110 protein-coding genes and 1 tRNA gene (1 of these 111 running past the window's edge) are annotated in these 114323 nt (G+C 70.1%); 64 read left to right on the top strand and 47 right to left on the bottom strand.

Annotation, left to right across the window (positions count from 1 at the left end; translation table 11 throughout):
• Positions 1-119: 119 nt before the first annotated feature.
• Positions 120-1472: an FAD/NAD(P)-binding protein gene (locus tag ABTX24_RS08695; RefSeq protein WP_350838884.1), complete on the bottom strand. Its 1353-nt coding sequence runs from the start codon at positions 1470-1472 to the stop codon at positions 120-122.
• A 109-nt stretch (positions 1473-1581) separates the two neighbouring features.
• Between ABTX24_RS08695 and ABTX24_RS08700 the strand changes: the two genes are divergently transcribed.
• Positions 1582-2166, top strand: a complete 585-nt coding sequence (locus ABTX24_RS08700) for an ArsR/SmtB family transcription factor (protein WP_350838886.1) — start codon at positions 1582-1584, stop codon at positions 2164-2166.
• Positions 2167-2169: 3 nt separating this feature from the next.
• Entirely contained in the window at positions 2170-3414 is a 1245-nt protein-coding gene (locus ABTX24_RS08705) for an MFS transporter (RefSeq protein WP_350838888.1), read from the top strand.
• Here the strand turns inward: ABTX24_RS08705 and ABTX24_RS08710 are convergent.
• Positions 3383-3760 (bottom strand): hypothetical protein, encoded by a 378-nt coding sequence (locus ABTX24_RS08710; RefSeq protein WP_350713688.1) that lies wholly within the window; start codon positions 3758-3760, stop codon positions 3383-3385. The two genes, ABTX24_RS08705 and ABTX24_RS08710, sit on opposite strands and share 32 nt — an antisense overlap.
• Positions 3761-3931: 171 nt before the next feature.
• On the opposite strand from ABTX24_RS08710, the gene ABTX24_RS08715 reads away from it, so the two are divergent.
• The gene (locus ABTX24_RS08715) at positions 3932-4930 is read left to right on the top strand and encodes a hypothetical protein (RefSeq protein ID WP_350713689.1); all 999 of its coding nucleotides are present in this window, start codon (positions 3932-3934) and stop codon (positions 4928-4930) included.
• A 12-nt stretch (positions 4931-4942) separates the two neighbouring features.
• Here ABTX24_RS08715 and ABTX24_RS08720 read toward each other — a convergent pair whose 3' ends face one another.
• Positions 4943-5656, bottom strand: a complete 714-nt coding sequence (locus ABTX24_RS08720; protein ID WP_350838890.1) for an HNH endonuclease family protein — start codon at positions 5654-5656, stop codon at positions 4943-4945.
• Positions 5657-5773: 117 nt separating this feature from the next.
• On the opposite strand from ABTX24_RS08720, the gene ABTX24_RS08725 reads away from it, so the two are divergent.
• Together ABTX24_RS08725 and ABTX24_RS08730 are read left to right on the top strand one after the other, a co-directional pair.
• Positions 5774-6589: an S-methyl-5'-thioadenosine phosphorylase gene (locus ABTX24_RS08725; protein ID WP_350838892.1), complete on the top strand. Its 816-nt coding sequence runs from the start codon at positions 5774-5776 to the stop codon at positions 6587-6589.
• Positions 6586-7632 carry an NAD-dependent epimerase/dehydratase family protein gene (locus ABTX24_RS08730; RefSeq protein WP_350838894.1) on the top strand — a complete coding sequence of 349 codons (1047 nt, stop codon included), beginning with the start codon at positions 6586-6588 and terminating at the stop codon, positions 7630-7632. The genes ABTX24_RS08725 and ABTX24_RS08730 overlap by 4 nt, the downstream gene beginning before the upstream one ends.
• A 2-nt stretch (positions 7633-7634) precedes the next feature.
• Here the strand turns inward: ABTX24_RS08730 and ABTX24_RS08735 are convergent, their stop codons facing one another.
• Positions 7635-8966, bottom strand: coding sequence for a hypothetical protein (locus ABTX24_RS08735; protein ID WP_350838896.1), 1332 nt, complete (start codon positions 8964-8966; stop codon positions 7635-7637).
• Between the two features lie 113 nt (positions 8967-9079).
• Here ABTX24_RS08735 and ABTX24_RS08740 point away from each other — a divergent pair, with 113 nt between their 5' ends.
• The 7 genes from ABTX24_RS08740 to ABTX24_RS08770 are packed head-to-tail and all read left to right on the top strand — an operon-like array spanning position 9080 to position 14505.
• On the top strand, positions 9080-9748 hold the full coding sequence (locus tag ABTX24_RS08740) for a glycosyltransferase family 2 protein (RefSeq protein WP_160026348.1): 669 nt from the start codon (positions 9080-9082) through the stop codon (positions 9746-9748).
• Positions 9745-10404, top strand: coding sequence for a TIGR04282 family arsenosugar biosynthesis glycosyltransferase (locus ABTX24_RS08745; RefSeq protein ID WP_350838898.1), 660 nt, complete (start codon positions 9745-9747; stop codon positions 10402-10404). Before ABTX24_RS08740 ends, ABTX24_RS08745 begins: the two co-directional genes overlap by 4 nt.
• The gene (locus tag ABTX24_RS08750; RefSeq protein ID WP_350838900.1) at positions 10401-11093 is read left to right on the top strand and encodes a methyltransferase domain-containing protein; all 693 of its coding nucleotides are present in this window, start codon (positions 10401-10403) and stop codon (positions 11091-11093) included. The genes ABTX24_RS08745 and ABTX24_RS08750 overlap by 4 nt, the downstream gene beginning before the upstream one ends.
• Positions 11090-12232 carry a molybdopterin-dependent oxidoreductase gene (locus ABTX24_RS08755; RefSeq protein WP_350838902.1) on the top strand — a complete coding sequence of 381 codons (1143 nt, stop codon included), beginning with the start codon at positions 11090-11092 and terminating at the stop codon, positions 12230-12232. The genes ABTX24_RS08750 and ABTX24_RS08755 overlap by 4 nt, the downstream gene beginning before the upstream one ends.
• A complete protein-coding gene (locus ABTX24_RS08760; protein WP_350838904.1) occupies positions 12232-12666 on the top strand; it encodes a hypothetical protein in 435 nt (144 codons plus the stop codon). Before ABTX24_RS08755 ends, ABTX24_RS08760 begins: the two co-directional genes overlap by 1 nt.
• Before the next feature lie 4 nt (positions 12667-12670).
• Entirely contained in the window at positions 12671-13357 is a 687-nt protein-coding gene (locus ABTX24_RS08765; RefSeq protein WP_350838906.1) for a response regulator transcription factor, read from the top strand.
• Entirely contained in the window at positions 13354-14505 is a 1152-nt protein-coding gene (locus tag ABTX24_RS08770) for a sensor histidine kinase (protein ID WP_350838908.1), read from the top strand. The genes ABTX24_RS08765 and ABTX24_RS08770 overlap by 4 nt, the downstream gene beginning before the upstream one ends.
• Positions 14506-14515: 10 nt before the next feature.
• Here the strand turns inward: ABTX24_RS08770 and ABTX24_RS08775 are convergent, their stop codons facing one another.
• Positions 14516-15109: a PadR family transcriptional regulator gene (locus tag ABTX24_RS08775; RefSeq protein WP_350838910.1), complete on the bottom strand. Its 594-nt coding sequence runs from the start codon at positions 15107-15109 to the stop codon at positions 14516-14518.
• A gap of 116 nt (positions 15110-15225) precedes the next feature.
• Between ABTX24_RS08775 and ABTX24_RS08780 the strand changes: the two genes are divergently transcribed.
• From ABTX24_RS08780 to ABTX24_RS08810, 7 genes are all read left to right on the top strand, one after another.
• On the top strand, positions 15226-16329 hold the full coding sequence (locus ABTX24_RS08780) for an aromatic ring-hydroxylating dioxygenase subunit alpha (RefSeq protein WP_350838912.1): 1104 nt from the start codon (positions 15226-15228) through the stop codon (positions 16327-16329).
• Positions 16330-16339: 10 nt separating this feature from the next.
• Positions 16340-17353: a PDR/VanB family oxidoreductase gene (locus tag ABTX24_RS08785; RefSeq protein ID WP_350838914.1), complete on the top strand. Its 1014-nt coding sequence runs from the start codon at positions 16340-16342 to the stop codon at positions 17351-17353.
• 25 nt (positions 17354-17378) lie between these two features.
• On the top strand, positions 17379-18716 hold the full coding sequence (locus ABTX24_RS08790) for an MFS transporter (protein WP_350838916.1): 1338 nt from the start codon (positions 17379-17381) through the stop codon (positions 18714-18716).
• A 102-nt stretch (positions 18717-18818) separates the two neighbouring features.
• Complete coding sequence (locus ABTX24_RS08795) at positions 18819-19496, top strand: hypothetical protein (protein WP_350838918.1); 678 nt, start codon at positions 18819-18821, stop codon at positions 19494-19496.
• A gap of 72 nt (positions 19497-19568) precedes the next feature.
• Positions 19569-20150 carry a superoxide dismutase family protein gene (locus ABTX24_RS08800; protein WP_350838920.1) on the top strand — a complete coding sequence of 194 codons (582 nt, stop codon included), beginning with the start codon at positions 19569-19571 and terminating at the stop codon, positions 20148-20150.
• Between the two features lie 51 nt (positions 20151-20201).
• Positions 20202-20690 carry a nucleoside deaminase gene (locus tag ABTX24_RS08805; RefSeq protein ID WP_350838922.1) on the top strand — a complete coding sequence of 163 codons (489 nt, stop codon included), beginning with the start codon at positions 20202-20204 and terminating at the stop codon, positions 20688-20690.
• Between the two features lie 46 nt (positions 20691-20736).
• Positions 20737-22269, top strand: coding sequence for a PucR family transcriptional regulator (locus ABTX24_RS08810; protein WP_350838924.1), 1533 nt, complete (start codon positions 20737-20739; stop codon positions 22267-22269).
• Positions 22270-22281: 12 nt separating this feature from the next.
• Here the strand turns inward: ABTX24_RS08810 and ABTX24_RS08815 are convergent, their stop codons facing one another.
• Positions 22282-23685 (bottom strand): NAD(P)/FAD-dependent oxidoreductase, encoded by a 1404-nt coding sequence (locus ABTX24_RS08815; protein WP_350838926.1) that lies wholly within the window; start codon positions 23683-23685, stop codon positions 22282-22284.
• Between the two features lie 19 nt (positions 23686-23704).
• Here ABTX24_RS08815 and ABTX24_RS08820 point away from each other — a divergent pair, with 19 nt between their 5' ends.
• The 4 genes from ABTX24_RS08820 to ABTX24_RS08835 all read left to right on the top strand — a co-directional run bounded on the left by ABTX24_RS08820 (position 23705) and on the right by ABTX24_RS08835 (position 29386).
• Positions 23705-24310 (top strand): TetR/AcrR family transcriptional regulator, encoded by a 606-nt coding sequence (locus ABTX24_RS08820; RefSeq protein WP_160026332.1) that lies wholly within the window; start codon positions 23705-23707, stop codon positions 24308-24310.
• A 98-nt stretch (positions 24311-24408) separates the two neighbouring features.
• A complete protein-coding gene (locus ABTX24_RS08825) occupies positions 24409-26001 on the top strand; it encodes an MDR family MFS transporter (protein ID WP_350838928.1) in 1593 nt (530 codons plus the stop codon).
• A gap of 92 nt (positions 26002-26093) precedes the next feature.
• Entirely contained in the window at positions 26094-28487 is a 2394-nt protein-coding gene (locus ABTX24_RS08830) for a DUF6351 family protein (RefSeq protein ID WP_350838930.1), read from the top strand.
• A 41-nt stretch (positions 28488-28528) separates the two neighbouring features.
• The gene (locus ABTX24_RS08835; protein ID WP_350838932.1) at positions 28529-29386 is read left to right on the top strand and encodes an alpha/beta hydrolase; all 858 of its coding nucleotides are present in this window, start codon (positions 28529-28531) and stop codon (positions 29384-29386) included.
• Positions 29387-29406: 20 nt separating this feature from the next.
• Here the strand turns inward: ABTX24_RS08835 and ABTX24_RS08840 are convergent, their stop codons facing one another.
• Entirely contained in the window at positions 29407-30141 is a 735-nt protein-coding gene (locus ABTX24_RS08840; protein WP_350838934.1) for an SDR family oxidoreductase, read from the bottom strand.
• A 175-nt stretch (positions 30142-30316) separates the two neighbouring features.
• Here ABTX24_RS08840 and ABTX24_RS08845 point away from each other — a divergent pair, with 175 nt between their 5' ends.
• Positions 30317-31618 (top strand): MFS transporter, encoded by a 1302-nt coding sequence (locus ABTX24_RS08845; protein ID WP_350838936.1) that lies wholly within the window; start codon positions 30317-30319, stop codon positions 31616-31618.
• 137 nt (positions 31619-31755) lie between these two features.
• On the opposite strand, the gene ABTX24_RS08850 is transcribed toward ABTX24_RS08845, so the two are convergent.
• The 7 genes from ABTX24_RS08850 to ABTX24_RS08880 form a co-directional block, all read right to left on the bottom strand.
• Positions 31756-32583, bottom strand: a complete 828-nt coding sequence (locus tag ABTX24_RS08850) for an alpha/beta fold hydrolase (protein ID WP_350838938.1) — start codon at positions 32581-32583, stop codon at positions 31756-31758.
• 67 nt (positions 32584-32650) lie between these two features.
• A complete protein-coding gene (locus ABTX24_RS08855; protein WP_350838940.1) occupies positions 32651-34141 on the bottom strand; it encodes a family 43 glycosylhydrolase in 1491 nt (496 codons plus the stop codon).
• 10 nt (positions 34142-34151) lie between these two features.
• Positions 34152-36707 (bottom strand): alpha-L-arabinofuranosidase family protein, encoded by a 2556-nt coding sequence (locus ABTX24_RS08860; protein WP_350838942.1) that lies wholly within the window; start codon positions 36705-36707, stop codon positions 34152-34154.
• A 10-nt stretch (positions 36708-36717) separates the two neighbouring features.
• Positions 36718-38994, bottom strand: coding sequence for an immunoglobulin-like domain-containing protein (locus ABTX24_RS08865; protein ID WP_350838944.1), 2277 nt, complete (start codon positions 38992-38994; stop codon positions 36718-36720).
• A gap of 486 nt (positions 38995-39480) precedes the next feature.
• Entirely contained in the window at positions 39481-40608 is a 1128-nt protein-coding gene (locus ABTX24_RS08870; protein WP_350838946.1) for an SMI1/KNR4 family protein, read from the bottom strand.
• A gap of 186 nt (positions 40609-40794) precedes the next feature.
• Positions 40795-40867, bottom strand: a tRNA-Thr gene (locus ABTX24_RS08875).
• 13 nt (positions 40868-40880) lie between these two features.
• Positions 40881-41156, bottom strand: coding sequence for a hypothetical protein (locus ABTX24_RS08880; protein WP_350838948.1), 276 nt, complete (start codon positions 41154-41156; stop codon positions 40881-40883).
• Between the two features lie 11 nt (positions 41157-41167).
• Here ABTX24_RS08880 and ABTX24_RS08885 point away from each other — a divergent pair, with 11 nt between their 5' ends.
• Positions 41168-42094, top strand: a complete 927-nt coding sequence (locus ABTX24_RS08885) for a LysR family transcriptional regulator (protein WP_350838950.1) — start codon at positions 41168-41170, stop codon at positions 42092-42094.
• Positions 42095-42106: 12 nt separating this feature from the next.
• On the opposite strand, the gene ABTX24_RS08890 is transcribed toward ABTX24_RS08885, so the two are convergent.
• From ABTX24_RS08890 to tmk, 4 genes are all read right to left on the bottom strand, one after another.
• On the bottom strand, positions 42107-42694 hold the full coding sequence (locus tag ABTX24_RS08890; protein WP_350838952.1) for a hypothetical protein: 588 nt from the start codon (positions 42692-42694) through the stop codon (positions 42107-42109).
• A gap of 111 nt (positions 42695-42805) precedes the next feature.
• Positions 42806-44326, bottom strand: a complete 1521-nt coding sequence (locus ABTX24_RS08895; RefSeq protein ID WP_350838954.1) for an alpha/beta hydrolase — start codon at positions 44324-44326, stop codon at positions 42806-42808.
• Complete coding sequence (locus ABTX24_RS08900) at positions 44323-45483, bottom strand: DNA polymerase III subunit delta' (RefSeq protein WP_160026318.1); 1161 nt, start codon at positions 45481-45483, stop codon at positions 44323-44325. Before ABTX24_RS08900 ends, ABTX24_RS08895 begins: the two co-directional genes overlap by 4 nt.
• The gene (gene tmk / locus ABTX24_RS08905) at positions 45480-46130 is read right to left on the bottom strand and encodes a dTMP kinase (protein ID WP_350838956.1); all 651 of its coding nucleotides are present in this window, start codon (positions 46128-46130) and stop codon (positions 45480-45482) included. Before tmk ends, ABTX24_RS08900 begins: the two co-directional genes overlap by 4 nt.
• A 132-nt stretch (positions 46131-46262) precedes the next feature.
• Between tmk and ABTX24_RS08910 the strand changes: the two genes are divergently transcribed.
• From ABTX24_RS08910 to ABTX24_RS08940, 7 genes are read left to right on the top strand one after another with little or no spacing between them, the layout of a single operon-like run.
• Positions 46263-46880, top strand: a complete 618-nt coding sequence (locus ABTX24_RS08910; RefSeq protein WP_160026316.1) for a DUF4178 domain-containing protein — start codon at positions 46263-46265, stop codon at positions 46878-46880.
• On the top strand, positions 46877-47389 hold the full coding sequence (locus ABTX24_RS08915) for a DUF2617 family protein (RefSeq protein WP_350838958.1): 513 nt from the start codon (positions 46877-46879) through the stop codon (positions 47387-47389). Before ABTX24_RS08910 ends, ABTX24_RS08915 begins: the two co-directional genes overlap by 4 nt.
• Positions 47382-47873 (top strand): DUF4247 domain-containing protein, encoded by a 492-nt coding sequence (locus ABTX24_RS08920; RefSeq protein ID WP_160026314.1) that lies wholly within the window; start codon positions 47382-47384, stop codon positions 47871-47873. The genes ABTX24_RS08915 and ABTX24_RS08920 overlap by 8 nt, the downstream gene beginning before the upstream one ends.
• Before the next feature lie 25 nt (positions 47874-47898).
• Complete coding sequence (locus ABTX24_RS08925; RefSeq protein ID WP_160026313.1) at positions 47899-48321, top strand: DUF350 domain-containing protein; 423 nt, start codon at positions 47899-47901, stop codon at positions 48319-48321.
• Complete coding sequence (locus tag ABTX24_RS08930) at positions 48318-49889, top strand: polyamine aminopropyltransferase (protein WP_160026312.1); 1572 nt, start codon at positions 48318-48320, stop codon at positions 49887-49889. Before ABTX24_RS08925 ends, ABTX24_RS08930 begins: the two co-directional genes overlap by 4 nt.
• Positions 49889-50914, top strand: coding sequence for an ion channel (locus tag ABTX24_RS08935; protein ID WP_350838960.1), 1026 nt, complete (start codon positions 49889-49891; stop codon positions 50912-50914). Before ABTX24_RS08930 ends, ABTX24_RS08935 begins: the two co-directional genes overlap by 1 nt.
• A gap of 12 nt (positions 50915-50926) precedes the next feature.
• Positions 50927-51364 carry an HIT family protein gene (locus tag ABTX24_RS08940; RefSeq protein WP_160026310.1) on the top strand — a complete coding sequence of 146 codons (438 nt, stop codon included), beginning with the start codon at positions 50927-50929 and terminating at the stop codon, positions 51362-51364.
• A gap of 162 nt (positions 51365-51526) precedes the next feature.
• Here the strand turns inward: ABTX24_RS08940 and topA are convergent, their stop codons facing one another.
• Positions 51527-54220: a type I DNA topoisomerase gene (topA, locus tag ABTX24_RS08945; RefSeq protein WP_350838962.1), complete on the bottom strand. Its 2694-nt coding sequence runs from the start codon at positions 54218-54220 to the stop codon at positions 51527-51529.
• Positions 54221-54513: 293 nt separating this feature from the next.
• On the opposite strand from topA, the gene ABTX24_RS08950 reads away from it, so the two are divergent.
• Positions 54514-55269, top strand: a complete 756-nt coding sequence (locus ABTX24_RS08950) for a hypothetical protein (protein WP_160026308.1) — start codon at positions 54514-54516, stop codon at positions 55267-55269.
• On the opposite strand, the gene ABTX24_RS08955 is transcribed toward ABTX24_RS08950, so the two are convergent.
• Together ABTX24_RS08955 and ABTX24_RS08960 are read right to left on the bottom strand one after the other, a co-directional pair.
• Positions 55217-56695 (bottom strand): DUF7059 domain-containing protein, encoded by a 1479-nt coding sequence (locus ABTX24_RS08955; protein ID WP_350838964.1) that lies wholly within the window; start codon positions 56693-56695, stop codon positions 55217-55219. The two genes, ABTX24_RS08950 and ABTX24_RS08955, sit on opposite strands and share 53 nt — an antisense overlap.
• A 25-nt stretch (positions 56696-56720) precedes the next feature.
• Positions 56721-57056 (bottom strand): anti-sigma factor antagonist, encoded by a 336-nt coding sequence (locus ABTX24_RS08960; protein ID WP_091044749.1) that lies wholly within the window; start codon positions 57054-57056, stop codon positions 56721-56723.
• Positions 57057-57236: 180 nt separating this feature from the next.
• Between ABTX24_RS08960 and ABTX24_RS08965 the strand changes: the two genes are divergently transcribed.
• Entirely contained in the window at positions 57237-59549 is a 2313-nt protein-coding gene (locus ABTX24_RS08965; RefSeq protein WP_350839147.1) for a DEAD/DEAH box helicase, read from the top strand.
• A 15-nt stretch (positions 59550-59564) separates the two neighbouring features.
• Positions 59565-59867 carry a hypothetical protein gene (locus ABTX24_RS08970; protein ID WP_350838966.1) on the top strand — a complete coding sequence of 101 codons (303 nt, stop codon included), beginning with the start codon at positions 59565-59567 and terminating at the stop codon, positions 59865-59867.
• Here the strand turns inward: ABTX24_RS08970 and ABTX24_RS08975 are convergent.
• From ABTX24_RS08975 to ABTX24_RS08985, 3 genes are read right to left on the bottom strand one after another with little or no spacing between them, the layout of a single operon-like run.
• Positions 59864-60235, bottom strand: coding sequence for an Rv3654c family TadE-like protein (locus ABTX24_RS08975; RefSeq protein ID WP_350838968.1), 372 nt, complete (start codon positions 60233-60235; stop codon positions 59864-59866). The genes ABTX24_RS08970 and ABTX24_RS08975 overlap by 4 nt on opposite strands.
• Positions 60232-60615 (bottom strand): TadE family type IV pilus minor pilin, encoded by a 384-nt coding sequence (locus ABTX24_RS08980; protein WP_350838970.1) that lies wholly within the window; start codon positions 60613-60615, stop codon positions 60232-60234. Before ABTX24_RS08980 ends, ABTX24_RS08975 begins: the two co-directional genes overlap by 4 nt.
• A gap of 3 nt (positions 60616-60618) precedes the next feature.
• The gene (locus ABTX24_RS08985; protein WP_350838972.1) at positions 60619-60795 is read right to left on the bottom strand and encodes a DUF4244 domain-containing protein; all 177 of its coding nucleotides are present in this window, start codon (positions 60793-60795) and stop codon (positions 60619-60621) included.
• 51 nt (positions 60796-60846) lie between these two features.
• Here ABTX24_RS08985 and ABTX24_RS08990 point away from each other — a divergent pair, with 51 nt between their 5' ends.
• Positions 60847-61020, top strand: a complete 174-nt coding sequence (locus tag ABTX24_RS08990) for a hypothetical protein (RefSeq protein ID WP_350838974.1) — start codon at positions 60847-60849, stop codon at positions 61018-61020.
• 34 nt (positions 61021-61054) lie between these two features.
• Here the strand turns inward: ABTX24_RS08990 and ABTX24_RS08995 are convergent, their stop codons facing one another.
• Genes ABTX24_RS08995 through ssd form a run of 4 tightly spaced genes read right to left on the bottom strand, consistent with a single transcriptional unit; the run spans position 61055 to position 64756 of the window.
• Positions 61055-61771, bottom strand: a complete 717-nt coding sequence (locus ABTX24_RS08995) for a type II secretion system F family protein (protein WP_350838976.1) — start codon at positions 61769-61771, stop codon at positions 61055-61057.
• Positions 61768-62541: a type II secretion system F family protein gene (locus tag ABTX24_RS09000; protein WP_350838978.1), complete on the bottom strand. Its 774-nt coding sequence runs from the start codon at positions 62539-62541 to the stop codon at positions 61768-61770. Before ABTX24_RS09000 ends, ABTX24_RS08995 begins: the two co-directional genes overlap by 4 nt.
• The gene (locus ABTX24_RS09005; RefSeq protein WP_350838980.1) at positions 62538-63704 is read right to left on the bottom strand and encodes a TadA family conjugal transfer-associated ATPase; all 1167 of its coding nucleotides are present in this window, start codon (positions 63702-63704) and stop codon (positions 62538-62540) included. Before ABTX24_RS09005 ends, ABTX24_RS09000 begins: the two co-directional genes overlap by 4 nt.
• Positions 63701-64756 carry a septum site-determining protein Ssd gene (gene ssd, locus ABTX24_RS09010; RefSeq protein ID WP_160026300.1) on the bottom strand — a complete coding sequence of 352 codons (1056 nt, stop codon included), beginning with the start codon at positions 64754-64756 and terminating at the stop codon, positions 63701-63703. The genes ABTX24_RS09005 and ssd overlap by 4 nt, the downstream gene beginning before the upstream one ends.
• A 124-nt stretch (positions 64757-64880) precedes the next feature.
• On the opposite strand from ssd, the gene ABTX24_RS09015 reads away from it, so the two are divergent.
• Entirely contained in the window at positions 64881-65675 is a 795-nt protein-coding gene (locus ABTX24_RS09015; RefSeq protein WP_350838983.1) for an HAD family hydrolase, read from the top strand.
• 272 nt (positions 65676-65947) lie between these two features.
• Here ABTX24_RS09015 and ABTX24_RS09020 read toward each other — a convergent pair whose 3' ends face one another.
• Complete coding sequence (locus tag ABTX24_RS09020; RefSeq protein WP_160026298.1) at positions 65948-66679, bottom strand: Fic family protein; 732 nt, start codon at positions 66677-66679, stop codon at positions 65948-65950.
• A 34-nt stretch (positions 66680-66713) separates the two neighbouring features.
• On the opposite strand from ABTX24_RS09020, the gene ABTX24_RS09025 reads away from it, so the two are divergent.
• Complete coding sequence (locus ABTX24_RS09025; RefSeq protein WP_350838985.1) at positions 66714-67625, top strand: class I SAM-dependent methyltransferase; 912 nt, start codon at positions 66714-66716, stop codon at positions 67623-67625.
• On the opposite strand, the gene ABTX24_RS09030 is transcribed toward ABTX24_RS09025, so the two are convergent.
• Positions 67609-68451: a hypothetical protein gene (locus ABTX24_RS09030; protein WP_350838987.1), complete on the bottom strand. Its 843-nt coding sequence runs from the start codon at positions 68449-68451 to the stop codon at positions 67609-67611. The two genes, ABTX24_RS09025 and ABTX24_RS09030, sit on opposite strands and share 17 nt — an antisense overlap.
• Positions 68452-68799: 348 nt before the next feature.
• Here ABTX24_RS09030 and ABTX24_RS09035 point away from each other — a divergent pair, with 348 nt between their 5' ends.
• A complete protein-coding gene (locus tag ABTX24_RS09035; protein ID WP_350838989.1) occupies positions 68800-69999 on the top strand; it encodes a glycosyltransferase in 1200 nt (399 codons plus the stop codon).
• A 47-nt stretch (positions 70000-70046) separates the two neighbouring features.
• Here ABTX24_RS09035 and ABTX24_RS09040 read toward each other — a convergent pair whose 3' ends face one another.
• From ABTX24_RS09040 to ABTX24_RS09050, 3 genes are all read right to left on the bottom strand, one after another.
• Positions 70047-70907 carry a S1 family peptidase gene (locus ABTX24_RS09040; RefSeq protein ID WP_350838991.1) on the bottom strand — a complete coding sequence of 287 codons (861 nt, stop codon included), beginning with the start codon at positions 70905-70907 and terminating at the stop codon, positions 70047-70049.
• A 210-nt stretch (positions 70908-71117) separates the two neighbouring features.
• Positions 71118-71990: a S1 family peptidase gene (locus tag ABTX24_RS09045; RefSeq protein ID WP_350838993.1), complete on the bottom strand. Its 873-nt coding sequence runs from the start codon at positions 71988-71990 to the stop codon at positions 71118-71120.
• 214 nt (positions 71991-72204) lie between these two features.
• On the bottom strand, positions 72205-73077 hold the full coding sequence (locus tag ABTX24_RS09050; protein ID WP_160026293.1) for a S1 family peptidase: 873 nt from the start codon (positions 73075-73077) through the stop codon (positions 72205-72207).
• Between the two features lie 384 nt (positions 73078-73461).
• On the opposite strand from ABTX24_RS09050, the gene ABTX24_RS09055 reads away from it, so the two are divergent.
• Positions 73462-74364 (top strand): hypothetical protein, encoded by a 903-nt coding sequence (locus ABTX24_RS09055; protein WP_350838995.1) that lies wholly within the window; start codon positions 73462-73464, stop codon positions 74362-74364.
• 7 nt (positions 74365-74371) lie between these two features.
• On the opposite strand, the gene ABTX24_RS09060 is transcribed toward ABTX24_RS09055, so the two are convergent.
• Together ABTX24_RS09060 and ABTX24_RS09065 are read right to left on the bottom strand one after the other, a co-directional pair.
• Positions 74372-75190, bottom strand: coding sequence for a hypothetical protein (locus ABTX24_RS09060; protein ID WP_350838997.1), 819 nt, complete (start codon positions 75188-75190; stop codon positions 74372-74374).
• Positions 75191-75242: 52 nt separating this feature from the next.
• A complete protein-coding gene (locus ABTX24_RS09065) occupies positions 75243-76016 on the bottom strand; it encodes an IclR family transcriptional regulator (RefSeq protein ID WP_160026290.1) in 774 nt (257 codons plus the stop codon).
• A gap of 148 nt (positions 76017-76164) precedes the next feature.
• Between ABTX24_RS09065 and ABTX24_RS09070 the strand changes: the two genes are divergently transcribed.
• A complete protein-coding gene (locus ABTX24_RS09070) occupies positions 76165-76824 on the top strand; it encodes a maleylpyruvate isomerase family mycothiol-dependent enzyme (RefSeq protein WP_350838999.1) in 660 nt (219 codons plus the stop codon).
• Positions 76825-76836: 12 nt separating this feature from the next.
• Here ABTX24_RS09070 and sigJ read toward each other — a convergent pair whose 3' ends face one another.
• Positions 76837-77718 (bottom strand): RNA polymerase sigma factor SigJ, encoded by an 882-nt coding sequence (gene sigJ, locus ABTX24_RS09075; RefSeq protein ID WP_160026288.1) that lies wholly within the window; start codon positions 77716-77718, stop codon positions 76837-76839.
• 138 nt (positions 77719-77856) lie between these two features.
• On the opposite strand from sigJ, the gene ABTX24_RS09080 reads away from it, so the two are divergent.
• Positions 77857-78309, top strand: coding sequence for a carboxymuconolactone decarboxylase family protein (locus ABTX24_RS09080; RefSeq protein WP_350713760.1), 453 nt, complete (start codon positions 77857-77859; stop codon positions 78307-78309).
• Positions 78310-78376: 67 nt separating this feature from the next.
• Here the strand turns inward: ABTX24_RS09080 and ABTX24_RS09085 are convergent, their stop codons facing one another.
• Positions 78377-78559 (bottom strand): hypothetical protein, encoded by a 183-nt coding sequence (locus tag ABTX24_RS09085; RefSeq protein ID WP_350839001.1) that lies wholly within the window; start codon positions 78557-78559, stop codon positions 78377-78379.
• A gap of 199 nt (positions 78560-78758) precedes the next feature.
• On the opposite strand from ABTX24_RS09085, the gene ABTX24_RS09090 reads away from it, so the two are divergent.
• From ABTX24_RS09090 to ABTX24_RS09100, 3 genes are all read left to right on the top strand, one after another.
• Positions 78759-79520, top strand: a complete 762-nt coding sequence (locus ABTX24_RS09090) for a hypothetical protein (protein WP_350839003.1) — start codon at positions 78759-78761, stop codon at positions 79518-79520.
• A gap of 15 nt (positions 79521-79535) precedes the next feature.
• Entirely contained in the window at positions 79536-80621 is a 1086-nt protein-coding gene (locus tag ABTX24_RS09095; protein WP_350839005.1) for a serine hydrolase domain-containing protein, read from the top strand.
• Positions 80622-80706: 85 nt separating this feature from the next.
• The gene (locus ABTX24_RS09100) at positions 80707-81597 is read left to right on the top strand and encodes an endonuclease/exonuclease/phosphatase family protein (RefSeq protein ID WP_350839007.1); all 891 of its coding nucleotides are present in this window, start codon (positions 80707-80709) and stop codon (positions 81595-81597) included.
• Between the two features lie 4 nt (positions 81598-81601).
• Here the strand turns inward: ABTX24_RS09100 and ABTX24_RS09105 are convergent, their stop codons facing one another.
• A complete protein-coding gene (locus tag ABTX24_RS09105) occupies positions 81602-82825 on the bottom strand; it encodes an alanine racemase (protein WP_350839009.1) in 1224 nt (407 codons plus the stop codon).
• A 96-nt stretch (positions 82826-82921) separates the two neighbouring features.
• On the opposite strand from ABTX24_RS09105, the gene ABTX24_RS09110 reads away from it, so the two are divergent.
• On the top strand, positions 82922-83527 hold the full coding sequence (locus tag ABTX24_RS09110; protein ID WP_350839011.1) for a TetR/AcrR family transcriptional regulator: 606 nt from the start codon (positions 82922-82924) through the stop codon (positions 83525-83527).
• Between the two features lie 9 nt (positions 83528-83536).
• Here the strand turns inward: ABTX24_RS09110 and ABTX24_RS09115 are convergent, their stop codons facing one another.
• On the bottom strand, positions 83537-84745 hold the full coding sequence (locus tag ABTX24_RS09115) for an amino acid deaminase/aldolase (protein ID WP_350839013.1): 1209 nt from the start codon (positions 84743-84745) through the stop codon (positions 83537-83539).
• Positions 84746-84872: 127 nt separating this feature from the next.
• Here ABTX24_RS09115 and ABTX24_RS09120 point away from each other — a divergent pair, with 127 nt between their 5' ends.
• Positions 84873-86180 (top strand): D-arabinono-1,4-lactone oxidase, encoded by a 1308-nt coding sequence (locus tag ABTX24_RS09120; protein ID WP_350839015.1) that lies wholly within the window; start codon positions 84873-84875, stop codon positions 86178-86180.
• Positions 86181-86225: 45 nt separating this feature from the next.
• A complete protein-coding gene (locus ABTX24_RS09125; protein ID WP_350839017.1) occupies positions 86226-88271 on the top strand; it encodes an acyltransferase family protein in 2046 nt (681 codons plus the stop codon).
• Between the two features lie 10 nt (positions 88272-88281).
• Here ABTX24_RS09125 and ABTX24_RS09130 read toward each other — a convergent pair whose 3' ends face one another.
• The 3 genes from ABTX24_RS09130 to ABTX24_RS09140 form a co-directional block, all read right to left on the bottom strand.
• Positions 88282-89580: an MFS transporter gene (locus tag ABTX24_RS09130; RefSeq protein ID WP_350839019.1), complete on the bottom strand. Its 1299-nt coding sequence runs from the start codon at positions 89578-89580 to the stop codon at positions 88282-88284.
• A gap of 181 nt (positions 89581-89761) precedes the next feature.
• Positions 89762-90685, bottom strand: coding sequence for a serine hydrolase (locus tag ABTX24_RS09135; RefSeq protein ID WP_350839021.1), 924 nt, complete (start codon positions 90683-90685; stop codon positions 89762-89764).
• The gene (locus tag ABTX24_RS09140; protein ID WP_350839023.1) at positions 90682-91551 is read right to left on the bottom strand and encodes a LysR family transcriptional regulator; all 870 of its coding nucleotides are present in this window, start codon (positions 91549-91551) and stop codon (positions 90682-90684) included. The genes ABTX24_RS09135 and ABTX24_RS09140 overlap by 4 nt, the downstream gene beginning before the upstream one ends.
• Before the next feature lie 108 nt (positions 91552-91659).
• On the opposite strand from ABTX24_RS09140, the gene bla reads away from it, so the two are divergent.
• On the top strand, positions 91660-92538 hold the full coding sequence (gene bla, locus ABTX24_RS09145) for a class A beta-lactamase (RefSeq protein WP_350839025.1): 879 nt from the start codon (positions 91660-91662) through the stop codon (positions 92536-92538).
• An 8-nt stretch (positions 92539-92546) separates the two neighbouring features.
• Here the strand turns inward: bla and ABTX24_RS09150 are convergent, their stop codons facing one another.
• The gene (locus tag ABTX24_RS09150; RefSeq protein ID WP_350839027.1) at positions 92547-93428 is read right to left on the bottom strand and encodes an SDR family oxidoreductase; all 882 of its coding nucleotides are present in this window, start codon (positions 93426-93428) and stop codon (positions 92547-92549) included.
• 97 nt (positions 93429-93525) lie between these two features.
• On the opposite strand from ABTX24_RS09150, the gene ABTX24_RS09155 reads away from it, so the two are divergent.
• The 5 genes from ABTX24_RS09155 to yidC all read left to right on the top strand — a co-directional run bounded on the left by ABTX24_RS09155 (position 93526) and on the right by yidC (position 97284).
• Positions 93526-94269, top strand: a complete 744-nt coding sequence (locus ABTX24_RS09155; protein ID WP_350839029.1) for an enoyl-CoA hydratase family protein — start codon at positions 93526-93528, stop codon at positions 94267-94269.
• A 144-nt stretch (positions 94270-94413) separates the two neighbouring features.
• Positions 94414-95484, top strand: a complete 1071-nt coding sequence (locus ABTX24_RS09160; RefSeq protein ID WP_350839031.1) for an NAD(P)H-dependent flavin oxidoreductase — start codon at positions 94414-94416, stop codon at positions 95482-95484.
• A gap of 16 nt (positions 95485-95500) precedes the next feature.
• Positions 95501-96070 carry a GNAT family N-acetyltransferase gene (locus tag ABTX24_RS09165; protein WP_350839033.1) on the top strand — a complete coding sequence of 190 codons (570 nt, stop codon included), beginning with the start codon at positions 95501-95503 and terminating at the stop codon, positions 96068-96070.
• A 35-nt stretch (positions 96071-96105) separates the two neighbouring features.
• Complete coding sequence (locus tag ABTX24_RS09170; RefSeq protein WP_160026267.1) at positions 96106-96393, top strand: hypothetical protein; 288 nt, start codon at positions 96106-96108, stop codon at positions 96391-96393.
• A 57-nt stretch (positions 96394-96450) separates the two neighbouring features.
• Positions 96451-97284: a membrane protein insertase YidC gene (yidC, locus tag ABTX24_RS09175; RefSeq protein WP_350839035.1), complete on the top strand. Its 834-nt coding sequence runs from the start codon at positions 96451-96453 to the stop codon at positions 97282-97284.
• On the opposite strand, the gene ABTX24_RS09180 is transcribed toward yidC, so the two are convergent.
• The 3 genes from ABTX24_RS09180 to ABTX24_RS09190 form a co-directional block, all read right to left on the bottom strand.
• Complete coding sequence (locus tag ABTX24_RS09180; protein ID WP_350839036.1) at positions 97268-98416, bottom strand: acetyl-CoA C-acetyltransferase; 1149 nt, start codon at positions 98414-98416, stop codon at positions 97268-97270. The genes yidC and ABTX24_RS09180 overlap by 17 nt on opposite strands.
• A gap of 116 nt (positions 98417-98532) precedes the next feature.
• Positions 98533-99327, bottom strand: a complete 795-nt coding sequence (locus tag ABTX24_RS09185) for an SDR family oxidoreductase (RefSeq protein ID WP_091044646.1) — start codon at positions 99325-99327, stop codon at positions 98533-98535.
• Positions 99324-100502 (bottom strand): acyl-CoA dehydrogenase family protein, encoded by a 1179-nt coding sequence (locus tag ABTX24_RS09190; RefSeq protein ID WP_350839038.1) that lies wholly within the window; start codon positions 100500-100502, stop codon positions 99324-99326. The genes ABTX24_RS09185 and ABTX24_RS09190 overlap by 4 nt, the downstream gene beginning before the upstream one ends.
• Positions 100503-100549: 47 nt before the next feature.
• Here ABTX24_RS09190 and ABTX24_RS09195 point away from each other — a divergent pair, with 47 nt between their 5' ends.
• The 8 genes from ABTX24_RS09195 to ABTX24_RS09230 all read left to right on the top strand — a co-directional run bounded on the left by ABTX24_RS09195 (position 100550) and on the right by ABTX24_RS09230 (position 111264).
• Positions 100550-101395: an enoyl-CoA hydratase gene (locus ABTX24_RS09195; RefSeq protein ID WP_160026262.1), complete on the top strand. Its 846-nt coding sequence runs from the start codon at positions 100550-100552 to the stop codon at positions 101393-101395.
• On the top strand, positions 101392-102513 hold the full coding sequence (locus tag ABTX24_RS09200) for an acyl-CoA dehydrogenase family protein (RefSeq protein ID WP_350839040.1): 1122 nt from the start codon (positions 101392-101394) through the stop codon (positions 102511-102513). Before ABTX24_RS09195 ends, ABTX24_RS09200 begins: the two co-directional genes overlap by 4 nt.
• Positions 102514-102964: 451 nt before the next feature.
• Positions 102965-104302, top strand: a complete 1338-nt coding sequence (locus ABTX24_RS09205) for an RCC1 domain-containing protein (protein ID WP_350839042.1) — start codon at positions 102965-102967, stop codon at positions 104300-104302.
• Entirely contained in the window at positions 104299-107622 is a 3324-nt protein-coding gene (locus ABTX24_RS09210; protein WP_350839044.1) for an Ig-like domain-containing protein, read from the top strand. Before ABTX24_RS09205 ends, ABTX24_RS09210 begins: the two co-directional genes overlap by 4 nt.
• Before the next feature lie 144 nt (positions 107623-107766).
• Positions 107767-108744 (top strand): acyl-CoA dehydrogenase family protein, encoded by a 978-nt coding sequence (locus tag ABTX24_RS09215; protein WP_350839046.1) that lies wholly within the window; start codon positions 107767-107769, stop codon positions 108742-108744.
• Positions 108741-109697, top strand: a complete 957-nt coding sequence (locus ABTX24_RS09220; protein WP_350839048.1) for an acyl-CoA dehydrogenase family protein — start codon at positions 108741-108743, stop codon at positions 109695-109697. The genes ABTX24_RS09215 and ABTX24_RS09220 overlap by 4 nt, the downstream gene beginning before the upstream one ends.
• Positions 109694-110518 (top strand): CoA transferase subunit A, encoded by an 825-nt coding sequence (locus ABTX24_RS09225; RefSeq protein ID WP_350839050.1) that lies wholly within the window; start codon positions 109694-109696, stop codon positions 110516-110518. Before ABTX24_RS09220 ends, ABTX24_RS09225 begins: the two co-directional genes overlap by 4 nt.
• The gene (locus ABTX24_RS09230) at positions 110515-111264 is read left to right on the top strand and encodes a CoA-transferase subunit beta (RefSeq protein ID WP_350839052.1); all 750 of its coding nucleotides are present in this window, start codon (positions 110515-110517) and stop codon (positions 111262-111264) included. Before ABTX24_RS09225 ends, ABTX24_RS09230 begins: the two co-directional genes overlap by 4 nt.
• A gap of 135 nt (positions 111265-111399) precedes the next feature.
• Here ABTX24_RS09230 and ABTX24_RS09235 read toward each other — a convergent pair whose 3' ends face one another.
• Positions 111400-112017 (bottom strand): TetR/AcrR family transcriptional regulator, encoded by a 618-nt coding sequence (locus tag ABTX24_RS09235; protein WP_160026256.1) that lies wholly within the window; start codon positions 112015-112017, stop codon positions 111400-111402.
• Between the two features lie 46 nt (positions 112018-112063).
• On the opposite strand from ABTX24_RS09235, the gene ABTX24_RS09240 reads away from it, so the two are divergent.
• Both ABTX24_RS09240 and ABTX24_RS09245 read left to right on the top strand, forming a co-directional pair.
• Entirely contained in the window at positions 112064-113599 is a 1536-nt protein-coding gene (locus ABTX24_RS09240) for a FadD3 family acyl-CoA ligase (protein WP_350839054.1), read from the top strand.
• A gap of 70 nt (positions 113600-113669) precedes the next feature.
• Positions 113670-114323, top strand: partial view of an FG-GAP-like repeat-containing protein gene (locus ABTX24_RS09245; RefSeq protein ID WP_350839056.1) — the start only. Its footprint extends 2169 nt past the window's final position; only the first 654 of its 2823 coding nucleotides appear in the window; it begins with the start codon at positions 113670-113672; its stop codon lies beyond the right edge, outside the window.

Below are 114323 nucleotides of genomic sequence, written 5' to 3' on the forward strand. Positions count from 1 at the left end.
GCCCAGGTCGGCCTCTCGGGCTACACCGCACTCGACCAGCTCGGCACCTCGGCGTTCTCCGGCTTCGTGTAAACGTCAGTTTCGTCGCCCACAACTGATTTCTCGACCGCCAGAACTGCCTATTCGGCGGTGAGGTGGGCGGCTACTGCCGCTGCTTGGCCCCGGATCTCGGGGATGGCGGTGGCCTCGTAGAGCGCGCCCTTGCAGGGCGGGCCGACGGTCAGAAGATTGGGTACGACGCTGCCGTCTGCTCCGATGACGTGGCCGTCCTCGGTGACGTCGATGCCGAGGCGCAGCGGGTCGGGGGCGATCAGGCCGCGCTTCTGGAGCGCGAGCAGGAGCGGGTTGTCGGTGCGGGTGATGTCGGGTGAGGGGCCGGTGCAGTTGATCACCGCGGTGACCTCGCGGTCGCCGTCGGCCAGGGAGACGACCGGCTGGTCGGCAGCGTCCACCCGGCAGCCGAGCACCCCGCCGCCGAAGATCTCCAGGCGCCCCTCGGCCTGGTAGGCGTCGAGGAGGGCGGCGATGCGCGGAGCCATGCGGTGGCGGCGTACCTCCCACTCGCGGGCGTAGACCTCGCGGAAGCGACGGCGCTCCGGCTCGGGCAGGCGGCGCCAGATCGACTGGGTCGGGCCACGGAGGCCGTCGATGACGGCACGCCAGTCGACACCGAGGCCGGCCGCGTGCTCGATCTGCTCGCGTACGAGCGAGGCGATGCCGTCGGCGGTCAGCGGGCCGTCGGGGATCGGGGTCACCCAGGAGGTGAACTGGTCGTCGACGTGGGGGTTGGGGACCAGGCCGTGGCGGCTCACCATGATCACCCGGCGCTCCGGAGCGTCGTCGAGGAGCGTGACGGTGGTGTCGACAGCGGTCAGGCCGGTGCCGACGACGAGTACGGTCGCGTCGACGGGCAGGGCGCTGATCCGGGCCACGTCCCAGGGGTCCGACAGGTTCCACGGCGCCTCGGGCAGTCCGGCCAGCGGCTGGGGCGGCGGGTTGCCGTAGGCGAGGACGACGGCGTCGGCGACATGGCCTTCGTCGTCGCCGGTCAAGACCCGGAAACCGGCACCGACCGGCTCGACGTCGATGACCGTCTCGCCGACCGTCTCCAGCCTCCCGGGACCGGCCTCGGCCGCGTGAGCGAGCCGGTCGCGCAGATAGCGCGCGTAGTCGCGCCTGGGCAGGAAGTCGATCGGGCCGAGCTCGATGCCGACCTCGGCCGCCCAGTCGAGCAGGTCGTCACGGTCGTCGGGGAAGCCCGACATGTTGTTGGCCCGGACGTTGAGGAGATGGCGGCCGTCGGTGGTCGAGTAGGCCACTCCGTAGCCGGGCTCTCCGCGCGACTCGAACAGCGTCACCGAAGCACCGCGGCGGAGCAGGTTGATCGCGGTCAGCGTGCCGCTGGCTCCTCCCCCGATGATCGCCACCGTCGGGCTGGAGGTCGGCGGGGGCGGCGCGGCGTCTGTCGTCACCCGGACAGGGTAACTGCGTTATCCAGGCTTTGTTCACCGGGTTACTCGATTTACAGACGAACCGCATAAATCTATTTGCAAAGATCTCTTTGCAGTCTACGGTGGACCCATGGCAGCACGCGAGATCGTCCCCGGAGTCGACCAGCTCAAGGCCCTCACCCACCCCCTGCGCGTACGCATGCTCGGGATCCTCCGCGTCGACGGACCGGCGACGGCGACCACGTTGGCCGCCCGGCTCGGCATCAACTCCGGCGCGACGTCCTACCACCTCCGGCAGCTCGCGCAGCACGGCTTCATCGAGGACGACGAGGGCCGCGGCAACGCCCGGGAGCGCTGGTGGAGGGCCGCTCACCAGGCGACCGTGACCGGTGACAGCGACGTACCGGACACCGCCGAGGGCCGCGAGACCCTCGACGCCTACCTGCAGACGGTCGTCACCATCTACGCCCAGCGCCTCCAGGAGGCGATCGAGGAGCGGGCACTCCTCCCCCAGGAGTGGCGCGAGGCCTTCGGTCTCAACGACCGCGTCGTCCGGCTGACACCCGCCCAGGCCTCACGCGTCGAGGAGCAGGTCAACAAGATCATCGACGACCTGGAGGAGGAGCCGGAGGGCGAGGCCGTGATGTTCCAGTTCCACGTCTTCCCGCTGCCGGGTCACGTCAGCACCGACACGAGAGATGACCAGGAGAGATAGGCCATGAAGCTCCCCCTCTACGGCTGGCTCGCCGCCGAGACCATCTCGCTGGTCGGCACCCGCATCTCGATGCTGGCGCTGCCCTGGTTCGTGCTCGAGACGACCGGCAGTCCCGCCAAGGCCGGTCTGATCGCGCTCTTCGAGATGACACCGCTCGTGCTCAGCAAGATCTTCGGCGGCCCGATCATCGACCGGATCGGCCCACGCCGGGTCGCGATCGCCTGCGACCTCGGCTCGGCCGTCGTGGTCGGCCTCATCCCCCTGCTGTACGTCGCAGACCTGCTGCACTTCCCGATCCTGCTCGCGCTCGTCGCCCTCGCCGGCGCGCTGCGCGGCCCCGGTGACTCCGCGAAGTCGTCGATGATCCCGCAGCTGGTCGAGGCGGCCGGGGTGCCGACGGAGCGGGCCACCGGGCTCCACTCGTTCGTCGAGCGCACCGCCTCGATGCTCGGCGCCGCCGCGGCGGGTCTGCTGATCGGCCTGGTCGGCGCGACCCACGCGATCATCATCGACGCCGCCTCGTTCGCCCTCGGCGCTCTGGTGCTCGCCGTGACGACCGCCGGGCTGGCGCGGGCCCGAGGCCCGGAGCCCGAGGAGCACCCCGCACGCCCCGCGCCCTACCGGGCGCAGCTCGCCGAGGGCTGGCACTTCCTCCGCCGCGACCGGGTGCTCCTCGGGATCGCGTTCATGGTCGCCCTGACCAACCTGATCGACCTGGCCTGGAGCAGCGTGCTGATGCCGGTATGGGGCCAGCAGCACGCCGGTCCCGAGACGATCGGCCTGCTGTTCACCACCTTCTCCGGCTTCTCCGCGGTGGGATCGGCCGTGGCCGCGGCGCTCGGCGACCGGATCCGCCGCTACCCGACGTACCTGGTCTGCTTCCTCATCACCGGGATCCCACGGTTCCTGGTGATCGCCTTCGGGGCACCGCTGTGGGTGGTGTTCGTGGTGTTCGCGATCGGCGGGACGAGCAGCGGGTTCATCAACCCGATCCTCGGAGCGATCCAGTTCGAGCGGATCCCTGCCCACGTGCTCGGTCGGGTGATGTCGCTGATCTCGGCCTTCGCGTGGGGGCTGATGCCGCTCGGCGGGCTGCTCGGGGGTGGCTTGGTCTCGGCGTTCGGCCTGACCACAGCCCTGGTGACCTGCGGGATCGCGTACTTCGTGGTCACGATGTTCCCCGCGATCGACCCGACCTGGAAGCAGATCGAGCGGCCTAACAGGCTTCCCGCAACCGTGGGATCCTAGGGATGCCGCCGAGCCGCTTGTTGTAGCGGACCTGGTCGGAGTAGCCCTCCAGGAGCGTCCACAGCGCCTTGTGGGCCGGCCACGGGATGGCCTCGCCGGGGAACGCCCAGCTCGAGCCGAAGCCGATCCAGACCGGGACCCAGTCCTTGGCGCAGTCCCACTCGCCCCGCTTGGACATCAGCAGCCGGTGACGGACCTGGAAGGCGAGCCGCTGCCCGTCCTTCACGATCGGCGCCGCGCACACCCGCCACAGCGGCATGTCGAGCGCCATCAGCTCGATCTCGATGTCCCCCAGAACGCGCGGGTCCACCAGGACCGTAGCGACGTTCTCATGCGGGCGCCTCATGAACATCACGCTAGCGGCGAGCACCGACAAACGTGGCTGGATCCGCCAGGAGCGAACAGCGCGACCCGATTCGCCACCCCGCCGGACAAGACGTACGCAGCGGGCCTATCATCCCTCCCAATCTCGATCGGGCAGGGAGGCCCGAGTGGAGGATCGAGGAAGGACCCTACGTTGGCACCGCCGAGGCAGCCCAGAACGGGCGAAGAAGCCGAGAAGTACGCCGCGGAGCATCTGCACACCCTCGGCTGGCCCGACGCCGCCCCATCAGGCAGCACCGCGGCCGCCGACGTCGACATCATCGGCGGCCGGCCGGACAACGTCGTGGTCGCACAGGTGGTGCTCACCCGCTCACCGACGGAGGCGCGCAGCGTCTGTGCCGTACGCGGCGCGGGCTACGCCTACGACGCCCGGACGGTCGCGCTGTTCAGCCGCGCGGGCTACACCGTGGACGCGGTCGAGTGGGCAGACCGGGTCCGGGTCGCGCTCTTCGAGTTCGCCGCGGACGGCTCGATCCGGACGCACGGGAAGCACGCGGCCGAGCTGGTCACCACCGCCACGGCCCCGGCGCCGACCTCGACCCTCGGCCGGGCGCCCGAGCCGGCCCCCGGGCGACACATCGACCCCACCCGCACCGGCAGCTTCACCTTCACCTCGAAGATCCCCGCGATCAGGCCCCGCCGGAGGGCCGGCGACAAGCCCGCTCCGGAGGTCGCTGCGGAGGTCGCTGCGGACGTCGCTCCCGACCCGGCACCGAAGGTCGTCGAGAAGATCGCCGGACCGCTGACCGGCCAGGTCCCCGCGTACACGACCATGAGCATTCCCAAAGCGCCGACCCCGCCGCCGGGCGAGCGCTGGGTCCCGGACGGCCTCGGGCCGATCCTGGACGCGATCGTCCGGGCGTCGCAGCTGCCCGTGGTGCTCGTCCTGGGCTCGGACCAGCGGGCCGAGTGGGTGCGGCAGACCTTCCAGGTCGGCACGATCACGGTCACCGACGAGAGCGTCCTGCCGATGCTGCTCTCGCTGGTGACGGGCAGGGAGTCGCAGTACGCGAGCGGTGAGTCCTATCACAAGGTCGACGGCCTCAAGCCCCAGGGCGAGCGGGCGCTGGAGTCCTGGCGGGCGTGGGAGGCGTACGACCGCGCGATGGCCATCTATCGCCGGGCGGTCTGAGTCCCAGGCCGCTCAGCAGTAGCCGAGCATCTCCTCGAGCGCCCGTCGCTCGCTGACGTCGGCGGCGAGCGACCAGCGCGCCTTGGTCTCGATCCAGCGGGCTGCGTACGCACACTGGAACCCCTTCCGCGGACGCCAGCCCGCCGGGTCGTCGTCGCTCTTGCTCATGTTGGTCGGGCCGTCGACGGCGAGCAGGTTGCCCAGGTCGTTGGCGAAGGCGCGGCGCCGGTCCGGGGACCAGCCGCTCGCGCCGGAGCGCCAGGCCTCCGAGAGCGGCACGACGTGGTCGATCTGGATCGCCTGAGCCTGCCGGGGCTCCTTCAGGTCGGTGAAGACCAGGCGTCGGCCGGTGTAGGGGTCGACCCAGGTCCCGGCGAGCACGTCGTGGTCGCAGCGCCCCTGCGGCCGGGTCCGCACCTCGACGGCGTCGCGCAGGAGCACGTCGTCGCGCTGGTTGCACCCGTTGCCGTCGCTGTCCGCCCAGCTCCCGCCGAACGACGTTCGCGCGTAGGCGACCAGCCCGTCGGGTCGCCTCGCGACCGTCGCCAGATCCGCGAGATCACCACGAGCCGCGGGCACGTCGACCGGCCCCGCCGAAGGCTCCGCGGTCGCCACCGGCGGCGTACGTCGTGTCGCCGGCGCGTCCTCGGGCAGCCACAACGAGACCGCCCAGCCAGCGATCGCCAGCAGGACGACCAGCACTCCCAGCGACGTACGTCTCCCCACGCCGTCGCATTGTGCCCGCGACCACCGACATCGATCCGCCGCACCGCAGGTATTACCGAACGATGACGGATGTGCCGAACCCTGTCGCCCGCGGATCAGCGCTGGCAGAGTGAAGGCATGACTGGGCTGGACATGGGACAGGCACCGCGCGCCGAGGTCGGGGTCATCGGCGGGACCGGGCTCTACGAGTTCCTGACCGATGCCGAGGAGGTGGCGGTCGAGACTCCCTACGGCGATCCGTCCGCGCCGGTCACGGTGGGGACGGTCGCCGGGCGGTCGGTGGCCTTCGTGCCCCGCCACGGCCGCTCGCACGAGTACCCGCCGCACGCGATCCCCTACCGCGCGAACCTCTGGGCGCTGAGGTCGCTGGGCGTGACCCAGGTGCTCTCCCCCAGCGCCGTCGGCGGTCTCCGGCCGGATGCCGTCGCCACCGGCGACCTGGTCACCCCCGACCAGCTCGTCGACCGCACCTGGCGCCGGATCCCGAGCTACGTGGAGAGCGGCGCCACCCACGTACCTCTGGCCGACCCCTACTGCGCGCGGATCGCCAAGGCGTACGTCGTCGCCGACCCCTCCGTGAAGGTCGGCGGCACGCTCATCGTGATCGAGGGTCCGCGGTTCTCGACCCGCGCGGAGTCGATCCACCATGCCGCCCAGGGCTGGACGCTGGTCGGGATGACAGGCGCTCCCGAGGCGGCGCTCGCCCGCGAGCTACGGATGTGTTACGCGCCGTTGTGCCTGGTCACCGACATGGACGCGGGCGCGGCCGAGGGCGAGGGCGTCGACGAGGACGACGTCTACGCGCTCTTCGCGGCCAACCTGGAGCGGATGCGCACCATCCTGGCCGACACGATCGAGGGCCTGCCCGACCCGGCCGGATGCTCGTGCTCGACCTGGGCCGAGGGCAAGACCCTCGCCTACGAGATCCCATGAGGGTCCTGCTCACCGGGTCCGCCGGCTTCATCGGCACCGCGATCGGCCGGGTGCTGGAGGATGCGGGCCACGAGGTCGAACGCGTCGACGTGCTGTTGCCGATGGCCCACGGCGAGGCGGCCGAGGTGCCGCCCGGGACGAACCTCCTCGACGTACGCGACGCCGTCGGCTGGGGCGATCTGCTGGACGGCATCGACGCGGTGTGCCACCAGGCCGCGGTCGTCGGTGCCGGGGTGACCGTGGCCGACCTCCCGCTGTACGCCGCGCACAACGACCTCGGCACCGCCGCGCTCCTGGCCGCGATGAGCGAGCACGGGGTCTCCCGGCTGGTGCTCGCCTCCTCGATGGTCGTCTACGGCGAGGGCCGCTACGTCTGCGCGACCCACGGCGACCGGGTCCCCCCGCCGCGCTCGCGGGCCGCGCTCGACTCCGGCGACTTCGAGAACCACTGCGACCTCTGCGGCGGCGCACTGACCTGGGCGGCGGTGGCCGAGTCCGCCCGGCTCGACCCGCGCAGCTCGTACGCCGCCAGCAAGGTCGCCCAGGAGCACTACGCCTCCGCGTGGGCTCGTCAGGCCGACGCGACCGCGATCGCGCTGCGCTACCACAACGTCTACGGGCCGCACATGCCCGCGGACACGCCCTACTCCGGGGTCGCCGCCATCTTCCGGTCCTCCCTCGAGCGGGGCGAGGCACCGCAGGTGTTCGAGGACGGCGGCCAGCAGCGCGACTTCGTCCACGTCGACGACGTGGCCCGCGCCAACCTGGCGGCACTGGAGGCGACCTCCGAGCGCCCACGCGGGGAGCTGGCGGCCTACAACGTCGCGTCCGGCCACCCGGTCACGATCAGCGAAGTGGCCTCGCTGGTCGCCCGCGGAACCCGGACGCAGGTGGAGCCGGTGGTCACCGGGCGCTACCGGATCGGCGACGTACGCCATGTCGTCGCGTCCCCGGAGCTCGCGGAGAAGGAGCTCGGCTTCCGCGCCGAGGTGCTGCCGGAGGTCGGTCTGCCGGCCTTCGCGACCGCGCCGCTGCGGTCCTAGGATCACCAGCTCGTGTAGAGCAGGTGCTGGACGAGCAGCGCGGTGAGGAGCTGCACGGCCAGGCCGGGCCGTCGCCAGCGCTCGGGCAGCAGGGCGCAGCCGAGGGTGAGCCAGGGCATGAACGGCAGCCAGATCCGCTCCACCTCCGCCCGGCTCATCTGGGAGGCGTCGGCGAGAGCGACCATGATCACCGCGGCCGCGACCAGCACGACGACCACCCGGTCGGCCTGTTCGCGGCGGGCCGCCCAGGTGGCGCCGAGCCCGGCGCCGACGAGCGGCCCGGCGCTGAGCGCGAGCGCGGCCAGGTTCCCCCAGGTCCAGTAGGCGCCCGGCCGCTCGTTCGCCAGTCCGTCCCAGTAGCGGTCGACCAGCACCGGATACGCCTCCCACCAGGCGAAACCGCCGGCGGCGAAGGTGAGGACCACCGCTAGCGCCGATGCCGCCGCGACCGGCAGCACCCACCAGCCCCGGCCGAGCCAGAGCACGGCGAGCGCGAGCACACCGGTGAGCGGGAGGCCGTACGACATCATCACGACGTAGCCGAGGAGCAGGCCGGCGAGGACCGCCCACGGCCAGCCGCGACCGGCCCCGGCCCGGCAGGCGAGGGCGAGACAGCACATCCCCCAGGCGACCGCGACCGCCATCACCGCATCGGCCGACACCGCCAGGAACACCGCGCTCGGAGACAGGACCAGGTACGGCGCCGCCGCCCGTGCCGTCTCCTCGGCGCCGAGGACACGGACCGTCGTCATGACCGCCAGCGGCAAGGTCGCGGCGAGGGCGACGACGACCAGGCCGGCGGCGAGGTCACCACCGAGGCCGACCTTCACCAGGAGCACGAAGAAGAGCACCATCCCGGGCGGGTGGCCGGCGATGTGCACCGGCCAGTTCCCCTCCGGGGCGTCGTAGGGGATCCGGGAGACGTACTCGCGCAGCAGACCCGGTACGTCGTCGACCGCCCTGGCCGTCTCGAGGTACTCCGTCGGGTTCCCCAGCACCCGCGAGATGCCCTCGGGGCCGTCCACCAGCGCCAGCGCCAGCAGCCACACCAGCCCCGCGGCGTACGCGACCAGGAGCAGGCGCCGCCACGGCAGCCGCCTCGCCATCGGATCGGCCCAGCGCAACGACGCGAGCGCGAGCAGGACCGCGGGGACCGTGCCGATACCCACCTTGACCTGCGGATATCCGTGGAGCGGAGGGAACGTGCCGTCGTCGAGGTGCACGCGCGGCCACACCTGCCAGTCGAGCAGGGGCGGCACGACGACCGCCGCCACGATGAGCACGAGCGTGACGACGAGCCCCACCAGGGCGGCGCGGTGAGCTGAGGAGTTCACGACTGCGAGCGTAGGTCCGCGGCGGCCCGATGGCCGCCGGCGCACGGGCCCCGTCACCGGACCGTAAGATCTGCGGGCCCCATCGGCGGCGGCTCGTTCCTAGAGTCGTTCGCATGGCCGAGACCAGCCCAGACATAGACCTTGTGCTGCCCTGCCGCGACGAGGCCGCAGCTCTGCGCGAGCTGCTGCCACGGGTGCCGGCGGGGCTCTCCGTGATCGTCGTCGACAACGGTTCGACCGACGGCACCGCCGACGTCGCCCGCGCGCAGGGGGCGCGGGTGGTGTCGGAGTCCCGGCCGGGATACGGGGCGGCGGTGCACGCCGGGCTGCTGGCCGCGACCGCTCCCTACGTCGTGGTGATGGACGGAGACGGCTCGTTCGATCCCGCGGCCGCGCTGCCTCTGGTCGAGACGATCAGGCGCGACGAGGCCGACCTCGCGCTGGGCTGCCGCAGGCCGGTGACCCCCGGCGCTCAGCCGTGGCACGCCAGGGTCGGCAACCGGCTGGTCCTGGCCGCGCTGCGGCGTCGCACCGGCCTGCGGGTACGTGACATCGCGCCGCTGCGCGCGGCTCGCCGGGAAGCGCTGCTCGGCCTCGGCGTGGAGGACCGGCGCTCGGGCTATCCCGTCGAACTCCTCGATCGTGCCGCCCGCGCCGGCTGGCGGGTCCACGAGATCGACGTCGACTACCACCCTCGGACCGCAGGGACCCGCTCGAAGGTCTCCGGCTCCGTGCGGGGCAGCCTGCGGGCGGCGTACGACTTCTGGCGGGTGCTCTCGTGATTGAGCCGACGCTCCTCCTCGTTGCCAAGGCACCGGTGCCCGGGCTGGTGAAGACCCGGCTCGCGGCCGACGTCGGGAAGACGGCCGCCACCGCCGTCGCGGCGGCCGCGCTGCTGGACACGATCGAGGCCTGCACACTGGCCGTGGGACCGGACCGATGCCGGCTGGCCCTCTCCGGCGATCTCGCCGAAGCGGTCCGGGCGGACGAGATCCGGGCCGCTCTCGCGGGGTGGACTCTCGCCCCGCAACACGGAGACGGACTCGGCGAGCGACTCGCGAACGCCCACGCCGAGGTCTCCGGACCGGTGGTGCAGATCGGCATGGACACCCCGCAGGTGAGCCCGGCCGGACTGATGGCCGTGGCCGACGGCCTGGAGGCGGCCGATGCCGTGCTCGCTCCGGCCGAGGACGGCGGCTGGTGGGCCCTGGCGCTCCGCGACCCGTCGGCGGCCACCGCGCTGCGCGACGTCCCCATGTCCACCCCCCAGACGTACGCAGCCACCCGCTCCGCCCTCGAAGGACTCGGCCTCCGGGTCACCGCCGGCGAGCAGCTGCGCGACGTCGACCATCTGGCCGACGTCGCTCCGGTCGCAGCAGCCGCCCCGCACACCCGCTTCGCGCGGGTCGCGGCCGAGATCGCCCGGGTCGCCCGATGACCGCGGCGACGGCCGAGTCGGCGTTCGCGCATGCCTTCGCCAGCGAGAAGTGCCGGGTGGTGAGCGTCGACGGCAGGTCCTCGCGACTTCCGGTCGAGGACTGGACCCGCACCGCCGACGCGGCGGACCTCGCCCTGATCTCCTACTGCGCCGGACCGACGGTCGATCTCGGCTGCGGCCCCGGCAGGATGACCGCCGCTCTGGCCGCCCGCGGGCTGCCGTCCCTCGGCGTCGACGTCGTCCCGGAAGCGGTCGCCCAGACCGAGGCCCGAGGTGGCCGCGCGGTCTGTCGCGACCTCTTCGAGCCGTTGCCCGGTGAGGGCTGGTGGACGACCGCTCTCCTCGCCGACGGCAACCTCGGCATCGGCGGCGACCCGCTCGCCCTCCTCGCCCGCGTACGCCGGCTGCTGGTGCCGGGCGGCCGCGTGGTCGCCGAGGTGCACCCGCCCGGGACACCGAGCGGCCCGCTGCTCGCGGAACTGGTCTGCCGGTGCGGTGGCTCCTCGACGTTCCCGTGGGCGGTCATCGGCGCCGATGCGATCGGATCGATCGCGGCCGAGGTCGGGCTCGCGGTGAAACGGCTCGAGCCGCTGCCACACCGCCGGACACAGCCCCGGCCAGTCCCCCCGGCCCCATTCACCCCAGCCGGCGGCCGCTGGGTCGCCGTACTCGTGGAGGAGGCAGCATGAGGATCCCCTCCGAGGACTCCTTCACCTCGCGCCTGCGCAGCGCGGCGGTCGCCGCGCGGGTCGGGCTCTGGCTCGGCGTCTGCTTCCTGGTCGCGCTCGTGACAGGCCTGATCAGCCACTACGCCCAGCTCGACCATCAGCCGGTGCCGCTCCCGGCCAGCCCGTCGCGGCTCTACCAGCTGACCCAGGGCCTGCACGTAGTCGCCGGCACCGCGGCGATCCCGCTGCTGCTGGTCAAGCTGTGGGTCGTCTTCCCCAAGCTCTTCCAGCCGGTGCCGCGGCAGGTCCGTGAGGCACTGCCGACGGCGCTGGAGCGTGGCTCCATCGCGGTTCTGGTCAGCACCTCGCTGGTCCAGCTCGCCACCGGCCTGCTCAACGTCGCGCAGTGGTATCCGTGGGGCTTCAGCTTCCGCAGCACCCATTACGCGCTCGCGTTCGTCGCCGTCGGAGCGCTGCTGGTCCACATCGCGGTGAAGCTGCCGGTCGTGCGCGACGCCTTGACGGGCGACGTCGACGACACCTCCCACGACCGGCCGAACGCGGTCGGGCCCGGACCGGTCAGCCGACGCGGCGTGCTCGCCCTGGCCGGCACGTCCGCGGTCGCCGCCGCCGTGCTCTATGCGGCGGGCACCGTCCCCGGCCTCAGCCGGATCGCCGCCCTGTCGCCACGTTCCCGTGAGCACGGCATCCCGATCAACCGCACCGCGCACTCGGCCGGGGTGGTGGCCGAGGCGAGCAGCTCCGCCTACCGGCTCGAGCTCGTCCACGGCACCACGACCCGGTCGCTGACCCGCGACGACCTGGTCGCCATGAAGCAGCGCACCCACACCCTCCCGATCGCCTGCGTCGAGGGCTGGAGCGCCTCGGGCGAGTGGGGCGGCGTACGTCTCCGCGACCTGCTCGACCTGGTCGGCGCCCCGCCGGCGCGCGAGGTGCGGGTCCGGTCCATCCAGACGTTCAGCGCCTCGGCCGACACGGTGCTTCCGCCGAACTTCGCCGATGACGACCGGACCCTGATGGCCCTCATGCTCGACGGAGAGACGCTCTCGATGGACCACGGCTACCCGGTCCGGCTGATCGCGCCCGACCGTCCCGGGGTCATGCAGACCAAATGGGTCTCCCGGATCGAGGTGCTCTGATGAGAGGCATGCGCGGAGCGCTGATCCTCCTCGGAGCGGTCGGGATGGCGTACGGCGCCTGGCTGCTGGTGAGCCGGCAGGACCTCGGCCAGATCGTCGAGGTCGTCCTCTGGCTCGCGGCGGCGGTCGTCATCCACGACGGGATCCTGGCTCCGGCCGTGCTCGGGCTCGGCTGGCTCGGTGGCCGGCTGCTGCCCAGGGCGGTCGCCCGGGGCGCTGTCACGGTTCTCGTGCTGCTCGGTCCCGCCACCCTGATCGCGATCCCGGTCCTCGGCCGGTTCGGCGCGAAGCCGGACAACCCGACGCTGCTGGACCGCGACTACACCCAGGGCCTGCTGGTCTTCGCGGCGCTGTGCGTGTGCGCCGGTGTCGCCGTCGCGCTCGGCGAACTACGCTCACGACAGCCCGTCCGAGCGAACACCGAGGAGGAGTAGGCCCATGGCACGTGTGCTCGTGGTCGACGACGACCTCACCGTTCGCGAGGTGCTGGCCTCCTACCTGCGCGCGGGCTCGCACGACGTCGTCGAGGCCGGGGACGGCGAGCAGGCGCTGCGCGCGATGAGCGAGCGGCCCGCGGACATCGTGATCCTCGACCTGATGCTGCCCGGTATCGACGGCCTGGAGGTGTGCCGGCGGCTGCGGCAGGCGGGCGAGGTGCCGATCATCATGCTCACCGCGCTCGGCAGCGAGGCCGACCGGATCATGGGGCTCGAGCTGGGCGCCGACGACTACGTCGGCAAGCCGTTCAGCCCGCGGGAGCTGGTGCTGCGCGTCGACTCGGTGCTCAAGCGCACCGGCCACTCCGGCGAGGGCGGCGTCGTCTCCGACGGCTCCCTGGTGGTCGACGCCGACCGGCGAGTGGCGACCAACGCCGGGACCGAGCTGTCCTTGACCACCCGGGAGTTCGACCTGCTCCGCTACCTGATCGCCCATCCGGGCAAGGCCTTCACCCGGGAGGACCTGCTCGAGCACGTCTGGGGATGGACGATCGGCGACCGCTCGACGGTGACGGTCCACGTACGCCGGCTGCGGGAGAAGATCGAGTCCGACCCGACCCGGCCGGAGCGGCTGGTGACGGTCTGGGGCGTCGGCTACCGCTGGGAGACCGCGGAGGTGACGGCGTGAAGACCGCCGACGCCGTCCAGATCGCCCTCGTCGCCGCGGGCGCCGGTCTCGCCGTCGGCCTGGTCGGGCTCTTGGTCGCCTGGCTGACGCGGCGCTGGTCGATCCGCTGGCAGCTCACCCTGGCCGCCGCCGTCGCGGTGCTGACGGTCTTCGGCGGCGTACTCGGCGTCGCCTGGCTCATGTTCCTCTCCGGCCACGACCTGCAGGTCATCACCGTGGTCACCTCGATCGCCGTGGTGGTGGCGATCCTGGTGGCGTTCGTCATCGGCTCCGCGATGGTGCGCTGGTCGGGCGCGGTCCAGCAGCAGGCCCGGGAGATGGCGCTCGGCGGTCATCAGCAGCCCGCGGAGAGCGGACCGCGCGAGCTCCGCTCGCTGTCGGCCGAGCTCGCCGAGACCCAGCGTCGGCTCGAGGAGGCGAGCGCACGGGAGGCCCGGCTCGAGGAGTCCCGGCGCGAGCTGGTCTCCTGGGTGGCCCACGACCTGCGTACGCCGCTCTCGGGTCTACGGGCGATGGCCGAGGCGCTCGAGGACGGGATCGCCGCCGACCCGCACCGCTACCACCAGCGCATCCGCGTCGAGGTCGAGCGTCTGGCCCGGCTCGTGGACGACCTCTTCGAGCTCTCCCGGATCCAGGCCGGCGCCCTCACCCTGACACCGGAGCCGGTCCTGCTCGGCGATCTGGTCAGCGAGGCGCTGGCCGGGGCCGATCCGGTCGCCCGAGAGCGGCGGGTCCGGCTCGGCGGCCAGGTCGAGGACGGCCTCGAGATCACCGCAGACCCGGCCAGCCTGTCCCGCGTCGTCTCCAACCTGCTGATGAACGCCATCCGCCACACCCCCGCCGACGGCACCGTGGAGGTGCGCTGCCAGATGGCCCCCGGAGACGTACGCAGCGTCGACCTCAGCGTCAGCGACGGCTGTGGCGGCCTGGATCCGGGCGACATGGAGCGGGTCTTCGATCTCGGCTGGCAGGGCAGCTCCGCCCGCACCCCGGCCGTGCCGGAGGGCGCCGACGGCACCAGCGCTCAGGGCGCAGGGTTCGGTCTCGCCATCGTCAAGGGCCTCGTCGACGCACACCGCGGCCGGGTCTGGGTGGAGAACCTTCCAGCCGCGACCGGCTGCCGGTTCCACGTACGCCTGCCGGCATGACCACGCCGGCTCATTCGACGGTCGAGCCCTCCAGCTCGTCGACGAGCACGAGGCCGCGCTCGGCCCAGGCGACCGCGGCACGCGCCTGGTCGATCAGGCCGTCGTAGGCGAAGATCTTGTAGCGCACGATCCGGTCCCATTGGCTCGCGTCGTAGTGCTCGAGCCGACTGGCGAGCGTGGGGTGGCTGCGGTCGACGAGCGTGGCCCGGGTGGCCTCGAGCATCGCCAGGTGCTCGGTCCAGTGATCGCGGAACTGCTCCAGCTCGGTGCGCGCGGCGCCGGGTTCTGCCCACTCCAGGTAGGCGGCCTTGAGGTAGGCGGGCTCCCGCTGCCGGCGGATCTCGATGGGCGAGTCCATCCACTCCCGGAAGGCCGCGATCCCGGCCTCGGTGACGGCGTACTCCTTCTTGGTGCCCTTCTTGCCCCACGGCACGACCGCCGACTCGAGCAGGCCGTCGCGCTCCATCCGGTTCAGCTCCGGGTAGATCTGCGAGTCGGGGGCGTGCCAGACGTGGGCCACCGACTGGCTGAACTGCTTGGAGACGTCGTAGCCGGTCATCGGGCGTGAGGTGAGCAGCGCGAGCAGCGCGAACCTCAGCGACATCGTGACCCCCTCTCGACGCAGTGATCGTGGCGCGAGCGTACCCGCCTCTTGCCACTAACTATAGAGATAGGTAGTTTGTGACGAGCACAACACCTATCTCCATAGGGAGTTTCCCCATGACCATCCTGGATTCACCTCCGGTCACCGCCGCCAGCAAGATCTTCAACTTCCCCCGCAACGCCTGGTACGTCGCGGCCTGGGACCACGAGGTGACCGCGAAGCAGCCGCTCGCCCGCACCATCGCCGACCGCCCGCTGGCGCTGTGGCGCAACAGCGACGGCCGCGCCGTCGCGCTCGCCGACGCCTGCTGGCACCGGCTCGCGCCGCTGTCGAAGGGCAAGGTGCTCGGCGACGAGATCCAGTGCCCCTACCACGGGCTGCGCTACAACTCGGCCGGCCGCTGCACGAGCATGCCCGCGCAGGAGACGATCAATCCGAGCGCGGTCGTCCCGTCCTACCCGGTCGTGGAGCGCCATCGCTACGTGTGGGTCTGGGTGGGCGACCCGGACCTCGCCGACCCCAGCACGGTTCCCGACATGGAGCAGATGGACTCCCCGGAGTGGGCCGGCGACGGCGAGACGATCTACGCGCCCTGCAACTACCAGTTGGTGCTCGACAACCTGATGGACCTCACCCACGAGGAGTTCGTGCACAGCTCGAGCATCGGGCAGGACGAGCTCTCCGAGGCCGAGTTCGAGGTGAGCCACACCGACCGCGGCGTGACCGTGACCCGCTGGATGCGCGACATCGACGCGCCACCGTTCTGGCTCAAGAACATGCGCGACCGGTTCCCCGGCTTCAGCGGGAAGGTCGACCGCTGGCAGATCATCCACTTCGAGGCCCCCTCGACGATCCGCATCGACGTCGGCGTCGCCAAGGCCGGCACCGGCGCCCCCGAGGGCGACCGCAGCCAGGGCGTCAACGGCTTCGTGATGAACACGATCACCCCCGAGACCGCGCGCACGTCGCACTACTTCTGGGCCTTCATGCGCAACTACCGCCTGGAGAGCCAGACGATCACGACCCAGCTGCGCCAAGGCGTCCACGGCGTCTTCGGCGAGGACGAGGAGATGCTCGCCGCGCAGCAGCGTGCGATCGACGCCAACCCGGAGCACGAGTTCTACAGCCTCAACATCGACGCCGGCGGGATGTGGGTACGCCGGATCCTGGACCGCATGCTGCAGGCGGAGGGTCTCCCCGCCGCCGCGGCCGCGAAGTGAGGCGGCCGCCATGGCAGTGAACACCCAGACCTGGTGGCAGCAGGGCCGTGTCGTCGAGACCGATGACCTCGCCGAAGGCGTACGCCGCATCGTGCTCTGCCCCGACCGCCCCGTCCACGCCGCGCCCGGCACCCACGTCGACCTCCGGCTCGACCTCGACGGGCACGTCCGCAAGCGGTCGTACTCGGTCGTCCGCTCCGAGGACGGTGGCCGCCGGCTCACCCTCGGAGTCCAGCTGGCGCCGGCGTCCCGCGGCGGATCGCGCCACATGCACGGCCTCTGCGTCGGGGACGTCGTCGAGATGACCGGTCCGGTCCAGAGCTTTCCGCTCGGGGTCGGCGCCGACCGCTACGTGCTGGTCGCCGGTGGCATCGGCATCACCGCGCTGGTGGCGATGGCCGACACCCTGCGCCGCCGCGGCGCCGACTACACGCTCGTTCTCGCCGGCCGGCGGCGTGCGGTCATGGCCCACCTCGACGAGCTCGTCGAGGTGCACGGCGATCGCGTGCGGGTGTTCGTCGACGACGAGGACGTACGCCTCGACGTGGAGGCGCTGGTCGGCGAGATCGCCGCCTCGGCCGCTCCGACGCGGACCGAGATGTACATGTGCGGGCCGATCCGGCTGATGGACGCGATCCGCCGCGCCTGGGTGGCCCATGAGCTGCCCGAGCCCAACCTGCGGTTCGAGACCTTCGGCAGCAGCGGCGCCTGGGCGGCGGAGGACTTCGTCGTGCACCTCCCCCAGCTCGACCGCTCGGTCCGCGTCGGCAAGGACAGCTCGATGCTCGACGCGCTCGAGGACGCCGGCGTCGACGTGATGTGGGACTGCCGCAAGGGCGAGTGCGGGATCTGCCAGGTCAAGGTCCTCGGCGTCAGCGGCCGGATCGACCACCGAGACGTCTTCCTGAGCCAGCAGCAGAAGGAGACGTACGCGTCCTTGTGCCTCTGCGTCGCTCGCGCCGCCCGCGGCGAGTCGGGGTCGGGCTCGGCCGACCCCGCTGCCGTGACCCTCCACCTTCCGTGAAACCCCACCCCGAAAGAGATCCGAGATGAACCTTCGTGCGCGCATCGACGCCGCCGCGATGACTCCCTACCAGTGGATGGTCGTCGCCCTCTGCGTCCTGCTGAACTGTCTGGACGGATTCGACGTGATGGCGATGGCCTTCACCGCCTCCTCGCTGACCGAGGAGTTCGCGCTGAGCGGCTCGGAGCTCGGCGTGCTGCTGAGTGCCGGGCTCGTCGGCATGGCGGTCGGCTCGCTGGCGCTGGCTCCGGTCGCCGACGTCATCGGCCGTCGTCCGCTGATCCTGATCAGCGTCGGTCTGGCGACCCTCGGCATGCTGCTCTCCGCGGCCGCCCCGTCCGCCGTCCTGCTCGGCCTCGCCCGCGTCGTCACCGGGCTCGGCGTCGGCGGCATCCTGGCGAGCACCAACGTGATCGCGAGCGAGTACGCCTCGGCCCGCTGGCGCGGTCTGGCGATCGGCCTCTACACGGCGGGATACGGCATCGGCGCCACCCTGGGCGGCGTCGCGGCGCGCGGCATGCTGGCCGACCTCGGCTGGCGCAGCGTCTTCGTCGCCGGCGGCGTCGCGACCGGGATCGCGCTGATTCTCCTCGTGGTGCTGCTGCCCGAGTCTGTCGACTTCCTGGTCCAGCGCCGGCCGCGCCAGGCCATCGAGCGGATCAACCGGATCCTCGGGCGGCTCGGTCAGCCCGCGATCACCTCGGACGCGCTCGAGGCCGCGCCGCGACCGACGACCCGGCACCGCAGCGGCAACCCCGGCGTCCTGCTGGGTACTGACCTGCGCCGTTCGACGCTGCTCATCTGGGTGGCGTTCCTGGCCACGATGTTCGGCTTCTACTTCGTCAACAGCTGGACCCCGCAGCTGCTGGTGACCTCCGGGATGTCCGAGGCGGACGCGGTCACCGCCGGCATGATGCTGGCGCTGGGCGGCACCGCCGGCTCGGTCCTCTACGGCCTCGTCGCCTCCCGGCTGGACAGCCGCCTGGTGCTGATCGGCTTCACGGTGCTCTCGGCGCTGACGATGGTCGTCTTCATCACCAGCACGGCCCTGCTCACCGTCGCGCTCGTCATCGGCGTGCTCGTCGGGGCGCTCATCAACGGCTGCATCGCCGGCCTCTACACGATCACCCCGGCCGTCTACGGCACCGAGATCCGCAGCACCGGCATGGGCTGGGCGATCGGCATCGGTCGCATCGGGGCGATCCTGTCGCCGATGCTCGCCGGGCGCCTGCTCGACGCCTCGTGGACCCCGGTCAACCTGTACGTCGGCGCTGCCGTCGTGGTCGCGATCTCCGCCGTCGCGCTGCTCTTCCTGCGGACCGGGCAGGCCGCTCGGACCGTACCCGACATGGCCTCGGCCTAGGCGCGGGGATTCGGCCCGTCCCGGCTGCAACCGGGACGGGCCGTGGACCGTCTAGATCGGCAGGACGCCCGCTCGGGGCGTACGACCGACGAGGAGTCCACCATGTCCACATCCCGCATCCAGCTCCGTGCCGCGCTCGCGGCGACCGCCGTGGTCGGTCTGCTCGGCCTCGCCGGGTGCGGGAGCGACCCCGCCCCCTCGGCCGGGTCACCCTCCGCCGCCCCGTCCTCCTCGGCCCCGTCCTCAGCGCCGTCCTCGGAACCGTCCACGACTCCGACACCGACGCCGGCCCCGTCCGAGGTCCCGATCACGGCCACTCCGACGCCGAACCTCGACTGGGGCGGCCCGCTGGCTCCTGGAGCCTTCGGGAGGATCAAGGCCGAGGGCAACGTACGTTCTCTCGTGCAGCAGGGCTGGATGACCCGCGACACCGCGCGCGAGGAGATCTGCGAGGGCAGGCACTGGAAGTGGGTCGACCAGGTCGGCGAAGGCGTCGACGTCATCTACGACCAGCAGGGCGAGATCGCCTCCTTCGGGATGAGCAAGCCCGTCCTGGAGACCGCTCGCGGCGTCACGATCGGCGACTCCCTGATGGTCCTCAAGGACATCTACGGGACCGGCTCCCAGGGGAACAACGACTACGGCCAGACGACCTGGCTCGTCCAGGAAGGCGACCGCTGGATCGGCTTCCTGCTCTCCGGCAACACCCGCGACGCGAAGATCGAGTTCATCGAGGTCTCCGTCGGCCGCCAGCCCGGACTGCTCCGCGACGGCTGCTGATCCCTCACGCCGGTCGCCTCCACCGCGGCGTACGGTGGAGAAGACCGGATCCCGTTCTCGTGGAGGTATCCCTTGTCCCGTCGTGCAACGGCTGCTGCCCTCGCCGCCTGCGCCCTGCTGACTCTCGCCGCCTGCGGAGAGGAGGCAGACCCCGACGACCGCAACGAGGTGAGCGCGAAGCTCGCCGACCCCGACGGGAAGAAGGTCGGGACCGTCGCGATCGAGGAGGACGACGGGGCCACCCAGATCAACGTCCGGGTGAGCGGCCTGCCGGCCGGCTACCACGGCTTCCACGTGCACACGACCGGCAAGTGCGAGGCCGACAGCACCGCCCCGGACGACCCGTCGAAGGCCGGCGACTTCCTCTCCGCGGGCGGTCACCTCAACCCCGACGACAGCGCCCATGGCGAGCACCTCGGCGACCTGCCGGCGCTCCTGGTGAACGAGGACGGCACCGCCAGCCTGGAGTTCACCGGCCCCTTCACCCTCGACGACCTCCGGGACGCGGACGGCAGCGCGGTCATGATCCACGCGGATCCGGACAACTACGCGAACGTCCCGGAGAGGTACGCCCCCGAGGGCCCTGACGAGGACACGACCAAGACCGGAGACGCCGGCGGCCGGATCGCCTGCGCGGTGATCGACGCCGGCTGACCGTCGCGAAATGAGGCGACGTACGCCGCCGGGTGGCCGCAGACTGGAACGGTGACCACCGATCTCACCCAGACTGACATGGCCCACCTGCGACGCTGCCTGGAACTGGCGGCGGAGGCGTTGGCGGACGGCGACGGACCGTTCGGGTCCGTCCTGGCGGACAGCACCGGCACGCCACTCCAAGAGGGTCGCAACCGCGAGCACTCGACCGGCGACCCGACCGCACACCCGGAGATCGAGCTCGCCCGCTGGGCGGCGCTCCACCTCGACCCGGTGGCCCGGGCCGGGGCGACGGTCTACACCTCGGGCGAGCACTGCCCGATGTGCTCGGCCGCGCACGGTTGGTCGGGGGTCGGACGGGTCGTCTACATCGCTTCTTCCGCGCAGCTGACGCAGTGGCGGGCCGGCTGGGGCGCAGCGGAGTCGCCGGTCCGGGCGCTGCCGATCCAGGAGGTCGCGCCGGCGGTCGATGTCGTCGGCCCCGTCCCCGAGCTGGTCGACGAGATCCGCAAGCTCCATGAGGCGGCAGCTCGGGCCTGACCACCGGTCGGGGCCGCACCTCGCGTCCTCGTGGGACAGTGATCGAGTGATCACCGCAGCAGACCTGGCGCAGGCGGTCGCTCCTGCGTTCGCGGAGCTGTCTCAGGCCGGAGAGACGACCCGGCCCGTGCTCGGCGTGGAGCTCGTCGAGGCCGACGGACCCATCCAGGTCGAGCGCGGCGACGTGGTCCTGGCTGTGGGCGTACGCTCGCTGGACGACGCTCTGGAGGTCATCGGCAAGGCACGCGACGCGGCGGCGCTCGTGCTCCGGCGTTCGTGGGCCGACCGCGACGAGGTGCGTCGCCGCTGCGCCGACCACGGGCTGCCGCTGCTGGCGATCCCGGACGAGGCGCCGTGGTCGCCGGTGATGGCGATGCTGAGGAAGACGCTCGAGGCCGCGCAGACCGGGCGGAGCCCGGAACCGGCCGACGACCTTTACTCCGACCTGTTCGACATGGCCGACAAGGTGGGCGCGTTGCTCGGGGCCCCGGTGACGGTCGAGGACGCCGCCTCCCGGGTACTGGCCTACTCCACCGGTCAGGAGGACGTCGACCAGGCGCGGATGTCGACCATCGTGGGCCGCCGGGTGCCGCGCGAGGTGCGCAACCATTTCCGCTCGGTCGGCGTCTTCCGACACCTCGCCCGCTCCGACGAGCCGCTCTTCGTGCCAGCGGCGAACCCGGGCACCCGGCCTCGATACGTCATCCCGGTGCGCGCGGGCGGCGAGTGGCTCGGATCGATCTGGGCCGTGGTGGACGAGCCACCCCGAACAACACGATCGGGCGAGCTGCGAGCCGCCGTCGACGTGATCGCCCTCTACCTGCTGCGCCTGCGTGCCCAGACCGAGCTGCACCGTCAGACACAGCTAGACCACGTCCGCACCGCGCTGCGCGGCGACACCACGGACCGACCCGACTGGCTCGGTCCGGAGCCGTGGCGGGTGGCTGCGCTCATCGGCCCGGAGGGCCTGGGCATCGAGGCGCGTGCCGAGCTGTGGGTGATCCTGGCGCGTCGGCACGGCTGGCGCCAGCCGGTCGTGGTCGACCTCGACGGGCTCCTGTACGCGGTGCTGTCCGACTCGTCCGGCCCCGGTTCGACCGCCTGGTTCACCGACCTGGTCCGCGCCGAGTCAGGACACAGCCCCACGGTCGGGCTGCGGCTCGGCTCCGCGGTGGAGACGCTCGCCGAGCTGATCCGGTCCCGGACCGAGGCGGCCGAGCTGTCCACCGTCGAGCTCACCGGCCGACGCCGGGCGGTGGCCGCGGTCGAGGACTGCTGGCCCGAGCTGGTGCTGGCTCGAGCCTTGGCGGGGTTGGCCGGGATGCCGCTGGTCTCTCCGGTCGCCAGGCTCACTGCTCCCGAGGCCGACCCCACGCTGCTCGCGACGCTCGAGGCCGTCGTCGACCACTGGGGCGAGGTCGGCCGGGCGGCGCGGGTGCTGGGGGTCCACCCCAACACCGTGCGCTACCGCCTGGCCCGACTCTCCGAGGCCTGTCCGCTCGACCTCGACGACCCCGCCCAGCGCCTGGCCGTACGCCTCGAGCTGGCGCGTGCCCGCGCCGACGCGGCCAACGGGTGAGGCTGTCGGCCGTTACCGCAGCGGGTCGACCGGGCGCAGCTCGTCGGGGCGTACGCCGGTGGCGATCTGCTCGGCGAGCAGCCGGCCGGTGACCGGGCCCAAGGTGATCCCCCACATGCCGTGGCCGCCGGCGACGAAGACCTTCGGGTCGCGCGTGGCCCCGACGAGCGGGAGCCCGTCGGACGTACACGGCCTGGCACCGACCCACTCGTCCTCGCGCTGGTCCAGGTGGACGCCCTTGAGGAGCGTCCTGGCCTCGGTCACCAGGGCCTGGATCCGCCGCGGGTCCATCGGCGCGTCGACGTCGCGGAACTCCATCATCCCCGCGATCCGCAGCCGGTCGCCGACCGGCGTGCAGGCCACCCGCTGGGTCGGGAAGTAGACCGGGCCTCGCGGCTGGTCGTCGACCTTGACCGTGAAGGAGTATCCCCGACCGGCCTGCACGATGCGCCGGACGCCGTAGTCGCGAGCGAGCCGGTTGAGGCGGGCGCCGGTGGACAGCACAGCGGCGTCGTACCGCTCCCCGGCGACCTCGACGCCCGAGCCCGAGCCCGAGCCCGAGCCCGAGCCCGAGGAGACCACTTCCTCCGCGTCGTGGTCCGCCAGGATCCGGCCTCCGCGAGCACGAACGGAGGCGGCGATGGACTCCACGTACGCCGCGGGGTCGATGAAGCGCTGGTCGCGGATCCGGATCGCGGTGGCGATGCCGCCGGCGAGCGCGGGCTCGTCGGCGCGAGCCGTCTCACCGTCGACGAGATCGAAGTTGATCTCCTGGCCGCTGGCCCGGATGTGCTCGAACTCCTCGAGCAGCGCCTTGCTGTCCTCCGCGGTCCGGAACGCGGCGGTGAACGGCTCGGCGAGCTTCGTCCTCGCCGTCACGCCGCCGCGCTCGAGGTCGTCGAAGGCCGCGAGCGCCCCGTTGTTGAGCGGGATCAGAGCCGCCATCGCGCGCTGCCACCGCGGGTGGGTGCAGTTGCGGCCGAACTGCGCCAGGAAGCGGAGCAGACGCGGGTTGGCGGTCGGCGGGATGTACACCGGGGAGGAGGGGCTGAGCACGGCCCGGAAGCCATAGGCCAGCACCGAGGGCTCCGGGAGGGGTACGGCCATGCTGGGCGTCAACCACCCTGCGTTGCCCCAGCTCGAGCCCGCGGCGACGTCGTCGCGGTCGACGACGGTCACCTCGACACCGGCCTCCTGGAGGAACCATGCGGTGGACAACCCGACCATGCCTGCGCCGACCACGACGACGCGCTCGGGACGTGAGTGCCTGCTGGAGTTCATGGCTCCATCGTCGGCCGCCACGCGCGGCTGCTCGTTGGCCGTCGCCCACAAGTTCAGGGGTTGCGGCTGTGCTCCCTCCACAACGGCACCCTGTTGTCCCCGCCACACCTTTCTTGCATTGACTGCAACTTGCACTCACTGCAAGAATAGCCCTGTGCCCACCTCTGCCCCTCCTTCGAACGCCCGCGAGCGCCAGAAGCGGGAGCGTCGGCTGGCGCTGATCGAGGCTGCTCAGCGACTGGTCGGCGAGCGTGGTCTCGATGACGTCACCGTGGAGGAGATCAGCGCCGCGGCGGGGTTGTCGACGCGTACGTTCTTCAACTACTTCGACTCCAAGGACGACGCGGTCCTCGGCATCCAGGAGATCGACCTGGACGCCGAGGTGCGCGCGCAGTTCGTCTCCGGCGGGCCGTCGGGGCGGCTGATGACCGACCTGGAGGCGCTGGTGGCGGGATTCCTCAGGAATGCCGCTCCCAACATCGAACAGGGCGAGCGGGCGATGCGACTGATGGTCTCCGAACCCCGCCTCGTCCAGCGACACATCGCCTGGCACCAGCGCGTCATCGGCGAGCTCGAGCAGCTGCTCGCCGAGCGACGTACGGCACGGCCCTCCCCTGTCGATGACGACACGATCGGGATGGTCGCCGGGCTGCTGATGCGATCGAGCGCGCTCGCCTGGGCGCGGTCGGGCTACGAGGGCGATGCGGTGGCGCATCTGCCCGAGGCCGTCGCCCAGCTCCGTCTGCTCCTCGACGACTAGCCACACCTCTCTCGGGACTTCTCACGTCACACGGGACCCGTGTGTCACCACCTCTTCAACTCCTGCCTGTTCAACTCCCGCCTGGAAGGTCCAACCCCATGAGTCATACGGTCGCGCCCGACGCGCCCGACAAGCCGTTGGTCGTGCTGACGCCGCGTACGATCTGGCTGATCTTCGGTGCTCTGATGGCCTCGATGTTCCTCTCCTCCCTCGACCAGACGATCGTGAGCACGGCGATGCCGACGATCGTCGGCGAGCTCGACGGGGTCGAGCACCAGGGGTGGGTGATCACCTCCTACATCATGGCGATCGCGATCGTGATGCCGCTGTACGGGAAGTTCGGTGACCTGTGGGGTCGCCGCTGGCCGTTCCTGGTCGCCGTCGCCCTGTTCACCCTCGGCTCGCTCTTCGGCGGGATGGCGCAGACCTTCCCCGAGCTGGTCGCCGCCCGCGGTCTCCAGGGGCTCGGCGGTGGCGGGCTGATGATCCTGTCCCAGGCGATCATCGCCGACATCGTGCCGGCCTCCGAGCGCGGCAAGTACATGGGCCCGATGGGCGCCCTTTTCGGTATCTCCGCCGTCATCGGACCGCTTCTCGGTGGCTGGCTCACCGACGGCCCGGGCTGGCGCTGGACCTTCTGGATCAACGTACCGGTCGGCATCATCGCGTTCGCGGTGGCCTGGTTCGCCCTGCGGCTGCCCTCGCACCGCTCCGGACGCCCGGTCGACTGGCTGGGGATCATGTTCATGGTGCTCTCCACCTGCGGCATCGTGCTGCTGACATCGTGGGAGTCGCTCGGCCACGACGGCTACGACTGGTCCTCGCCGCAGCTGCTCGCGCTGCTCGTCGGCACCCTGGCCTCGGTGGCCGCCTTCATCGTCACCGAGACCCTCGCGCCCGAGCCGCTGATCCCGCTGCGTCTCTTCAAGAACCCCACGTTCACGGTGACCACGCTGATCGGCCTGGTCCTCGGGATGGGCATGTTCTCGGCGATGGCGATGCTGCCGACGTTCCTGCAGATGTCGACCGGTGCCTCGATCACCAGCTCCGGGCTGCTGATGCTGCCGATGATGGCCGGCATGATGCTGACCGCGATCGGCTCGGGCATCGCGATCTCGAAGACGGGCCGCTACAAGATCTTCCCGATCGTCGGTCTGCTCATCACCGCGGCCGGGATCGCCTGGATGACCACGATCACCGGCGACATGTCGATGGTCGTCTTCGGGCTGATGATCTTCGTGCTCGGCGCCGGGATGGGCCTGGTCATGCAGACCATCGTGCTCGCCGTCCAGAACGCCGTCGACCCGCACGAGCTCGGCACCGCGACCTCGGCGAACAACTTCTTCCGGGAGATCGGTGCGACCGTCGGCACGGCGCTGTTCACGACCGTGTTCACCACGCGGCTGTCCGACAACTTCGGTGGCCTGGCCGAGAAGATGGCCTCCTCGGGGATGATGCCCGCCGACGGTGCCGGGTTCTCCGGCGGGAGCCTCACCCCGGCTGCTGTCGAGCAGCTGCCCGAGCCGCTCCACACCTGGGTCGTCGACGCCTTCACCGAGGCGCTCGCACCGGCGTTCTGGTACCTCGTGCCGCTGATCCTCCTCGGTCTCGCGCTCGCGCTGTTCCTCAAGGAGGTCAAGCTCTCCGACGAGGCCGGCATGGTCGCTCGCGGGGAGGCAGTCGCAGGCTGAGGCTTCCTTGACGGTCGCCGTGGCAGGGGGCATTCTCCTGTCACGGCGACCGTCCGCTCGAGGGACGTGCGCAGCTCTCGGAAAGGCATGCCATGCCCGCTCGCGCCCTGCCCCTCTCGATCGCGACGGTGTCCGCCCTCGTCGCGAGCATGCTGCTCGGTGTGGCACCGGCCTCGGCGGCTTCGGCCGGGGACGTCGTCCTGGAGACCCTCTCCAACCGGGCCGATCTGGTCTCCGACGGCAACGCGCTGGTGCGAGTCACCCTGCCGAAAGGCGCCGACCCGGACGACCTGAAGGTGTCGTTGAAGGACCGCGACGTCACCGGCGTCTTCGCGGAGCGGCCAAACGGCGAGATCGAGGGTGTCGTACGCGGCCTGCGGGTCGGGACCAACGAGCTGACCGCTCGCCTGCCTGACGGTCGTGGCGCCCGGCTCACGATCACCAACCACCCGCGCGGCGGGCCGATCTTCTCCGGACCTCAGCTGCAGCCGTGGCGCTGTCAGCCGACAGCGACGGATGCGCAGTGCAACCAGGAGCCGGCGATCAGCTGGCTCTACAAATCGACAAATCCACTGCTCGACGGGCTCCGGCCGTACGATCCCGCGAACCCTCCGCGTGACGTCGCCACCACGACCACCGACGAGGGCGTGACGGTGCCGTTCGTCGTACGTGTGGAGACCGGCTACCAGAACCGCGACCAGTACCGGATCGCCGTGCTCTGGCAGCCCGGCAAGCGGTGGCAGCGCTGGCGTCCGCAGCAGCAGTGGAACAACAAGCTGTTCATCCCGCACGGCGGCAGTTGCGGGGTCGACCACGAGGTCGGCACCGCGCCGACCAAGGACTACTCCGGCACTTTCGACCTGGGCGTCCCGCTCGTCGCCGACGCACTGGGCGACAGCCCGACCGTCGCCCTCGGGCGCGGCTTCGCGATGCTCTCGACCGCGCTGGCCAACACCGGCCACAACTGCACCGTCACCAGCGCGGCCGAGTCGCTGATGATGGCCAAGGAGCACCTGGTCGAGACGTACGGCGACCTGCGCTACACGATCGGCAGCGGCTGCTCCGGCGGCTCGATCGCGCAGCAGACGATCGCGAACGCCTACCCCGGGATCTACCAGGGCCTGGTCGTGACCTGCTCCTACCCCGACTCGCTCTCGCCTGGCCTGCAGTTCTCCGACTACCACCTGCTCCGCAAGTACTTCGAGAGCTCCCAGCGGCTCACCGATGGCAGGTTCTGGAACCCGCTGCAGTGGGCGGCGGTCGAGGGCCACCTGCTGCCGCTCAACGCGGTCACCGCCGACGAGGGCCTGTTCAAGCAGGCGGTCATGCCGACGCACCCGTGCGCCGGGGTCAGCGACCGGGAGCGCTACGACGCGGAGAGCAACCCCGGCGGCGTACGCTGCTCGATCATCGACGGCGCCATCAACATCTTCGGCCCGCGGCCGAAGAGCGTGTGGACGCCCCAGGAGAAGCAGATCGGGCGGGGCTTCGCGGGCTCGCCGCTGGACAACACCGGCGTGCAGTACGGCCTCGAGGCGCTCCGTGCCGGGGCGATCACCCCGGAGCAGTTCGTCGACGTCAACGAGAAGATCGGCGGGCTCGACATCGACGTCCAGCCGCGGGCACAGCGCTCGGTCGCGGACCCGACGGCGCTCACCAACGCCTACCGCAGCGGGATGGTCAACACCGCCAGCAACCTGTCCGACGTGGCGATCATCGACCACCGCGGGCCCGACCCGGGCATCGCGCACGACGCCCGCTGGTCGTGGGCGATGCGCGACCGGCTGACCCGGGAACAGGGGCACGCCGACAACCAGGTGATCTGGTACGGCGTGACACCCCTCATCGGCGACCCGAGCTACTCCAAGGAGGCACTGCTCGCGATGGACCGCTGGCTGGCCTCGGTGGAGGCGGACGAGCGTGACGTACCGCTGGCGGACAAGATCGTCCAGGACCGTCCCGGCGACCTGCACGACCGGTGCACCCAGACCCAGGGAGTCTCCAGCGAGGACGGCCTGTTCCTGCCGGTCGCCGACCCGCTCGTGGACGACCTGACCGGCGGCGCGCTCGACGGCCTGAACCCCGCCCTCAACCCGGTCCTGGACCCCGCACTCAACCTCGTCGTCGACCCGGTCTCGGACCTGGTGTGCGGGCTCGGACCGGTCAGCGACCTGGTCAAGACCGACTTCGCGACACCCCGGATCGTGGCCGGCGACAACAACCACTCCGACAACGCCAAGTGCCAGCTCAAGCCGCTGCGTCGCACCGACGACTACGGCGCCTTCGGCCTCACCGACGCCCAGTGGAAGCGGCTGGAGGCCGCCTTCCCCAGCGGGGTCTGCGACTACAGCAAGCCAGGTGTGGGCTTCACCAGGACCGTGCCGTGGCTGACCTACCAACGAGCCGACGGCTCGGTCGTCCACGGAGGTACGCCGATGGGCACGGCGCCGCAGTCGGCGCCGTTCGGTGGCGCGGCCGACGAATAAAGGCCAGCCGTCATCGGCGACTCGCCGCTAAGGTCTCGCCCATGCCTTCTCCGGAGCCGACCTTCGTCCTCGTCCACGGCGCCTTCGCCAACTCGTTCTCGTTCGCACCGCTGCAGGCAGAGCTGGCGCTGCGCGGGTTCCGCTCCCTCGCGGTCGACCTCCCCGGCCACGGCTTCGAGGCGACGTTCCCCGCGGCCTACCAGGCGCCTCAGGACCTCGCCGAGCTCGCCTCCGCCCCGGGTGGCATCAAGGGCGTCACTCTCGCCGACAACGTGGCTCGCCTCGTCTCGGTGCTCGAGCGGGCCAAGGAGCACGGCCCGGTGATCGTCGTCGCGCACAGCCGCGGCGGGATCACCCTGACCGCGACCGCCAACGCCCGCCCGGACCTGATCGACTCGATGGTCTATGTCTCGGCCTGGGCCCCGGTGGGGCTCGATGCGGTCGCGTACAACGCCGAGCCGGAGATGGCCTCCTTCGACGCCTCCGCGCTGATCGGCGCGGCCGCCGCGAACCCCGCCGATGTCGGCCTGCTGCGCTGCAACTTCCGAACCGCCTCCCCCGAGGTCCTCGTCGGCCTCAAGCACGCCTTCATGGCCGACGGCACCGACGACGAGTTCCGTACGTTCCTCAACACCTTCCAGCCCGACGAGAACCTCGACGCCGGTGGCCCCGAGGACCGCGCCCAGGCGTCGACATGGGGAACGGTGCCCCGCGCCTACGTGCGCCTCAGCGAGGACGTCAGCATGCCGACGGCGATGCAGGACCGGCTGATCCGCGAGGGCGACGCCCTCACCCCGGACAACCCGTACGCCGTCCACACCCTGACGTCGAGCCACCTCGGCTGGCTCGTCCACCCGGCCCCGGCCGCCGACCTCCTCGCGGAGATCGCGGCCGGCTGACGAGGCAGCTCACAGCGCACTCACCACGGCACGGGTCCGTTGGCGTCGACGAACGTCCCTGACGGGGCGTCGTCGGGCAGGGTCGCCGCACGGACGATCACCTCGGCGGCCTGGTCCGCCGTGGTGGGCGCGTTGTCCCGGTTGATCGGGGTCAGGTCGGTCTGCACGAATCCCGGGCACACCGAGGTCACCTTGACGGGAGTCTCGGTGAGCGCCTTCGCCAGCGCGATGGTCACGTTGTTCAGCGCGGCCTTCGACGACTGGTAGGCGGGCACGACCATGCCGTAGTAGGGAGAGTCCGGGTTGGTCTGGTCGGCCAGTGAGGCCATCGTCGTCGTCACGTTCACGATCCGCCCCGCCTCGCTCTTCCGGATGAGCGGCAGGAACGCCTCGAGGACAGCGACCACGCCGATCAGGTTGGTCTCGTACGTGAGCCGGAACATCTCGAGGTCGACGACCTCGGCCGGTTCGGGGTTGGTGGCCTCCGGAAGGACGCCGGCGTTGTTGACCAGAACGTCGAGGTGCCCGTACGTCGCGGCGACATGATCAGCAGCGCGCTGCACGCTGTCGCGGTCGGTGACGTCCAGCTGGAGTACCGAGGCCGAGTGGCCGTCGCGGTTCAGCCGTTCGACTTCGGCCTCGAGAGTCTCGGGACGGCGGGCGGTCAGGATGACGTGGCTGCCGCTCTGGGCCAGCTGGCGTGCCGTGGCCTGGCCGATTCCGCGGCTGGCTCCGGTGACAAGGGCGACCTTCATGTGCTTCCCATCGTTCGAATTGGTTCCTTCATGAACCATTCAACCGATGTCGCCCCGCCAGTTCTGGCGGCAATCAGACGTCGCGTGCCAGGTCCCCACGGACCAGGGTCGTCGCCGCACTCCAACGCCGCGAAATCGTTTTCCGACCCTGGCTCGCACCTGATTCACTTCTCCGGTGGCATCCTCCCCCGGCTCCCTGTGGCACACCCTGATCCATCTCCGTGGCAACCCGCGCGCATGCGTGTGGACGGAGCCGATGTGGGGTCTGTCGATGGCGCTGGTGCTGCCGTACCTCTCCGTCTTCATGCTCACCCTCGGGCTGCACGACGCACAGATCGGCCTGCTGGCGACGGCCGGGATGATCTCCCAGGTGTTCTTCGGGCTCGCCGGCGGCATCATCACCGACCGGATGGGACGTCGGCTGACGAACGCGGTCTTCGACGTGATCGCCTTCGTGATCCCCTGTCTGATCTGGGCATTCGCCCAGGACTTCTGGGCCTTCCTGGCCGCGTCGCTGCTCAACGGGGCGCTGCAGGTCACCGCGAACGCCTGGGACTGCCTGATGGTCGAGGACGCCGAGCGCGACCAGCTCACCGGCATCTACTCGCTCGTGCGGGTCGCGGCCGACTGCTCGGCGCTCTTCGCCCCGATCGCCGCCTTCATGGTCGCGCAGTTCGGCCTGGAGCCGGCGGTGCGGGTGCTCTTCATCAATGCCGCGGTCGTGATGCTGGCCAAGGTCATCCTGCTGTACGCCGCCTCCACCGAGACCCGACAGGGCCGGATCCGGATGGAGCAGACCCGACACGAAAGCCTCTGGCGGCTCTTCGTCGGTTACCGCGAGGCCGCGAGGCTGCTGGCCCACTCGCGCGGCTCGCTGCTGGCGCTGGCCATCGCCGCCGTCGTCGCGGCCGTCACCCTCGTCAACGCCACCTTCTGGCAGGTCCTGGTCAACCAACACCTGCACGTGCCCGACCCGGTGCTGCCGTTCTTCCCGATGGTGCGCTCGCTGCTGTCGGTGCTCTTCCTCTTCACCCTCATCCGCCGGCTGACCTCGGGGCACGACCTCAAGCAGGCGACCTTGTGGGGCTTCGGCATCTACCTGGCCGGCCAGCTCGTGCTCGTCGTGATCCCGGCCGGCGAGGGTGACGCCGGCGTCGTGACGTACGCGCTTCTCGGGGTGTGCCTCCTCCTCGACGGCTTCGGCGCGGGGATGCTCTTCATGCTCTCGGAGTCGCTCGTCGCCTTCCACGTCGACAAGGACGAGCGGTCACGGGTGATGGCGCTGCAACGCACCGCGGTGATGCTCGCCGCCGCCCCGTTCGGCTGGATCTCCGGTTGGCTCTCCGGGATCGACCGCACCTATCCGTTCTGGCTGACCACCGCGTTGCTCGCGATCGGCCTGGTCACGACTGCCGTCTGGTGGACCGGGCCTCGCAGCGAGCAGCCGGTCGAGGTCGTGACGGCGGATCGAGCCTGACTGGCGTGCGGTCCTGGACGCCCTCGCTACCGAGTGGGGGGACTCCAGCAACACGGGCGCCCGGACCGCACCCGGAAGTGATAGCACGCATCCTGCGCCGAGCGTCACCAAACCTCGACATCTGGTAACGGATGTTCTCAGTCGAGCCGGCCGTGCATGTCTGCCAAGAGATGACCCACGAGCTGGGCCGGCGCGTCCTCCTGCAGGAGGTGGCCGGCGCCCTCGATCCAGGACAGACGCGCGTGCGGCACGCGTTCGTGCAGCCACTCCGCGTACTCGGGCGGAAGTATCCGGTCTTGACGTCCCCAGATGATGTGCAGCGGGAGCGAGAGCTCGCCCAGCAGGGGCTCGTACTCGGCGGTGTCGGCCTGGTGGATCTGGCTGTACTGGCGATAGAAGGCGGCCTGTCCCTCCGGTCGGCGCCACGGGTCGAGGAAAGCCTCCAGGACACCGGGACGGAAGCCGACCTCCGTCGCGTTCCTCAGGTGGCTCGCGACCAGCGCTTCGTGAGCGTAGGACGGGAGCTGGTCGAAGACGTCCGGATGGTTCAGGATGAGCCGGAAGAGACCGCGCTCCCACTCGCCACCGCTGACGGCATCGAAGAGCGTGAGGTCGCGGTAGGCGGCACCTTCGATGAGCAGTGCGCGCAGCGCTATCGCGCCCCCGATGTCGTGGGCGACGATGCTGGGGCTGGACAGCCCCCAGTGGTCCAGCAATCGCGTGAAGTTCTGCGCTTGGGCGGCCAGGCTGAGGTCTTGGCCTTCGTGCTTCTCCGAGGCGCCGAAGCCGAGATGGTCGAAGACGTAGACCGTGCGCTGGCGCGACAACGCCGGAGCGATGTCGCGCCAGAGGTACGACGAGTACGGCGTGCCGTGCACGAGGACGATCGGTTCGCCCCTGCCGAGCACGCTCCACCGCACCGTCCCACCCGGCGTCGGAAACTCCTGGTCCAGGACCCAATCCACTGCTCTCGCCTCCCGTCACGCGCAGCGGGTGCCTTGGTAACGACTCAGATCGACGTTACCCAGCGGCTCAAGTCAGGGCGAAGGTGCTGGAGCGCCGTCCCGCGGTGCCGCCGACGGTGAGCGCGCCGCGGGCGTGCTGGAGGTAGTCGCCGCGGTCCGTGGCCACCTGCAGCGAGATCCCGCCCTTGACCGGGATCCGTCGGAAGCTGGCCTCAGCGGCGTACGCCGGGCCGGGCTCGACCGGGGCGATCCGGATCATGCCGCCGGTGACCCGGACATATCGGTCCGGGAAGTTGACCGACTGCAGCGACTCCGACCCGTCGCCCGCCAGACCGGGAACGAAGCGGAACTGGCTGTCGGCGAGCTCTCTCGGGGCATGGTCCACCCGCACGGCGTACTCGTAGTGGCGTACGAACGAGCCCGGCGCGTCCAGCGGGGTGAGCCGTACGATCGGCCCGCCCTTCCCGACCGGGACCCCGAACATGGGTGTGCCGTCCGCGTGCCACACCACCTTCTGAACCCGAGCGTGCCGGTTCGGGTCGTAGAGGGGGTCGCCGGTGATGTCGCGATAGTCCCGGGCGTGGTAGACGAGGACGTCGGTCACGCCGTCCTCGGCGACCGTGAACGAGTTGTGCCCTGGGCCGTACTGCCCGGTCTGCACGTTCGTCGTGAACACCGGATCGGGGCTCTTGACCCACGACGCCGGGTCGAGCAGGTCGGCGTCGGCCGAGGCGGTGAGCAGGCCCATGCAGTAGCGCGAGTCGGTGGCGCTGGCCGAGAACGTCATGAAGACGCGCCCGTTGCGGACCAGCACGGCGGGCCCCTCGTTGACCTTGAAGCCCTGCACCTCCCAGCTGCGGGTCGGCGTCGCGATCCGTGCCGGGAAGGTGCTGATCGCGAACGGGGAGCTCATCTCGGCGATGTAGAGGCTGGTGTTCACCGCGATCTCGGGCTCGCTCTGCGCCCAGACCAGGTAGCGGCGGCCGGCGTGCTCGAAGGTGGTCGCGTCGAGGGCGAAGCTCTGCCACGGCGTGACGATCTGCTGCGGCGCGCCCCAGCCCGCCGGGTCTCGCGGGTCGGCGAGCGCCGACTCCATGACGTACATCCGGATCCGGAAGACGTCGTCGGAGTCGCCGGCCGCAAAGTAGACGTACCAGCGACCGTCGATGCGGTGCAGCTCCGGCGCCCAGATGTGACCGCCCATCTTCCCGCTGGCGGGGCGGCGCCAGATCACCGACTCCGCCGCGGTGGCGAGGCCTGCGAGCGAGGCCGATCCGCGGATCACCAGACGGTCGTACTCGGGCACGGAGCCGGTCAGGTAGTACATCCCGTCGACGGGCCGGGTGACGAACGGGTCGGCCCGGCGCTCGACGAGCGGGTTGAGGGTCGGCACTCCCCAGATCTCGGCGTCGCCGGGCATCGGCGTCGGCGGCGCCGCGGCGGCCGGCGCGACGTGCCCGGCGAGGGCGGCCGCGGCCCCGAGGCCGACCCCGGCCTGCAGGAGGTGTCGTCTGCTGAGGCCGGCCCGGAGACTGAGGTGGTTCAGGTGATCGGACATGGATGCTCCCCTACCGGGTCTGGATGCGGATGAAGGTCACGGAGTACGGCGCGAACGTGCGCGTGAAGGTGCTGTCCACGCCGCGGATGGTGCTGGTGACCGGCTTGATGGGCTGCGCCGTACGGGTGTTCTGCGCCTCCGGGTCGCCGCTGATGACGGTCATCTGCGCCCTGGAGGCGACCTTGACGCCGAGGTCGACGCGGGTGACCGCCGGCTCGGCCTGGGCGTTGACGACCTTGACCAGCAGGTCGCCGGTCGCCTCGTCACGGGTGACCACCTGCGCGAACGGCTCGGTGACCTGGTCGTCGTCGAACTCCTGGAAGAGCTGGCCGTCGAGGAAGAGCCGGACGTGGGTGCCGCGGACCTCGATGCGTACGTCGTAGGTTCGCCCGGTCTCGACCGAGTGACCCTCACGGGCGACCAGGGTCTCCTTGCCGCCGTTGGTGGCCTTCTCGACGACGGTGCGGGTGTTGTTCCAGCCCCCGATGTTCCACCAGTAGAAGTTGCCGGAGTCCTTCACCCCGAACGCGACCAGGAAGCCCTCGGCGCCGGACAGCTTCTTGGCCTTGAGCTTGATGTCGTAGTCGCTCGCGGTGATGTCCGCGGCCCCGACCAGGGTGTCCTGGGCGGCAGCGTCCGTCTGGGTGTAGGCACCGTCGACGACCGACCAGCTGCCTCGGTTGGCCAGGGAGCTCCAGCCCTCGGCGTCTCCGTCCTGGAAGTCGTCGGCGAACAGCTCGGTGCCGTCCGGCGCGGTGACCGACACGTCGTCGTACGCCGCGGAGGTGGCCCAGGTGGAGAGGCCGACGCCGCCGGTGATGGGCTGCGCCTCGATCACCTTGCCGGTCGCCTCGCTGGGTACGACCCGGTCACCGACGTTGTTCATGAACAGCTTCTGGACCTCGTAGCTCGCCGAGCTCCAGGACTGGTCGTTGTCGAACCAGATCATGTCCGGGCGCCACTGCACGTGGTCGATGTTGGCCAGCAGCGGGGCGTAGGAGGCGAGCCGCACGACGTCGGCGTTGCGCTCGAGCCCGGTCATGTACGCAGCCTCGGACAGCGCGTTGAAGAGCTTGTTGTCCTGGGAGGCGTACTCACCGAGGAAGACCTTCGGCCCGTTGCGGTCGTAGCTGTCGTAACGGTCGTTGTTCTGCAGGAACCAGGTCGGGGAGTTGTAGTAGTGCTCATCGACCATGTCGACGCTGGCGGCCCGGTTCTGTGCCCAGTGCTGGTCGAAGAGCGCGCCCTGGTCGTCGGGGCCGGAGTTGCTGATGATCGTGATCTCCGGGTAGCGCGCCTCGATGGCCGCGCGGAACTTCTCGAACCGCTCGAAGAACTCCGTCGGCAGGTTCTCCTCGTTGCCCACACCGAGGTGGGTGAGTCCGAACGGCTCCGGGTGTCCCATCTCCGCGCGCAGGGCGCCCCACTCGGAGTCGACCGGGCCGTTGGCGAACTCGATCAGATCGAGGGTGTCCTGGATGTAGCGCTGCAGCAGGGCCTCGTCGTCGGTGACCCGGTTCTGGCCGCAGCCGGTGACCAGCGCCGGTACGACCGGCAGCGGCATCGCCCCGATGTCCTCGGCGAACTGGAAGTACTCGTAGTAGCCCAGTCCGTAGGACTGGTTGTAGCCCCAGAAGTTGGCGTTCGTCGCGCGCTCCTCGACCGGGCCGACGGTGTCCTTCCACTGGTAGGACCTGGCGCGCTGCCAGCCGGAGGCGGCGTCGTAGCCGGACATGCTGCCGGTGTTGACGAGACAGCCGCCCGGGAAGCGCACGAACTCGGGCTCGAGCGCGGCGATCTTCTCGGCGAGGTCCTTGCGCAGCCCGTTCTCGCGTCCCATGAAGGTGTCCTCGGGCATCAGCGAGACCATGTCGAGGCGGAGGGTGCCGACGCCCTCCCCCTGCAGCCACAGCCGTGCGGAGTCGGTCGTGGACGTCGCGGTGAAGGTGCCGGCGTACTTCTTCCAGGTGTCGCCGTCGGCCTGGATTCGCACCGGGTCGGCGTACGAGGTGGCGCCGGTCTCGTCGCGCAGCGACACGGTCAGGGGCGTGCCGTTGGCGGTGTCCGAGCGTGCCCAGACCGAGAAGTCGTAGCTCTTGCCGGCCTCGAGCGCGACGCCGTTGTTCCAGCCGCCGTTGGAGACGCCGTACGTGCCGCCGGCGGTGTTGGTCAGGGACAGCTGCAGATAGGTGCGGTTGCGCTCGTTGAGCCGGGAGCCGTCGTTGACGGGGGTGGCGGTGCCGCTGCCTCCGCCCTCGCCTCGCGGGGTCCAGGCGGTCAGCCCGGTGTAGGAGCGGTTGTCGGCCGGCAGGAACTCGAAGGACCGGTTCCGCACGAGCTCGGCGTAGAGACCGCCGTCGGCCGCGTAGTTGATGTCCTCGAAGAAGACGCCGTACATCGAGTCGCTGATCTCGGGCCCGGCCTGACCGGCGTGGGCTGTGATCGTGTAGTCGGGTTCGGGTGCAGCGGCTCGTCGGTCCGCGCCGAGGCTGGGCGCTGCGTAGGACAGGGGCAGGGCGAGGACGGTGGCGGCGGACAGGACGGTCAGCAGACGGATTCTGTGCACGATGGTCTCCTCAGAACACGCGGTAGGCGGTGCGGATGCGGTCCAGCTCGGCCTTGGTCACCGGCAGAACGGTCCCGTGGCGGGGGCGGCTGGGAAGCTGGTAGTCGCTGGAGATCCGGAAGAAGCCCGAGTCCAGGTCGGTGGTCTCGAACGGCACGTACCCGCGGCCGCCGAACTCGTCGATGAACAGGTACCACTTGTCCTCGGTGTTGGACTTGAAGATCGTCGGCCCCTCGCCGCGGTCGATGCCGGGGTTCTCGGCGGTGGCCTTGCCGATGCACTCGGCGACGAAGTCCCAGTCCAGGTCGAGCAGCGAGGTGGCCTTCTCCTCGACGATGAACTTGCTGCAGGGCGTCGTCGAGGTGTTGTTCCGCTCGTCCTTGGTGAACCGGTAGTAGGTCCCCTCGTGCTCGACGACGGTGGAGTCGATCACCGAGTAGCCCGGGTCGATCCACACCTGGGGCTCGCTGAAGGTCCGGAAGTCCCGGGTGGTGACGTAGACCATCCGGTTGTGGGTGTTGCCGGCGTGCTCGGGGTCGGACTCGTCGTAGAGCTTCGAGGCCCAGAAGACGACGTACGCACCGATCCCCTCGTCGTAGTAGGCCTCGGGCGCCCAGGTGTTCCCGGCCTGTGGCGAGGACACGCGGACGTGGCGCTGCTCGGACCAGTTCACGAGGTCCGTGGACTCCCAGATCTCGATGTAGCGGCTCCCGCGGCGCTGTGCCGCGTCCCAGTCCCCGTTACCATAGATCTTGAGGTCGGTGGCGATCAGGTAGAACTTGTCGCCCTCCGGGGAGCGGATGATGAACGGGTCGCGTACGCCCTTGTCGCCGTGCTGCGACCGCAGCACCGGCTGGCCGCCGTTGAGCTCGTCCCAGTGGAGCGGGTCGTTGCCCCTGCTGGCGGCGAGGTAGACCTGCTCGCCGTCGGCCGTCCCCTCACCCGTGAAGTAGGCGAAGGTGTAGCCCTCGAGCGGCTCCTGCTTGGGCAGCGGCAGGACCGTCAGCCGGAACTGCCGCTTGTCCTTGACCTTGCCCAGGCTCACGGTGGCGTTGAGTGCCAGGCGGACGGCCTTCTCGCCGTACGCAGGCCGGCTGACCTCGCCGGTCGGGGTCACGATCGTGGGCTCGCTGGAGGTCCAGCTGACGGTGGTGCCGTGCAGGCCCTGGGTCGGCAGCGTGATGTTGCCGCGGATCTGATCGGCGTCCCAGACCTTGAGCGCTGCTGCGGCGCGGGTGACCTTCTCCTCGTCGCTGATGTCGGCGGGAACGTTGACGGTGAACGCCTCGGGCTGGCTCGCGGAGCCGTGGGTTGCGGTGGCGGTGAGGGTCACGGTGGCGTCGGAGCTGCCGTAGGGCGGGCGGGTGACGTCACCGGTCGCGGAGACGACAGCTGGGTCGGAGGAGGCCCAGGTGAAGGTGGAGCCGTTCGGGCCGCTGGCCGGGAGCGAGAGGTCACTGACGACTCGAGACGTGTCACCGAGTTCCAGCCAGGCGAGGTCGCGCTCGACGCGCTGCTCGTCGGTGACGTGGCCCAGCTCGTGGACCTCTGCCGCCGTCAGTGCGCGGTCGTACATCCGGAAGTCGCGCAGCTGCCCCTTCAGGTGACGGTCGCCGCTGTAGACGGATCGACCGAGGTAGTTCGCGGTCGTGACCCCGTTGCCGATCTGAGCGGGCGTGATGGTCACGCCGGTGCGGCGGGCGACCTCGACACCGTCCTCGTAGAGCACCGCGGTGCCGTCGGCGAGCGTGTAGCTGATGGTCTTCCAGGTGTCTCGGGCAAGGTTTCGGCCGGCCGTGACCGTCTGCTCGGTGCTCCAGTTGCCGGTGGCGATCGACGTCCGGTAGGCGTTGCCGGTCGTGAACAGGTAACCGTTGCCCGAGCCGTTGGAGCCGGTGTTTCCGAGGCCCCAGATGAAGTAGGGCGTGGCCTGGTCCGCTGCGATCTTCACCTCGAGGGAGACGGTGATCGACGTCAGCCCGGCCATCACGTCGTTCGGCAGCCTGACGTGGCCGTTGGTGCCGCCGAGGGACAGCCCCTCGCCGCCGAGCCAGGTCGCATCACCGGAGATGGTGCCGTTGCGACCGGCGCCCGACTCGTCGACGACCGTGGTGCCGGTGGTCTGGTCGAGGGGATAGTGGACGACGAGCCCTACGTCGCTCGCGCCCTGCGCCGGCGCGGTGGTCGCCAGGCCGGCCAGGATCAGGGGCAACGACGCGAGCGCCGCCAGAGTGCGCGCGAGATGCTTCCGGCGCGGGTTGTCGGGGGTCGGTTTCGACTGGTCCATCTGCGCTCCAGGGTCAGCTTTGGACAAACGCCGGGCTACTCATGTGTGACTGCGATCACATGAATGTGAGCGCTAACATAACCAGGGGGTTGAGGCTGTCGTCAAGAGCCGCCGGCCAAGTCTCTTGGGTGGTCCCGCCGACTGCTCCCCGACGGCGCGGCGGACGAGAACGAAGGAAACCCCCGCCGTTCCTACCGTGTTCTGGCTGGTCAGACCCGCGTACCCGTTGAATTCGGATCCGCTCAACAACGACGTATGGCTTCACCGCAGGCAGATGGCGGCTGGGTCTCGTACGCCGGGGCGCGCGGAGCCACCACGCAGTTCGACGAAACACGGCTGTCCGATCAGGGCGGGACTCCTGCGGCGCTCCCGCCCGACTGCGAAGGCGAGGTCAACTAACGCAGTGTGGCAATACGACCCAACCACGCTGGACACCCGTCAAAGAGTCACGCGCCGGGATTCGTCTACAAGGTCGCGGCGACGGTCTCAGCGTGCGATGTCCTGGACCATCACGGCAACACTCGGCCACAGAGTCCGGCGGGTTCCGCATCCGTCCTCGTCCACCTGTACGGCGCCATCTTCACCTCGACGGTTCCGACAGATCAACAGCTCAGCTCCTGCTGATGACACCGCGAACGGGATCGGCGGGATCGAGTCCCAGCGATGCTCATCGAAGGTCGGGTCAAGCTCCACGGGCCCTCGTTTCGGACGTTCAGCCCGCTCCGCGGGCGACGGCGGGCGGCCCATCTGTGGTGGCGTCCCGAGCCGTTCGATCCCGGCGAGGATCTCCTCGCTGGTGAACGGGCGATAGCCACCCGGAAGAATTCGGTACGCCGCCGGCCCGGTCGCACCGTCACAGAGCCTCATCAGGTCAGCGAGCTGGGACGGCACCCGTCGCCACCCATCACGCAGGGAGCCCAGCGCATCGCCCGGTGCGGGAGGTCGCAGTGTGGCGTACGCCTCAGGGTCCGCTCGCCGCAGCCGCTCCATGGCCTGCCGCCAGGACAAGTCAGACCAGGATGTCGCATCATCGGCAGAGTCCCACCACATCTCGCCGTCCCCGCCGAGCACCGGGACATAGTCAGAGCCGCCGCGCCCACCGCTCACCGGGCTTCCCGTCTCCAGACCGTCCGCGACCTCCTCGAGCATGGCGAGAAGACTCGGCCACACCTTCTTCCCGACATAGCCGAACTCGTACTCGACGACCTTCACTGCGCCTCGATCGTCTCCGTCACCGTGCTCGATCACCAGCGTCGCACCAGAGCCATCGACAGCGAACTCGATCCACTCGAGCTCATCCGGGATGTCACCGGCCCAGTCTCGGACACCGTCGAGGAGCTCGAAGCGACGAACCTTCGATGCCGGCATCAGGCTGACACTCGGCGCCAACAGGACTCCGGCGTTGAGTTCACCATCCACGACGGTGAGCAATGTCGCGAGCTGAGGGTCCAGATCGAACTTCGCCACCAGGTCCTTGATCACCTCGGCAGGAGCCGGCGGTCGAGCCCTGCCCAGGTTGTACGGCGCCCACTCCTCCAACCACGCTCTGATGCGCTCCCAGGCAGCAGTGACCTCGGGAACGAACGGCACTTGCACGGAGGACTCGGAAGGCATGGCGCGCATCATTGCAGGCACCACCGACATCAACGTTTGTGCAGCGCAGAACCTCAGAGGCACGAGGCCTACCAAGCACGTCCGGGTGGAGTCCGGGGCCACAAACCGGCGAGGCGGGCGTATGACAATGAAGAACCCCCGTCATCCCTACCCTATTCGGGCTGGTCAGACGAGGGTTTCTATCCGAGCCGCCTGTCGGAATCGAACCGACGACCTTCTCATTACGAGTGAGACGCTCTGCCGACTGAGCTAAGGCGGCGAACCGTCAGCCGTTACCGCATGAAGCGGGTCTGGTTGAGCGGACCGGATGAGTGTACCGAGACTGCGCGCTCGACACTAAAACGGTGCGCCTCGACGTGCTCGTCGATGGTCATGCGGGTGGGCTTGCCCTTGCCGATGAGGCGGCCCAGGCGGCGTACGCCGTGCTTCATTGTTGCTGTGCTCTTCTCTGAACGTGGGTCAACCACCGACTGCGGACACAGGGGTGGTGATTCAATGATGACCGCCGGCGATTCATAGAGGTAGACGATCTTTCCTTGGAAAGTCATAGGATGTCTCTATGTTGTCGCTGCACCAGCTCCGCGTGTTCCTCGCGGTCTACGAGCATGGCTCGCTGACCGCGGCGGCCGACGAGCTCGGGTATGCGCAGCCGTCGATCTCGGAGCAGGTCAGAGGCCTCGAGCGTACGCTCGGCGTACAGCTCTTCCGGCGCGTCGGGCGTGGGGTGGTGCCGACCGGGGTGGCCGACGAGCTGAGGCCGCACGCGGAGCGTACGGTCGCGGCCGCGGAGGACGCGCGCAAGGCTGTGCAGGCGGTAAAACAGTTCGAGACCGGGACGATCCGGTTCGGGATGTTCGGGATCGCGCGGCTCTACGGCGGCGCCGGTCTGGTGGCGGACGTGCTCGACCGGTACCCGGGCGTGCGCGTCGAGCTGACGGGGCAGAACTCAGCCGAGGTCCAGGAGGACCTGCGACGCGGACGGCTCGAAGCGGCGATGCTGCTCGTCGGCAGCGTCTCCGGTCCGGGCCTGAAGGTCACGCCCGTGGCACGCGACGAGCTCGTCTACATCTCGGCCGACCCCGCTCACCTGGCCACACCGGTCACCCCGCACCGGCTCTCGCTGGCCTCGCTGGTCATGTCCGACACGAGCTGGAGCGCCGAGGACCCGACCCGGGTCACCATCCGCAACCTGCTCCATGAGACCGGTCGCAACCCACCCAGCCGGATCGAGGTCGAGGACATCGAGACGGCCGTCGAGCTGGTGGGGATGGGCTATGCCGACAGCGTCATCGCCAAGGGAGCAGCCGAACAGCTGCTCCCCCGGCTGGCGCCGAAGGCCGGCTGGGTGTCGCTGCGGCCCAGGACGTACGACACATTCGCCGTCGTCCACCGCACCGACGCCACCCTCTCCCCCGCCGCCACGCTGATGATCGAGCTGGCCACCAAGCGGATCCAGGCCATCGCGGACCCGGTCCACCGGCGCTAGGCCCGGTGTGGCTCAGTCGCAGCCGTAGCCGTCGTTGTCGGCGTCGAGGCGCCACGGGTCAGAGCTGTTGTTGACCCGGACAGGCTTCTTGTAGCCCGGGATCTCGCCGCAGTCGCGGTCGTTGGTCGAGGTCGCGTTGAAAACCTGCTCGCCGTTGGCGTAGGTGTAGTCCAGACCCGAGACGCGCTTCTTCAGGTAGAACGACGCGGACACGTCGGCGCGCCGGTTGGCGTCGCCGGCGAACTTCCAGCGGTAGTAGCGGCTGACCTTCGGCGTCACGATCACGGCGCACTTGCCGTACTTGTTCGTGACGCAGGAGGTCACGCTCATCCAGCGGCCGCTGGCCCTCTTCTGCAGGTGGATGCGCTTGCCCTTGATCGGGTTGCCGCCCGCGGTCAGCTTGCCGACGGGACGGTAGGACCTCGTCCCGTACGGCTTGGCGGAGACCTTGATGACCTTGGTGATGACCTTGGCCGACACGGTGGCCGGCGGCGTGGCTGCGTGGGCGGGCTGGCTGATGACGGGGGCGACCGCGATCGCCAGGGCGGCGACCGCAGAGGCAGCGAATGCCTTCGTCGTCGAACGGACTCGCTGGTTCATGATCACGTGCTCGTGACCCTTCTTCTCGAGGTGAAATGACGAGAAGTGATCCTCTGGGTCAGTGAGATCCAGCGGGCGGAGACGGTGAGGACCCACCCCACATGGGGTAAATCAGCACTCCAAGCCGTCGTCGGGAACCTTGCCGTCGACCAGGTAGTCGTCGATGGCGTCGTCGACGCAGCCGTTGCCCTGCATGTAGCCGGTGTGGCCGTCACCGTCACGGGAGACGAGTACACCGTTGTCGAGAGCCTTGGCGAGGGCCTCGGCCCACTCATAAGGCGTGGCCGGGTCGCGGGTGGTGCCGACGACGACGATCGGGTTGGAGCCCTGGGCGTCGATCTCGGGCTCCGGCTCGGTGGCCTTGAACTTCTCCGCGGCGCAGCCGTTGAGCATCCAGGCCAGGGCCGCGCCGAAGGTGGGAGCGGCCTCCTCGAAGGCGGGCAGCTGCTTGCGTACGTCCTCGGGGCTGAGGCCGGAGGAGTCGTCGAGGCAGTTGATCGCCCAGTTGGCCTCCATCGTGTTGTTGATGTAGCCGCCCTCGGGGTCACGGCCCGCGTAGTTGTCCGAGAGGCTCATCAGCTGGGAGCCGTCGCCCTTCATCGCCGCCTGGAGGGCGTCGGTGAGGTAGGGCCAGTAGGACTCGACGTAGAGCGGGGTGATCAGGCCGTAGAGCGCGTTGCCGGCGGTCAGCTCGCGGTCTCCGGCGGGCAGCGGCTCGGCGTCGATGTCGGCCATCAGCTTCTGGACGCGCTCAACGCCTTCGTCGACGGTGTCGCCGAGGAAGCAGTCGCCCTCGTCGACGCAGTTCTCGACGTAGGAGCGGAGCGCGACCTCGAAGCCCTTCGCCTGGGCGAGGTTGGCCTCGAGGACGCTCAGCCCGGGCTCGATCGCACCGTCGAGCACGAACCGGCCGACCCGGTCGGGGTAGAGCTCGGCGTAGGTGGAGCCGAGCTGGGTGCCGTAGGAGGCGCCGAAGTAGTCGAGCTGGTCCTCACCGAGGGCAGCCCGGAGCACGTCCATGTCCCGAGCCGCCTCGACGGTGCTGACGTGGGCGGAGATGCCGTCCTTCTGGGCCGCGCAGCCGTTGGCCATCTCGACGCCGGTGTCGACGTACGCCTTCTCCTCGGCCGGGGTGTCGGGGTCGGGGTCGACCGCGACGTAGGCGTCGAGGCTCTCGTCGTCGAGGCAGTCGACCGGAGTGCTCTGCCCGACACCACGCGGGTCGAAGCCGACGATGTCGTAGGAGTCGCGGACGGTGGAGCTGAAGGACTGGTTGTTGTAGAGGGCGTACTCGATGCCGGAGCCGCCGGGGCCGCCCGGGTTGATCGCCAGCGAGCCGATCTTCTTCTCGTTGGCCGGGTCCTTGATGACCGAGACCTCGATGGTGCGGCCGGTCGGGTCGGAGTAGTCGAGCGGGACCTCGAGGGTCGCGCACTCGAAGGCGCCGTTGCAGTCCTTCCAGTCCAGCTTCTGACTGTAGAAGGTCTGCAGCCCCTCGCTCGGGGCCGCGGTCGCCTCCGCGCTCGGACTCACCTGGTCGGCGTCGGGGGTGCCGCTGTCGGCACCGCAGCCTGCGGCGATCACGGTCAGAGCGGTCAGCGCGGCGGCGCCGGTCACTGCTTTGAGTTTCACTGATCTCCTCCGGGCGGCAACAGCGCCACCATCATCGCTTCCAGCACCAACTGGGGCTGCACGTTGAACTCCAGCAGCTGCTCACGGGCTTCGAAGATCGCCCCGATCCGCTGCAGGTTGAGCTCGGGGGTCGAGGCCGCGACGAGCTGCTCGATCTCGCGCCGATGCTCCTCGTTGACGAGGGTCACCGGAGCGCCGGCGGCCATCGCGATCGCGTCGCGGTAGACCGAGACCAGGTCCATCAGCCCGCGGTCGATCACGTCGCGGTGGCGACGGGTGGCGCGGCGCTTCTGGTCCTTCTCGAGCGCGGACAGCGCCGGGCCGTACTCACGCGGCCTGCGGCCGCGATCGACCACGCCGTAGCCGGTGTCGAGGTCGGCCTTCTCCTGGGCGTCGAGGTCGGCGGTGACCGCGTCGGCCTCCTCCTTCGAGACGGCAGCGAGCTCGCCCGCGGCCCGGAGCGCGTCGGCGAGGGTGTTCAGCCGGGCCGGGTAGGCCACCACCTGCTCGCGCCGGCGCCGGGTGTCGTCGTCGCGGGCCAGCGCCTTGGCCCGGCCGATGTGGCTCTGGCTCGCGCGCGCCGCGTAGGCCGCGCGCTCCTGGTCGACACCGAGCGTGCGCTGCAGGAAGACGGTGACGTCGGGCGCGGTCGGGGTGGTCAGCGTGACCAGCCGGCACCGGGACCGGATGGTCGGGAGTACGTCCTCGACCGTCGGCGCGCAGAGCATCCAGACCGTGCGGGCGCCGGGCTCCTCGACCGCCTTGAGCAGCGCGTTGTTGGCCTGCTCGGTGAGTCGGTCGGCGTCCTCGATGATCAGGATCTGCCAGCGGCTTCCGGCCGGGCTGAGGGCGGCCTGGCGGACGAGGTCGCGGATCTCGTCGACGCCGAGGGTCAGCTTCTCGGTGCGGACCAGGTTGACGTCGGCATGGCTGCCCGCCAGCACCGTGTGGCACGCGTGGCACTGGCCGCAGCCGCCGTTCGGGCACTGGAGCGCGGCGGCGAAGGCGATGGCGGCGTTGGACCGTCCCGAGCCCGGAGGTCCGGTGAAGAGCCAGCTCTGGGTCATGCCGTGGCCGGCGGCGGCGGTCTGCAGCGTGGAGATGATGTGGCGCTGGCCCACCAGGTTGTCCCAGACCGAGGTCGTGGCGACGTTCATGCGCTCACCGCCTGGGTGAGCAGCGGCTCGAGGCGCGCCAGCACGGCGGCGTGGATCTCCTCGACCGGAGCGCGGGCGTCCAGGACCAGGTAGTGGTCAGGATTCCGCTCCGCCAGCCCGACGAACGCGGCGCGCACCCGCTGGTGGAACTCGACCGACTCCTGTTCCATCCGATCGCGCTCCTCGAACCGGGTGAAGCCGGCTGTCGGGTCCAGGTCGAGCAGCACGGTCAGGTGGGGCCGCAGGTCGGCGGTCGCCCACCGCGCCACCTCCTCGAGCTGCGTGGCGTCGAGCACCCGGCCGGCGCCCTGGTAGGCCAGCATCGAGTCGACATAGCGGTCGGTGATGACCACCTCGCCCCGCTCCAGCGCCGGGCGGACCATCGACTCGATGTGCTCGGCTTTGTCGGCGGCGAACAGGAGCGCCTCGGTCCGGTCGTCGAGGTCTCCGGTCTCCGGGGACAGCACGATGCGGCGTACGTCCTTGCCCACGGCCGTGTCGCCCGGCTCGAAGGTCAGCAGGACCCGGTGGCCGCGGGCGGTCAGGGCCTCGTGGAGCAGGCGCGACTGGGTCGACTTGCCCGACCCCTCGCCGCCCTCGAAACAGACGAAGACGCCGTGCTCTGCATAGACACCCGGAAACCTCACGAGCCAAACCTACGGGGTCGTACCGACAACCCCTGAGTACGCCGCCCGCGGATGGGGCGATTCCCGGATGTCGAACGTCGCACCTCCACGTTAAGGTTCGGGTCGTCCTCACGCTGAACCAAGGAGTCTCTGGTGATCTACGTCCTGATCGTCCTGCTGCTGGCCGCCCTCGCGGTCGCGGGCTACCTGCTCTGGAAGAGCCGGCAGCAGCCGACGGCGCAGAAGGAGCCCGACGACTTCATCGGCGACCAGCACAAGCACGCTTCCGACCAGCTGCGCCAGGTGCGCAACGGCGACGTCATCGAATACCTCGGCCACAACTGGTTCGTCCGCGGGCGGATCGACTTCGACGAGCACGGCTATCGCTGGACCGAGCACATGCTCGACGACGCCGAGGGCAAGAAGTGGCTCTCGATCGAGGACGACGAGAGCTTCGAGGTCTCGCTGTGGCACGCGATCCCACTCGGCGACATCGAGCAGGGCGCCGTCGGTGACCGCGACATCATCGTCGGCGGCGTCGCCTACCGGCTCCAGGAGAAGGGCGCCGCCGCCTTCACCGCCACCGGCGCGACCGGCACCGCGCCCTCGGGCACGGCCGAGTACGCCGACTACAAGTCGGTCGACGGCAAGCTGCTCGGCTTCGAGAAGTGGGGCAGCAACTGGGAGCCCTCCCTCGGCGAGGTGCTGCAGCCGTTCGAGCTGACCGTCTACCCCTCCACCGACCGGCCCGCGACCCTGGACGACGAGTGACGCTTCTCGACGTCCCGTTCGCGGACGTACGCGGCGACACCCTGCGCTGGACCCTCGCACCGACCCCCTGCACCCCGCTGGCTTCCCGGACGGTCGACCTCGGCAGCGGTCTCACGGTGACGCTGAGCGTTCTGGGCGCCAGCCACCAGGTCCTCGTACGCCGCCACGACCGCCCGCTCCTGCACGAGACGATCGCATGCGGGATCGCCGAGGCCGCGCCTCTTCCCGAGGCGCACGCGGCGGGCGGCTACCGCCTCGCCTCGCACGTCGACGAGATGGGACCCGAGGAGCTCGCCGCGCAGGCGTCGCGGCTCGTGGAGCGGCTCAGCGGGCGTACGGATGCCGTCGTCGCGCACTTCCCGGGAGACCCGCACGCGGTGACCGCCCTGGCCCTGGAACGGTCCGACGCCGGGCAGATCGTCTGGAACACCTGGCACACCTACCCACAGACCGGCGAGATCGTCGCCACCACCACCAGCTACCGGCCCGAGGAGGGCACAAGTGTCTGAACCACACGGCTCCGGAGGCCCGAACCGCAAGCTGATCGGCTGGGCGATCGTCGCGGCGTGCGTCGCGCTCGCCATCATCATCGCCATCGCCGTCTCCGGCGACGGGAACAGCCCCGAGAAGTACCTGCGCAAGAACTTCGACCACGTCAGCGGCACCGACCCCGACAGCGAGGCCGGGATCGTCTTCGAGGACGACGGCTCGGTGAGCTCGGTCGCCAACCAGATCGCGAGCGGCACCGACGCCGACGAGAACCGCGCCGAAGGTTCCAGCCACTACCTGCGCTACGACGACGACTGGCTGGTCGTCGTGGAGCCGCGTACGCCCTCGGGATCGACGATCACGCTCTACGAGTACGACCGTGGCTACCGCCACCACGCCACGGTGATCGGACTGTGGGGCTGGAACAGCTACTACGGCCGCAACAGCGGTGGCGGCAGCAGCGGTGATTCGTTCCGCGGCGGCGGCAGCGGATTCGGCAAGTGACCACCCTCAGACTGGAGATGAACCGATGACTGACCTTGTGAGCGGACTGCTGTCCACCGTTGCATTCGCCGCCCTCGGGCTGGTTCTGCTGATGATCGGCTTCTACGTGATCGACCTGCTCACGCCGGGCCGGCTGGGACAGCTGATCTTCGTGGAGCACCGCCGCGACCCGGCGCTGCTGCTCGGCTCCTCGGTCGTCGCGATCGCGACGATCGTGGGCACCTCGATCTACACCGCGGAGGAGGACACCCTCCAGGGGCTCGCCGAGACCGCTGCGTACGGCCTCATCGGCATCGCCCTGCTGGCGTTCGCGTTCGTGATCCTCGACCTGCTCACGCCGGGCCGGCTCGGCGAGCTGATGACCGACGACAAGGACGACCCGGCGATCTGGGTCGCTGTCGCGGTGCAGCTGGCCGTCGGCGTGATCGTGGCGGCCTCGATCACGTGAGCCTCACCCTCCCCTCGTTGTCCGCGCTGCCCGAGGGACGGGCGGCGCGGCTGCTCGTCCTCGCGGCGGTGTTCGTCTGCGCCGCCTGCGGCCTCGTCTACGAGCTCGCGCTGGTGACGCTGGGGAGCTACCTGCTCGGCAACTCGATCGCCCAGACGTCCCTGGTGATCGCGGTGTCGATGTTCGCGATGGGCATCGGCGCCGTGCTCGCCAAGCCGCTCACCGCGCGGCCGCTGCGCTCGTTCGTCGGTGTGGAGATCGCGCTCGCCGCGGTCGGTGGCGCCTCGGTGCCGGCGCTCTACGCGGCGTTCGCGTGGCTGCACCTCTACACCCCGATGATGCTGCTGGTGACGTTCCTCATCGGCGCTCTGGTGGGTGCCGAGATCCCGCTGCTGATGGAGCTGCTGCAGCGGCTGCGGCGCCAGCAGGCCTCGCTCGCGGTCGCCGACATCAACGCGGTCGACTACGTCGGGGCGCTCATCGGCGGGCTGGCGTTCCCGTTCGTGCTGCTCCCTACCCTGGGGCTGCTGGTGGGGACGGTGGCGACAGCTGCCCTGAACGTCCTCGCCGCCTGGACGGTCGGGGTGGCGCTGGCCGGCTCACGCCGACAGCGTGGGACGGTCACGGCGATCTGCGGCGCGCTCGCGGTCGCTCTCGGCCTGACCGCGGTGACCGCCGACTCCTTCGAGCTCAACGCCCGGCAGGCGCTCTACCGCGACCCGATCATCCACTCCCAGCGCTCGGCCTATCAGGAGATCGTCGTGACCCGCGGCGCTCCGGTCGGGCCGGCGTTCGATGACGTACGCCTCTTCCTCGACGGGGACCTGCAGTTCTCCTCGCTCGACGAGTACCGCTACCACGAGATGCTCGTCCATCCGGCGATGAACGGGCCGCACCAGCGAGTGCTGATCCTCGGCGGTGGCGACGGGCTCGCGGCGCGGGAGGTGCTGCGCTACCAGTCGGTCTCGTCGGTGACGCTGGTCGATCTCGATCCGGCGGTGGTGTCCCTGGCACGCTCCTTCGAGCCGGTCTCGTCGCTGACGTCCGGGTCTCTGGAGGACCCCCGGCTGACGTACGTCGCCGACGACGCGTTCTCCTGGGTGCGCGACTACTCGGGGGCGCCGTTCGACGTGGTCATCGCCGACTTCCCCGACCCGGACTCGACCGCTCTGGCCAAGCTCTACTCCGTCGAGAACTACAGCATGATCGCGCGTCTGCTCGCTCCGTCCGGGCGGATGGTCGTGCAGTCCGGCAGCCCGTTCTTCGCGCCCGACGCGTTCTGGTCGGTGCGGCACACCCTCACCGAGGCCGGCTACCGGACCACGCCCTACCAGGCGGACGTACCCTCCTTCGGGAACTGGGGCTACGTCCTCGCCTCCCGCGACGGCTCGGCCCCTGAGCTGGCGCTCGACGACGAGGCGCCGGGCGGGCTGCGCTACGCCAGCGACGCCGTTCTCGCCGCCGCTTCGTCGTTCCCGCCGGACCGCGCCGAGCGGCCGACCTCGGTCACGACACTGCTGGATCCGGCGATCCTGGACTACGCCCGGAACGGCTGGGTGGGCTACTGATGTTCTTCTTCATCAGACTGGCCCGGCGCACCTCACGGCACTACGCCTGGGTGCTCCCGCTCGCCATCATCGGCTTCGTCTTCGTCACCGGCTGGATCGCGATGGCGCTGGCCCAGCCGGGCAGCGAGATCGTGCGCCCCGCCAACTACTGGTGGTGGTTCCTGATCACCGCGGCCACGGTCGGCTACGGCGACCTCTTCCCGGAGACCACCGGCGGTCGGCTCGTCGGGGCGTACGTCGTCTTCGGCTCCATCACCACCCTCGCCATCTTGTTCAGCCGGATCTCGGCAATCATCGAGAACGCCAAAGGACGCCGCATGCGTGGAGAGATCAGCTTCAACGGACAGAACCACATCGTGATGCTCGGCTACACCGCCGGGCGCACCGAGCGGATCCTCGTCGAGCTGCTCTCCGAACCGGAGCGCGAGGTCGTGCTCGCGACCTGGGAGGACCAGCTCTCCGAGCACCCGATGCCCGGAGAGGACCGCCTGCATTTCGTACGCGGCGACATCACCGATCTCGACGTGCTCGCTCGTGCCGGGATGACCGGTGCGCACAGCGTGCTGATCGACCCGCGTGACGACAACGAGGCGGTCACGCTCACCGTCGCCGCCAACACGGCGGCTCCTGCGGTGCACACGATCGTGGCGCTGCGTGACCTGCGCGTGCAGCGCACCATCTTCCGCGTCGACACCACCGTCCACTGCGTCCAGTGGCACAACACCCAGCTGATCGCCGAGGAGCTCAGCGACCCCGGGATCGCCGAGGTCTACCAGGAGCTCGCCACCGCCGGCGGCAAGGGCACCTACTCGCTCACGGTGCCCTCCTCGGCCGCGACCGTCGACGTCGGTGCCTGGCAGGCCGCTCTCGGCCGCTCGCACGGTGCCACACTCCTCGCCGTCCGTACCGACGACGGCATCCAGGTCAGCCCGTCGTGGGACCTGCCGGTCTCCCCTGGCACGCGGCTGTTCTATATCGCGGCCGACCGTTTGGAGTACGACGAGGTCGTCGGGTCGCTCGGCTGACGGGGCCTCGCGATGGACTGCTACAACTGCCGCAACAGCGCCCTCGAGTCGCTGCCGCCGCGCGAGTCGATCGTCCGTACGCAGCACTGGCGGGTCGGCCACGCCTTCAACTCGACCCTCGCCGGCTGGCTGGTGATCGCACCCATCCCGCATGTCACCGCGCTCGATGAGCTACCGATCGGGGCGCACGCCGAGCTCGGCACGCTGCTCGGGTCGCTGTCGGCGGCGCTGCGGACCATGACCGGGTGTGTGAAGACGTACGTCATGCAGTTCTCCGAAGCCGAAGGCTACGAGCACCTTCACGTCCACCTGGTCGCACGGATGGCCGATCAGCCGGCTCACCTGAAGGGGCCGAATGTGTTCGGCTACCTCACCGACGACGAGACCCAGTGGCTGCCCGAGACCGAGCGCGACCGGCTGGCGCGAGAGCTGCAAGGAGCTCTCGGCTGACAGATTCCCGCCATGGTGGGGTTGTGCGGGCCTCTCCGGCGTCAGACAGCGGCATTTTCCCGCCATGGCGGGAAAATGCTCCTCGCCCAACCCTCGAACAACAACAGAACCCCGCCATGGCGGGGTTCTGTCACGTGAGCGGCGAGGCCGCGGCGTACGACCTCAGGATTTCTTGGTCGCGGCCTTCTTGGTCGTCTTCTTGGCGGTCGACTTCTTCGCCGGGGACTTCTTGGTCGTCTTCTTCGTCGCCCGCTTGGTGGTCTTCTTCGCCGGGCCCTTGGCGCGCTTGTCGGCGAGCAGCTCGGCGGCGCGCTCGGCGGTCAGGGTCTCCAGGTCGTCGGCGGCCCGGAGGGTGGCGTTGTATTCACCGTCGGTGACGTAGGGACCGAAGCGACCGTCCTTGACGACCATCGGCTGCCCGGAGACCGGGTCGGGACCGAGCTCCTTGAGCGGCGGCTTGGCGGCGGCACGGCCGCGCTGCTTCGGCTGGGCGTAGATCTGCTCAGCCTCCTCCAGCGTGATCGTGAGCAGCTGGTCCTCCGAGCTCAGCGTGCGCGAGTCGGTGCCCTTCTTCAGGTAGGGCCCGTAGCGGCCGTTCTGGGCGGTGATCTCCTCGCCGTCGGCGCTGGTGCCGACGACCCGGGGCAGGGTCAGCAGCTTGACCGCGTCCTCGAGCGTGATGGTCTGCAGGTTCATGCTCTTGAAGAGGCTGGCGGTGCGGGGCTTGGCACCCTTCTTCGCGTCCTCGGGGAGCTGCTCGGTGACGTACGGACCGAACCGCCCGCTCTTCGCGACGACGGTGAGCCCCGTCTCGGGGTGGACGCCGAGGTTGAGCTCCTCGCCGGCCGGATTGGCGAAGAGCTCCTTGGCCTTCTCCAGGGTCAGCTCGTCGGGCGGCAGGTCGTCGGGGACGTTGGCCCGCACCGCGAACGGGGTGCCGTCGTCGCCGGGGCCCTCGATGTAGGGACCGTAGCGGCCGACTCGGAGGTTGACCCCGGCCTCAGGGCTGCCGACCGGGAAGGTCGCCAGCTCGCGGGCGTCGATGTCGCCGAGACCGTCGACCAGCGGCTTGAGACCCATGACCCGCTCGGAGCCGAAGTAGAACTCCCCGAGCTCCGTGGTCATGTCCTTGTCGCCCTTGGCGATCTCGTCGAGGATCTCCTCCATGCTCGCCGTGAACCGGTAGTCGATCTGGCGCGGGAAGTGCTCCTCCAGCAGCCTGACCACCGAGAACGCGACCCAGGCGGGCACCAGCGCGGTGCCCTTCTTGAAGACGTAACCGCGGTTGATGATGGTCTGGATGATGCTCGCGTAGGTCGACGGACGGCCGATCTCGCGCTCTTCGAGCTCACGGACCAGGGTCGCCTCGGTGTAACGAGCCGGCGGCTTGGTCTCGTGGCCGTCCGCGGTGAGGCTCGCGGCGTTCACCTGGTCACCCTCGGAGAGGTTCGGGAGGCGGGTCTGCTGGTCGTCGGAGGTCTGGTCGGCGGAGTCGGTGCCCTCGACGTACGCCTTCAGGAACCCGTGGAAGGTGATCACGCGTCCGGTCGCGGAGAAGACCACATCCTCGCCCGTGGCCGCGGTGGCGCCGAGGCGGATCGCGACCGAGTTGCCGACCGCGTCCTTCATCTGGGAGGCGACGGTGCGCATCCAGATGAGCTCGTAGAGGCGGAACTGGTCGCCGGTCAGACCGGTCTGCGCCGGGGTGCGGAACGAGTCGCCCGCGGGGCGGATCGCCTCGTGGGCCTCCTGGGCGTTCTTGACCTTGGAGGCGTACGTCCGGGGCGCGTCGGGCAGGTATTCGGCACCGTAGAGCTCCCGGACCTGAGCGCGGGCCGCGCTGACGGCGTCTCCGCTCAGGGTCGTGGAGTCGGTACGCATGTAGGTGATGAAGCCGTTCTCGTAGAGACGCTGGGCGACCGACATCGTGGTCGACGCGCTCATCCCGAGCTTGCGGCTCGCCTCCTGCTGCATCGTGGTGGTGCGGAAGGGGGCGTACGGGCTGCGCTTGTAGGGCTTCGACTCGACGCTGCGGACCTCGTAGGTCTTGTTGTCGAGGGCTGCCACGAGGGACTCGGCGCGGCTGCGGTCGAGGTGGACGACCTTGTCGCTCTTCAGCACGCCGTCGGGGCCGAAGTCGCTGCCGCGGGCGACGCGGTTGCCGTCGATCGAGGTGATCTTGGCCGGGAACATCCGCGGGTCGTGGTCCGAGCCGGCGTCGAAGGTGCCGGCGAGATCCCAGTAGGAGGCGGTGCGGAAGGCGATCCGCTCGCGCTCGCGGTCGACGACGAGCCGGGTGGCGACCGACTGGACACGGCCCGCGCTCAAGCGGGGCATGACCTTCTTCCACAGCACCGGGGAGATCTCGTAGCCGTAGAGGCGGTCGAGGATGCGGCGCGACTCCTGGGCCTCGACGAGGTCCATGTCGAGCTCTCTCGGGTTCTCCGCCGCCGCCAGGATGGCGGCCTTGGTGATCTCGTGGAAGACCATCCGCTTGACCGGGATGCCCTTCTTCGGCTTCAGCTCGTCGAGAAGGTGCCAGGCGATCGCCTCACCCTCGCGGTCCTCATCGGTGGCGAGGTAGAGCTCGTCGGCGTCCTTGAGGAGCGACTTGAGCTTGGCGATCTGCTTCTTCTTGTCGCTGGGCACGACGTAGTAAGGGGTGAAGCCGTTGTCGACATCGACGCCGAAGCGCCCCCACGGCTTGTCCTTGATCTTGGCAGGGGTGTCTGCCGCGCTCTGCGGAAGGTCGCGGATGTGCCCGACAGATGCCTCGACGACATACCCCTGTCCGAGGTATCCGCCGATCTTCTGAGCCTTCGCCGGGGACTCGACGATCACCAACTTGTGTGCCACTGACGTCCTTATCTCACTGCAGCAGAGCCTGGCACCACTGACAAGCTCTGGCGAGACACGTTAGCGCGTGTCTCCAGCCGGCATGGGTCCAGTCACCGCGGTTCATGCGGCACTGAGCTCTCGGACAACATGGCGTGTTGCCTTGGGCGCCGCGAAGACAATACCTAGCACGCTGGGGAGCGGGAGCGTGAAATCGGTGTCTCATCCGCTCCTGTCCAAAAACTGTCGGTGCTCGTCCGTAGGGTGGCTTTTCGAGGACGGCGAGACCATTCCGAACCGAGAGGTCTCTGCTGATGATCGACACCGAATACATCGACTACATGGAGGGTCTGGCCACACCCCCGGAGCACCTGGTCTGCTCCGAGTGCGCGCAGCTGCTCACCCGGACCAACGCGATCCTGGAGCGCCTGGAGGCCGAGCTGACCCGGCCGCGCTGGGCGGAGCCGGATACGCCGCCACGACCCGACCACGAGGTGGCCCTGGACTGGCTGGCCGCGCTGTGCGGCGGCCACGAGGCGGTCACCGCGCTGGATGCCGCGCCGCTGGTCGAGGACGGCCTGGATTTGCCGGTCGTGGAGGATGCGGCGGGACGTACGCAGCTGGAGGCGGTCGCCGCGCTGCTCGACGAGGTCGCTGCCGACTTCCCGGTCGAGGAGGTGGGCTTCGCGCTGCGGAGGGCGCTGCTGCGGCTGTGGGAGATCGACCCGCTGGTCGTCGACCGGCCCACGCAGCCGGCCCAGGTGGCGGCCGGGATCGTCTGGACGGTCCTGGGCGCCAACGGGCTCGCCGGGCCGGGCGGCCTGGTCACCGCGACCGAGCTCAAGGAGCGGCTGGGCGTCAAGAAGATGCCGTCCGCCTACGGCAAGCAGCTGGCAGCAGCGCTCCGTGGCTTCTGGCCGTGGCAGACACAGCGGCCGTGGGGCATGCGCGACCTTCCCGACCTCGAACCGCTGGGCTACCCGGACCTGCTGGTCTCGAGCGTGCGTAGACGCCTGATCAGGCTGCGGGACCAGGCGTGCCTGGCGCGGGACGGAGGAAGCCCTCGCTGACCAGCTCCTGGGCGATCGGCAGATAGCTGCTGCGCACGACCGCGGGGTCGCGGTCGAGGATCTGCGCGAGCGCGTCGAGGATCTGGCCGACGGTCAGGTCGCCGTCGCACGCGCCCGCGAAGGCCGCCTCGATCGTGTCCGCCTGGCGTGCGCGGCGAAGGCCGCGCTGCTGGCGCAGGATGACGGTGCTGGGGTCCTCCGCGCCGGGCTGGCCGAGGGTCTCCTGCTGGACGTCCTCGACGATCAGCAGAGTGGAGTCCTCGGTGACCTCGACACGGGCCGCCTCCCCCCACGCCGCGAGCGCCGGCGCGATCGGCTGCTCGACGTCGTAGGGCCACTCGATGAGCTCGCGCTTCGGGTTGCCCGCGCCGACGCGGTGCAGGTTGATCCAGCCGAACCCGACACCCTCGATCTTCTGCTCCTCGAACCAGGACAGCCAGGTGTCGTAGCGGGTCAGGTAGTCCGGGGCGCCGTGGTGGCCGGAGTCCTTGAGCCACAGCTCGACGTACGCCGCGGGGTCGAGCACCTCGCGCTGGACCACGAACGCGTCGACCTCGTCCCCGAGCCATCCCTCGAGGCGGTCGTCCCAGGGCTGCTCCTCGGAGATGATCCAGTTGCCCAGGATCTGGCACCAGCCACCTTCGGTGAGCATGCCGGGAGCGGCTCTGACGATGTCCTCGACCACCCGGTCGCCCGGAAGCCCGGAGTCGCGGTAGACGAGGCGCTCACCGGTCGCCGGGCTGATCACGAACGGCGGGTTGGTGGCGATCAGGTCGAAGCGCTCACCGGCGACGGGCTCGAAGAACGACCCGTTGCGTACGTCGATCCGGTCCGCCACATCGTTGAGGGCGGCGTTGAAGGTGGTGATCCAGAGGGCTCGCTGGTTGACGTCGGTCGCAACCACCCGGTCGCTGTGGGTGGCGAGGTGGAGGGCCTGGACGCCGCAGCCCGTGCCGAGATCGAGCGAGGTGCCGACCTGGTCGCGGATGGTCAGCTGGGCCAGGGAGGTCGAGGCAGGGCTGATCCCGAGCACGTGCTCGGGACCGACGCGCTGCGGGCCGCCATCGAGTCCTGGCGTGAGGTCGGAGACGACCCAGAGGGCGGTGTCGTCGCTGGCGTACGGACGTACGTCGAGGCGGGCCGCGACCTCTCCGACCGACTGCTCCAGGATCCCCTCGACGGCGAGCCGGTCGACGAGCCCGGGCAGGGCTGCCTCGGCGTGGTCGAGAGGCACGGTCGTCTGCAGCAGGAAGAGCCGGATGAGCGTCTCGAGCGGGGTGCCTCCGTGGGTGCGCCGCCGGCCCGGCAGCGTCTCGTTGCGGCTCAGTGCGCTGTGCGCGGTCGGACCGAGCAGCTCGGCGACGGAGTCGTAGGAGAAGTCGGCCTGCTGGAGGGCGTCACGGAGCCGGTGCGGGAGGTCACTCACACCTGGAGCCTAGTGTCAGGTCAGGTCATCCCGCCGCCGCGCCCTCGGCGCTGGCGTGGATGTCGAAGACCTTGGCGAGTCCGGTGATCCGGAAGATCTTGAGCAGCCGCTCCTGCGTGCAGACCAGGCGGAGCATGCCGTTGTGCTGGCGCACCTTCTTCAGGCCACCCACGAGCACGCCGAGGCCGGTCGAGTCGAGGAACTCCACGGCTTCGAGGTCGACGACGATGTCGTAGTGACCCCGCGCGACGAGCTCGGTGATCTTGTCCCTCAGCTTCGGCGCGGTATAGACGTCGATCTCGCCGCCCACGGCCACGATGGTGGCCGAGTCGAGCTCGCGAGTCGCAAGCGTCAGATCCACTTCGAAGTTCTCCTGCCAAGGAACGTGAGACAACCAGCTCCGGTCGGCATGCCTGGTGTCCGATACCCGGAGTCGATCGTAATGTAACCACGGCTCACCAGGATGCGCGCAAGAAACTCGCAACGTCATGGCCACGATGCGGGGGCGTGAGCGTGGCGGCCACCAGGATTCTGGGAGAATATTCAGGTGTTGACGACAGCGACCGGTGATCTCGTACGCCGGCTCGCGGACGTCCCCGGCCGCGAGGACCGGCTGGCTCACCTCGAGCAGGTCCCGCCGCGAGAGGCCGTCTTCGCCGACTGGCCGACGTGGGCTTCGGCCGATGTCGTCGCCGCCTTCGTCGCTCGCGGCATCGAGCGACCTTGGCAGCATCAGGCGGTCGCGGCCGAGGCCGCCCATGAGGGCAGCCACGTGATCGTCTCGACCGGCACCGCCTCTGGGAAGTCGCTGGCCTATCAGCTGCCCGCACTGACCGCGATCCGAGACGGCCGAGGTCCACGTGGTGAACGCGGCGCCGGCGTCCTCTATCTCGCACCCACCAAGGCGCTCGCCCAGGACCAGCTGACCGGGCTGCGCGAGCTGGGCGTCGACGTGCGCGCGGTGACCCACGACGGTGACAGCACCCGGGAGCAGAGGGACTGGGCGCGCGACTTCGGCGAGTACATCCTGACCAACCCCGACATGCTGCACCGATCTCTGCTCCCCGGTCATCAGCGATGGACGGCGTACTTCCGCTCGCTGCGCTACGTCGTCATCGACGAGTGCCATCACTACCGAGGCGTCTTCGGGGCGCACGTCTCGCACGTACTGCGGCGGCTGCGGCGCATCTGTGCGCTCTACGGCTCGTCGCCGACGTTCATCCTCGCCTCGGCGACCGTCGCGGAGCCCTCGATCGCCGGTGAGCGGCTCACCGGCCTTCCGGTCCTCCCGGTGACTGCCGACGCGTCACCACGCGGGGAGCTCTCGATCGCCCTGTGGCAGCCACCGCTGACGACGCACGCCGGCGAGAACGGCGCGCCCGTGCGGCGCGCGGCCTCCGCCGAGACCGCGGACCTTCTCGCGGACCTGGTCTCCTCGGACGTACGCACCCTGGCCTTCGTACGCTCCCGGGTCGGCGCCGAGCAGGTCGCCCTGACCGCGGCCGCCGAGCTGGAAGAGGTCGACCCGTCGCTGCCCGGGCGGGTGGCGTCCTACCGCGGCGGCTATCTGCCCGAGGAACGCCGGGCGATCGAGGCATCGCTCCGCTCCGGCGAGCTGCTCGGGCTGGCGGCGACGAACGCGCTCGAGCTCGGCATCGACATCAGCGGTCTGGACGCCGTGGTGCTCGCCGGCTATCCCGGCAGGCGCTCGGCCTTCTGGCAGCAGATCGGCCGGGCAGGTCGGGGCGCGGGCGACGCGCTCGGCATCCTGGTCGCCCGCGACGACCCGCTGGACACCTACCTCGTCACCCATCCCGATGCGCTTCTCGGCCAGCCGGTCGAGGCCACGGTCTTCGACCCGGCGAACCCGTACGTCGTCGGCCCCCACCTGTGCGCCGCCGCGCAGGAGCTGCCGCTGACCGAGCCGGACCTGCCGCTCTTCGGACCGGGCGCCCGGGAGATCCTGGACAATCTGGTCGCCTCGGGGCTGCTACGCAAGCGCCCCCGCGGCTGGTACTGGACCGACCGCCGCCGCGCGGCCGACCTCGCCGACATCCGCTCCTCGGGTGGGTCCCAGGTGCAGCTGATCGAGGCCGACACCGGTCGGGTCGTCGGCACGGTCGACGCGGCGAGCTCACACGCGAGCGCACACGCCGGCGCCGTCTACGTCCACCGTGGCGAGACCTATCTCGTGCACGAGCTCGATCTGGAGGAGAACGTCGCGGTCATCTCCCGCGACGACCCCGGCTACTCCACCTTCGCCCGGGAGATCACGGAGATCTCGATCGTCGCCGAGCGGGAGCAGGTGGCGTGGGGAGAGTGCCACCTGGCGTACGGCGACGTCGACGTCACCCACCAGGTCGTCTCCTTCCTGAGGCGGCGCCAGCCGAGCGGCGAGGTGCTGGGTGAGGAGCTCCTCGATCTCCCCGAACGTACGCTGCGCACCTCCGCCGTCTGGTGGACCGTGCCCGCCTCGGCCCTCGAGGCGGCCGGCCTGGAGACGGCGGACATCCCAGGCGCTGCCCACGCCGCCGAGCACTGCTCGATCGGGCTGCTCCCGCTGATCGCCACCTGCGACCGCTGGGACATCGGTGGCGTCAGCACCGCGTCCCACCCGGACACGGGCATGCTCACCGTCTTCGTCTACGACGGGCATCCCGGCGGCGCCGGATTCTCCGAGCGCGGGTTCCGTGCCGCCCGGGAATGGCTCGGTGCCACGCTGGAGACCATCGAGGCGTGCGAGTGCGACGACGGCTGCCCCTCCTGCGTGCAGTCGCCCAAGTGCGGCAACCAGAACAACCCTCTCGACAAACAAGGCGCGATCGTGTTGCTGCGGCTGCTGCTGCACAAATAGGCCTACCCTGGGGAAATGCTGATCTTGGGCCTTGTGCTGATCGTCGTTGCCGCAGTCCTCATCGTTCTGGGTCTCTTCACCACCGGCAACGGTGACCTCGACGATCCGACCGCGACCCTGCTCGGTCTCCCGGTCGGCTCGACCACGATCTTCGTGATCGGCCTCGTCGCGGGCGTCCTTCTCCTCTTCGGCCTTTCCCTCACCAAATGGGGCGGCAAGCTCCAGGCGAAGAGCATGAAGGAGAAGCGCCAGATGCGGAAGCTGGCCAAGTCGCTGCAGGACGTCACGCCCGAGTCGAAGACCGACGACAACAGCTAGTCCGGCGAAGGCTCGGTTGGGCCGGCCCTCGCCTCGGCGACCGGGTCGCCCGGCTGACCGAGCCAGCGCGGTCCCTCGACCCGCACGGTGACGGTGACGTCCTCGCCGGCGATCTCGCACGACTCCAATGTGGCGCCGTTGCGGTCGGTGATCGTCGACGCCGCCGCGCATGCGTCCTCGGAGACCTGGAGCGCGTTGGCTCCCGCCAGCGCCGCCAGATCGGCCGCGGACTGAGCGGTGCGGTGGGCGACGAAGACCGCGCCCACCACACCCAGCGCGGCGCCGAGGAAGAGCAACAGGCCGATGGCACCGACCGCGAACGGGGCTGCCGACCCGCGTTCGTCCTTGCCGCGCCGGACCGTGCTCACTGCTCCCCCTGCGTGGCCTCGGTCGCAGCGACCGCCTCGCCGCGCACGGTCACACCCGGCATCCAGCTGAAGATCCCGCCGGGTCCGGTCACCCGGGCTCGGGCCGAGGCGACGACCTCCTCGGCACCGGCGCTGACACTCACCTGGGTGCCCGCAGGCCCGACCCGACGTCCGCGGGCGGCGGCGGATCCGCTGTCGTCCCCTCGGGCGACGGCCCGGGCGGTCTCCCGGGCTGCGTCGACCACCTGGATCTGCGCCGCTCCCACCGACAGCAACCACACCAGCCCGATGGTCACGGCCACCAGGAGCGGGATCACCATCACCAGCTCCGCGGTGGCGGCGCCTCGCTCGTCCCGCTCGCCCCGCTGCCCGCGGACCATCGGTCAGATCCCCAGCAGGCTGAGCACGTGCTGGAACAGCCTGTTGAGCAGGTCGTTGCCGAAGCCACCGGTGAGCAGCTTGTAGAGCAGGCCGGCGAGCCCCGCGCCCGCCGCCGTCCCGACGGCGTACTCGGCTGTCGTGATCCCCTTCTCGTCCCTCCGAAGATGTGCCTTGGCCATGGTTGGTCCTCTCTGGTCGATGGCCGTCGGTACGGCCGTTCAAGGACGACAATGACCCGCTCCACCGACATCCGCGACCGCCATGTCGCCGGCTGTGGACAACCCGATCCCGAACCCACCCTGTGGATGACAAACGGCCCGTTGATCAGGGAAAACAAGCACGCCGAGACGTCACGTACGTCGGCCGAGTCGGCATTCGGCTGCCAACTCGGCCGACGCGCGTGACGCCTCGGCCGACGGGGGTGACGCCTCGGCGGGGTCAGATGCCGAGGTTGGAGAGCAGGCCACCGACGACGGGGACGACGCCCAGCAGCAAGAAGGCGGGGAGGAGACAGATGCCGAGCGGGACGGCGGCCTTGACGCCCACCGCGCGGGCGCGGTCCTCGACCTCGGCGCGGGCGCTTCTGGTCAGGTCGTCGGCAAGGCGCTCGACCGTCGTGGCGACCGGGGCGCCGGTGGCCTGAGCTCGGGCCAGTGCTCGGCCCAGCGGCGCCAACGCGGGATCGTCCACCAGGGTGCGCCACGTCTTCTCCGGATCGGCTCCCAGACGAAGCCGAGAAGCCGCCGGCAGGAGTCGGGCGGCTGCCGGACCGGGCAGCGCTGCGGCGACGGCCACGAGCGCCTCCGCGGGCGCCGCGCCGGAGGAGAGGGCGGCGGAGAGCAGGCGGACCAAGGCCGGCAGCTCGGCCTTCGCCGCCTCCCGCTCGCGCCGGACCTCGGCGGGCTCGACCCGGCCGATGACCAGCCAGCAGACGACACCCGCCGGAGCGGCGAGTACGGCACCCGCCGTGCCTCCGACGAAGGAGTAGACGGCGCCGGCGGCAAGCAGCGCCAGCAACGGCCGCCAGCGCATCATCCAGCCGCCGGGGTCATCGCGGCCCGCAACGGTCGCGATGACCCCGGGAAGTGGTGAGGCGGGCGCAGGCAGCAACGCTGCTGCCAGCCCGAGCGCGACGGCAGCAAGCCACGTGGTCATCTCGCCTCCACCCCGCGAGCGATGCCCTCGATCCACCACAGCCCCAACCAGCCGAGCAGCAGCCCGAGACCGAGGCAGGCCAGGCCCACCGGCGACCCGAAGAGGAACGCCAGCGGGTCGCCGCCGACGCCGCTGCCCATCGCCAGGGCCGCCACCGGCAGGCCCGCGATCAGGCGGGCGGTGGAGCGGGCCGAGCCGAGCTCGCCGTCGACGACCCGCTGGGTGGCGGCCGCGGCCCGCAGGTCGAGCGCCACTCGGTCGAGGGCGTCCGCGAGTCCGCTCCCGGTCTGGTGGGCGATCTGCCAGGCCGCGGCGACCACCCTCAGCGATCCCGCACCGGGCACCTCGGCGACCTGCCGCCACGCGGCGGGGACGTCGGAGCCCATCCGCTGCGCCTCCGCGACCGGCTCGATCACCGGCCACTCCGTGGCGAGCTGCGTCAGCGCGGGACCGGGCGGGTGCCCGGCGGCGAGCTCGGCGGCCATCTGCTCGCAGGCCTCGACGACACGGTTGGCCGTACGCCCAGCCGCGATCCGCTCGCAGCGGCGCCGCCACAGGGCGACGCCGCCGAAGGTGGCGATCCCGAGCAAGACAGCCGCGACGACCGCCTCGCCCGGGAAGACGATGGGGATCAGGGCGATCAGGAGGAACGACCACCGCGGCACCCGCCACGCGAGCGACCGGGGTTCCACCGCTGCTCGCGGACGGAGCATCAGCGCGGCGGCGGCACCGAGCAGGCCGGCGACCAGCCCGAGGCTCAGCCCGCTCACCGTTCGGCTCCCAGCAGCGCTTCGAGCCGGTCCGAGGCCGGTCCGGCGACCACGACGTCATCGGCGGCCACCGAGAAGGCGGTCTCCATCCGGACCAGCCCATCGGCTCCACGACACGGGACCGCGATCTCGGTCAGCACCCGGCGGCCGTCACGTCGGCGCAGGTGCACGACCACGTCGACACCGGAGGCGAACTGGCTGTGCGCCGCCTCCCTGCCGAGACCGGCGGCGAGCGCCAGGGCCTCCACCCTCGCCGGGACGTCGGCGGCGGAGTTGGCGTGCAGTGTGCCGCAGCCGCCCTCGTGGCCGGTGTTCAACGCGGCGAGGAGATCGACGACCTCGGCGCCACGCACCTCACCGACGACCAGCCGGTCCGGACGCATCCTGAGGGCCTGGCGGACCAGCGTATGGAGCTCGACGGCGCCGGCGGCCTCGATGTTGGCCGGGCGCGCCTCGAGGCCGACCACATGCGGATGGTCCGGACGCAGCTCGGAGGCGTCCTCCACCAGCACCAGCCGCTCCTCCGGCGGCACCAGCGACAGCAGGGAGGCCAGCAGCGTGGTCTTCCCTGTGCCGGTGCCTCCGGAGACGAGAAACGCGGACCGCGCCAGCACCAGCCGTCGCAGCAGATCGGCCACCGCGGGAACGACCATCCCCGAAGCCTCCAGCTCGGCGAGCGTGAACGCCCGCGCCGACGGCACCCGCAACGAGATCACCGTGCCCGGTCGCGCCAGCGGCGCCAGCACCGCATGGAACCGGCTGCCGTCGCCCAGTCTCAGATCGACGTAGGGCGAGGCATCGTCCAGGCGGCGACCGGCCCCGGCAGCCAGCCGCTGCGCCAGCCGTCGAACCGCATCGTCGTCAGGAAACGCGACCGGAGCAGGCTCCAGGCCGGATCCGCGGTCGATGAAGACCTGATCGGGTCCGTTGACCAGGACGTCGGTCACCCCCGGCAACCGCAGCAGCGGCTCCAACGGCCCCGCGCCGACCACGTCGCGGCGCAGCATCTCGAAGACAGCCAGCACGGTCGCGTCGCCGACGATCCGCCCCTCTGCGCGGAGCGCCTCCTGGACCCGGTGCGGGGTGAGCTCTCCCGGCGTACGCGCCAGGTGGTCGCGGACGAGGTCGACGACCTGGGGTGCGATGTCGACGGCGCCGATCATGCGACCATCACCCCGGCGCGGACCCGGCAGCGCATCAGCACCTCGGCCGCGGCGCGGGCCAGCGGCGCCCGCTTCGAGCGGATCGGCCCCAGCCCCAGGTCGATGGCCTCCGAGAGCCCGCGCTGGTCGGACATCGAGGCGATCACGGGGAGCCCGAGCGCACGGCCGACGGCCTCCGGCTCGGCCGCACGGCCGCGGACGACGACCCGCACCCGATCCCGCTCGGGAAGGCGGGAGATCAGCCGGGCGGCGGACGCCGTGCCGGTGACGTTCGCCCGAACGACGACGAGGACGATGTCGCAGCCGGTCAGCAGTGCCTCGGTCCCGGCGTCGGACTCACGTGGCAGGTCGACCACGACCAGGTCATGGCCGCGACGAGCGGCGGCGAGCACCTCGCGCACGACCTCCGGCCGTGGTGGCACCACGTCGCCGCCCGGCCAGCCCAGCAGGCCCAGCGACCCGACGTGCGGCACCGCCTCACGCAGCGCCCGCGCCCCCAGCCGCCCGGCGGTCTGCTCGAGATCTCCCCAGGTCACCCCTGGGATCTCGTCGAGGCCGAGCACCCGACCGGCGCCGGGACCGAGCCGGTCGGCGTCGATCAGCAGCGTCGATCCACGGTCGGCTCCGAGGCTGGCCAGGGCCGCGGCGTACGTCGTCGCACCGGCTCCACCCGATCCGGCCAGCACGCCGACGACCATGCCGTCGCCGCCCTCACCGTCGCCGACGTCGGCGAGCAGCCCGGCGACCACGGTCTCGGCCGACGGCAGCTCGAGCAACGTCTCGGCACCGACCTCCAGCGCGGCTCGGAGCAGCGGTTCGCCGGTCGAGCCCCAGCCCACGACGTACACCCCGTCTCTTCGGGGTGGACGCAGCGATGCCACCTCCGCCAGGAGGTCGGCGCCGACGAGGATCAGTGGTGGGCGTTGCCATCGACGCAGGGCGCCGACGGCGTCGGTGCACTCCTCGACGGTGACGCCGGAGGCGGCGGCCAGGCGCGCCGCCTCAGCGGCGAGCAACGAGTCCGAGGTGATGACGAGCGGTTCCGAGGTCATGGCAGCAGGATCCGCCGAGACACCGACAATTCCACTCGCAAATCCAGGACCTGTGGATAACCCCGTCCTGGACCCGCCCTGTGGATGGTGATCGGCCCGCCCAACGGCCGTCTACGATGTGCCCATGACACGCATCGCTGCGTTCTTCGACCTCGACAAGACGATCATCGCGAGGTCCAGCACGCTTGCGTTCTCCAAGCATTTCCAGGCCGGCGGCCTGATCACCCGCGCGGCCATGATCCGCTCGGCCTACACGCAGTTCGTCTACGTCGTCGGCGGTGCCGACCACGACCAGATGGAGAAGATGCGCAAGTCGCTCTCCGAGATGGTCACCGGCTGGGACGTGGCGACCGTCAAGGAGATCGTCGCCGACACCCTCCACAACGTGGTCGACCCGCTCGTCTACGAGGAGGCCGTGCAGCTCATCGAGCAGCATCACGCCCAGGGCCACGACGTCATCATCGTCTCCGCCTCGGGCACCGAGCTGGTCGAGCCGATCGGCACGATGCTCGGCGCCGACCACGTCGTCGCCACCCAGATGGAGATCGAGGACGGCCGCTACACCGGCGAGATCGCGCTCTACGCCTACCGCGAGGAGAAGGCCCGCGCGGTCCAGCAGCTGGCCGAGCGCTTCGGCTACGACCTCGAGCAGTCGTACGCCTACTCCGACTCCGTCACCGACCTGCCCATGCTGGAGGAGGTCGGCCACGCCTTCGCGGTCAATCCCGACAAGGACCTCCGCAAGGCCGCCAAGGAACGCGGCTGGGACATCCTGGTCTTCAACAAGCCGGTCGCGCTGCGCAGCCGAGTGCTCACCCCGTCCACGCCGACCCTGGCCGCGCTGGCCGTCGGGGGCGCGGTCGCGATCGCCGGCGGCGTCATCTGGGCGGGCACGAAGCGCCGTCGCCTCGGCGCCTGACCCGATTCTGCAGACGCGGCATCATCCTCCTCATCCTGCAGAATTTCCAGCCTTGAATCTGGCCGCCGATCAGCGTAGAAACAGGGGTGTAACAAGACGTACACGAGTGAGAGGCACCCACGCGGCGATCCACCCATCTGATGGGGTGCTGTAGCCGGGGAGAAATCCCGACGCAGTGACCAGACCTTGCACGCTTGGTAACCAGAAACGCTCGTGTCAGCGGTGGCACCCGGTGCTCACAACCCACCGGGTGCCACCTGCTTTTGCACCTTCTACTCGGCGGCGTCCAGGCGCAGCGGCGAGGCCTCGGCCCCAGCGGCGTACGCCTCGGCGGCGTAGAGCAGCCATGAGTGCGCCCCCGCCTGGCCACCCTCGCGGAAGCCGCGCAGGTTCGACTCGTAGGCGGCACGCAGCGCCAGATGGCCGGCCTCGGGCACGACCAGCGACTTCTCGTCCACGCCGCGCGCGACCAGGATGAGCCGCTCTGCGGCACGCGCGACCAGACCGTTGTGGGAGGCGAACGGAGCAGCGGTCGCCAGATCGGCGTGCACGAACGCCGCCACGACCAGCGCCGGCGCGGACGTCGGGGCGAGCAGCAGATCGGAGAGACGCCGTAACCGCTCGGCCGACTCGGCAGAGCGCGGACGGCCCAGCTCCTCGGCGTCCAGCGACCCCGCAGCCGCCAGCGCGTGCAGCCGCGCGAACGCCTGCAGCGGCGCGTGCTTCACCACCGGCACCAGCGAGAGCAGCTCGGTCGAGAGCCGCACCGCGTCCTGCGCGATCGCGTCCCCACCGGAGGCGCGAACCTCACCCAGGGACGACGAGGACCCTTCCAGCACGGCAGAGGCGTGCGCACCGCGCAGCAGCGACTCGGCGGTGGTCTCCGGAGACGTACGCCGCAGTCCCCGGTCACGCAGCATCACGTCGATACCGTCACGAGCTGCGGCGAAGCCCGAGGCCACGCCTTCGAGCGACACCAACCGGGCAAGCGGATCGTCCTTCACGCGTCAACCTTAAGCGCGCGTTACCCTGACCGAGATGACGGACCCAGCCAACCCCGACCCGGCACGCTCCTTCGGAAGCGTGGCGGACAGCTATGACCGCGGGCGCCCGTCCTACCCGGTCGATGCCGTGAAGTGGCTGGTCGGCGACGAACCGGTGAGCGTTCTCGAGCTCGGCGCCGGCACCGGCAAGCTCACCGAGGTGCTCGTCGGCCTGGGCCACGACGTCTTCGCGACCGACCCGGACGACGCGATGCTCGACATCCTCTCCGGGAAGCTCCCGGACGTACGCGCCACCAGCGGCACCGCCGAGCAGATCCCGACCGGCGACAGCCTCTACGACGTGGTCGTCGTCGGCCAGGCGTTCCACTGGTTCGACCACGCCAAGGCGCTGGCCGAGATCGGGCGGGTGCTGCGTACGGACGGACGACTCGCCGTGGTCCAGAACGAGCGCGACGAGCGGATCCCCTGGGTGCGCAAGCTGGGCAAGCTGATCGGCAAGCAGGACGGTGGCTTCGACCCGACCTCGATCCTCGACGACTCCGGGTCCTTCTCCGCGGTCGAGGCGCAGACGTTCCGGCACTGGCAGGTCGTCGACCGCCACTCGATCCAGGACCTGGTCCAGTCGCGCTCCAACATCGCCACCCTCGAGCCGGAGGCTCAGGAGCAGAAGCGGCGCGAGGTGCTGGCCTTCTACGACGACTACGGCCGCGGCATGGACGGCATGCAACTGCCCTACAACTGCCGTGCCTGGCGGACGCAGGTGCTCCCGCACGCCCAGATGGTCTCGACAGGCTCGACCACCGGCGCGCACATGGTGGTCGAGACGGACGAGGAGCCGGAGCCGAAGGTGCCGCTGGCCAAGCGCACCGACACCGCCGTACGCCTCCCCCGCGTCATCACCGACCCCGAGAACGGCGACGACGACCTGCTCATCGACTTCCGGTGAGTGGGTCGCGCGGACGCGTCGTGAGCGCGTCGCGCTCCGGGTCCATCAGGTCGAAGCTCTGGATGATCCAGAAGATCGCGAAGCAGACCAGCAGCGAGACCTCGGTCGCCAGCAGCCAGTATTTCCAGCCGGTCAGGCCCAGCACGATGCCGCCCGCCAGCAGCAGCACCATGGCCACGACCAGTGCCCAGTAGGTCTTGTCCAGCCGCGTACGCGCCTTGTCGGCCTCCTGCGCGATCTTCCGCACGCCCCAGTCGGTGTTGAGCACGACCGCCAGCGCGAACGGCGTGAAGGTGAAGATCGCCGCGAGCCCGTGCGCCTTGGCCGCGAAGCTCTCCTGGTCGATCAGCAGCCAGCCCACCCCGACGACCCACGCCCCGGCGACCGAGACCAGACCGATCAGCCCCCAGCGTGACGGCCAGGCACCGGCGGCGGCGCGCTTGCGGAGCCCGAAGATCAGCACGACCACCCAGCCGATCGCCATCACCGCCAGATAGCTCCAGGCGTTGTTGACGATGGCGGCCTTGTCGATCTGCTGCCCGATCTCCGGGGTCGGCACGAAACCGACCATCGGCGCCGAGAGCCCGGCGAGGTTGAGCGCGGTGTCCTCCGCGTCGGTATAGCCCCGTAGCACCACCAGACACACGCCCAGCGCACACAGCACCGCGGTGAAGACCGGGCCGGCCGGGGTGTAGTAGTAGGACGAGATGGACGTCTGCCACTCCCCGCTCGTGATCGTCTCGGCAGCCACCGAGATCGCGAGCCCCGCGAGCAGACAGCACAGAGCGAAACGGACATAGCGGTACGTCGTCACCTCGGTCGTCATAGGCCTGAACGTAGCGGGATCCGGCCACCGTCGGTGGCCTATCCGGCAGCGCGTCCGAGACCCGCGCCAATCGTTCACCGAGCAATGTCGAGGAACGCATAGCGTGACGAAGGCCACATCAGATACCGTAAATCGAGCCCGGATCCCCGCCGGTTTCGAGAAATCCTCCGTCGCTCCTACGATGCGCGCGTGAAGATGACGATCAAGTGAAATCCTTCGCCCCGAGCCGATGATGTCTTGGGATGCGCCCACGGACGCGTTAGCGTCCGGACGAAGCCGCATATCTCTGCCGTAGCCCCACCACCATCACCGCTCGGGCGATGCCTCCTGCGGAAAAGTGAGGTCGACATGTCCACCGTGACATACCTCGAGGACGGCCCTTCCGTCCTCTCCCTGTACGAAGGTTTCTTCGCCGGTGGCGCCCGGATCCTGCACACCGCAGTCGTCCGCGCGCTCGACGCCACCACGCCTCAGCGGCACAGCGTGCTGAGCCTCAGTGACCGCGTGCAGCGCGAGTTCACCGCGCAGCGGATCTCTTCCGACAACTCCTACCGACGCTTGACCTCGGCCGGCGTCCCGGTGCGGGCATTGAGACGTACGCCGACGGGCCCCATCACCACCAGCCAGCTCAAGCGCGTGGCGCAGTCGGTGGCCAAGGCCGACGTGGTGCTGTCCCTCAAGGAGCAGCCGCTCACGGTGCTGGGCAGGGTCGGTACGTCCGGGACTCCGCTGATCACGTGCCTACACCGCTCCGACCCGGAGCATCAGGGGGCAGGGGTGCAGGAGCTCATCGACCTCGACCGGGCCGGGCTGCTGACCGCTGCCGTGTGCTGTGCGGAGTCGACCCAGCGGGCCTACCACGAGGCGACCGGGATCCCGCTGGAGCGGCTGCCGGTCCTCCCCAACGGGGTCGACCTCTACAAGTTCCGCACCGATGCCGAGCTGCGGGCCGGCAAGCGGGCCGAGCTCGGCGTCGACGGCGACGCACCCGTGGTGATGATCGCGGCGCGCTTCGACGAGATGAAGAACATCCCGCTCTTCGTCCGGGCCGCGCGCCGGTTCGTCCAGGAGCACCCCGACGCCCACCTCGTCATGTGCGGCGCCGGGATGACCGCGGACAACCCGGCCTTCGCCCAGCTCATCAACGATGAGCTCGGCGCGTGGCCGGCGCTGGAGACCAACCTGCACGCCCTCGGGATCCAGAGCCAGATGGCGCCGCTCTACAACGCCGCCGACCTGATCACGCTCACCTCGGCATTCGGCGAGGCCGCCCCGCTGTGCCTGCTCGAGGGGATGGCCTGCGGCGCCGTCCCGGTGACCACGCCGGTCGGCGATGCTCCGGCGATGGTGGGCGACCTCCGCCTGGTCTCGAGCTTCGACCCGGCCGAGATGGCCGAGTCCTGGAAGGCCGCCTTCGCCCAGCGCGAGGAGCACTTCGAGCGGATCTTCCGCAACCGACAGCGCCTCTCCGAGCAGCGGCTCTTCGACGCGTACGCCCGGCTCATCAAGGACTCCGCCGACTCGGCGCTCATCCCGGTCGCGGTCTGAGACGGTCGCTGGTCGAGCCCCGGAGCGGGGCTCGACCAGCGGGTGGATCAGTAGATGGTCACGCCGTAGGCGTTGACCGCCTCACGAACGGGCTGGAAGAAGGTCGTTCCGCCCGTGGTGCAGTTGCCGGAACCGCCCGAGGTGATGCCGAGGGCCTTGGTGCCGTCGTAGAGCGCGCCGCCGGAGTCACCGGGCTCGGCGCACACGTTGGTCTGGATCAGGCCGCTGACCCGGCCGGAGCCCTGGTAGCGGACGGTGACGTTGAGCGCCTGGACGGTGCCGCTGTGGACCCCGGTGGTGGAACCGTCTCGGGTGACCCGCTCACCGACGTACGCATCGGCGACCGTGAAGCCGCCAGGGTGCGAGAGCGAGGGGTTGTCGTAGCGAACCAGGGCGTAGTCGTTGCCCGGGAAGCTCGACGAGACCGTCGGGCCGATCAGGGTGGACTGGCCCGAGTTGGCGTACCAGGTCGGAACCTCGTCACCGCAGTGACCGGCGGTGATGAAGTAGTAGCTGCTGCCGCTCTGCACGTTGAATCCCAACGAGCAGCGGTAGCCGGATCCGTAGATCGCATCGCCGGCGCCGAGCAGCGTGGTGAACGTGCCGGCGGTGCGCTTGATCGTGAGTGCCTCGGCGTCGGCGCCTGCGGCCTTGGTGACCTTGGCGAGCTCCGCCTTCGAGACGGTGGAGTCGGCGGTGACGACGACCTTGCCGGTCGCGGCGTCGGTGTACCAGGCGATGCCGGATACGGCCGACTTGTCGACAGCGGAGTTGACCGCGGCCAACGCCTTCGGACTGAACTCCTGGTGATCCGGTGCGGCGACAGCCGGCGTGGTGGCAGCGGTAGCTGCCAGACCAAGACCGGCGACGACTGCGGCCAGACGGGTGCGGGACGTGGTGAACCTCATGTGTTCCTCCTACGAACGACCAGGCACCCGCGTGGTTGCAGGCGCCAGGAATGCCCGACCACCGCGATGTGCCCGAGCACGCCTTCTCGGGAGTATGTCGACGGGTCGATCGGTCGGCTACGCCACGGAAGAAAATTTCACCGCCAGGCGGAAATCATTGCCAAATAGGGCGAAGTGGTCTGAACCACTTCGCCCCAATTCGGCTGCGTATCAGTAGAGGTTGACGTCGTAGGCGTTCACGGCCTCGCGGACCGGCTGGTAGAAGGTGGTGCCGCCCGAGGAGCAGTCACCGGAGCCACCCGAGGTGATCCCCAGGGCGGTCGAGCCGGCGTAGAGCGGGCCACCGGAGTCGCCCGACTCGGCGCAGATGTCGGTCTGGATCATGCCGCGGACGGTGCCGGACCCGCGGTAGCGGACCGAGACGTCGAGCGCCTCGACCCGGCCGGAGTGCGCGCCGGTGGACGAGCCGTCGCGGGTGACCCGCTGACCGACCCGCGCGTCACCGACGGAGTAGCCGCCCTGGTGGCTCAGCGAGTCGTTGGCGTAGCGCACCAGGGCGTAGTCGTTGCCCGGGAAGCTCGACTTCACGGTCGGCCCGATCCGGGTGGTCTGACCGGCGTTGGTGTACCACGTCCCCACGTCTTCGGCGCAGTGACCGGCGGTGAGGAAGTAGTGGGTGCCACCGCTGCGCACGTTGAACCCGAGGGAGCACCGGGTCCCCGCGCCGTGGATGGCGTCTCCAGGCCCGAGGAACGGCTTGAACTCACCCTTGGCGCGCTTGATCGTGATCGCGTCGGCGTCGGCGCCGACCGTCCGGGTCAACCTGCCCAGCGCGGAGGCGGGGACGGTGGAGTCCGCGGTCACGACCACCTTGCCGGTGGCCTCGTCGGTGTACCAGGCGATGCCGGACAGCGCGGACCTGCTGACCGCGGAGTCGACGGCGGCGTAGGCGGCCGCCAGCGCCTTGGCGCTGACCTCCGTCTCCGCGGGCGCAGCGACCGCCGGCGTGGCCATGGCGGTAGCCGCCAGCCCTAGACCGACCGCTGCCGCGAGCAGTCGGCTGCGTGACCTGGTGAACCTCATGCGTTCCTCCTGGGACGACCAGGCGCCCGCCCCGGTAGCGCGCGCCACGTGCACGACCACCGCGATGTGCCCGAACACGATCACTGTGAGTATGTCGTTGTAGACACCTCATCGGCCAGTCGTCGGCAAAAAACTTTCGCAGTTCGATCAAATTTCGTACGCCGCGGGGCAAAGTGGCTCAAACCACCTCACCCCGCGGCGTACCTCTGCTTGATCAGTAGATCGTGGCGCCGTACACGCTGAGCGCCTCGGTCACCGGCTGGAAGAAGGTGGTGCCGCCGGTGGAGCAGTTGCCGCTGCCGCCGGAGGTCAGACCCAGCGCGGTCGAACCGGAGTAGAGAGCGCCGCCGGAGTCACCGGGCTCCGCGCACACGTTGGTCTGGATCAGGCCGCTGACGGTTCCCTCGGCGTAGCGGACGCTGGCGTTGACCGCCGTCACGGTGCCGGTGTGGACACCGGTGGTCGAGCCGTCACGGGTGACGCTCTGGCCGACCCGAGCGGTGCCGGCCGTGAAGCCACCGGTCTTCGAGATCGTCGAGTTGTAGCGGACGATGCCGTAGTCGTTGCCCGGGAAGCTAGAGCCCGCGGTCGAGCCGAGGAGCGTGCTCTGCGAGGAGTTGGCGTACCAGGTCGAGACGGCGTCGGTGCAGTGGCCCGCGGTCAGGAAGTAGTCCGCGCCGCCGACCTTGACGTTGAAGCCGAGCGAGCAGCGGGAGCCGCCGCCGTAGATGGCGTCGCCGGGGCCGATGAGCGGGCTGAACTCGCCCTTGGTGTGCTTGACGGTCACGGCCTGGTCGCCCTGGCTCGTCTTCTCGGCGGCAGCCTCCTTGACCTCGGCGATCTCGGCCGCGGACACGGTCTCGTCAACGGTGATGACGACCTTGTTGGTGGCCGGGTCGGTGTACCACGACGAGCCGACCGGGGCGGACTCGGCGACGGCCGACTTGACCGACGCGACCTCGGCCTTGCTGAACTCGGCATCCGCGGCGGCTGCCGGGACGGCGACGGCGGCGGAGGCCGCGAGACCCACACCCGCGGCAAGCGCGGCGATCGTGCGGGGACGGAAGGTGGTGCGTTGGAACCTCATACGTCTCCTCCTGGGGGAAAGGCCCACGTGTTGTGGGCTTCCGCACCCGGAACCACGGGTTTCGCGGCTTACCGGGGGCGGGTAACTGAGTTTCGTGTTCTTTTCCTTGCCCCGCACCACATTCGATTCCCCAAGAATCTGCATTGCAAAGACTCGTTCATCGAATTCCTGCAATGCAGCAACACGCGATTCCGCAGCGTTTGCGGCTCAGCGCCGAAAGAAGAGGATTGGGTAAGCATTGCCAAGTTGTAGGTGCCCGGGTCCCGGGCCGCGTACGGTGGGTATCCGTGTTCATCTCGCTGCTCGAGCGAGGATTCGGGCGGGATTCCGTCCGGCTTCCAAACCTTCGGCGTGGCGACTGTTGATAGATGGTAGACAAACCCCATGCCGTATCCGCCGCCCCCAGGCTCCCCCGGTTCGGGCGCGCCTGACGAGGAGCCGCAGAAGCAGCCTGCCCCTTTCGACTACAACGAGCGGCTGATCGGGCTCTCCGACGAGAGCGGCAACCGACCGGCGTTCAACGCCCGCAAGGAGCGCGCCGGACAGGGCGGGCCGCTGCGCCAGGTCCTGACCATCGCCGTCTCCCTCGGGCTCGTGGTCGTGTGCGGCGTGGTCGTCTACGCACTGTTCACCCGCGGCGACGACGCGGCCACGACCGCCGGAGCGCCGACCGCGAGCGACACGGCCTCGGCCGAGAGGACACCGAGCGGGTCGGCGAGCCAGGGCGGCGGAAGCTCCGACGTCGGCGGTGAGTCCAGCGGCAATCCCGACTGGCCCGGGACCTCCGCGGCCGACCCCAGCGACGGCGCCACCAGCTCGCGTTCGACCATCGGGCCCGAACACCTCTCCAAGGCCGACGTCCCCCGCCCGTGGGAGTTCACCTACGGCGACGTCAACCTCAAGGCACGCTACCTGAGCGGCAAGGACTACTCCGGCTGCAAGGCGACGCTGAAGCCCGCGATCCGCAATCTCGGCTGCGACTATGCCGTGCGGGTCTCCTACAAGGCTCAGCGGGGCAACCTGCGGATGACCCATTTCATCTACGACTTCAGCACCGTCGAGGCCGCCGGCAAGGCCGCCACGAAGACCGAGCCGCGGCACGTGATCCCGCCGACGGAAGCCTTCCTGCCCGGCTACACCCAGGGCTGGTTCAAGGTGAAGGACTACGGCAAGTACGTCGTCTACACCATGGTCACGGCCAGCGACGGCATCACCGAGGCCCAGGGCAAGGAGTACACCTCCTACGGCAACAGCGACCTCGGCGCGGAGATCCTCTTCCGGATGTGACCCGGTCTCAGGGGGTCGCCTGGTCTCCTGCTTCGGGTGACGCCCCTACCGTGGGCGAAGGCTGGGTCGAGGCGCTGCCGCTCTCGCTCGGCTGCGCCGACGGCGTTGCGCTCGACCCGGTCGAGGTCGACGGCTCGGCGCTCGGCTCCTCCGTCGTGGCCGACTCGGACGGCTCGGCCGACTCCGAGGGCTCGGTGCTCGGGCTCGCGGACTCCTCGGGAGTCGCGGTCGCGCCCGGCGACGGATTCTCGCCCTGCTTCTCGTCGCCCTGCCCCGAGCCACCGCCGGTCACCCGGGAGATCGTCGTGCCGCCGTCCCCGCCGCGCGTGATCGAGCTGACGCTGCGTCCGGCCAGCAGCTCGAAGACGGTGATCACGGCGACGACGACCACGAACATCGCCAGCGAGGCCAGTGCGATCCGCTTCCAGGGCAGAGTCCTGAGGCGCTCCTGCCACGACGGCATCGGCTCGGCGTCGCCGTCCCCGTCGGCCATCTCCGCCGCCTCGGCCACGGAGTCCGAAGCCGGCTCGGTCGCGGGCTCCGAGCTGGTGCGTACGCCGGCCAGCCCCGCAGACCGCCACCGGGCCAGGGCCTGGGCGCTGGTCACCTTCTGGTGGCTCTTCGCGAGCCACTGGCCGTAGAGGTTGGTGCCGATCGTGGCCGCCACGCTGCCCATCGCCGCCCCGAGGAGGGTGCCGACGGCACCGAGCGTGGAGAGCAGCAGAGCGGAGGTGACGGCAGCGAGGGCGCCTGCGGTGGTCGCGATCCAGTCGATGCGTGCGGGTTTCGATGCTTGGGAATCGCTGGAGGGCGGGGTGTTGCTCATTGGGCCCAGATTAACTCGCGACCTGACGCTACCGGGGCCAACTTGACGCAGATCACCCTTGACTCAGGTCACGTTCCAGGGCCGCTGCACCGGACATCAGGGTGGCGACGACGCTCGGCAGGGACTCCTTGTCGTAGCGGACGCTGGGCATGGAGATCGACATCCCCGCGACGACGTCGCCGCCGGCGCCACGGACGGGGACGCCGATCGCGACCACGCCACGCTCGGAGCGACCGTCGTTGAAGGCGAAGCCGTTGCGGCGTACGCGCTCGAGCTCGGTACGCAGCGCATCGACGTCCGGGCGATCGGCCAGGTGGTCGGCGTACCTCTCCCGGGAGTAGATCGAGGCGACCTCGTCGTCGGAGATCTGGGCCAGGAGCAGGAGGCCGGCGGTCGTGCGGTGGGCGGGGAAGACCATGCCCTCACGGGAGCCGACCTTGAGCGACTGCGGCGACTCGACCGAGGCGATGAAGCGGCAGGTGTCACCGGTGCGTACGGCGACGTTGGCGGACTCGCCCAGCAGGTCGACCAGGCGCTGCAGATGGGGCAGCGCGACCTGACGGAGCCGGGATGCGGTCGAGCGGGAGTGAGCCGCCAGCTCCAGCACCGGTCCGGCCCGGTAGACCTTGTCCTCGTCCTGGACCGCGAAGTCGCGGTAGACCAGCATCGCCAGCAGCCGATGGGCGGTGGAACGGGCGACGTCGAGCCGAGCCGCTGCCTCTGAGACGGTCAAGCGGCCTTCGAGCTGGAGGATCGTCGCCAGCTTGAGTGCGTGGTCGACGCTGGTGATCGCATACGGGGGCCGGGTCTTGAGCGGCTTGTCCATCCCACCTCTTCCTGATCACACCAAACCAAGCATCTATCGCTCGCCTCCGCAGGAGATTGACCCACCTGGGGAGGCCGCTGTGACAATGGCCACGTCGTCGAGGCGACGCCTCCCGACGCACCCGGTTCGACAAGTGAGGAACACTGCGATGTCTGTCCTGATCGGCACCAACCCGACGCGTACGTTCGAGGATGCCCGCCGCTGGGTCGCGGAGGGAACCGCCCTGCTGACCGGTGCCATCGACGGCCTGGACCGCTCCGCGTTCGACGGCTACTCGCAGCTGCCGGGCTGGACCCGCAAGCATCTGGTCGGCCACGTCGCCGCCAACGCCGAGGCCCTCGGCAACCTGATCTCCTGGGCCGAGACCGGCGTGGAGAAGCGGATGTACGCCTCCACCGAGCAGCGCAACGCTGACATCGAGGCGGCCGCGACGCGTCCGGCCGAGGAGCTCCGCGCCTGGTATCTCCGCGGCGCCGCGGAGCTCGACGCGGCCATGGACCGGCTCACCGCCGAGCAGTGGGAGCACGAGGTGATCACCGCCCAGCTCGTCACCCGGAAGGCGAGCGACGTCCCGTGGATGCGGGCCCGTGAGGTCTTCGTCCACGCCGTCGACCTCGGAGTCGGGATCACCTTCGCCGACCTGCCCGACGACTTCCTGCTCGCCCTCGCCGACGAGATCCGTACCAAGCGAGGACTCTCCGACGACGACCTGCTCGGTGTCGAGGGCCCGCTTCCCGAGGTGGCCGCCTGGCTCGCCGGGCGACCGCACGACCTGGTGGACGCGCCGACGCTCGGGCCGTGGCTGTGACCCTTTCTGGGATCAGCTCCAGAGGGCGAGCTTGTCCGGGTTCAGGACGATCCAGACGTCGGTGACCCGGCCGCCGGCGACCCGCAGGTTGGCGACACCGCGGTGAGCGCCGTCCTCGACGAACGTGAACCCGAGGCCGTCGGCGGTGGCCTCGGTCCGGACCTCCCAGCTCGGCCGCTTCGTGAGTACGCCGAGCAGGAACCGCGCCACCTTCTCCGGCCCGACGATCGGGTTGCGGGCCGCGCTGACCCGGCCGCCGCCGTCGGAGCGGAGCGTGACCGACGGGTCGAGCAGCGTCACCAGCCGGCCGAGGTCGCCGCCGGCGGTGGCCGAGACGAAGGCGCGTACGACGTCGTCGTGCTCCGGCAGCGGGGCGACGTCGTCGCGCTGCTGGGCGACCCGGCGGCGTGCGGAGGCGGCGAGCTGCCGCACCGCGGCCGGTGAGCGGCCGACCACCCCGGCGATGTCTCCGAACGGGACGGCGAAGATGTCGTGGAGCACGAACGCGACCCGCTCGGCCGGGGTCATCGCGTCGAGCACGACGAGGAGCGCGGTGCTCACCGTGTCGTCCAGGGTCGCCCGGTCTGCCGGATCCTCGGGGGCGGCGAGGAAACCCGGCCGGACCGGCTCGGGCAGCCAGGGGCCGACGTACCTCTCCCGGCGGCTGCGCGCCGACTTGAGCACGTCGAGGCAGACCCGGCTGGTCACGCGGCTCAGCCAGCCGGAGGGGTTGTCGATCGCCGCCCGCTCGTCGTCGGAGAGGCGATACCACCGCAGGTAGGTCTCCTGGACCGCGTCCTCGGCCTCCTCGACCGTGCCGAGCAGGCGGTAGGCGAGCGCGATCAGACGGCGACGCTCGATCATCACCTCGCCCAGGTCGTCCATGTCAGGCATCGTGGCATCTCCTTCGGGGTTCACCAGTGTGACGAGCCAGACATCGCGATTGTGAGGTGGCGACCTCACATTCGCATCTGCCGCCTCGTCAACCTGACGAGTGCCCGCGCTGTGGCGGGCCAGACCCGAAGGACACCGATGCTCGCCAACGTCAACGTCACCAAGCTCTTCCCCGCTGCGTACAAGGCTCAGATGGCCGTCGAGGAGGCGGTCGAGGAGGCCATCAGCGTCGCCGGCCTCGACCGGCTCGCGGTCGACCTCGTCAAGATCCGCGCCTCCCAGATCAACGGCTGCGCCTTCTGCCTGCGGATGCACACCCAGGACGCCATCAAGAACGGCGAGACGACCGACCGCCTCGCCCTCGTCGCCGCGTGGTGGGAGTCGCAGTACTTCACCCCGGAGGAGCAGGCCGCGCTCACCATCGCCGAGCAGATCACCCGCATCGGCGACCTGCACACCTCCCCGGCCCCCAAGGTGGACGTCGAGAGCATCCTGGACGCCAAGCAGATCGCCGCGATCACCTGGGTCGCGATCTCCATCAACGCCTGGAACCGGATCGCGATCTCGAGCCACTACCCGGTCGCTCCCTGATCCGAGCCGGGTAGTCCGGGGAGTTTCGGTCCGTTACTCGCTGGTAGACGGACGAGAACTCCCCGGACTACCGATTGCTGTCGCGACCGAGCAGGTAGCCGACCGCCAGCGCGACGACCGCCAGCGCGACCGGGTAGCTCTGCAGGAATGCTCCGAAGACCGCGTCGGCCATCAATCCGAGCAGTTCCAGGATCACCCAGATCGCCAGGACCGTGCCGGCGACGATGAGGACCTTCCACTTCGTCGCCATCTACTGGCTCACGTGGAAGTAGGCGGACGTGGTCGAGCGAGGACGCATGGGGATCCTTTGTGGAGCGTGATGGCCGAGGCGGCGCCCACCCGTCGGCGCATCGCAGAAAGTAGCAGCGGGTGTGGGGGCGTACGAGAGAATCGTGGAACCGCGTGGGAACGTTTCTCCTACGTGAATCTTTACTCGGCCAGGGGGTCCGATGACTACGCCGACACCACCACCACCACCGCCGGACGGGTACGGCGCGATGCCTCCTGCGCCGGACCTCCAGCCTGGCTGGCCGCCGAACGAGAATTCGTTCGGCGCGGGAGGGCCACCGCCGCCGGAGAAGCCGCATAATCCCTGGCCCATCGTCATCGGGCTCGGGGCGATCGTGGTGGTGCTGGTGATCGGCGTGATCATCACGGCCGCCCTCGTCCTGCTCCGCGGTGAGGAGGACCCGACGGCGAAGCCGGGACCGTTGACGGTGACGGCCACGCCGAGCACGTCGGCGACCGCCCCTGCCCCGGGCGGGCTGGCCGCCGATCTGTTCGAGGGTGACTGGAGGTTCAAGCTCGGCGACGTGAGCATGAACGCGACGTACGTGGCCGCCCAGGACTACCCGGACTGCGGGCCGATCGCGTCGGCGGCGCTGGAGAAGAAGGGCTGCCGCTATGCGGCCATGGGGATCCACGACGCCGAGGGCGGCAAGCTGCGGATGCTCCGGGTGATCTACGTCTTCGACAGCGAGGCGGAGGCGACGGCGGCCGCGGAGTCGGTCAAGGAGACCGACTTCGACCTGCCCACCGGCAGCCTCATCGCGGACGACGTGATCGGGAAGTGGGTCGCCAAGGACTCCTCCAAGGCGGTCGTCGTCGGCTTCGTGACCGCGCAGAAGGGCGTCCCGGAGACGACCGTCGACGACTACCTCCACTACGGCACCGCAGACATCGCGGGCGCCCTGATCTTCATGGACCTGTAGCCGGACGAGGCGGCGATGAACCTCCAGCACCGGATCCAGTACGTCCTGGACGAGCTCGTCGCCAGCGGCAACGAGACCGGCCTGCAGGTCGCCGTCGACCACCGTGGCCACCGGGTCGTGGACGCCGTCGCCGGGGTCGCCGACAGCGGGACCGGGCGACCGGTCAGCCCGGAGACGCTGTTCTTCAGCTTCTCGACCGGCAAGGGGATGGCCGCCTTGATCGCCCACCTCCTGGTCGGCAACGGCCTCGTCGGCTATGACACCCGGGTCGCGGAAGTCTGGCCGGAGTTCGGGGTGCGCGGCAAGGAGTCGGCGACGCTGCGTCACGTGCTGACGCACACGGTCGGCGTACCTGCGATGCCCGGCGGACTCGGCCCGGGCGACCTGGGCGACTGGTCCCGGGTCTGCGCGGCGATCGCCGGGTCGGACCCGCTGTGGCGCCCGGGCACCCGGACCGGCTACCACTCGTACACCTTCGGCTTCCTGGTCGGCGAGATCGCGCACCGGGTCACTGGGATACCGATGGGGCGGCTGTTGAACGACTGGGTCGCCGCACCCCTCGGGATCACCGGCGAGCTCTACTTCGGCCTCCCGCCGAGCGCGCTCACCCGGCTCGCCAGGCTCGAGGACGCCGAGCCGCCGGCACCCGAGACACCGGGGCCGGGCGGCATCTTGGCTCCCTGGGAGGGACGACCCCGGGCGTCGATGGGCAACGACCCGCAGTTTCTCCAGGCCGACATCCCGTCGGTGGGCACCTTCACCGCACGTGGGATCACGACCGCGTACGCCGCGATGCTGGACGGGCGGCTGATCGGCCCGGCCCAGATCGAGGAGCTGTCGGCGGTCGCCTTCGAGGGCACCGACCAGGTCTTCGGCAACCCGGCCCGGCTTGCTCTCGGCTATCCGCTGGGCCGCATCGGCGCCCCGGCCGACGAGGCACCGACCGCGCTCGGCTGGCCCGGCGGAGGAGGCAGCTATGCCTACGCCGACCCCGCCACCGGGATCTCGTTCGCGGTCACCAAGAACCGACTCACTCCCGACTTCAGCACCGCACAGCGACTATCGGACCTGGTGAACGCCGAGATCGGACGACCGGCCTGACCCGTCGCCGGAGTTCACCCGAGGTTTCCGAGTATTCGAAAGCGTTTGGTTCAGCGCACACGGCGGACTCATACCGTCGGTAGGCGTGTCCCCCAAGCTGTTCGCCTCGGGCAAGCTCCTGCGCGCCGTCGTGCCCGCAATCGCGCTGTGCGGCGTCCTCGCCGCCGCCATGAGCTTCCTGGTCCCGACGACCGCCTCCGCCGGCCCGACCGTCAAGGTCGTCCAGGCCGGACCGGTACAGCCCGGCTTCCAGCGCTTCGCCTGGCTCAACGCCTGGGCGGACCACCACACCGCGCCCGGCGGCGCTGCCGCCGGCCGGCTCGACGGCGTGCCGCGGATGCGGATCGTGGTGGGTCACCTGCGGCGTACGGTCATCGACTTCGGCGTGCTCGCCGAGGTGGAGGCACCGCAGCGGGAGGCCTTCGAGTCGTTCGGCCGTGAGTTCGGCCTCGTCTCCACGCCCGACGCCACCGACGACGCAGTCTTCTACCGGCGCTCGGTCTTCCGGCTGGTCAGCAAGGACACGGTCACCATGTACTACCGCCACGGCGCCCAGGTCAGCGCGCCGGTGGTCGTGCTGGAGGAGCGTTCCTCGGGGCAGCGCGTCGGGGTCCTGCCCGTGCACTTCCCAGCGAGCCTCCCCTCCGCCCCGGGGCAGAAGAAGTGGCGCGAGCTGAACGCGCGGATCGTCGAGGGCGTGGTCGCGCGTGCCGAGGTGCCGATGGTGGTGGCCGGTGACTTCAACCAGCGCAACGACATCCTGTGCGACCTGACCTCGCCGGGGACCGGTCTGGTGAGTCCGCTGGCGACGCACGAGACGTGCGCCACCGCCCGCCGGGCGCCGATCGACCAGGCCTTCCTCAGCCCGTCGCTGCGGCCCGACCGCTACCAGGTCTACTCCGGTCCGTCGGCCCGTCGTGCCACCGACCACGGCGCGTTCTACCAGGTCAGGCTGCGACTCTCCGACATCGCCTGAGCCCTCAGAAGTACGTCCGGACCAGGTCGGTCACGGTGTAGTCGAGGTCGACGACCGGGATCAGCCGCCACTTGTCGAACGCCGTGCACGGGTGCGAGATCCCGAAGCTGACCAGGTCGCCCGGCCGCAGCCCGGCGTCGGTGCGCAGGAAGGCGTGCTGGTCGGCCAGCTTCTCGACGGTGCCCTCGAGCGGCTCCGCACCGCCGTAGCCGTTGCGCCGCACCGCGAGCGGGACGGGCAGGCCGTGGTCGAAGGGTGCGTCCCGCCGGCCCATGCCGACGATCACCAACCCCTCCTCCGGGGCCGAGATCACCTGGGCCCACACCTCGATGGCCGGGTCCAGGGTGCCCTCGATGCGGTTGTAGGGCGTCTCCTCGGCGTAGAGGCCGTGGTCGTGGGTGACGTACGTCCCGCTGCGCAGCACCTTGCGAGGGGTCATCCCGTCCGGCCAGCCCGCGGACCAGCGCTCGGCGAGGACGTCGAAGAAGGCGCTGCCACCTGCGGAGACGATGGCATCGGCGGCGATCAGGCCGTTGGTGTAGAGGCTCGAGGCGAGCTCCTTGAGACGGTCGAAGTAGTCGCCGGCCTCTTCCGCCGTCCGCAGCCCGCCCTCATAGCCGGCCACTCCCGCCAGGAGTACGCCCGGGGTGGAGTCGACCACCCGCGCGAGCTCGACGGCCTCGTCGACGGAACGGCAGCCCGTGCGCCCGCCCGGGAAGCCCAGATCGATCAGCACGGCCATCGGCCGGTCCTCGACGCCGACCAGGGCCGACGCCTCGGCCGCCGCCTCGACACCCTCGACCGAGTCGACCCAGTGCAGGTGGAGGAACTCCGGGTCGGCCGCACGTTCGGAGGCCACCCAGCTCAGCGCGCTGTGGTCGAGGATCTCGTTGGCGACGAGGACTCTGCGTACGCCGGCATGGCGGGCGACCAGGGCCTGGCTCGGTGAGGCGACGGTGATCGCCCACGCCCCGGCGTCGACCTGTCGCTGGTAGAGCGAGGGCGCCATCGTGGTCTTGCCGTGCGGGGCGAGCAGCAGGCCGTGCTCCTCCGCGAAGCCCGCGAGGGTCGCGATGTTGTGCTCCAGCGCGCTCTTCTTGAGCACCATCACCGGCCAGGTGAACGAGCCGTCGAAGAGGTTGTGGCCGGAGGCTGCGTACGTGGTGAGATCGACGGCTTCTCCCGGCGCCCAGAAGCCCTTGTCCGCCCAGGTCACTTGATCATCCATCGGGACAGAACCTACCGACGCCCAGCTGCGAGACACCGGGTTTCGAGAAACTGTGGAAATCCCCAGGGAGGTATCGGCGTCGCTTATCGTGACGCCATGGCCAACCGTGCAGCTCAGAGGGCGATGACTCGCCAGCTCCTGCTGGACGCGGCGATGGACCGGTTCGTCGCGAGCGGCTATGCGGCTACGACGATCGACGAGATCGCCTCGGCGGCAGGCACCACCCGGGTGACGTTCTACGCCTACTTCCCCTCGAAGTCCGACGTCATCAAGGCCCTGATCGCCGAGCGCCTCGAGGACGAGCTCGTCCAGCTCCGCTGCCCGCAGGGCAGCTCGCTCGGCGGCCTCGCCGACGCGGTGGCGGCCGGCACCCGCGAGCAGATCGGTGCCTGGATCCGGCAGGCGATGTCCCGATGGCCGGAGGTGCGTCCGATCGTCATGATCGCCCGCGCTGCCCAGGCCGTCGATCCCGATCTCAGCCGCATCGTCGACGGCTGGACGGACGAGACGATCGAGGACGTCAGTGCGGGCCTGGACAAGGCGGACCGCTTCGACGCCGACAGCCGGCAGCTGCGCGGCGCGCTGGCCGTCGGTCAGCTCGACTTCCTGTTCCAGCGCTGGGCGGACGGGTCGTGGGGTGTCGAGCACGACCACGTGTGCGAGCTGGTCACCGAGAGCTGGTTCCAGCTGCTGGGCGAGTGATCCAGCAGGTCACAGGAAGGTCTGGCCCTCGCCCCGGTAGGTCGGCGCGACGGTGATGATCGAGTCGCCCTCGATCAGCTGGAGCGTGTCGAGCCGCTCGCAGACCTCGCCCGCCTTCGCGTGCCGGAACCACACCTTGTCACCGATCGCGAGCTGGTCGGCGGCATGCCCACGCAGCGGCGTCTGGACCTCCCCGGCGCCTTCGGTGCCGACGTACTCCAGGCCGAAGGGGTAGGTCGGGCTGGGCACGCGGTCGAGTCCGGGCGGGCCCGAGGCGATCCAGCCGCCACCGGCGACGGTGACGATGCCGGGCGCGGGGCGGCGGACCACGCTCAGCCCGAAGTAGGCCGCGGGGTGGGGCGTGAAACCGTCGTAGCGGTCGAAGAGGGTCGGGCCGTAGAGCCCGGACCCGGCCGCGATCTCGGTGACCGAGGGATCGGCATGGGTGGACTCGATCGAGCCCGTGCCGCCGCCGTTGACGAACTCGAGGTCGGCCAGGGAGCGTACGGCCGCGACGATCTTCCCGCGGCGCTCGGTGATCTCTGCGATGGAGGCCTTCTTCATCCGTCTGATGACGGCCGCGGGCGGGTTGCCGCTGAGCGGTCGGTCGACGGTGCCGGCGACCTGGCCCTCGTAGGCCATCAGCCCGACCAGCTGGAAGTCCGGGTCGTCGGTGACGATCCGGGCGAGGGCGACGGCGTCCTCGGGGGTGCGGACCGGGGATCGGCGGGCACCGAGCCAGATGCGGCGCGCGATGACCAGCGCGGCGTCGAGGTCGATGGCCACGCGTACGGGGGCGGCCGGGGTGCCGATCGCGGCCTTGACCAGCGACAGCCCCTCGGCGCTGTCGACCATCAGGGTGACCCGGGCGAGCTTCTCCTCGTCCTTCGCGAGGGTGGCGAGCGCGGCCCGGTCGGCGGTCGGGTAGCCGACCACGACGTCGTAGTGCGTCTCGGCCAGCCACAGCGCCTCGAACAGCGTGAAGGCCAGGATCCCCTCGTATCCCTCGCGGGCGAGCACCCGGTCGATCAGCGCCCGGCAGCGTACGGACTTGCTGGCGACTCGGATCGGGGTGCCGGCGGCACGGCGTACGAGATCGTCGGCGTTGGCGTCGAACGCCGCGAGGTCCACCGCCCCGACGGGTCCGTCGAGACGGGCGGTCGCCCGGTCGAGCCGTTCGTGCTGCTGGGCGGAGAGATGGTGGGAAGTCGTGACCACGACGCAAGTGTCTATGCCCCGCGCGGCACTCGCGTCAACGGGAGGTGACCAACTGTGCCACCGCGCGGGCCGATCGATGTGGGCGCAGCCGTTGACCGTACGCCTCCGAGGCGACACCCTATCCCGCGTGAGCGAGTGGCAGAACTGGGCAGGCAACCAGCACGCGGGCGCGGTCGAGGTCGTCGTGCCTCGCGACGAGGCGGAGCTCTCGGCGGTCGTCGTGGCCGCGGCGGAGGCCGGGCGGCGGATCAAGCCGATCGGGGCGGGGCACTCGTTCACCGCGATCGGGTCGCCCGTCGATGTCCAGGTCAGCCTGGATCGTCTCTCCGGGATCGTTCGAGCGGACTCGACGACCGGTCTGGTGACGGTACGCGGCGGCACCCGCCTCAAGGTCCTCAACCGGGCACTCGAGGCGCTCGGTCTGTCGATGACCAACCTCGGTGACATCGAGGAGCAGTCGATCTCCGGGGCGATCTCGACCGGCACCCACGGCACGGGAGCGCGTTTCGGCGGCCTGGCGGCCCAGGTACGCGGCCTGCGGCTGCTCCTCGCCGACGGTTCCGTGATCGCTTGCTCGGCGTCGGAGAATCCGGAGGTCTTCGAGCTCGCCCGCGTGGGGCTCGGGGCGCTCGGGATCATCGTCGAGGTCACCCTCCAGACCGAGCCTCTCTTTGCGCTGCGCGCACGTGAGGGCAACGGTGAGCTCGCTGAGGTGATGGCCGCTTTCGACTCGCACGCGTCGGGCACCGACCACTTCGAGTTCTACTGGTTCCCGCACACGACCCGGGTCCTGACCAAGCACAACACCCGGCTGCCGCTGCCGGAGACTCCGCTGGCGCCGGTGGGCCGGCTCCGGGGCTGGTTCGACGACGAGCTCCTCTCCAACCAGGCCTTCGGCGCGACCGTCGGTCTCGGCCTTCGGGTCCCTGGTCTGGTGAAGCCGCTGGCCCGCTTCGCCGCCTCCGCCCTCTCGCCGCGCGAGTTCACCGACATCTCCTACCGCGTATTCACCTCGCAGCGGAAGGTGAGGTTCGTGGAGAGCGAGTACGCCGTCCCGCGTGCCGTCGGCATGGAGGTCCTTGCGTCGCTGCAGCGTGCCGTGGAGGCGTCGTCGTGGAACATCTCCTTCCCGGTCGAGGTCCGGGTGGCCGGCGCCGACGACATCCCGCTGTCGACCGGGTTCGAGCGCGAGAACGTCTACATCGCGATCCACACCGCGCCCTCCTCGCCCTGGCGCGAGGAGTACTTCGCGACCTTCGAGCGCATCGCCGGCGAGGCCGGTGGCCGCCCGCACTGGGGCAAGATGCACACCCTCACCGCCACTGACCTGGCCGAACGCTATCCGCGGTTCGGCGACTTCGTCGCGCTGCGCGACAAGCTCGACCCGTCACGTACGTTCGGCAACCCCTACCTCGAGCAGGTCCTCGGCTCTTAACCTGCCCTTCTCCCGGGGGTCACCGGCGACCTTTAGCGTGACCCGATGCCGCAGCCTCCCCGACCGCCGCGCATCGCTGAGATCCACGGGCTACGGGGGCTGGCGCTGGCACTCGTGGTGGTCTTCCACCTCTTCGGCAACGGCCGGGTCTCGGGCGGCGTCGACGTCTTCCTCGTGCTGACCGGGTTCCTGGTGACCCGGTCGCTCGTCCGCCGGGTCGCGTCGTCCGAGCTGCGGCTGGGCGACCACTACGGGCGTACGTTCCTGCGGCTCTCGGCTCCGATGCTGGTCGTGCTCGCCGGGACGGCGGTGCTGATGGTGACGGTCATGCCGCGGTCGATGTGGGGCTCGACGTTGCGGGAGATCGCTGCGTCGGCGGCGTACGTCTTGAACTGGGAGATGATCCGGTCGCAGCTCGCCTACGGGGCGGCCGGGCCGAGTGCGAGCCCGCTGCAACACTTCTGGTCGCTGGCGGTGCAGGGACAGTTCCTGCTGCTCTGGCCGCTGGTCGTGCTGGCGATCTGGCGGGTGGCGCGGGCGCGGCTCCGGCTCGTGCTGACGCTCGTCGTGGCGGTGGCGACGGTCGCCTCGTTCGTCTCCGCATGGCGGCTGGGGATCGCCGACCAGCAGGTGGCGTACTTCCACACCGGGGCACGCTTCTGGGAGCTCGGCGTCGGCGCGCTGCTCGCGCTCGGGCTCGACCGTCTCCGTCCGCCGGGGGTCGCGCGCCCGGTGCTCGCCTGGGCCGGGCTGCTGCTCGTCGCGAGCTCGGGGTTCGTGCTCGACGGTGCCGCGCTCTTCCCCGGGCCGTGGGCGCTGTGGCCGGTCGGCGGGGCGCTGCTGGTCGTGCTCGGCTCCGGATCGACGGCTCGCTGGGGGCCGCAGCGGCTCCTCGCGGTGCGGCCGCTGCGGTTCGTCGCGGACATCTCCTTCCCGCTCTATCTGTGGCACTGGCCGCTGCTGGTGGCGTGGCTGAGCTGGACGTACGCGACCCGGACCACGCTCCTCGCGGCGGTGGTCGTGCTCTCGGCCTCGGTGGTCCTGGCCTGGCTCACCCACCGGTTCGTCGAGGTGCCGGTCACCCGCCTCGGACCGTCCTTCACGGGCCTCGGCCGGCTCGTGACCGTCCCGATCGTGCTCGCGCTGGTCGCGGGCACGACGATGGCCGGCGCCACCGCCGTCGAGCGCCAGGACGCCGCCGCGAGGGCGGCCGCCGTCGCCGCCGCGAAGAAGTACGCCGGCTGCATCGGCGCGGCTGCCATGGATCCCGCGACTGCGGGCTGCAAGGGTCCGGACCGGCTGCTCGACGCCAGTCTCGGTTACCAGGCGCCCGACGGGTCGGGCTGCTGGTCCAACAAGGAGCGGCCGGTGCGGTTCAAGGTGTGCTCGCTCGGGCCGGCCCGCGGCTACACGCGGCGGCTGCTCGCGATCGGCGACTCGCACAACCACCAGCTCGTCCCCGCCTACCGCGAGATCGCCGAACGCCGCGGGTGGCGCATCGACGTCGCCAGCCGCGCCGGCTGCCACTGGAACGCGCGCGATCGCGTCGGCACTCCCCGGACGACCGTCGAGCTGTGCCGGCAGTGGAAGTCGCGACTCGCGACCTATCTCTCCGCGGAGCGGGGGATCGATGCGTACGTCGTCATCCACTCCAGCCAGGTCGCGGTCGAGGCCGTCGGTGACGAGACGACCGGCGAGGCGCTCAGTCGTGGTCTCGCGGAGGCATGGGCGAGCCGGCCGGACCCGTCGGTGCCGGTCATCGCGATCCGGGACAGCCCGATCTTCGAGGGCAGCACCACCCGGTTCGCCCGCGTCGTCCAGCCGTGCATCGACGACGCCGGCCTCGCGGCGGGGGCGACCTGCGCCCGCGACCGGGATCAAGCCGTACGCGACGACGGCACCGCCGGCGCGGTTCGGCTGACCCCGAACGCCCATCGTGTCGACCTCACCGACTACTTCTGCGAGGCCGACACCTGCTCGCCCGTCGTCGGCAACCTGCAGGTCTACCAGGACGGCTTCCACATCTCGCCGCTCTACGCCGCGACCCTCGCACCCTACCTCGGCGACCGGATCGCCACGATCCTGCACTGATCGTGCCGAGCTAGGCGGCCGCAGGCTCCGGCTCGGGCTCGTCCTCGTGCGGGAAGTGGGTCTGCTTGAAACGTACGGCCATCCTGGTCGACGGCCCCATGGCGGCGGCAGCGGCGACCACGATGGCGCCGATCACGATCCAGCCGGCGCCGCTGTAGAAGTCGGGGTGCCAGCCCATGGCGAGGAAGGTGAACAGGGCCGGGGCCCACGCGCCGCCGAGCTGGCGGCCGATGCCGGCGACACCTTCGTACTCGCCTCGCCGCTCGGGGTCCATGAGCTCGGCCTGGAAGGCCCAGGAAGCGGAGCCGATGGCCAGCTCGGCACCGGTCACGGCGACGTGGCCGAGCCAGACCAGGAAGATGGTGAGGAACCCGCGGGTGTCGTGGGTGACCAGCGTGATCGCGCAGGCGGCGACGAAGAACGCGCTGCTCCACCACACCCGGCGCAACGCGTCGCGGACGTCGTGGACGCCCTTGGACGTGTAGGCCGGGAGGATGATGCACAGCACCGTGTTGGTGGCGAAGAGCCAGGCCAGCAGCCAGCGCGGCGAGTCGGTGTATTCGACCAGCCACAGCGGGATCACGGTGTGCAGCAGCACCTGGTTGGACCACAGCGTGCCGGTGAAGGTGGTCACCAGGAGCCAGCCGACGTTGCGCAGCGCGCCCGGGCCGGGCAGCTTCTCGGTGATCTCGCCGGCCGCCCGGCGCTCCTCGTGAGGCGCCCGCGGCAGCCGGGTGATCCACACGGAGTTGGCGATCCCGATGGCAAGCGCGAAGAACGGCACGCCCCACTTGAGGACGGTGTCGGTGTCCAGCGCGAGCGCGATGCCGGCGATCAGAGCACCGATGGTGAAGCCGAGGTTGAGGCTGGAGTACATGAACGCCTGGGTCGCGACCCGCTCCTTGTCGGGCAGCACATCCAGGACGTACGCATTCCGGCCGGCGCCGCCCGCGTTGTTGACCACCTCGAAGACGACGATGACGCACAGGTAGGCCCAGAAGCCGTGGATGAACGGCATCGTCGCGAACATCAGTGCGCTGATCAGCGCACTGATCGCCCAGATCCGCTTCGGGCCGATGAAGTCGGCCAGCCGGCCCATCGGGTAGGCGGTGAGGAAGCTCGCGATCCCGGCGACCGTCAGGCCGACACCGATCTGCGCCGGGCTCAGGCCGACGAACGCGACGAGGTAGAACGCCGCCGCGGTGTTGAACGTCCCGTCCCCCGCCGCGAAGAGCAGCGACTGCGTCGCCAACCGCCGCGACAACGGTGTCGGCGGGATGAGGTTGCTGATGAAACCGGGCAGGGGCACCGGCCAATTGCATCACCGGGAAGGGGTGGTTGCCGACTGGTTTTCTGCCGAGGCGTCACCCCGGTCGGCCGAGGCGTCAGGCGCGTCGGCCGAGGTGACATCGATGTGCCGGATCGGCCGACCGGCGTGACCTCTCGACCTGCGTACGTGACGTCTCGGCCGACGGGAGTGACGCCTCGGCTCAGGGGCGGCGGGAGGCGAGGGCTTCGACGGCGTCGCGGGCGGTGGCGGCGATGGCGAGATCGACGTCGTTCTGGATCCGGGCGGTGCGGTCGGAGTCGGTGAGTACGGCGATGGCGACGCGGCCGGCGGGATGGGTGACCACGGCGATCTCATGCCGCAGGGTGAGGAACCCGCCGGTCTTGCCGGCGAGCTGGATGTCGTCGGCGAGCAGGTCGGCGGCGATGCGATGGGTGAAGACCTGCTTGCCCATCAGCCGCCGCACCAGCTCGGTCGCCTCGGGCTTGGCGACCTCGTCGCGCCAGATGCGCTCGAGCAGGTCGACGCAGGCGCGCGGAGAGCCGATCGTGGCGCGTTCGACGTCGAGCGAGTCGATGACGTGCCGGCCGCCGGGCCGGCGGCCCTCGACCGCGAGCTGGGTGGCGAGGGCGAAGTCGTGGCCGGCGACGCGGGTGGCGTAGTCGTACATCGGCTGCATCCGGTGCCGCACCCGCAGCCCCTCCAGGCCCCACTCGGTGAGCTGCTCGTCGACCTCGCGCGGCGAGACCTTGTCGAAGAGCGCGTCGGCGGCGGCGTTGTCGCTGAGGCCGAGCATCATCAGCATCAGGTCGGTGACCGAGCAGGTCGCGTCGTGGGTGAACGCCGAGATGCCGTACGGCCCGTAGCTCCGCTCCGCCGCGGTCAGCGTCACCATCGCGCCGCCGTCGATCTCGCCGCTCGCGATCCGGTCGGCCACGACGAGGGCCAGCGGGACCTTCGCCACCGACGCGAGCGGCATCGGCCGGTCGACACCGACCCCGACCTCGTGGCCGGTGTCGAGGTCGCGGGCGAGGAACGCGATCCGTACCTGGAGCTCTCGGAAGCGCTCGGCGGTCGCCTCGGCGAGGTCGATCAGGCGCCGGTCGCTGCCGACGAGCGGACTCATGCGGGTCCTTCCTCGGCCGCACCGACGCAGGCACCGAGCAGGGCGAGCGCCTGCTCACGCACGGGGCCGGCCGCCAGCGGTGCGGGCGGTGGTGGCTGCTCGACCAGCCGGTGGCCGCGCGCGACGGTGTCGACGAAGGGCGACCAGCTCAGCCCGTACGTCACCGCCTCGTGCCGAGCGCAGACCAGGCTCGCGCGCCCCGCCATGGTCTCGGCCACCGCGAGCTGGTGCGGGGCGCGGCGCAGGGCGGCCGGTCCGATGCCGGCCCGGTCCGCGAGCCGCCGAAGCCGACCGGCGGGGTCGTCGAGGTCTCGCGGGAGGGCCAGCACCTGCGTACGTTGCCTGCCTCGGCGCGGTCGCAGCGAGCTCAGCGACACCGGCCCTTCGGCCGTCCCGGGAGCGGTAGCCGCGCCCAGCCGGGTGAGCCACGTGGCCGCGTCGGGGTCGCACGTCTCGACCGTCCAGGCTGCCGAATCCGGCGTCTCGTCGTGGTCGCTGTCGCTCGCGAGGCGTACGTCGACGCCTTCGGCCTCCAGCAGCGCGACCAGTCGCGCGAGCGGAGCAGGGTCGCAGCCGGACGGCACCGCGACCACGAAGCTCTCCCGGTCGTGCCGGCGGATGCTCCGCAGCAGATGGTCGGCCTGGTCGAGCAGGTGCCTGGCCCGCGGCAGCAGCGCCGTACCGGCCGGGGTGAGCGCGATCTGGCGCCGGGTGCGGTCGAGCAGCTCCACCCCGAGCTCGCGCTCGAGAGCACGCAGGCGACGGCTGAGGAGCGGCTGGTCGACGCCGAGCTCGAGAGCCGCCTCGGAGACGCTCATCTCGTCCGCGACGGCGGCGAAGCCGCGCAGGTGAAGCAGTAGGTCCACGCGTACAGGATGGCTGATCGGCCCCACCTCGTCCCATGTCGGCGATGCATACGTCCATGCCGGATCGTCCTTGGACGCGGTCGCGGCGGCACCATCACGATGCTCGGCATGACCACACCGATCCTCAGCCGCCGTGCCGTCCTGGGCGGAGCCGCCACCGCGGCCGCCGTCGCCGCGACCGGAGTCAGCAGCTCCGTGGCGTACGCCGCCGACAGCCCCGCGATCGCCGCACTCGAGCAGAAGCACCAGCGTCACCTCGGCGTCTGGGCCAAGAACATGCGGACCGGCCGCGTCATCGAGCACCGTGCCGACGAGCGTTTCCCGATGCTGTCGACCTTCAAGACGCTGCTCGCGGCCTCGATCCTGCGCGATCATCCCGCGCGTACGCTCCAGCAGCGCCTGACCTGGGAGGCCGCCGACGTCGTCGTCAACTCGCCGATCACCTCGCTCACCGTCCGCAACGGCCTGACCGTCGCGCAGCTCGCCGAGGCGACGATCACGCGGTCCGACAACACCGCCGCCAACGAGCTGCTCCACCTCATCGGAGGCCCCGCCGGCATCACCCGCTTCGCCCGATCGCTCGGCGACCCGGTGACCCGGCTCGACCGCTGGGAGCCCGACCTCAACAGCGCGATCCCCGGCGACCCGCGCGACACCACCTCGCCGCGTGCGATCGCGCAGACCTACACCAAGCTGGTGCTCGGCGACGCCCTCGACCGCGCCGACCGGGACCAGCTGCTCACCTGGATGCTGGCCAACCAGTCGACCGTCACCAGGTTCGGCGCCGGGGTTCCGGCCGGCTGGCGGCTCGCCGACAAGACCGGCGGTGGTGACTACGCGTCGCGGAACGACGTCGGCGTCACCTGGACCCCAGATGGCGCGCCGATCGTCATCGCCGCCCTCACCCGCTCCGACGACCCCACCGCAGCGCCCCTCGACACCCCGCTCGCCGACATCGCGGCGACGGTCTGCGGGGAGCTCGGCTGAGGGCCGGCTCAGGCTCCGTACACCTTCTCCGGCACCGGCGCCTGGGCGAGCAGCTTGCGGAGGGCGGGCCCGACGTCGGCGGCGTCCCAGCGGGCTCCGGCGTCGGCGGAGGGGCCGTGGGCCCAGCCGTTCTCGACGGTCATCGTGGGCCCGTCGATCTCGATGACCCGGCCGGTGACATCGCGCGCCTCCGGAGAGGCGAGCCAGGCGACGACCGGGGAGTTGTCCTCGGGCAGCGCCATCGCGGAGGTGTCGAAGGCACCCTCGGTCATCCGGGTCTTGGCGACCGGCGCGATGGCGTTGACGGTGACTCCGTAGCGCGACATCTCGGCGGCGGCGACCAGAGTGAGCCCGGCGATCCCGGCCTTGGCAGCCGAGTAGGTGCCCTGCCCGATCGAGCCCTGCAGGCCCGCGCCGGAGGAGGTGTTGATGACCCGCGCGTCCCGCTGCCGCCCGGCCTTGGACTCGGCCCGCCAGTACGCACCCGCGTGCCGCAGCGTCGCGAAGTGACCCTTCAGGTGCACTCGGATGACCGCGTCCCACTCCTCCTCGGAGGTGTTGACGAGCATCCGGTCGCGTACGAATCCGGCGTTGTTGACGAGGACGTCCAGGCCTCCGTACGTCTCGATGGCCTGTCCCACCATCGCCTCGGCATCCGCGAAGTCGGCCACGTCTGCGGCATTGGCGACCGCCTCCCCACCTGCGGCGACGATCTCGTCGACGACCTGGGACGCGGGCGACTCACCGGTGCCCTCGCCCGCCAGCGAGACGCCGAAGTCGTTGACGACCACCTTCGCCCCGTGACGGGCGAGCTCGAGCGCATGCGCCCGGCCGATGCCTCGCCCCGCTCCGGTGACGATCGCGATCCGGCCTTCGAGCAGTCGAGCCATGTGGCGTCCCTTTCCAGTCTTGCGTTCAGAAACCAAGCAACTGCTAGGCTACCAAGCAATCGCTAGGTTAGGCAGTGCTGAATCAAGGATGGGCACCATGGGCATCTCCACCGAGATCACCGACGAGCAGATCGCCGTCGTCACGATGAACCACCCTCCGGTGAACGCGCTGCCGGTCAAGGGCTGGTTCGAGGTCGCCGACGCCGTCACGACCGCCGCCGAGAACAGCGCACGAGTCGTGATCCTGCGCGCCGAGGGCAAGGGCTTCAACGCCGGCGTCGACATCAAGGAGATGCAGCAGATCGAGGGGTTCGAGGGCATCCTCGGCGCCAACCGCGGCTGCTACGCAGCGTTCAAGGCGATCTACGAGTGCCCGGTCCCGGTCATCGCCGCGGTCAACGGCTTCTGCCTCGGCGGGGGCGTCGGCCTGGTCGGCAACGCCGACACCATCGTGGCCAGCGACGACGCCTTCTTCGGCGTACCCGAGGTCGACCGCGGCGCCCTCGGCGCCGCCACCCATCTGAGCCGGCTGGTGCCGCAGCACATGCTGCGTACGCTCTATTTCACCGCCCAGACCATCACCGCCCAGCGCCTCCACGAGCTCGGCTCGGTCCACCAGGTCGTTCCCCGCGAGAACCTCGATGAGGCCGCCCTGGAGATCGCCCGGCAGATCGCGAAGAAGGACCCCCAGGTCATCCGCGCCGCCAAGGCCGCGCTCAACGGCATCGACCCGGTCGACGTGAACGCCTCCTACCGCTTCGAGCAGGGCTTCACCTACGAGCTCAACCTCGCCGGCGTGGCCGACGAGCGCCGCGACGCCTTCGTGAAGGACGGCAAGTGATGCCGACTCGGCTCGTCCTGACGCAAGAACGTGCCGAGTCGGCTCGTTCTGACCGTTTTCCTCACCGAGTCGGCGCGTCATGACGAGCCGACTCGACCCGATTTCTTGTCAGTTTGCGCCGGCTCGGCGCGATCAGGAGGCCCGATGAGCACCGCACAGACATTTCGTACGCCGCTGACCGAGCTGACCGGGGTCGACCACCCGATCGTGCAGACCGGGATGGGCTGGGTCGCGGGGCCGCGGCTCGTCTCGGCCACCGCCAACGCGGGCGCGCTCGGCATCCTGGCCTCGGCCACGATGACCCTCGACGAGCTGGAGAAGGCAATCGTCGAGGTCAAGGGCCGCACCGACAAGCCGTTCGGCGTCAACCTGCGCGCCGACGCCTCGGACGCCCCCGACCGCTGCCGGCTCCTGATCGATCACGGCGTCAAGGTCGCCAGCTTCGCACTGGCACCCAAACCCGAGCTGATCAGCACGCTCAAGGAGCACGACATCGTCGTGATGCCCTCGATCGGTGCGGCCAAGCACGCCAAGAAGGTGGCGGCCTGGGGCGCCGACATGGTGATGATCCAGGGCGGCGAGGGCGGCGGCCACACCGGCGCGGTCCCGACCACCCTGCTCCTCCCGAGCGTCCTGGACGCCGTCGACATCCCCGTCGTCGCCGCAGGTGGCTTCTTCGACGGCCGCGGGCTCGCGGCCGCGATGGCCTACGGCGCCGCCGGCATCGGCATGGGCACGCGGTTCCTGCTCACCGCCGACTCGGCCGTCCCTGAGGACGTACGACGGCGCTACCTGAGCTTCGGCCTCGACGGCACCGTCGTGACCACGAAGGCCGACGGCATGCCGCACCGCCTGCTCCGGACCGAGTTCATCGACACGCTCGAGAAGGAAGGCATCACCGCGAAGCTGCTGCGCACGCTCAAGCGCACCCGGCAGTTCAAGGAGATGTCCGGCCTTCCCTGGCGGACCCTGATCAAGGACGGCCGCGCGATGGTCCACGGCGGCGATCGCACCTGGGCCGAGGTCGTACTCGCCGCCAACACCCCCATGCTGCTCCGCGCCGGCCTGGTCGAGGGCGACACGAACGCCGGGATGCTCTCCAGCGGTCAGGTCGTCGGCCTCCTCGACGACCTCCCCACCTGCGAGGAGCTGGTCGACCGCATCGTCGCCCAGGCCGCCGACCGCCTCAAACATCTGGACGCGAACCGCGCCTGAGCATCAGGGTGGACCCATGACCATCGAGGTTCGCCCCGCGACGGTGTTCGAGGACGTACGCACTCTTGTCGGTCCCAAACGACCCGACGCCAGCGTCTGCTGGTGCCTGAGCTACCGGATCCCGTCGAAGCTCAACAACGAGATGCACGGACCGGAGCGGGGCGACTACGTGCGCAGCCTGCTCGAGCAGGGACCGCTGGGCGTGCTCGCCTACGAGGGAGACGACCCGGTCGGCTGGGCCGCCGTTGCGCCGCGCGCGGACACCACCTTCGCCCGCAACCGGAAGATCCCCCACGTCGACGACCTGCCGGTCTGGTCCCTGTGGTGCATCCGCGTGCGGCCGGGCCATCGCGGCAAGGGCATCTCGCACACGCTCATCGAGGGTGCCGTCGACTTCGCGCGTGACCACGGCGCACCGGCCGTCGAGGCGTATCCGCTCGACAACCAGGGCGCCAAGGTCGACCTGACCATGGCGTACGCCGGCATCCGCAAGAACTTCGAGGCAGCCGGCTTCACGCACGCCGCCGACACCACCTCGGTCCTCGCCGGTCACCCGCGCGTGCTGATGCGGCGTGATCTGAGATGAGGCGCTGGTTGACCTCGATCGGTAGAGTGTGAGTCGTGAAGACCGAGACGAGCCGCGTACGCATCGCGCTCGTCGCACTTTTCACGCTGATGCTCCCGGCGCTGATGAGCGTCGATCCCGAGCAGGCGCTGCTCACCATCGCCGTCTCCACCGCGCTCGCGGCGGTCGCCGTCGGAGCGATCCACAACGTCGGTGCGTTCGCCCTGGTCAGGGCCCATTCGACGGCACCGCGTGACGCTTCCGACGGGCCTCACCATCTCGCTGCCCGGGTCACCGACCCGGTGTGCTCCCCGCGCCGCCCGCGCGCTCCTGAGCAGGCCTGACACTCGCCGAACCCGGCGAGCCCGTCAGCCCTACCCACTCATCTCAGGAGCACACCCATGTCCGTTCTCGCCCCGTTGTCGCATGCCCTCGCCGCCGTCCTCGCCGGCGCCCACCACGTCCTCTCCTTCGTCGGCCCCAACGTCAGCTGGCTGCTGGCCATCGCCGCCGTCGTGGTGCTGGTCCGACTCGTCCTCCTGCCGCTCACGATCCGCGGCGTACGCCACTCCCACGCCTCTGCCCGGGCCCGCCCGCAGCTCCAGGCGCTGACCAAGAAGTACTCGAAGAAGAGCTCGTCCGGGAGTCCGAGCCAGGCCGACGTGATGGCGATGGTGGAGGAGCGGCGCAAGATCAACGAGGAGCACGGCGTACCCCGCTTCGCCATGCTCGCCGCCTTCGCCCAGCTGCCGATCTTCCTGGCGCTCTACCACCTGCTCTCCGACGTCAGCCGCAACAACGCGGTCGGCGCGATGAACGACTCTCTGGTCGCCTCGCTCGGGAACGCGACCTTCCTCGGCACGCCGCTGACCGGCCACGGCTACCTCTCCGGCGACACCACCCACCTGGTGATCACCCTCGGCCTCGCCGCCACCGCCGCGCTGGTCAGCTATCTCAGCCAGCGGCTGTGGGTCCTGCCCAACATGGTGCGCACCGACATGCCCGAGTCGATGATCCGGATCCAGGAGATGATGCCGGTCATCTCCGCCGGCGGCATGCTCCTCGCCGGCAGCACCGTCCCCCTCGCCCTGCTCGTCTACTGGGTCATCAGCGGCCTGTGGACCGCCGGCCAGGCCGCGGTCATCCACCGCTGGTTCCCCACCCCCGGCTCTCCCGCTGCAGCACGCGCCGAGAAGCGACACCAGGAGCGGGCCGTGCTCACAACCGCTCGATGATCGTGACGTTGGCCTGGCCACCGCCCTCGCACATCGTCTGGAGACCGTAGCGCCCGCCGGTGCGCTCGAGCTCGTTGAGGAGGGTGGCCATCAGCCGGGTTCCGGTGGCCCCGATGGGGTGTCCGAGGGCGATGCCGCCGCCGTTGACGTTGACCTTCGAGTGCGGGACGTCGAGCTCCTTCATCCACGCCAGGACGACGCTCGCGAAGGCCTCGTTGCACTCGAACAGGTCGATGTCGTCGACCGACAGGCCGGTCTTGGCGAGGGCGTGGCGGGTGGCCTCGATCGGGCCGGTGAGCATCCAGACCGGGTCGTCGCCGCGTACGGAGAGATGGTGGATCCGTGCTCGCGGAGCGAGGCCGAAGGTGCGTACGGCCGCGGCCGAGGCGACCAGCAGCGCCGAGGAGGCGTCGCAGATCTGGGAGGCGACGGCGGCGGTGATCCGCCCTCCGGGAGCGAGCGGCTCAAGGGAGGCCATCTTCTCGAGCGAGGTGTCGCGCGGGCACTGGTCGACGGCGAAGTCGCCGACCGGAACGATCTCCCGGTCGAACCGCCCCTCGGCGATCGCGGTCTTGGCGCGCTGGTGGGAGGCGAGTGCGTACGCCTCCATGTCCTCCCGCGAGATGTCCCACTTCTCCGCGATCATCTCGGCGGAGCGGAACTGGGAGACCTCTTGGTCGCCGTAGCGCTTCACCCAGCCGGGCGACTCGGCGAACGGGGTGGTGTAGCCGTACTGCGCCCCCACCAGCATCGCCGCGGAGATCGGGATCGCGGACATGTTCTGCAGCCCACCCGCGACGACCAGGTCCTGGGTCCCGGACATCACACCCTGCGCCGCGAAGTGCACCGCCTGCTGCGAGGAGCCGCACTGCCGGTCGATGGTGACGCCGGGTACGTGGTCCGGCAGCCCGGCCACCAGCCAGGCGGTCCGCGCGACGTCGCCGGCCTGTCCGCCGATGGTGTCGCAGCAGCCCATGATCACGTCGTCGACGGCGCCCGGGTCGATCCCGGTGCGGTCGACGAGCGCGGTGAGCGCGTGAGCACCGAGATCGGCCGGATGGACCCCGGCGAGCGCGCCTCCGCGCTTGCCCACGGGAGTGCGAACGGCGTCGACGATGAATGCCTCAGGCACGAGTTGCTCCTTCGATCGAAAGCACTTTCCCGCCATGGCGGGAAAGTGAACGGCTCTGACGGACTGCGGCGTCCCATTTCCCCGCCATGGCGGGGAAATGGCGCCCGCGGGCCGGGTCAGGCATGTTGGCTGCTCACCGAGAGGACCTCGCCGGTCATGTAGGACGAGTAGTCGCTGGCCAGGAAGACCATGACGTTGGCGACCTCCCACGGCTCGGCGGCACGACCGAACGCCTCGCGACCCTTGAGCTCGACGAGCAGTTCGGGCGAGGTGACCTTCTCCAGGAACGGATGCATCGCCAGCGACGGCGAGACCGCGTTGACCCGGATCCCGTGCGGCGCCAGGTCCGCGGCGGCGGAGCGGGTCAGCGCCATCACCCCGGCCTTGGCGGCGGCGTAGTGCGCCTGCCCCTCCTGGGCCCGCCAGCCGATCACGGAGGCGTTGTTGACGATCACGCCGCGCTTCCCGGCGGCCACGAACCGCTGCCCGACGGCCCGGATGCACCGGAACGTCCCGGTGAGGGTGATGTCGAGAACCTTCCCCCACTGGTCATCGGTCATCTCCAGCACCGACGCGGTACCGCCGAGGCCGGCGTTGTTGATCATCACGTCGACACCGCCGTACGGCTCCGCGGCGTCGAGCAGCGCCTGGACCTGGTCCTCCTGGGTGACATCGCAGGTCACGGCCGTGATCCGGTCCTCCCCGAACTCCTCGGCGAGGGCGTCGCGCGACTCCTTGAGCCGGCGCTCGTGGGTGTCCGAGACGACGACCGCCTTGGCTCCCTCCTCGAGCACCTTCCGCACCACCGCCGCCCCGATCCCCGCACCGGCGGCGGCGGTCACGACGACGACCCGGCCCTCCAGGAGCGAGTGGCCGGGGACGTACGCGGGGGTTGGCTGTTCGGGCTTCATGCACGAGCCTCTCGTGGCAGGCCGAGCACGCGCTCGGCGATGATGTTCCGTTGGATCTCGTCCGAGCCGCCGTAGATCGTGTCGGCACGGGAGAAGAGGTAGAGCGACTGCAGCCGGTCGAGCGCGTAGCCCTCGCCGGTGGTCAGCCCGGCGAGCCCGACGACGTCCATCGCCAGCTCGCCGAGCTCGCGGTGCCACCGCGCCCACAGCAGCTTGGAGACGCTCGCCTCGGGGCCGGAGGAGCCGGAGTCGTACGCCGAGAGGGTCCGCAGCGCGTGCAGCCGGAGCACCTCCAGCCCGACATGTGCCTGGGCGAGTCTCGACGAGATGTCAGGGTCGTCGATGGCGCCGTTGGCCCGGGCGGCCTCTTCGACCGTCTCCAGCTCGCGGGCGAAGCCGACCTGCTGGCCGATCGTGGAGACACCGCGCTCGAACCCGAGCGTCGCCATCGCGACCTTCCAGCCGTCGCCGGGCTCACCCACGACCAGGTCGGCCGAGGTGACGGCGCCGTCGAAGAAGACCTCGTTGAACTCGGAGGTGCCGGTGAGCTGCTGGATCGGCCGTACGTCGACCCCGGGCTGCGCCATCGGCACCAGCAGGTAGGAAAGCCCATGATGGCGGGACGACCCGGGCTCGGTTCGGCACACGACGAAGCACCAGTCGGAGAGGTGGGCGTTCGACGTCCAGACCTTCTGCCCATCGACGACCCACTGGTCACCGTCCAGCCTGGCCCGCGTCCGCACCCCGGCCAGATCGGAGCCGGCGCCGGGCTCGGAGTAGCCCTGGCACCACAACTCCTCCACGGCCACGATCTTCGGTAGGAACCGCTCCTTCTGAGCCGACGTTCCGTGGGCGATCAAGGTGGGGCCGAGCAGCTCCTCACCGAGATGGTTGATCCGGACCGGGGCGTCGGCGCGGGCGTACTCCTCGTGGAAGATCACCTGCTGGAACAGCGGCAGGCCGCGGCCGCCGTGCTCCTCGGGCCAGCCCAGGCAGGTCCACCCGTGCGAGGCCAGGTAGCGGTTCCAGGCCAGCCGCCCCTCGTACGACTCGTGGTCGCGGCCGTTCCCGCCGGTGCCGCGCAGCGCGGCCCACTCGCCGACCAGGTGGTCGGCCAGCCACTCGCGCACCTCGGCACGGAACGCCTCGTCCTCGGCGGAGTAGGTCAGGTCCATGCCGGACAACCTACCAAACCAAGCACTTGTTTGGTAGCGTCTGCGGCATGAGCGCCACTCCAACCGAGACCAGTGTCGTGACGTACGAGACCCACGGACCCGTCGCGGTGGTGCGGCTGAACCGCCCCGAATACCGCAACGCCCAGAACTCGAAGGTGACCTACGCGCTCGACGAGGCGTTCACCCGAGCGACCAACGACGACGAGATCAAGGTGATCGTCCTCGGCGGCAACGGCAAGCACTTCTGCGCCGGCCACGACATCGGCACGCCCGGCCGCGACATCGACGAGAGCTTCGAGCGCAAGGCCGTGATGTGGTGGGACCACGTCGGCAAGGAGGGCGTCGACTCCCGCTTCGCGCGCGAGTCCGAGGTCTACCTCGGCATGTGCCGCCGTTGGCGCGAGCTGCCGAAGCCGACGATCGCGATGGTGCAGGGCGCCTGCATCGCGGGTGGCCTGATGCTGGCCTGGTCCTGCGACTTCATCGTCGCCTCCGACGACGCCTTCTTCTCCGACCCGGTGGTCAAGATGGGCATCCCCGGGGTCGAGTACTTCGCCCACCCGTGGGTCACCAACCCCCGCGCCGCCAAGGAGATGCTCTTCACCGGCGACCGCTTCTCCGCCGAGCAGGCCGAGCGCTGGGGCATGGTCAACCATGTCGTACGCCGCGACGACCTCGAGACCGAGACGCTCGCCCTCGCGGGGCGGATCGCCGAGATGCCGCGCCTGGGGCTGGCGCTGGCGAAGAAGGCGGTCAACCAGGCCGAGGATCTGATGGGCATGCGCGCCGGGATGGACTCGGTCTTCGGCCTCCACCACGCCGCCCACGCCCACAACGCCGAGGTCGGCAAGGACTCGCTCGCTGGGATGAACGCGAGGTCGATGAAGAAATGAGCACGCTGGAGTTCACCGAGACCGAGGAGGCCTTCCGCCTCGAAGCCCGCGCGTGGCTGGCCGCCAACAACCCCGGCCGACTGCCGTCGATGGACACCGCCGAGGGAGCCGCCGCCCACCGGGAGTGGGAACGCACCCTCGCCTCCGGCCGCTGGTCGGTCGTCACCTGGCCCGAGGCCTACGGCGGGCGGGACGCATCGCTCACCGAGTGGGTCATCTTCGAGGAGGAGTACTACCTCGCCGGCGCCCCCACCCGGATCAGCCAGAACGGCATCTCGCTGCTCGCGCCGATCATCTTCGGTCACGGGACCGAGGCCCAGAAAGAGCGCTACCTGCGCGACATGACCGACGGGTCGTTGGTCTGGGCGCAGGCATGGTCCGAGCCCGAGGCAGGGTCCGATCTGGCGTCCTTGCGCGCCTCCGCGACCCGGGTCGACGGCGGCTGGAGGCTCAACGGCCAGAAGACCTGGAGCAGCCGGGCGCCCTTCGCCGACCGCGGCTTCGGGCTCTTCCGGAGCGACCCGTCCGCGGAGCGGCACCGAGGCCTGACGTACTTCCTCTTCCCGCTCGACGCCGACGGCGTCACGGTCCGTCCGATCGACCAGCTCGACGGCACTCCCGGTTTCGCGGAGATCTTCTTCGACGACGTCTTCGTGCCCGCTGAGGACGTGCTCGGTGGGGTCGGCGACGGCTGGAAGGTCGCGATGTCGACCGCGGGCAACGAGCGGGGTCTCTCGCTGCGCTCGCCGGGCCGGTTCTGTGCCGCCGCCGACCGCCTCCTCGACCTGTGGCAGACCGACCCGCAGCCGCATCTCCGCGACCAGGTCGTCGACGCCTGGATCGGGGCCGAGGCCTACCGCCTCTACACCTGGGGCACCGTCACCCACGTCGAGGCCGGCGGCTCGGTCGGCGCCGAGGGCTCGATCAACAAGCTGTGGTGGTCCGACCTCGACCTCGCGCTGCACGAGACCGCGCTCTCGCTGCTCGGTGCCGACGCCGAGCTCTCCGGTCCGTGGGTCGACGACTATCTCTTCTCCCTGTCCGGCCCGATCTACGCCGGCACCAATCAGATCCAGCGCAACATCGTCGCCGAGCGGATTCTGGGCCTCCCCCGCTGAAGAAAGCCGACCGATATACCCGGGAGGGCAACGATTCGGCACCGCGCTGACACAGACTCCGGGCTCCCGCACATGTCGGGTACCGCGCTGATAGTTTCCGTCCGCTCATCTGCGTTTTCGGAATGGATCCCGTATGTCTCGCGCCCCAAGGCCCCCGCTCTGGCGAGGCCTGTTCGTACCGGCGGCAGCATCACTTGCCGTGGCCACTGTGGCTGCCCTGTCACCGGTCGTCTCACGATCGATCGAGCCCAGCCGGTCCGATGCGACCGCCTTCGTACAAGAAGGAACACGTGTTGCGCTTCCGGGCAGGATCGTGCCACTGGATGCGGGTGGCTTCCGGTACGGCGGAGGCGTCGGTAACCCGTACAACGGGGCGCCTGTTCCCGGATCCAGCAGTGACCTCGGAATCGCTGGCAATACAGTGATTCGTGCCGACGGATCGACAGTGCGCGTGACTGCGACCTCCGGTCACACCCCACCTGATGGCTCAAGGGTCATCGCTGTCGCCTCCGACAAGGCCTTCGAGTATTTCGCATTGCGATCTGACGGGTCGATCTATGCACGCGCATGCTGCAACACAAAGGTCTTGCGGGCGCCCGATGCGCTCACCTACACCGCTATCGCGAAGGTGGACGAGCACGTTCTCGCGCTTCGATCTGATGGCCGCCTCGCCGGCCTGACATGGGAGGGGAGCCCGGCTCCTGTCGGCTGCGAATCCGCCTGGGTGCCGCCGACGGGTCTCGACTACACCGCAGTCAGCGGGGCTCGAGGAAAGTGGATCGCATTGCGATCAGATGGCCGGGCCGTGGCATGTGGGTACGCCGATACCGACCCGACCGCCAACCAGATCATCGAACCCGCAGCAGGCGAGAGATTCGATGGCGCTTCCGCAGGAGTCGACTTCGGATATCTGTCGGAGAGCGGCGAGCGAATCGTGCCCGTCGGCGCCTTGGCGACCCCTCCGCCGGCCGTCCCCGACGGACGCACTCTGTCCGGGATCTCCGCCGGCGGCGTGTCCAGCCTCGCGATCCTCGACGACGGCTCCCTGTTGACCTGGGGCAAAGAGATCTACATCCCCCGCCTCCCCGAAGGTGCGCGTTACCTGACCGCGTGGCTGGGTGCTGACGGCATCGGCCACGCCATCGTCTCGAGCGACCTGACCGAGACTCAACTGACGGCGGAGATACCGGAGCGCGTCGAGTTTGCCGATTCCAGGAGGTACTCCGAGCCGACCTTCCCCGTGAGCGGCAGCGTGTCAGCACCTGGGTATACGCCGTCGGGGCAGGTTTGTGGCGACTACGTCCTCGATTCCTCGGCTGGAGACACCTGCACATCGATCCGCCGTGACGGAACGTTCACGCTCGACGTTCCCTTCGAACCCAGTCTGCTGCCGGTCACCGGACAGCGAACCATGACCGTCACGTTCGCAGCGGATACCGGGAAGCAGAGATCGTTGCTCCGCTCGGACTTCCAGATCGTCGCGCCGCAAGAGCCGACGATCTCCGTGAGCGGGCCGACACGGTGGAAAGCCGACCAACCGACCGTGTTCGACATAGAGGTGCGCACCCCCACAGGCACCCCCGCAGAAGGCAAGGTCGTCGTGCATCTCGGCACGTACGACTACTCGGGAACCTACGTGACCCGCTGGCTCCGCGACGGGCGTGCTCAGGTGCTCATGCCGGAGGCGCCGGTCGGCACCCACGACGTGGATGTGTCCTACGAGGCGGCCGTCGGCGCCAGCCCCAGCGAACCCTGGTCGACCACGGTCACCATCGAGGACGCATCATGAGCCGGATCCGACGTCACCTCATCTGGACCGCAGTGGCATCAGTGGCGACCAGCGGTCTGGCCATCGCAACGCTCCACCCGGCTCAGGCCGAGTCGCTCACGCTTCCAGCGCCGGGAACGTTCATCCAGTCCGGCACCCCTGCTGCTCAGAGCGGCAGTCTGATCCCGCTCGATGACTCCACTGTCTTGGATCTTCCTGACGACGCGCCCGACGACGCAGTGGCGCTCGCGATCGGTCTCGAGCATGCCCTGATCCTGCGAGAAGACGGCTCGCCGACGTCGATCGGCACCAAGACACTTCCGACCAGACCCGGTCCGTACGTGGCTGTCTCGACCGACTTCCGAGCGGACTACTTCCTGCATTCCGATGGCCACATCGAGACGATCGGGAGGGGTGTGAATGCTGCCCCCACCGTGCCCGATCTGCCCGACGGGGCGACGTACGTGGGCATCGACGGCTACGGAGAGCGCACCTACGCCCTGCGCTCCGACGGCGCGATCGTGACCGTTGTGGATGATGCTGCCCAGAGCTGTCCGGAGGCGTTCACGCCACCTGCAGGGACCCGTTACACCGCGGTCTCCGTCTCCTACTCCGGTTGGGCAGCGCTTCGCAGCGACAACCGAGTGGTCACCTGCTTTGCCGCCCAGAAGGCGACCGAGCACGTGCCGCCTACGAACGCTCGTTTCACAGGAGTCGAGACCGGTGGCGCAGACGCCTTTGCCGCTACCGACACCGGTGCCGTGATCGCACTCACCGACGACAGCACCGTGGCCCAGGCACCTGCGGACCGGAAGATCACCGCGCTGGCCACCAACGCTCCGTACGGGGCTGCCATCCTCGATGACCATTCGGTGATGAAGTGGACTGAAGGTGGACCATATCTGCGTCCCCTCCCAGGGACAGATACCTACACAGCCCTGGCCTGGGGCCAGTCCAGCGGCTGGGGCATCCTGGCGGGCGAGCCGTACGACGCCGACGTCACCTTCGACGCACCCATGCAGATGCACGTCGGAAATCCGGAAACCTTGGTGCGCGTCAGTGCGTCCTCCGGCGAGCCCTCCCTCGAGATGGGAGCCAGGCTCAGCCTGATCCGTCCCGACGGCACCCGCAAGACTCTCGCCGAGCAGCTTGGACAAGACTCGATCGAGCTTCCGCTCAACCATCGGGACCTGACCATCGGCACCCACCGTTTGGAGCTGTCCTTCCTCGGCTACGGCGTTCGTCATGAGAAGCACACCTGGACGCTGAACGTCATCGGTCCCTCGGCGACGGTCCTCAGCGCCGATCTCCCAGACCTGATCAGGTTCGATGAGGCAGCGGAGATTCCGGTCAGGGTCACTGCCGCTGAGGACGTCCCGACGAGCGGTCGGATCAAGGTCCGTACGACCGGGGGCCGGATCATAGACCAGGACTCCTGGCGGGATCTCGACTCCGCTCCGGTCAGCGGAGGTCGGGCGACCGTGCTGATCCCGGCACGTGCGCTTCTGCCTGGCGAGCAGCCGATCCAACTCGACTTCCTCGGCACGGATCCGGTGCGTTCCTCGCGCTGGACGGGCACCGTACGCGTAGCCGACGTCGACGGCAACGTCCCGACCGATCCGGCAGTCCCGAGCCCGACGCGTCTGGTTTCTTCGGGCGAACCGACCTGGCGTTACGGCGAAGGGCCAGGCCTGGAGGTGTGCGCCGAAACCACTGACGGCAGCCCGCTCCGAGGACTGATGCAGGCAGACGGCGTCACGTACGCACCGTCAGCGCAATGCGTCCACCCAGCCGCCACGCGTACGCCCGGCACCTACGACATCAAGGTGGCCTACAACGGCTGGGACCGCGAGCACAGGGCAGGATCGCGGGACGCCTCCTCCACCTCGGTCCGGGTGCGTGTGCTCCCACCAGAGGAGACACGCCTCAAGGTCACCGCACCGACCGCTTGGGCCGCCCCTGGCCATGGCGCCCCTGCGGTCGACGTCGAGGTCGTCACACCGAGCGGAGCCGTGGACGGAACGGTCATCCTGACTGCCAACGGACGCACGGTCGCCACCCAGGATGCAACCGCGCCCTACCTCCGCTTCCCTGTCGCGCCCATCCCGGCTGGAACCACCCGAGTCGGACTGGTCTACCGAGAGGACGAAGGCAACGACCATGCCGTCTGGGACCAGGCCGTCTCGGTCGCAAGGACGGCCACCACGACGACAGGGCGAGTTCGGTCGGACGGCCAGTCGGCCGCGACCACACGGGTGATGTACGGCCAGCGGTTCTGGGTCGAGGCGACCACCTACGAGACCTGGCGCGGCGGCCCATCCGGCTCTGGGATGGCATATCAGATCAGCGTCGATGGAGAGGTCGTCGGCACAGCGCCCGAGTCGTACTCGACGTACGGCGGCCTACTGCTCGACAGCACTGCGTTCAAACCGGGCAGGCACACCATCAAGGTCGAGTTCACCGGGAACGCCCGGTGGGCACCATCGTCGTGGACCAGTTCGTTCGCTGTGGCCGATCCCAACCCGACCATCACGACGTCGGTTGGAACAGGAACGTGGCGGTTCAACCAGTCCCGCGTCGCGAGCGTCCGGGTCCAGACTCGCGGCATCACGCCGACCGGGTCAGTGGCGTTCTACAACGGCGGCACCCGTCTCGCGACGGTGCAGCTCACTGCCGGCGCCGCCAGCTACCGGATCCCGGCAAACACATACCTTCCGGGCACTCGCTCGCTGACCGTGAAGTACCTGGGTTCGGAATACGCCAACGCGAAGAGCGTCACCACCACAGTGAGCATCGCCAAGGCGACGTTCGTCCACGCGCCCACGCCGGTCATCACCGGGAGCGTGCGCGTCGGGGGGCTCCTCACCGTGCAACGAGGCCTCTGGCTCCCATCGCCATCGGCCTTCCGGTTCACCTGGACGGTCAACGGACGGGTCGTGAAGTCCGGCACCTCCACGACCTATCGGATCCCTGCATCCGCCAAGGGCATGCAGGTCCGTGTGAAGGTGACCGCCACCCGGACCCATTACGTCACGACCTCGAGGACGAGTTCGCCGACGGAGCGAATCGGTCTCTACGCCTTCCGAGCGCCCCGACCGACGATCATCGGCACTGCGCGCGTGGGTAAGACATTGACAGCGGTTCGCGGAACGTGGCGCCCCAGCCCGACCCACGTCGTGTACGTCTGGAAGGTTTCCGGACGGGTCGTGAAGAGGGGCGCCTCGAAGTACTTCGCCGTGCCCAGTTCAGCCAAGGGCAAGGTGGTCACCGTGACCGTCATCGGCACACGACCTAGCTACACGACCTCGAGAGTCACCTCATACGGGCTGAAGATCGGCTGACCCGGAAGCCCTCACATCAGCTGAACGACCTGAGCCCGCCGCCTCTGATAAGAGGGCGGGCTCGGCTCGTTTCTCATCGACCTATGGATCACCAAGCAAATGCTTGGTAGCCTTTCCTGGTCGGCTTTCGGCAAGGAGAAGCACATGCGATTCGGACAGACGTCGGAACAGTCGGCATTCGCCGCTGCCCTGGATGACCTTCTGAGCTCCTCCGAGGTCTCCGCTGTTTCGCGAGATTGGGCCAGAGGAGAGACTGGTCCAGGGCTGGACCTCTGGCGCCACCTCGCCGAGCTTGGCGTCACAGCGCTCCTTGTCCCAGACGCGTACGACGGTCTCGGGGCTTCCCCGGTCGACCTCACCGTCGCCTTCAACCGGCTGGGGTATCACGGGGTCCCGGGGCCGTGGGTCGAGACGGTCGCCGTCCTCCCAGAGCTTCTCACCCAGGTTGACGAGGGAAAGGCGCTGACGGCGATCGCCTCCGGCGAGGTACTCGCAACCCTGGCGGCACCGCCTAGGGTTCCGCGAGCACTCGATGCCGACGTCGCAGACCACGTCTTCACCCTCGACGCCGATGCGATGCTGCAGCGCGGCGATCCTGGTTCGAGGCGGCAGTCTGTGGATCCGACACGGAGGCTCTTCGAGGTTCTTCCTGGAGACACGGCAGGCATCGTCGACGTGGGGCGGGCACTGGAGCTCGGCACACTGGCCTGCTCGGCACAGTTGTTGGGCGCCGGCGGCCGCCTTCTGGCTGACACGGTCACCTACGCGAACCAGCGGGAGCAGTTCGGCAAGCCGATCGGAGCTCAGCAGGCGGTCAAGCACCTGCTGGCCGACGTGCGTGTCGCCCTGGACTTCGCGGCTCCGCTGGTGCACAACGCGGCGGTGGAGCTCGACGCCGAGGCGCCGACGGCGGCCCGCTCGGTGTCGGCCGCGAAGGTGGCGGCCGGGGACGCGGCGTACCTCGCCTCGCGCACCGCACTCCAGGTCCACGGCGCGATCGGCTACACCCGCGAGTTCGACCTGAGCCTGTGGATCCTGAAGGTGCGCGCGCTGGTCGGCGCCTGGGGCACCCCGGCCGAGCATCGTGCACGGATCCTCGAGTCGCTGTTGGAGGGTCGATGAGGTTCGCGCTCACCGAGGAGCAGACCGACCTGGTCGCGACCGTGCACACGCTGATCGCCAAGCGGGCAGCGTCGATGGACCTGCGGGCGGCGATCAGCACGCCCGAGGGCTACGACACCACCCTGTGGCAGACGCTCAGCGAGCAGATCGGGGTGACCGCGCTGGCGGTCCCCGAGGCGTACGGCGGGGTCGGCTGCTCCTACATCGAGGCGCATCTCGTCCTCGAGGAGCTCGGCGCCACGCTCACGCCCTCGCCGTTCGTCGGCACCCTGCTGGCGACCCAGGTCCTGACCGCCGCCGACACCCCACAGGCCGGTGAGCTGCTGGAGCGGATCGCCGGCGGGGCCACGGCCGCGGTCGCCGCTCCTGGATCCGATCTCGTCATCGACGCGTCCGGCGCGGAGATCCTCCTCGTGCTGCGCGGCGACCAGGTCCACGCGGTGGACCCTTCGGAGGCCACGATCATTCCGACCCCGGCGCTGGACCCGACCTGGAGGTTCGCGACGGTCACCGTCGAAGACCCGACAGGCGACGCCGTCGGCACGGTCGACCCGGCGTACGTCACCACCGTCGGCGCCACCATGATGACCGCCCTCCAGGCCGGCGCCGCGCGCGAGGCGCTGGAGCGTACGGTCGCCTATCTCAAGGAGCGCCACCAGTTCGGTCGCCCGCTCGGCTCGTTCCAGGCGCTCAAGCACCGGTGCGCCGACCTGCTGGTCCAGGTCGAGACCGCCCGGACGATGAGCTGGGCGGCGGCCTGGGAGCTGACCCAGCCGACTCCGGACGTACGTCTCGTCCACGCCGCCAAGACCTGGTGCTCCAATGCGTTCTCGCAGGTCGCGGCCGAGATGATCCAGCTCCACGGCGGAGTGGCGATCACCTGGGAGCACGACGCCCACCTCTACTTCAAGCGCGCCCATGCCACCGCTCAGCTCTTCCGAGGAGACACGTGAACAAGACCCCGCTCGACAAGACATTGCCCCTCACCGAGGTCGCCGGCAAGCTCGAGTCCGGGATGACCATCGGCATCGGCGGCTGGGGCTCGCGGCGCAAGCCGATGGCGCTGGTCAAGGAGATCCTCCGCAGCGACGTCACCGACCTGACCGTGGTCGCGTTCGGTGGCCCCGACGTCGGCCTGCTGGCTCGCGCCGGGAGGATCCGCAAGCTGGTCTACGGCTTCGTCAGCCTCGACTCGATCCCGCTCGACCCCAACTTCACCCGCGCCCGCGAGCGCGGCAATATCCCGGAGACGAGCGAGTACGACGAGGGCATGTTCGTCGCCGGCCTTCGCGCCGGGGCGAACCGGCTCTCGTTCCAGCCCATCCGGGCCGGTCTCGGCAGCGATGTGATGGCGATGAACCCCGACCTCAAGACGGTGAAGTCGCCTTACGACGACGAGGAGTACGTCGCCGTCCCCGGACTCCGCCTCGACGTCTCGCTCATCCACCTCAACCGCGCCGACGCGGCCGGCAACGGCCAGTACCTCGGCCCCGACCCCTACTTCGACGACCTCTTCGCGATGGCCGCCGACACCACGATCATGTCCGTCGAGCAGATCGTCTCCACCGACGACCTGACCGCCAAGGCCCCGCCACAGTCGCTCCTGGTCCCGCGGATCTTCGTCAACCACGTCGTAGATGCCCCCGGCGGCGCCCACTTCACCAGCTGCGATCCCGACTACGGCCGGGACGAAGAGTTCCAGAAGACGTACGTCGCCGCGGCCAAGGCCGAGTCCGACGAGCAGTGGACCGAGTTCGAGGAGCGTTACCTGTGAGCCTGCAAACGATCAGCCGAGCAGACATCTGCGTCGCCGCCGTCTCCGATGCCTTCAAGGGCTCCGGGGAGGTGCTCGCCCACGCCGTCGGGATCGTCCCGGCCATCGGCGTACGCCTGGCCAAGGCCACCCACACCCCCGAGCTCGCCCTCAGCGACGGGGAGGCGTTCATGATGGCCGAGGCTCCGCCGCTGCTGAAGACCGCGGCCGCCGGCGGCACCCCGGAGGCCTGGGTGCCGTTCCGCAGCATCTTCGACATCGTCGCCAGCGGCCGCCGGCACTCGATGATGGGCGCCAGCCAGATCGACCGCCACGGCAACCAGAACATCTCCTCGATCGGCGACTGGCGGCAGCCGAAACGCCAGCTGATCGGCGTACGCGGCGCCCCCGGCAACACCGTCAACCACCGTGTCGACTACTGGGTCGCCAAGCACTCCGCCCGGATCTTCGTCGACCGCGTCGACGTCGCCAGCGGCGTCGGCAACGACCGAGCGGTCGGCACCGCCGGCCGCTTCCACGACCTCGGCGTCATCGTCACCAACCTCGCCGTCTTCGGCTACGACGAGTCCGGGCTCGTCAAGGTCGACTCGATCCACCCCGGCGTCACTCCCGAAGACCTCCAGGAAGCCACCGGCTTCCCGATCGACGCCATCAACGCGCCCCTCACCCGCGAGCCCACCCCCGAGGAGCTGAAGATCATCGAAACCGAAGACCCCAAGGGCCTCCGCTTCAAAGAGGTCCCGTAAGCCCCGCTGGTCGAGCCGTGAGGCCGCCTGCGGCCGAGCGTGTCGAGACCAACACAGTTCCTGGCGCGCTCGATGGAACCGTGTTGGTCTCGACACGCCTCCGCCTAGCGGCTCCGGCGGCTCGACCAGCGGAGATCAGGCGAGGATCCCGGCGTGGAGCAGCTTCAGATACTGCTCCGCGAGCGTCTCAGGGGTGTGGCGGCCGCCGGGGCGGTACCAGGAGACGGTGGACCAGACGCCGTCACGGATGAACCGGTAGGTCAACGCAGGGTCGAGGGAGGCCTGGAAGGCGCCCGATGCCTGGCCGGCCTCGATGACCCGGATCCACAGCGCCTCGTTGTCGCGCGAGCGCTCGGCGACGAACTCGAAGCCCTCGACGGTGGCCAGGAAGGAGGCCTCGTTCTGGTAGAGCGCGACGGCGAGCCGCTCGTTGTGGATCGTCCGGAACGACTCGGTGATGAGTCCGTCCAGGTCGGCCTGCGGGTCGACCCCGCTCTCGACGATCTCGGTGAACCGCGCGTTGAGCCCGTCGAGGAACCCCGACAGCAGCTCGGTCAGCATCGCTTCCTTGGATCGGAAGTGGTGGTAGAGCGAGCCGGACAGGATCCCGGCAGCGTCTGCGATGTCGCGTACGGTCGTCTGGGCGAAGCCCTTGGTCGCGAACATCTCGGCAGCCAGCGTGAGCAGCTCGGCTCGCCGCGACGACCCCGACGCCGTCCCCCGCCTTCTCGGCGCAACCCCCGTGTCAGTCATGGACGAAGCCTACCAAACAAGCAGTTGCTCAACTACGCTTGCGAGGGTGACCCCGCGCACGATCCCCGCCCTGATCGAGAAGGCCAAGCAGACGTACGCCGACCACCCGGCGATCGTCGACGGCCCCACGACGCTCACCTACGCCGAGCTCGCCGACGCAGCGGACAGGACCGCACGCGCCTTCCTGGCCAGCGGCGTACGCAGCGGCGACCGCGTCGCGATCTGGGCGCCCAACCGCTGGGAGTTCCCGGTCGCGGTTCTCGGCGCGCAGACGATCGGGGCGGCCGTGGTGCCGCTCAACACCCGTTACCGGGGCCATGAGGCGCGCGAGATCCTGGAGCGCTCCCGCGCCACGGCGCTGGTCACCGTCAACGGCTTCCTCGGCACCGACTACGTCCAGATGCTCCACGACGCCGGCCCACTCCCGGAGCATCTGCTCACCATCGTCGACCTCGCCAACGGCTGGGAGGAGTTCCTCGCCAAGGGCGCGGAGATCCCCGACCAGCGGCTCGAGGACGCCAAGGCGTCGGTCACCCCCGACACCCTCGCCGACCTGCTGTTCACCTCCGGCACCACAGGGAAGCCGAAGGGCGTGATGAGCGCCCAGCGGCAGACGATCGGCGTCGCCGACGTCTGGGCGCGCGGCGCCGAGCTCACCACGCGGGACCGGTACGCCATCGTCAACCCGTTCTTCCACGGCTTCGGCTACAAGGCGGGTTTCATCGCGGCGTTCACCTCGGGCGCGACGGTCTACCCGATCGCGACCTACGACCCGACCCAGGCGCTGCAGCTGATCCAGGACGAGCGGATCACCGTGCTCCCCGGCGCGCCCACGATCTTCACGACCCTCATCAACCACGAAGACCTGAAGGCGTACGACCTCTCCTCGCTGCGCTTCGCGATCGCCGGCGCCGCGAGCGTGCCGGAGAGCCTCTTCGCCGACATGCGCGACATCCTCGGGATCGACGAGGTCAAGGGTGCGTACGGCCTGACCGAGTGCATGGTCGCCACCACCACCCGCCCCGGCGAGGATCCCGAGCACGTGGCCAAGGTGGTCGGGCCGGCGGTCGAGGGCCTGGAGATCCGCACCGTCACCGCCGCCGGCGACGACGCGGAGCCGGGTGAGGACGGCGAGGTCTGGATCCGTGGCGACAACGTCATGCTCGGCTACTTCGAGAACCCCGAGGCCACCGCCGAGGCGATCGACGAGGACGGCTGGCTCCACACTGGCGACGTCGGCTTCCTCGACGAGCACGGCTGCCTGAAGATCACCGACCGGATCAAGGACATGTTCACCGTCGGCGGCTTCAACGTCTATCCCGCCGAGGTGGAAAACACCCTGGCAGCACACCCCGGCATCGTCGAGGCCGCGGTCATCGGCGTCCCCGACGCACGCCTCGGTCAGGTGGGCAAGGCCTTCGTCGTCGTACGCGACGACCTGAGCGCCGACGAGATCGCGGCCTGGCTCAAGGACCGCCTCGCCAACTACAAGCAGCCGAGGGCGTACGTCCTGGTCGACAGCCTGCCGCGCAACGCCAGCGGCAAGGTCCTGAAGACGGACCTGCGCGACACCTCAATATAGGCGCGACACCCCACCCCGCGGGGGTATAGGTTTCCTCAGCCCGTTCTTTACTTCCCCCACGGAGGCTTCGATGCCCCGACGCGCCACGATCGCGTCCATCTCCGGCACCACCCTCATTCTCGGCGCGGCCGCAGTGGCGATCCCCTTGACGCTGAACTCCGCCACCGCCGAGCCGACGACGTCCGGCCCGCTGGCCGCGTTCGCCGCCGCGAACAGGGAGCCGTCCACCCTGCCCGCCGGTTCGGTGGAGTCTCACGTCGAGGAGGTCGCACTGACCACCTCGGCCGGGAAGGCGACCGAGCACGCGACGAAGGTCGACAAGCCCCGCACCGACGTCATCAAGAGCGAGCCACAGGACGTCACCGGCTTCGGCGTCGTCGGCGTGACCTGGTCCGGCGACCTCGCCGAGGACGTACGCCCCGAGATCCGCACCCTGAAGGACGGCGTGTGGTCGTCGTGGAGCCCGATGGTGGTCGACACCGAGGACCACGGTCCGGACGCAGGCACGGCGGAGGCGAAGGGTGTCCGCCCGGGCACCGACGAGTTCCTGGCCGGGCACGTCGACCAGGTGCAGACCCGGATCATCGTCCCTGACGCCGCCGAGATCCCCGGCGACCTCGAGCTCGCGGTGATCGAGCCGGGCAAGCCCGAGGACACCGTCGAGGAGCTCCCCGAGATCGAGACCGACAAGGACAAGCCCCGGGCGACCAGCACCCACCAGGGC

This window comes from Nocardioides sp. NPDC127514 (assembly GCF_040302125.1).
Taxonomy (GTDB): Bacteria; Actinomycetota; Actinomycetes; order Propionibacteriales; family Nocardioidaceae; genus Nocardioides.

Coding starts and splice junctions, on each gene's coding strand:
- ABTX24_RS08890 (WP_350838952.1), bottom strand. CDS start 42,694: ATGAACCAGCGAGTCCGTTCGACGACGAAGGCATTCGCTGCCTCTGCG.
- ABTX24_RS08740 (WP_160026348.1), top strand. CDS start 9,080: ATGGCCGAGACCAGCCCAGACATAGACCTTGTGCTGCCCTGCCGCGAC.
- ABTX24_RS08835 (WP_350838932.1), top strand. CDS start 28,529: ATGCCTTCTCCGGAGCCGACCTTCGTCCTCGTCCACGGCGCCTTCGCC.
- ABTX24_RS09035 (WP_350838989.1), top strand. CDS start 68,800: ATGTCCACCGTGACATACCTCGAGGACGGCCCTTCCGTCCTCTCCCTG.
- ABTX24_RS08900 (WP_160026318.1), bottom strand. CDS start 45,483: ATGAACGTCGCCACGACCTCGGTCTGGGACAACCTGGTGGGCCAGCGC.
- ABTX24_RS09185 (WP_091044646.1), bottom strand. CDS start 99,327: ATGAAGCCCGAACAGCCAACCCCCGCGTACGTCCCCGGCCACTCGCTC.
- ABTX24_RS08885 (WP_350838950.1), top strand. CDS start 41,168: ATGTTGTCGCTGCACCAGCTCCGCGTGTTCCTCGCGGTCTACGAGCAT.
- ABTX24_RS08775 (WP_350838910.1), bottom strand. CDS start 15,109: ATGTCGCTGAGGTTCGCGCTGCTCGCGCTGCTCACCTCACGCCCGATG.
- ABTX24_RS08705 (WP_350838888.1), top strand. CDS start 2,170: ATGAAGCTCCCCCTCTACGGCTGGCTCGCCGCCGAGACCATCTCGCTG.
- ABTX24_RS08990 (WP_350838974.1), top strand. CDS start 60,847: ATGACCCGCTCCACCGACATCCGCGACCGCCATGTCGCCGGCTGTGGA.
- ABTX24_RS08880 (WP_350838948.1), bottom strand. CDS start 41,156: ATGACTTTCCAAGGAAAGATCGTCTACCTCTATGAATCGCCGGCGGTC.
- ABTX24_RS09155 (WP_350839029.1), top strand. CDS start 93,526: ATGGGCATCTCCACCGAGATCACCGACGAGCAGATCGCCGTCGTCACG.
- ABTX24_RS09060 (WP_350838997.1), bottom strand. CDS start 75,190: ATGAGCAACACCCCGCCCTCCAGCGATTCCCAAGCATCGAAACCCGCA.
- ABTX24_RS09165 (WP_350839033.1), top strand. CDS start 95,501: ATGACCATCGAGGTTCGCCCCGCGACGGTGTTCGAGGACGTACGCACT.
- ABTX24_RS08825 (WP_350838928.1), top strand. CDS start 24,409: ATGAGTCATACGGTCGCGCCCGACGCGCCCGACAAGCCGTTGGTCGTG.
- ABTX24_RS09110 (WP_350839011.1), top strand. CDS start 82,922: ATGGCCAACCGTGCAGCTCAGAGGGCGATGACTCGCCAGCTCCTGCTG.
- ABTX24_RS08840 (WP_350838934.1), bottom strand. CDS start 30,141: ATGAAGGTCGCCCTTGTCACCGGAGCCAGCCGCGGAATCGGCCAGGCC.
- ABTX24_RS09030 (WP_350838987.1), bottom strand. CDS start 68,451: ATGACGACCGAGGTGACGACGTACCGCTATGTCCGTTTCGCTCTGTGC.
- ssd (WP_160026300.1), bottom strand. CDS start 64,756: ATGACCTCGGAACCGCTCGTCATCACCTCGGACTCGTTGCTCGCCGCT.
- ABTX24_RS09210 (WP_350839044.1), top strand. CDS start 104,299: ATGAGCCGGATCCGACGTCACCTCATCTGGACCGCAGTGGCATCAGTG.
- ABTX24_RS08940 (WP_160026310.1), top strand. CDS start 50,927: ATGGACTGCTACAACTGCCGCAACAGCGCCCTCGAGTCGCTGCCGCCG.
- ABTX24_RS09025 (WP_350838985.1), top strand. CDS start 66,714: ATGACGGACCCAGCCAACCCCGACCCGGCACGCTCCTTCGGAAGCGTG.
- ABTX24_RS08725 (WP_350838892.1), top strand. CDS start 5,774: ATGACTGGGCTGGACATGGGACAGGCACCGCGCGCCGAGGTCGGGGTC.
- ABTX24_RS09220 (WP_350839048.1), top strand. CDS start 108,741: ATGAGGTTCGCGCTCACCGAGGAGCAGACCGACCTGGTCGCGACCGTG.
- ABTX24_RS09235 (WP_160026256.1), bottom strand. CDS start 112,017: ATGACTGACACGGGGGTTGCGCCGAGAAGGCGGGGGACGGCGTCGGGG.
- ABTX24_RS08765 (WP_350838906.1), top strand. CDS start 12,671: ATGGCACGTGTGCTCGTGGTCGACGACGACCTCACCGTTCGCGAGGTG.
- ABTX24_RS08935 (WP_350838960.1), top strand. CDS start 49,889: ATGTTCTTCTTCATCAGACTGGCCCGGCGCACCTCACGGCACTACGCC.
- ABTX24_RS09160 (WP_350839031.1), top strand. CDS start 94,414: ATGAGCACCGCACAGACATTTCGTACGCCGCTGACCGAGCTGACCGGG.
- sigJ (WP_160026288.1), bottom strand. CDS start 77,718: ATGCCTGACATGGACGACCTGGGCGAGGTGATGATCGAGCGTCGCCGT.
- ABTX24_RS08700 (WP_350838886.1), top strand. CDS start 1,582: ATGGCAGCACGCGAGATCGTCCCCGGAGTCGACCAGCTCAAGGCCCTC.
- ABTX24_RS09150 (WP_350839027.1), bottom strand. CDS start 93,428: ATGGCTCGACTGCTCGAAGGCCGGATCGCGATCGTCACCGGAGCGGGG.
- ABTX24_RS09055 (WP_350838995.1), top strand. CDS start 73,462: ATGCCGTATCCGCCGCCCCCAGGCTCCCCCGGTTCGGGCGCGCCTGAC.
- ABTX24_RS08710 (WP_350713688.1), bottom strand. CDS start 3,760: ATGAGGCGCCCGCATGAGAACGTCGCTACGGTCCTGGTGGACCCGCGC.
- ABTX24_RS09065 (WP_160026290.1), bottom strand. CDS start 76,016: ATGGACAAGCCGCTCAAGACCCGGCCCCCGTATGCGATCACCAGCGTC.
- bla (WP_350839025.1), top strand. CDS start 91,660: ATGACCACACCGATCCTCAGCCGCCGTGCCGTCCTGGGCGGAGCCGCC.
- ABTX24_RS09015 (WP_350838983.1), top strand. CDS start 64,881: ATGACACGCATCGCTGCGTTCTTCGACCTCGACAAGACGATCATCGCG.
- ABTX24_RS09095 (WP_350839005.1), top strand. CDS start 79,536: ATGAACCTCCAGCACCGGATCCAGTACGTCCTGGACGAGCTCGTCGCC.
- ABTX24_RS09215 (WP_350839046.1), top strand. CDS start 107,767: ATGCGATTCGGACAGACGTCGGAACAGTCGGCATTCGCCGCTGCCCTG.
- ABTX24_RS08855 (WP_350838940.1), bottom strand. CDS start 34,141: ATGTCCGATCACCTGAACCACCTCAGTCTCCGGGCCGGCCTCAGCAGA.
- ABTX24_RS08785 (WP_350838914.1), top strand. CDS start 16,340: ATGGCAGTGAACACCCAGACCTGGTGGCAGCAGGGCCGTGTCGTCGAG.
- ABTX24_RS08755 (WP_350838902.1), top strand. CDS start 11,090: ATGAGGATCCCCTCCGAGGACTCCTTCACCTCGCGCCTGCGCAGCGCG.
- ABTX24_RS08790 (WP_350838916.1), top strand. CDS start 17,379: ATGAACCTTCGTGCGCGCATCGACGCCGCCGCGATGACTCCCTACCAG.
- ABTX24_RS08970 (WP_350838966.1), top strand. CDS start 59,565: ATGCTGATCTTGGGCCTTGTGCTGATCGTCGTTGCCGCAGTCCTCATC.
- ABTX24_RS09040 (WP_350838991.1), bottom strand. CDS start 70,907: ATGAGGTTCACCACGTCCCGCACCCGTCTGGCCGCAGTCGTCGCCGGT.
- ABTX24_RS09005 (WP_350838980.1), bottom strand. CDS start 63,704: ATGATCGGCGCCGTCGACATCGCACCCCAGGTCGTCGACCTCGTCCGC.
- ABTX24_RS08980 (WP_350838970.1), bottom strand. CDS start 60,615: ATGGTCCGCGGGCAGCGGGGCGAGCGGGACGAGCGAGGCGCCGCCACC.
- ABTX24_RS08795 (WP_350838918.1), top strand. CDS start 18,819: ATGTCCACATCCCGCATCCAGCTCCGTGCCGCGCTCGCGGCGACCGCC.
- ABTX24_RS08985 (WP_350838972.1), bottom strand. CDS start 60,795: ATGGCCAAGGCACATCTTCGGAGGGACGAGAAGGGGATCACGACAGCC.
- ABTX24_RS09085 (WP_350839001.1), bottom strand. CDS start 78,559: ATGGCGACGAAGTGGAAGGTCCTCATCGTCGCCGGCACGGTCCTGGCG.
- ABTX24_RS08950 (WP_160026308.1), top strand. CDS start 54,514: ATGATCGACACCGAATACATCGACTACATGGAGGGTCTGGCCACACCC.
- ABTX24_RS08870 (WP_350838946.1), bottom strand. CDS start 40,608: ATGCCTTCCGAGTCCTCCGTGCAAGTGCCGTTCGTTCCCGAGGTCACT.
- ABTX24_RS09050 (WP_160026293.1), bottom strand. CDS start 73,077: ATGAGGTTCCAACGCACCACCTTCCGTCCCCGCACGATCGCCGCGCTT.
- ABTX24_RS09045 (WP_350838993.1), bottom strand. CDS start 71,990: ATGAGGTTCACCAGGTCACGCAGCCGACTGCTCGCGGCAGCGGTCGGT.
- ABTX24_RS08995 (WP_350838976.1), bottom strand. CDS start 61,771: ATGACCACGTGGCTTGCTGCCGTCGCGCTCGGGCTGGCAGCAGCGTTG.
- ABTX24_RS08865 (WP_350838944.1), bottom strand. CDS start 38,994: ATGGACCAGTCGAAACCGACCCCCGACAACCCGCGCCGGAAGCATCTC.
- ABTX24_RS09200 (WP_350839040.1), top strand. CDS start 101,392: ATGAGCACGCTGGAGTTCACCGAGACCGAGGAGGCCTTCCGCCTCGAA.
- ABTX24_RS08925 (WP_160026313.1), top strand. CDS start 47,899: ATGACTGACCTTGTGAGCGGACTGCTGTCCACCGTTGCATTCGCCGCC.
- ABTX24_RS08780 (WP_350838912.1), top strand. CDS start 15,226: ATGACCATCCTGGATTCACCTCCGGTCACCGCCGCCAGCAAGATCTTC.
- ABTX24_RS09090 (WP_350839003.1), top strand. CDS start 78,759: ATGACTACGCCGACACCACCACCACCACCGCCGGACGGGTACGGCGCG.
- ABTX24_RS09190 (WP_350839038.1), bottom strand. CDS start 100,502: ATGGACCTGACCTACTCCGCCGAGGACGAGGCGTTCCGTGCCGAGGTG.
- ABTX24_RS08730 (WP_350838894.1), top strand. CDS start 6,586: ATGAGGGTCCTGCTCACCGGGTCCGCCGGCTTCATCGGCACCGCGATC.
- yidC (WP_350839035.1), top strand. CDS start 96,451: ATGTCCGTTCTCGCCCCGTTGTCGCATGCCCTCGCCGCCGTCCTCGCC.
- ABTX24_RS08830 (WP_350838930.1), top strand. CDS start 26,094: ATGCCCGCTCGCGCCCTGCCCCTCTCGATCGCGACGGTGTCCGCCCTC.
- ABTX24_RS09080 (WP_350713760.1), top strand. CDS start 77,857: ATGCTCGCCAACGTCAACGTCACCAAGCTCTTCCCCGCTGCGTACAAG.
- ABTX24_RS09195 (WP_160026262.1), top strand. CDS start 100,550: ATGAGCGCCACTCCAACCGAGACCAGTGTCGTGACGTACGAGACCCAC.
- ABTX24_RS09105 (WP_350839009.1), bottom strand. CDS start 82,825: ATGGATGATCAAGTGACCTGGGCGGACAAGGGCTTCTGGGCGCCGGGA.
- ABTX24_RS08750 (WP_350838900.1), top strand. CDS start 10,401: ATGACCGCGGCGACGGCCGAGTCGGCGTTCGCGCATGCCTTCGCCAGC.
- ABTX24_RS08760 (WP_350838904.1), top strand. CDS start 12,232: ATGAGAGGCATGCGCGGAGCGCTGATCCTCCTCGGAGCGGTCGGGATG.
- ABTX24_RS09125 (WP_350839017.1), top strand. CDS start 86,226: ATGCCGCAGCCTCCCCGACCGCCGCGCATCGCTGAGATCCACGGGCTA.
- ABTX24_RS09070 (WP_350838999.1), top strand. CDS start 76,165: ATGTCTGTCCTGATCGGCACCAACCCGACGCGTACGTTCGAGGATGCC.
- ABTX24_RS09135 (WP_350839021.1), bottom strand. CDS start 90,685: ATGAGTCCGCTCGTCGGCAGCGACCGGCGCCTGATCGACCTCGCCGAG.